Here is a 115,343-nt window from a genome sequence, read left to right as displayed (position 1 = left end):
GCGGCAAGCGCACCCGCGCCTCCAGCCCGCCCCCGGAGCGGTTGCGCAGTTCGACATTGCCGCCGTGCATCGAAGCAATCCGCTTCACGATCGCCAGCCCCAGTCCAGTGCCCTTCCCGCCCCGCGCGCGGTCGCCTCGGGTGAAGGGGTTGAAGATCGCCTCAAGTTCCGAAGGATCGATCCCCGCCCCACGGTCCATCACGCTCAGCACCACGTACGGCGCGCTGGTGTCTCCGGACACATAGGCCGCGACATCCACGCTACCGCCGGCATGATTCAACGCGTTGCCGATCAGGTTGTTCAACAGACGTTTCATCGACACCCGGCGCAGCGGGAACGGCTGGATCGGCTCCAGACGCAAGCGCACTTTCTCTTCGCTCTGGTTGTATGGTGCCGCAACTTCACGCACCAGATCGCTCAGGTCCACTTCTTCCACGGACTCGTCCCGACCATCGCGAATGAACGCGAGGAACTGGTCGAGAATCGCGTCCATGTCTTCAATGTCGCGCACCATGTCGTCGGTCAGGTCGGTGCGGTCGCCCATCAGTTCCAGCGACAACCGCAGACGGGTCAGCGGCGTCCGCAGGTCATGGGAAACCCCGGCGAGCATCAGTTCTCGTTCACGACCAGCCTGTTCGACGTCTTCAGCCATCTGGTTGAAGGCACGATAAACCTCGGTCATTTCGCTGGGTGTATCGCTGATCGGCAGACGGACGCTGCGGCCCTGACCGAGTTGCCGCGCGGCATAAACCAGACGTTTCAACGGCTGATTGAGCTGGCTGACGAAAATCCATGCGGAAGCGGTCGAGAGCAGACCGATGGCGAGGAACCAACCGAGCACGTTCCAGATTTTCTGGCCGCGCAACGGATGCGGGTACAACGGCACTTTCAACCAGCCATCACCCAGGCTCGGCGCACGCACCCACAACGCCGGCGGCGAATGCATGCGCAAGCGAACCTCGGTGTCGGCACCCAATTCCGCCTGCATCTGCCGCTGGTAGATTTCGCTGTACGGCCAGTGCTGCTCGCCTTCCGGCACACCGGCACCGACCACCCGGATCAGGGTCGCGGCATCGGCGATCTTCGCGCGGTTTTCTTCATCGGCGGCCCAATAGGCACGCAGCGTCAGGGCGACGCCGTGGCTGTATTGACGATCCACCAGCACGTCCTCGTTCATCAGCAGATAAACCAGGGTCAGAGCCTTGGAGAACAATACGACGATGAGCACCAGCCAGAGGGTGCGGGAGAAGAAACTTTGGGGGAACCAGACAGGGGTTTTCATGGATAACCGCTACGCACTTGCAGGAGCGAGCAATGCTCGCATATTGCGGATAACGAGTCTGCGGAGCCGGCACTTTTGACCGTTCCCCCAGACCCGCTCCTACAAATCACCCGTCACTTGGTGGAGTTGCCATCCGGCACGAACACGTAACCCACGCCCCAGACAGTCTGGATGTAGCGCGGTTTGGACGGATCGGGTTCGATCATCCGGCGCAGACGGGAAATCTGCACGTCGATGGAACGCTCCAGGGCATCCCACTCCCGGCCACGGGCCAGGTTCATCAGCTTGTCGCGGGTCAGCGGCTGACGGGCGTTCATCACCAGGGCCTTGAGTACCGCAAACTCACCGGTGGTGAGCATGTGCACTTCGTCGCCGCGCTTGAGTTCGCGGGTGGCCAGGGACAGCACGTAGTCGCCGAACGTGACGTTCTCTTCTTCGCTGCCCGGCGCACCCGGCACCGGTGCGGCCTGACGGCGCAGCACCGCTTTGACGCGGGCCATCAGCTCATCCGGGTTGAACGGCTTGGCCAGGTAATCGTCGGCGCCCAGTTCCAGGCCCTTGATCCGGCTCAGCTCATCGCCCTTGGCGGTGAGCATGATGATCGGGATCTGATTGTTCGCGCCACGCAGGCGACGGCAAGCGGTCAGGCCGTCTTCGCCCGGCAGCATCAGGTCGAGAACGACCAGGTTGAACACTTCACGGGACAGCAGACGATCCATCTGCTCGGTGTTCGGTACGGCGCGGGCACGGTAGCCCTTGCTGACGAAGAAGCGTTCCAGCAGGCTGCTCAGCCCCGGATCGTCGTCAACAATAAGAATTTTTTCGCCTTCAGCAGTTTGTGCAGTGCTGCTCATTGGATGCTCCTTTTAGCTCGGCGCGCATTATGGCGTAGCTGCCGTTATACGCACCGTGTGCATTGTTAGCAGATTTTTCCTTCACTGCCAGAAAACCGGGGCTTGAGCCTACAGACCGTGTCGCCCCCGAATGACAGAACGCCGGTTATAATGCGCGGCCTTTTGTGCCAGGCAACGTCTGAATCGTTACCGCAGGTGGCCGTCCTTTATTTTCATGGGCGCCGCAGTAATTGTTCGATTTCACGGGTCAATGGGATGCCTTTTGACCCAGGCAGCGGCAAGCGTCAGGCCGCCCCACCAGACTCCGGGCCCTTATTTATGCGCCTGCGAGCCTGCTTTCACAATTTGTCAGGTGGTTTTATGGACAGCATCAACAGCCGCATCGCCGAGGAACTCGGCGTACGCCCGCAACAGGTCGAAGCGGCCGTCGCGCTACTCGATGAAGGCTCTACCGTTCCCTTCATCGCCCGTTACCGGAAAGAAGTGACCGGCAGTCTCGATGACACTCAGCTGCGTCATCTGGAAGAGCGTCTGCGCTACCTGCGAGAACTCGACGAACGGCGCATCAGCATCCTTTCCAGCATCCAGGAGCAGGGCAAACTCACCCTGAGCTGGAACGCGAAATCAAACTCGCCGACACCAAGACCCGCCTCGAAGACTTGTACCTGCCGTACAAGCAGAAGCGCCGCACCAAGGGCCAGATCGCCCTGGAAGCCGGCCTCGGCGAACTGGCCGACGGTCTGTTCAACGACCCGTCGCTGGCTCCGAAAACCGAAGCCGCACGCTTTATCGACGCCGAAAAAGGCGTGGCCGACGCCAAGGCAGCGCTGGAAGGCGCCAAGTACATCCTCATGGAGCGCTTCGCCGAAGACGCCAACCTGCTGGACAAACTGCGCAACTATTTGAAGCAGGAAGCCACCCTCAGTGCCCGCGTGATCGCCGGCAAGGAAGAGGAAGGCGCCAAGTTCCGCGACTACTTCGAACACGACGAACCACTGAAAAGCATGCCGTCGCACCGCGCGCTGGCGATTTTCCGTGGCCGCAACGAAGGCATTCTCAGCTCTGCGCTGAAAGTCGGCGAAGAACTGCCGGGCACCCTGCACCCGTGCGAAGGCATGATCGGCCAGCACGTCGGCATCCAGAACCAGAACCGTCCGGCCGACAAATGGCTGGGTGAAGTGGTGCGCTGGACCTGGAAGGTCAAGCTCTACACCCACCTGGAAACCGACCTGCTCGGCGAGCTGCGCGACGGCGCCGAAACCGAGGCGATCAACGTCTTCGCCCACAACCTGCACGACCTGCTGCTGGCCGCCCCGGCCGGCCCGCGCGCCACCCTGGGCCTCGACCCGGGCCTGCGTACCGGCTGCAAGGTCGCGGTGGTCGACTCCACCGGCAAGCTGCTGGATCACGCCACGGTTTACCCGCATGTGCCGCACAACAAGTGGGATCAGACCATCGCCATCCTGGCCGCCCTGTGCGCCAAGCATTCGGTTGACCTGATCGCCATCGGCAACGGCACCGCCAGCCGTGAGACCGACAAACTGGCCATCGAGCTGATCAAAAAATATCCAGCGATGAAAATGATCAAGGTCATGGTTTCCGAAGCCGGCGCATCGGTGTATTCGGCATCGGAACTGGCGGCCAAGGAATTCCCGGATCTCGACGTGTCGATCCGAGGCGCCGTGTCCATCGCCCGCCGTCTGCAGGATCCACTGGCCGAGCTGGTGAAAATCGATCCGAAATCCATCGGTGTCGGCCAGTACCAGCACGACGTGTCGCAGCTGAAACTGGCGCGCGGCCTGGACGCCGTGGTCGAGGACTGCGTGAACGCCGTGGGCGTGGACGTGAACACCGCGTCCGTGGCGCTGCTGGCGCGGATCTCCGGCCTCAACGCGACCCTGGCACAGAACATCGTGACTCACCGTGACGAGCACGGCGCGTTCAAAACCCGCGCTGCGCTGAAGAAAGTCGCACGTCTGGGCGAGAAAACCTTCGAACAGGCCGCCGGCTTCCTGCGAGTGATGAACGGCGACAACCCGCTGGACTCCTCGGCCGTTCACCCGGAAGCCTATCCGCTGGTGCAGCGCATCGCCGCTGAAACCGACCGTGACATCCGCTCGCTGATCGGCGACGCCTCGTTCCTCAAGCGTCTGGATCCGAAGAAGTTCACCGACGAGACCTTCGGTCTGCCAACCGTCACCGACATCCTGCAGGAACTGGAGAAACCGGGCCGCGACCCGCGTCCGGAGTTCAAGACCGCCGAGTTCCGGGAAGGCGTCGAGGACCTGAAAGACCTGCAACTGGGGATGATCCTCGAAGGCGTGGTGACCAACGTGACCGCGTTCGGTGCGTTCGTCGACATCGGCGTGCACCAGGACGGTCTGGTGCACATCTCGGCGCTGTCGGAGAAATTCATCAAGGATCCGCGCGAAGCGGTGAAGGCCGGTGATGTGGTGAAAGTGAAGGTCATGGAAGTCGACATCCCGCGCAAACGCGTCGGCCTGTCGATGCGCATGAGCGACACGCCGGGCGAGAAAATCGATGGTGCCCGTGGTTCGCGTCCGGGCTCGGCGCCACGCCAGTCGCAGGGTTCGGCTCCGCGCAAGGAAAGCACCCCGGCGGCTCCGGCGAACAACGCCATGGCGTCGCTGTTCGCCAACGCCAAGCAGTTGAAGAAACGCTGATGGAGATTCCGGCCGGGCTCGTCGAGAGCGCGTTTTTCAAGCTGTTGGGCTGCCGCCTGCACAGCCTGGAAACCGGGGTGGCGCAAGTCGCCCTGGTGCTGGAACCCGAACTGCGCAACCGCGGCGGCAAGCTGCACGGCGGCGCGCTGTTCAGTCTGGTCGATATCGCCATGGGGCTGGCCTGTTCCAGCACCCACGGCTTTGACCAGCAGAGCGCGACCATCGAGTGCAAGATCAACTACATCCGCGCCGTCTCCGAGGGCGAGGTGATGTGCACGGCGCGGGTGATCCACCCGGGCCGACGCACGCTGGTGGTCGAAGCCGACGTGATGCAGGGCGACAAACTGGTCGCAAAAGCGCAAGGCACGTTCGCTGTCCTGTAGCTACTCGTCATCGATTTGAGTTAATTTCGGCGCTGTGATCGCAGCGTCGGAGTTTTCCTCGCCCGCGTCTGCCAGATTCAGGGACTGAAGTTGGCGTTTGCAATGGGGCTTTCATGGCCCGAAAACCAGGCGAAAACGCCAGTTTCAACTTCACCCTTGTAGACCGTCCTGCCCACCCCCATATTGGGGCGACTGACGCGTGAAGGAATCCAAATTGAGCGAACTTCTCAACCGCCGCCTGGCTCTGCTCGGTGAGCGCGCCAACCTCTCTCTGCTCGAACAGTGCCTGCACGGCATCGAACGTGAATGCCTGCGCGTGACCGGCGAGGGTCGACTGGCGCAAACGCCGCACCCCGAAAGCCTGGGTTCCGCGCTGACCAACGAACAGATCACCACCGACTATTCCGAGTCGCTGCTGGAATTCATCACGCCTGCCCTGCCCGATCCGGCCGATACGCTGGCGAGCCTGGACAAGATTCATCGCTTCGCCTACAGCAAGCTCGGCAACGAGTACCTGTGGAGTCCATCGATGCCGTGCCCGTTGCCGGCCGAGGAAGACATCCCGATCGCCTATTACGGCACCTCCAACATCGGTCAGCTGAAGTACGTCTACCGCAAGGGCCTGGCCCTGCGTTACGGCAAGACCATGCAGTGCATCGCCGGGATTCACTACAACTTCTCCCTGCCGGAAAAACTCTGGCCGCTGCTGAAAGAAGCCGAAGGCTTCGTCGGCACCGACCGGGATTTCCAGTCGTCGTCCTATATCGCGCTGATCCGCAACTTCCGCCGCTACAGCTGGCTGCTGATGTACCTGTTCGGTGCTTCGCCGGCGCTGGACGCGGGATTCCTGCGCGGCCGCTCGCATCAGCTGGAACAACTGGATCCGGACACCCTGTACCTGCCCTACGCCACCAGCCTGCGCATGAGCGACCTCGGTTACCAGAGCAACGCCCAGGCCGGCCTGACCCCTTGCTACAACGACCTGGCGAGCTACACCGACAGCCTGCGCAAGGCGGTGGCCACGCCATACGCGCCGTACGTTGAAGTCGGCACGCACCAGGACGGGGAGTGGGTGCAACTGAACACCAACATCCTGCAGATCGAAAACGAGTACTACTCGAACATCCGTCCGAAACGCGTAACCTACACCGGCGAGCGGCCGATCCAGGCCCTGATGGCCCGTGGCATCCAGTACGTCGAAGTGCGCTGCCTGGACATCAACCCGTTCCTGCCGATGGGCATCGACCTCACCGAGTCGCGCTTCCTCGACGCGTTCCTGCTGTACTGCGCGCTGAACGACAGCCCGCTGCTGACCAACATCAGCTGCGGCAACGCCACCTCAAACTTCCTCAGCGTGGTCAAGGAAGGTCGCCGTCCGGGCCTGCAATTGCAGCGCGACGGCCAACCGGTCGACATGAAGGAATGGGCGGCGGAGCTGCTGGAAAAAATCGCTCCGCTGGCCGCGCTGCTGGATCAGAGCCACGGCGGCGACGCCCACAGCAAGGCCCTCGACGCGCAACTGGCCAAGGTCAAGGATTCGTCCCTGACGCCATCGGCCCAGGTGCTGGCAGCCATGGCCGAGCACAAGGAAAGCTTCGCGCAATTCTCCCTGCGCCAGAGCCAGGCCCACGCCGAGTTCTTCCGCAGCGAACCGTTGGCGGCTGACGAACAGGCGAAGTTTGAAGAACTGGCGCGCTCGTCGCTGGCGCAACAGGCTGAGCTGGAGCAGAACGAGGTGGGCGATTTCGACGTATTTGTCGGGTCGTATCAGGCGAGTATTCTGGCGATCAGCAACTGATCGATCGGCTTTGGATCGCAAGCCCCCTCACCCTAGCCCTCTCCCGGAGGGAGAGGGGACTGACCGAGTTGTTGATGCGAAGTACATCGACCTGAAATACCAAGCCGAACTCAGGATCTGGAAAGCCCCCAGTCGGCTCCCTTTTCCCCTCGCCCCCTTGGGGGAGAGGGCTGGGGTGAGGGGGTAAGGATTTCAAGTCCGAACCGATAATCCGAAAAGCCCCCACTCTCCCACGCTTAGATTTTTCCGCTCATAAGCTCATTCTAAAAAGTTATTTATTTTTAGATTCTTAGATCATTTAGTCTCCTTTCACGCCGACGCTCGGTCGCCTGATATGGAGCTCTTCAATGAAACTGAATGTCCCGCTTCGCCTGCTGGCCGTGGCCTCTCTGGCTGCAGCGAGTTTTCTGGCCCAGGCCGCCGATCTCACCGTCGCCTACCAGACCACCGTTGACCCGGCAAAAGTTGCCCAGGCCGACGGCGCCTATGAAAAAGCCACCAAGGCCGACATCAGCTGGCGCAAGTTCGACAACGGCGCGGATGTCATCTCGGCCATCGCTTCCGGTGACGTGCAAATCGGCTACCTCGGTTCCAGCCCGCTGACCGCCGCTGTCACCCGCAAAGTCCCGGTGGAAACCTTCCTCATCGCCACCCAGATCGGCGCCGCCGAAGCGCTGGTCGCCCGCGACGGTTCCGGCATCAAGACGCCGCAGGATCTGGTCGGCAAGAAAATCGCCGTGCCGTTCGTGTCCACCGGTCACTACAGCCTGCTGGCCGCGCTGAAACACTGGAACATCGATCCTTCGAAAGTCACCGTTCTCAACCTCGCCCCGCCAGCGATCATTGCCGCGTGGAAACGCGGTGACATCGACGCCACCTACGTCTGGGATCCGGCGCTGGGTGTGGCCAAGGAAAACGGCAAAGTGCTGATCACTTCCGGTGAACTGGCCAAGTTCGGTGCACCGACTTTCGATGCGTGGATCGTGCGTAAAGACTTCGCCGAGAAGCACCCGGAAATCGTCACCGCGTTCGCCAAGGTCACCCTCGACGCCTACGCCGACTACCGCAAGGATCCGAAAGCCTGGCTGGCCAATCAGAGCAACGTCGACAAGCTGGTAAAACTGTCCGGTGCCAAGGCCAGCGACATTCCACTGCTGCTGCAAGGCAACGTCTACCCGCTGGCGGCGGATCAGGTCAGTGACCTCGGCGCGCCGACCACCAAAGCCATCACCGACACCGCTGCGTTCCTCAAGGAGCAAGGCAAGGTCGAAGCGGTACTGCCGGACTACGCGCCGTACGTCACCCCCAAGTACATCACCAACTGATCGGGAGTTAACTGCGATGGCCTTGCTACAGCTGGAGCGCATCAGCGCACAGTATCCCGGCAGCCCGGAACCGGTACTGTCCGACATTTCCCTGACCCTCGGCCCTCAGCAATTGCTGGTGGCCCTCGGCCCGTCCGGCAGTGGCAAGACTTCGCTGTTGAACCTGATTGCCGGTTTCGTCGAACCGAGCGCCGGCCGCATCACCCTCGACAACGTGCCGGTCAAAGGCCCGAGCGCCGAGCGCGGCGTGGTGTTCCAGGACGACGCCCTGCTGCCCTGGCAGGATGTGCTGGCCAACGTTGCTTTCGGTCTGGAGCTGGCCGGTGTGGCCAAGGAAAAACGCGAACAGATCGCCCGGGAAATGCTCGCGCTGGTCGATCTTTCGGGTTTTGAAAACCGTCGTATCTGGCAGCTCTCCGGCGGCCAGAAGCAACGTGTCGGCCTGGCCCGCGCCCTTGCCGCCGACCCGCGCGTGCTGCTGATGGACGAACCCTTCGGCGCCCTCGACGCCTTCACCCGCGAACAGATGCAGGAGCTGTTGCTGCAAGTCTGGCAACGCACCGCCAAACCGGTGTTCCTGATTACCCACGACATTGAAGAAGCGGTGTTCCTCGCCACTGACCTGATTCTGCTGGCGCCGAATCCGGGACAGATCGTCGAGCGCCTGCACCTGGATTTCGGCAAGCGCTACGCCGCCGGCGAATCGGCGCGGGCGATCAAGTCCGATCCGCGCTTCATCGAAACCCGCGAACACGTGCTCGCCAAAGTGTTCTCGCAACGCAGCGCCGTTCAACGGCAGGAGCGCGCATGAGCAGTTACGACGTTTCCGCCACCGCAGTAAAACCCGCCGCCACCTCGGTGGCGATTCCCGTGCGTCGCAGCCTCAGCACCCGCTTGATCAGCCTGCTGACCCTGTTCGCGTTGCTGGTGATCTGGTGGGCGGTGACCGCCACCGGTCTGATCGAACCGCTGTTCCTGCCACCGCCGTCCGCCGTGCTGCAAAAAGGCTGGTTGCTGGCGACCACGGGCTACATGGATTCGACGTTGTGGCAGCACCTGGGTGCGAGCCTCAGCCGCATCGGTCTGGGCCTCGGCTTCGCGATTCTGACCGCCGTGCCGGTGGGCATTGCCATCGGCGCCAACCGCATCGCCCGTGGCGTGCTGGATCCGCTGATCGAGTTCTACCGCCCGATCCCGCCACTCGCCTATCTGCCGTTGATCGTGATCTGGTGCGGCATCGGCGAGCTGTCGAAAGTGCTGCTGATCTACCTGGCGATTTTCGCCCCGATCGCGATTGCCACCGCCACCGGCGTGCGCACCGTGGACCCGGCCAAATTGCGCGCCGCACAGTCGCTGGGTGCCACTCGCGCACAACTGATCCGCCACGTGATTTTGCCCAGCGCCCTGCCGGACATTCTGACCGGTGTGCGTATCGGTCTGGGTGTCGGCTGGTCGACTCTGGTTGCTGCCGAATTGATCGCGGCCACCAGCGGCCTCGGCTTCATGGTGCAGTCGGCTGCGCAATTCCTGGTCACCGATGTGGTGGTGCTGGGGATTCTCGTCATCGCCCTGATCGCCTTCGCCATGGAAATGGGCCTGCGTGCCCTGCAACGCAAACTGGTGCCGTGGCACGGCCAGGCCCACTGATTTTTCAGCACTGACTACCCCGACAGTTTCGGGGCCCCGGAATTGAAGAGAACCACCATGAGCAGCCTGAACATCACCCCGTTAAGCTCAGCCCTCGGCGCACAGATCAGCGGCGTCGACATCAGCCAGCCGCTGAACCTGGAACAGCGCGATGCCATCGAGCAGGCGCTGCTCAAATACCAGGTGCTGTTCTTTCGCAATCAGCCGATCGAGCCATCGCAACAGGCGCGCTTCGCCCACTATTTCGGCGATCTGCACATTCACCCGATCTACCCGAACGTACCGGAACAACCGGAAGTGCTGATCCTCGACACCGCCGTCACCGACGTGCGCGACAACGCGATCTGGCACACCGACGTGACCTTCCTGCCAACCCCGGCCATGGGCGCGGTGCTCAGCGCCAAGCTGTTGCCGGAGTTCGGTGGCGACACGTTGTGGGCCAGCGGGATTGCCGCGTATGAGGCGCTGTCGGCGCCGATGAAGGCGATGCTCGAAGGGCTGACCGCGACTCACGACTTCACCCGCTCCTTTCCGCTGGAGCGCTACGGCAACACGCCTGAGGCATTGGCGCAGTGGGAAGAGGCGCGGCGCAAGAATCCACCGCTGTCGCATCCAGTGATTCGCACTCACCCGGTGAGCGGGCGGCGTTCGCTGTTCGTCAACGAAGGCTTCACGTCGAAGATCAATGAGCTGTCGGAGACCGAGAGTGAAGCGGTGCTGAAGTTTCTGTTCGCCCATTCGACGCGGCCGGAATTCACCATTCGCTGGCGCTGGCAGAAGGATGACATCGCGTTCTGGGACAACCGCGTGACGCAGCATTACGCGGTGGATGATTACCGTCCGGCGCGGCGGGTGATGCAGCGGGCTACGGTGTTGGGGGATGTGCCGTATTTCAGGTGAAAGCCTCGGCAAGAAAACTCGCCATCCTAAAATGTTCCGCTTGTCGGAGCACTGTACAAAAGAACAGCCACCGCTTTCATAACGAATAAAAATGAAGTAAAAATCCGCTTACCGAATAGTGAGTGGTGAATCGCATGGTCACAAAAGAAGAAATCCATTCGTGCGCAGGTCGACAGGGAGTTCTTTGATGAACTTGAGGTCTTGATCCCACAGACATTTCAAAAGGCGGCCAAGGAGGTTGAAGACCTCCTGATTCACACGCCCCCGGAAGACTTGCGAGGTCATCTGCGCCATTCACTTGTTCAGGACGCCTTGGCTGGGATGAAGCGCTGGAATCCTATCGTCAAGAGCACGGATCCCAAAGGGCATAACTACGTTCTTTTGGAATTGGGAAAGCTGCGCATCACAGCCGTTGTATTGCCTTGGCAGAAAGAAATCCGAGCTGCCAAACACCGCAACGAACTCAAAACGTTGAATGAGTCACTAGCCTCAATTCAAATGGATTGGATTGACGGGCTCGCGCACACGGTTACCGAACAACTGATTCATGCGCTTGTCGTAGTCCATGCACCACCACCTCGTTCAGCAGATCAATCAGAACCCATCGCAATCATGATGGCGGTGCCCTATTTCAACGGGAAAGGTTTCCACATGGATTGCACATTTGAAGAGCTGCTTCAGAGCTATTCTGATAATCAGGCTACTGATCAGAAACCGATTGAATTGGTGAAATTGCGAGATAAGATGCGCCGCGCCGAAGACGTTGAAGATCAAATTGATGATGAGAAAAATTCCAAGAGGTGAAGCATGAGAACTGGAGTCGCGGGCTTCCAGTCCGAGCGTCTCAAGCAGTTACGGCTCACGTTTGGCATCACCCAAACCGCGTTAGCCGAAATGGTGGGGCGCGCCTCTGGAAACATCTCCAAATGGGAAAACGGGGTGCAGGTTCCTGAGGCCGATGCTTTCCAACGACTATGTGAGGTCTTCGGCGTCAGTGAGAATTGGCTACTTGAAGAACAAATCGTAACGAGTGAGCGTACGCCGTTCTTTTTTCGATCTCAGGTAAGTGCCACGGCAAACGCCAGGGAAATAGCGGAAGTACGCCTGGAATGGCTTCAGGAGGTCTCGTATAAGCTTCAGGAAAGCCTGGAATTCGTCGCAGTAAATGTTCCTCATCTGGAAGAAAGTAACTGCTTGCTGATTTCGGACGAAGAAATCGAACGAATGGCCAGCGAATGCCGCCAAGCCTGGGGGCTTGGGACTGCTCCCATCCCCAATGTCATTCAGGTTCTCGAAAACGCAGGCATCGTCTGTACTCGGACCACATTGGGCCATTTGAAAATGGATGGCGTTTCAAATTGGTACGAGTTGGATCAGCGGCCTTATGTCCTCCTTGTAGCAGACAAGGCGAACGGCATACGAAACCGATTCGATGCTGCACATGAATTGGGGCATATCGTTCTACATCGTCATGTATCGAAGGAGCAGTACGAATCGAATTACGATCTGCTTGAGTCTCAGGCTCATCGATTCGCCAGCGCATTCCTGATGCCAGCGGAGAGCTTCCTGAGAGAAATTCGATGGCCTACCTTGGATACTTTGCTAGCGTTGAAACCACGCTGGAAAGTCTCTGTAGCAGCAATGGTTCGTAGATGCCAGGATCTGGAAATAATCAACGAAACCACTACAACAAGACTGTGGAAGGCTAGGTCAGCAAGAGGATGGGTCAAAGGTGAGCCGATGGACGCTGACTTCGACTTTGAAAGGCCTCAGTTGATTGCACGAGGCGTAAAAATGCTCGTGGAAAATAAAGTCCTTTCTAGATCTCAACTCAGACAGTTGCTCGGATTACCGCTACCCACACTGGAAAGCCTATGCAGTTTGGACAAGGGTTACTTCACCCTGCCAGATCAGTCACAGGTGATCGACATGCAACTGAGAAAACGAACCGCAAGAGATTCATTTTTCAGCGAGACCGCAGAAGTACTCGGGTTCCCGAGCAAAAAGTAAAACTACAAAAATTACGGAGAAACCTCGTCCAGTGAGGCTTCTCCGTAATAACGCTTCAAGTCTTCGAAACCACCTACACCGCCGTCGAAGGCTTCTCCCAAAGATTGATCCCGCCCTCCTGGGCAAACCGGTCAATCTCCGCCAGTTCCTCAGCACTGAAGCTCAGATTCTTCAAAGCCCCGACGTTCTCGACAATCTGCTCCGGCCGACTCGCACCAATCAGCGCCGAAGTCACCCGAGGATCCCGCAGCGTCCACGCCAATGCCAGTTGCGCCAGGCTCTGCCCGCGACGCTTGGCGATCTCGTTCAGCGCCCGCACATGAGCGATGTTGGCTTCGGACAAGTGCGAAGCCTGCAACGAACCGCCACCCGGACGGTTGACCCGCGCATCCGCCGGCACACCATTGAGGTATTTGTCGGTCAGCAGACCTTGCGCCAGCGGGGTGAATGCAATCACGCCGGTGCCGAGTTCGTCGGTGGTGTCGAGCAGGTCCTTTTCCACCCAGCGGTTGAGCAGGTTGTAGGCCGGTTGGTGAATCAGCAGCGGCACTTTCCACTCTTTGAGCAACGCGGCGATTTCACGGGTTTTAACCCCGGAATACGACGAGATGCCGATGTACAACGCCTTGCCCTGCTGCACCGCCGTGGCGAGGGCGCTGGCGGTTTCTTCCAGCGGGGTGTCCGGGTCGAAGCGGTGCGAATAGAAGATATCCACATAGTCCAGGCCCAGGCGTTGCAGGCTCTGATCGAGGCTGGCCAGCACGTATTTGCGCGAGCCACCGCCCTGGCCGTAAGGGCCCGGCCACATGTCCCAACCGGCCTTGCTGGAGATGATCAGTTCATCGCGGTACTGCTTGAAGTCTTCGCGCAGCAGTCGGCCGAAATTGGTCTCGGCGCTGCCGTAGGGCGGGCCGTAGTTGTTGGCCAGGTCGAAGTGGTTGATGCCCAGGTCGAACGCGGTGCGCAGCAACGCGCGTTGGGTGTCGATCGGCGTGCTGTCGCCGAAGTTGTGCCACAGGCCCAGGGACAGAGCCGGCAATACCAGACCGCTGCGTCCGACGCGGCGGTAAGGGATGGAGTCATAGCGGTTTTCGGCAGCGGAGTAAGTCATCGAATCCTCTCTTGTCGGTCTTGAAATGGGTGTCGATTGCTACGCAAAGCGATTGCCGGGCCGGGCAAGGCCAAGGTTCTGGCGCAAGGTCCGACCCTCGTATTCGGTTCTGAACAGCCCGCGCCGTTGCAGTTCCGGGACCACGCCATTGGCGAAGTCTTCGAGCCCGCCGGGCAAGTGCGGCACCAGCACGTTGAAGCCGTCCGCCGCGCCCTGCTCGAACCATTCCTGCAAACGATCGGCTATCTGCGCCGGCGTACCGACAACGCTGTAATGCCCGCGACCGCCAGCGATTCGCCGGCCCAGTTCGGCCAGCGTCAGATGCTCGCGGCCAGCCAGTTCGGTCAGCAGCTTCTGCCGGCTCTGCTGGCCGCTTTCGGTCAGCGGCAAGTCCGGCAGCGGCCCGTCCAGCGGGTACTTCGACAGATCGAAGTTACCCAGCATACGCCCAAGCAGGGCGACGCCAACCTCGGGTTCGACCAATTGCTGAAACGTTTCACATTTTTCCTGCGCTTCGGCTTCTGTCTGCCCGACCACGACAAACACGCCGGGCATGATTTTCAGCGAATCGGCACTCCGTCCGTACTTCGGCAAGCGGCCCTTGAGGTCGGCGTAGAACGCCTGAGCGCTGGCCAGCGAGGTCTGCGCGGTGAACACCACTTCGGCCGTCTGCGCCGCCAGTTCCCGCCCGGTTTCCGACGAGCCGGCCTGCACGATCACCGGCTGACCCTGTGGTGAACGCGCGACGTTCAACGGGCCTTTGACCCGAAAGTGTTCGCCGACGTGATCCAACACATGCAGTTTTTCCGGGTCGTAATACGCTCCACTGACCTTGTTGCGGAGGAAGGCATCGTCCTGCCAACTGTCCCAGAGCCCGGTCACCACCTGATGAAATTCCCGGGCGCGGCTATAGCGCTCGGCATGGCCGATGTGTTCGTCGCGGCCGAAATTCTGCGCTTCGGCGGCGTTGTCCGAAGTCACCAGATTCCACCCCGCTCGCCCGCCGGACAGGTGATCGAGGGACGCGAATTTACGCGCCACGTGGTACGGCTCGTTGTAGCTGGTGGTGGCGGTGGCAATCAGGCCGATGTGTTCGGTCACTGCGCTCAACGCCGAGAGCAAGGTCAGCGGTTCGAAGTGATCCGAACGGGCCATGCGGCTGGCGATGTCGTGAGTCGGCGCGGCGACGCTGTCAGCGACGAACAAGGTGTCGAACTTCGCCGCCTCGGCAACCTGCGCCAGACGTTTGTAGTGGGCGAAATCCAGTCCGGCATTGGCCGGCACGTCCGGGTGACGCCACGCGGCGACGTGGTGCCCGGTGGCCATGAGGAACGCGCCGAGTTTCAGCTGTCTGCTCATCTCAGAAGTCCTTGCGCAGTTGCACGCCGAAGTAGCGCTCGTCGTCGCGAGGCACGGCACGGTAGATGTAGTTGCCACCGCTGGCGAGCAACGGCGAATAGGACTTGTCGGTGAGGTTCTTGCCGAGCAACGCCACGCGCCAGCCGTTGGTGTAATCGGCCAGGGCGACGCTGGCGTTCCAGAGGCCGTAAGCACCTTGTTTGGTGTCGGCGTTCTGGCTGATGTCGTACTGCACTTCGCTCTGCCAGCTGTAGTCGGTGCCGAGTTCGATATCCAGACCGTTTTCCAGCGGGATGGTGTAGTCGGCGCGCACGTAGCTTTTCCAGTCCGGGCTGAACGGCAGCGGCTTGCCGTTGACGTTGCACGACGCCGCCGCGCCCGCCGGGCAGGCGAACTGGTCGATGCGGGCGCGGGTGTAGGCCAGTGCGCCGGAGAACTTCAGTTGCTGGGTCGCCTGCAGGGCGTAATCAAGCTCCACGCCTTCGGTGCTGACACTGCCGGCGTTGATCAGGCGCGTCACCACTTGCCCGGCGACGGTGTCAAAAAAGTTCGCCTGATAGTTGTCGTAGTCGCTGTGGAAAACCGCAAGGTTGGTGGTCAGGCGATTGTTCCAGCTTGAGGCTTTGATCCCCGCCTCCCAGGTGTTGGAGGTTTCCGGTTTCAGCGCTTCGGTATCACGCGGCTGCATGTTGAAGAACACGTTGTAGGCCGGGCCTTTGTAGCCGCGCGAGTAAGTCAGATAAGTGGTGACGGTATCGCTCAGGTCGTACTGCAAACCGAGCCGGCCGGACCAGCCGTCCTCGTCCACCGAACCGGAACTACTGGTAGCCGGTTGAATGCCGCTGACGGTGGTAGCGGAAGTGGAAACGCGACGGTGATCGTATTCCAGATCGTCGTGGGTGTAGCGCAGGCCGGCGATGCCTCGGAAATCCGAGGTGAAATTCAGCGTGCTTTCGCCGAACACCGCGTAGCTGTCGCTGGTGGTGCTGTAGTCAGCGACGCCGCGATCGGTCCGCGCGGTGGTGGTCAGCGTGCGCTGATAGGTTTCGTCATCCTTGCCGTGCATGTAGAACAGGCCGCCGACGTATTCGAGGAACCCGCCCTTCGGCGACGCCAGACGCAGCTCCTGCGAGTACTGGTCGAAAGCCAGATCGCCCTTGTCCGCCGTGCCGGGGAACGCAGCCGTCACCGTGCCGAGGCGGTCGCCATCCTGATACTGAGTGTTGTCCCAGCCGCGCCACGCGGTGATCGACGTCAGGGTGTAATCGCCGAGTTGCCAGTCGAGCTGGCCGGACAGGCCCTTGTTGGTGTCTTCGACGTGGGTGCGGGTGTCGGTGTTGATATCGCGGTTGTGACTGGTGGCGCTGACCGGGCTCAGTGCATTGGTGAACGTCGGGGTCAGCGACTTGGTCACGACGCCATTGGGGCCGTCATCATTGGACTGCATGTAGTCGGCAATCAGGGTGAAGGTGACGTCGTCGTTCGGGGTGAATTCCAGTTTGCCGCGCACGCCACGGTGGTTGTAACCGTTGACCTCCTGGCCGTTGTGCTTGTTATCCACATTGCCGTCATAGCTGCCGAACAAGGTGCTGATCGAGCCCTTGAGCGTATCCGGAATCAGACTGCCGCCGATGCCGAAACGGGTGCGGCTTTCGTTGCCGCTGTAGTACGACTGATCGATGTAACCGTGGGTCTCGGCGGTCGGTGCCTTGCTGGTGATGTTCAGCACGCCGGCCGAGGCGTTCTTGCCGAACAACGTGCCTTGCGGCCCGCGCAGAACTTCGACGCGCTCCAGGTCCAGCAGATCGAGAGTGGACTGGCCGGGCCGCGCATAAACCACACCATCAATCACCGTGGCCACCGTCGGCTCGACGCCCGGCGAAGTGGAAATCGTCCCCACACCGCGCACGAACAACGAGGTGTCCTTGTTCGATGCGCCGGTGCGGAAATTCAGTGACGGCACCTGCTGGACGATGCTCGCCACGCTGTTGCGGTTATCGCGCTCCAGTTGCTCGCCGTCGATCACTGACACCGCCACCGGGACCTTTTGCAGCGACTCTTCGCGGCGGGTGGCGGTGACTGTGACGGACTTGAGTGTCGGCTCTTGATCGTTGCTGTCGGCGGCGAACACGGCGGGCAGCGGCAGCGCGGCCAGCCCGGTGAGTAGCCAGCCCGCAGCGCGGATCGATTGCGCCAGTTTGTGTGTCGCCCCAGGAATGTTGTGCATGTTTGCCCGCTCGAAAAGTTGCCCTGAACCGCTGCCGTTCTACGACGACAGCGCCTGTCTCGGTGTCTTGGGCATTCGCTCGAGCGAGTAGCAGACAACGCGCTTTGTTAGCGCTAACATCGCCAGTATTGGCAAGCCCCACATAGAGCGTCCAATACTGAAAAATTACTTTTATATGCGTTTTGGTTTTTAAGAAGGATCGAGCCTTGAGCGAAGAAAAACCCCGCAAACGCCGTGGCGCCGGTCGTGTGACCCTCAACTCGGTGGCGCGCCAGGCCGGCGTTTCGGCGATCACCGTGTCGCGCTACTTCAACCAGCCGGAACAGGTCTCGCCCGAACGCCGCGAACGGATCGCGGCGGTGGTCGCCGAGCTGGGTTATGTACCGAATCTGGTGGCCGGCGGCCTCGCCTCGGCGCGGGGGAAAATCGTCGGCATGGTGATCCCGAACATCTCCGGGCCGATTTTCGCCAACACCATTCAGGGCTTCAGCGACACCCTCAGCCGTCACGGCTATCAGCTTCTTCTGGCATCGAGTTACTTCAGCGCCGAGCAGGAAGAAAACGCGGTGCGGGCGTTCCTCGGCTGGTCGCCGGCAGCGCTGGTAGTGACCAGTCACTTCCACAGTGCGGGCACGGAAAAGATGCTCGCCGAAGCGGATATTCCAGTGATCGAAACCTGGGATTACCAACCGGATCGCGAGCCGATGCAGATCGGTTTTTCGCACTTCGAGGTAGGTGTCAGCGCCGCCCGTTATCTGCACGGCAAGGGCTATCGGCGGATTGCATTTGTGCAGAACAGCGCCCCCGGCGACCTCAGCGCACTGGAGCGCCGCGACGGTTATGCGGCGACCGTGCGTGAACTCGGTCTGGAACCCTGGGTGTTCGCACCTGATGCAGATCGCGCCCCGTTCGAAGCCGGCAAGCAAGCGATGGAAGCACTGATGACCGCCTCGCCGCGCCCCGACGCCATCTTCTTCGCCAACGACAACCTCGCCGCCGGCGGCCTGCTCGCCGGGCAACGCGCCGGCCTCAAGATCCCCGAAGACTGCGCCGTCCTCGGCTTCGGCGACTACCCGTTCGCCGAGATGCTGCTGCCGAGCCTGAGCACAATCAAACCGCCGGCGCTGGAGATCGGCGTACTGGCGGCGACGCGGGTGCTGGAAAGCCTGGGCGTGTTGCCGAGTGATGAGGTGCAGCGACTTAATTTGCTGCAATGCCAAGTCATCGAGCGAGAAAGTACCTGACCCAAAGACTCGCTCTCACGATATGCGAGTCAGATCGAAAAATATGGGGTGATATCAAACTCGACTACATCCCAAACGCCTCCGGCGTATTCCGGGTTGTCGAGATGAGCATCAATGTCCTGCACCTGCGGCAACGACTCACCCTCCGCGACCAGTCCCGCAAAGTGCAATGTCAGTGCTTCTTGAATGTTGCCAACAGCTTCGGCGGCTGTACCACCCGCCGAGTAACAACCCGGAATGTCGGGGACGATCAATCCGTAGTCTGAGTCGGAATCCTTGTGCAGAACGACCGGAAATTTCATTAGAGCTCCTTCCTGTACACCCGTTGATGCAGCGCACTATAGGTATAACCAGCATTCAGAAAGCGAAATTACACATCTTGAAATCGATCGTTACGTGAAGATCTGATGCAGCTCGCAGTCTGGATGGCATAGACAGAGCGTCATGGTCAGCCAGCGGAGAGATACGAAAAGAATGGGCCGGTTTGGCTATGCTCTAAAGAACACCGAGCTGGACGAATCGCAGATAAACGAATCCACCAGGCGAAACCCACCATGCACACCGCAATCATCATCTTCTTCGGCCTGATCCTGCTGGCGCTGATGCTCTACATCGGCGAGCGCATCGGCTTCAGTCGACAGACCATGGCCTACGGTTTCGCGGCGTTGTGGCTGGCGTTGACGGTGATCAACGGCGCGGTCGGCGTGGTGCACGCCGGGCAGCCGCTGGGGTCGGAGATTGCGATTGGCAGTGCCGTGTTTGGCGTACCGATCGCGGCGATGGTGCTGTTCATGGTGCTGAGCGCCGAGACCTGAAACTGTCCCGGCGCCCTGCGCCGATCAACGCACCAGATGCAGGAACTGCATGTGCCGTTCGTACTGGTCGAGGATGTCGTTGATGATCTGTTCTTTGGTGTAACCGACCAGATCGTAGTCCTGACTGCCCTCGCTCAGATGCACTTCGGCGCGGTAGTAGCGACGGTTGTTGAGCTGCTTGGAGCCCATACCGCCGCGGGCGAACGATGGCGTGAAGTAACCGCGCATCTGCACCTGATAGATGAACGGGTGCAGCTCGCCGTGACCGATTTCCAGACTGACGCTGTCATGAGCCGGATCGGGTTGCGTAACGACATTCAGCCCCTTCTCGACGAACACTGCCGTCACTTCTTCGATGGCCGGTTTCACCGTGGTGTCCATGAAGCGGTACACCTCGTCCCGCGACGGGAAGTGCACGGCCTGGCTCAGGCGCTGGCGCCAGCCACCCTTGCCACGCCGCGAGCCGGAGACCGGGGCCAGCGAATGCAGCTGCGCGATCTGCTTCTGCGATTCCAGATAGAACGCCTTGTGCAGCCCCCACATCATCAGCAGCAGAATCAGCGAGAACGGCAGCGAGGTCAGCACTACCGCTGACTTCAGCGCATCGATACTGCCGGAGAACAGCAGCGCACTGGTGATCAGCGCAGTCATCGCGCCCCAGAACACCCGCAACCATTTCGGCCCGTCTTCATCCGGGTTACCACCCTTGGCCGACAGGGTCGAGAGCACTACGGTGCCGGAGTCGGCGGAGGTGACGAAGAACACGAAGCTGATGAACACCGTCACCGCGATGACTGTATTGCTCCACGGGTAGGTTTCCAGCAGCAGGTAAAGGGTCATCGACGGGTTGTCGAGGGCCGACATGCCCAGTGCCGACATCCCGTGGTTGAGCACCTGATCGATGGCGCTGTTGCCGAAGATCGACATCCACGCCAGGGTGAAACCGAGTGGGATCAACAGCACGCCGAAGACGAATTCGCGGATGGTCCGGCCACGGGAAATCCGTGCGATGAACAGGCCCACGAACGGCGACCATGCAATCCACCAGGCCCAGTAGAACACCGTCCAGCCACCGAGCCAGTCGCTCGGTTTGTCGTAGGCGTAGAGGTCGAAACTCTTCGTCGGCAAGGCGCCGAGGTAGTCGCCGAGGTTCTGGATCAGGGTGTTGAGCAAGTGCTGGGTGGGGCCGGCGAACAACACAAACAGCAGCAGCGCACAGGCCAGCAGCATGTTGATGTCGGACATGACCCGCACGCCCTTATCCACACCGGAGACGGCGACGATGATCGCTGCACCCATCATCAGGGTGATCAAACCGACCTGAATCCACTGGGTGTGGGCGATGCCGAACAGGTAGTCCAGACCGGAGTTGAGATGGAGCACGCCGAAGCCCATGTCCGCACCGAGGCCGAACACCGTGGCGATGATGCCGAAGCCATCCACCGCGTAGCCGATGGGCCCGTTGATGCGTTTGCCGATCAGCGGGTACAGCGCCGAACGCAGGGCCAACGGCAGGTTGTGCCGATAGGCGAAATACGCCAGCGCCATGCCGACAAAGGCGAACACGCCCCAGCCGTGCAGGCCCCAGTGCAGAAACAGGATCTGCATCGCCTGACGCGCCGCGTCCGCCGTTCCGGCCTCTCCTTGCGGTGGCTGGAGCATGTGGGTCAGCGGTTCGGACACACAGAAGAAAAACAGCGTGATGCTGATCCCGGCGGCGAACAGCATGCCGGCCCAGGACAGGTAACTGAATTCGGGTTCGTCGTGGTCGGCACCGAGTTTGATCTTGCCGTAGCCCGATAACGCGGTGACCACCACGAAGACCAGATACAGGGTCATCGCGAGCATGTAGTACCAGCCGACCGTATTGGCCGCCCAGTTTTGCGCTTCAAGCAGCCAGGCACCGGCCCGTTCCGGCATGGCGATAACGGTCAGGCCGAACAGCAGGATCACCGTCGCGGCGAACCAGAACACCGGCGGATTCATGCGTACCAGACCGCTGGCGGGGGTAGACGATGCACTCATGAACGGTGCACCTCAAGGGGTTGGAAAATGGCTGAAATGATCGGACTCAGCAAAGGCAAGCCTCCTGTTGTGAGCGGGCAGCGAGCTACCGGTTTAACTTGAATGAACGTTCAAGTTAAACATGGATAGCACGCTCAGGACTAATCGCAGGGCTCAGCGGTACCTTTCGTACGCTGGCTCAGGGAGGGGTATGACGCTGTAGTGAGGGCGTTCGTTCCCGCCTTGCGCGGGAACGAACGGACAGGAAAATTACTTCTGCGTCCCGTCATCATGCTGCAGGTTGGCCTGGGTCAGGTTGCACCCGGCCGGCACGCTGCGGGTCAGCCACACGTTGCCGCCGATGGTCGAACCCTTGCCGATGGTGATCCGCCCGAGAATCGTCGCGCCGGCGTAAATCACCACGTCGTCCTCGACGATCGGGTGGCGTGGATGGCCCTTCTGCAACTGGCCGTCTTCGTCTGCCGGGAAGCGCTTGGCGCCGAGGGTCACCGCCTGATAGATCCTGACGCGCTCGCCGATGATCGCGGTCTCGCCGATTACCACGCCGGTCCCGTGATCGATAAAGAAACTGCGGCCGATCTGCGCGCCCGGGTGAATATCGATGCCGGTCGCCGAGTGGGCGATTTCCGAACTGATCCGCGCCAGCAGCGGCAGGCCTGCGCGATACAAATGGTGCGCGAGACGATGGTGGATCACCGCCAGAATCCCCGGATAGCACAGCAGCACTTCATCGACGCTGCGCGCCGCCGGATCGCCGTGGTAGGCGGCCAGCACATCGGTGTCGAGCAGACTGCGCAGGCCCGGCAGCGCCAGAGCGAAATCCTGAATGATCCGGATGGCCTGCGCCTCGACTTCGCTGTCATCCCGGGCGCTGTGGCGGGCGACGTAACGCAGTTCGAGTCGTGCCTGGGCCAGCAATGCATTCAATGCAACATCGAGGGTGTGACCGATGTAAAAATCCTCGCTCTCTTCACGCAGATCCACCGGCCCCAGACGCATCGGGAACAACGCGCCGCACAGGGCTTCGAGAATCTGCGCCATCGCATCACGGGACGGCAGTTCGCGCCCGCCCTGCTCGCCGCTGGCGCGGCCATTTTGCGCACGCCACTGATCCCGCGCGGTACGCAGCTGGCTGACGATGGTCTGCAATTGCCAATGGCTGGAACGCTCGCTCACGGTAAAGACTCCTCACGGGCGGCCGGACTGTCTGGCCGCGTCAACGGCCACTACTTTACGGCAACGCCCCGGAGGCGAATTAAGAACCGATAGTGCTGGCCTAAGCACATTTGGCTATAAGCGATTGGCGGTTGCCCCGGTAAATCGGCGTGCCTATAGTCCTGTGATCTTCCTCCGCCAGTACGGACTCATGATTAAACAACAGCTGGACCGCTTTAAGCGCCTCGACCTGCTTGGCCAACCGACCCCACTGGAAAAACTCGAGCGCCTGTCCAACTGGCTCGGTCGCGACGTCTACATCAAGCGTGATGACCTGACGCCGCTGGCCATGGGCGGCAACAAGCTGCGCAAGCTCGAATACCTCGCCGCCGATGCCATCGCCCAAGGCGCCGACACCCTGATCACCGCCGGCGCACTGCAATCGAACCACGTCCGCCAGACTGCTGCGCTGGCCGCGAAACTGGGCCTGGGCTGCGTGGCCCTGCTGGAAAACCCGCTGGGCACCGACGACGCCAATTACACCGGCAACGGCAACCGCCTGCTGCTGGACCTGTTCGACACCAAGGTCGAGCTGGTCGACAACCTCGACAACGCCGACGAACAACTGGCCGCCCTCGCCGTGCGCCTGCGCAGCAACGGCAAGAAGCCGTATCTGGTGCCGATCGGTGGCTCCAACGCCATCGGTGCACTGGGTTACGTACGCGCCGGCCTGGAACTGGCGCAGCAGATCGAGGACACCGGCCTGCAATTTTCTGCCGTGGTCCTGGCTTCGGGCAGCGCCGGTACGCACAGCGGCCTGGCACTGGCCTTGAGCGAAGTGCTGCCGCAACTGCCGGTGATCGGCGTGACGGTTTCGCGCAGCGAAGAAGATCAGCGCCCGAAAGTTCAGGGTCTGGCCGAACGCACCGCCGATCTGTTGGGCGTGGCGTTGCCGGAGAGTTTCAAGGTCGAGCTGTGGGACGAATACTTCGGCCCGCGTTACGGCGAGCCGAATGCCGGGACGCTGGCGGCGGTGAAACTGCTGGCCAGCCAGGACGCCGTGCTCCTTGATCCGGTCTACACCGGCAAGGCGATGGCCGGGTTGCTCGACGGCATCGGGCGCGGGCGTTTCGACGACGGCCCGATCATTTTCCTGCACACCGGCGGTGCCCCGGCGTTGTTTGCCTACAAGGATTTTCTGTAAGCCTGAGCGCGTTCCCGCGCCCTGCGTGGGAACGCTAAGCACCGGCCCGAGTAAATATTCATTAAATGCATAACAAATTGAAAATTCATTATTTTCCATTCTAAAAGAACAGTCTTATAGTCTCGCCGCAGGCGAATATCGCGAGAGACGCATAAGCTGCTTTAAGGCAGGATAGCGCTGTCGTCCAATTCCCGGATTCGCCAACTTTCCTTAAGCGTCTTCCATAAGAAAACACAGGGGCTTGTCATGATTCTTTCCGCACTACGTCGAAATCTGCTGGTAGGTTCGCTGGGCCTGGCGCTGAGCGCCGGTCTGATCAGCAGCGCCGTTGCCGGTGAGCAACTGCAACAGATCAAGGACAAAGGCGTTATCAACGTCGGCCTGGAAGGCACTTACCCACCGTTCAGCTTCGTCGATGCCGACGGCAAACTGTCCGGCTTCGAAGTCGAGCTGTCCGAAGCCCTGGCGAAGAAGCTGGGCGTGAAGGCCAAGATCCAGCCAACCAAGTGGGACGGCATCCTTGCCGCGCTGGAATCCAAGCGTCTGGACGTTGTAGTCAACCAGGTGACCATCTCCGACGAGCGCAAGAAGAAGTATGACTTCTCCGAGCCGTACACCATCTCCGGCATTCAGGCGCTGGTGCTGAAGGACAAGGAAGCCGCGCTGAACATCAAGACCGCCGCCGACCTGTCCGGCAAGAAAGTCGGCGTGGGCCTGGGCACCAACTACGAGCAGTGGGTCCGCGCCAACGTGCCGGGTGCCGACGTGCGTACCTACGACGATGATCCGACCAAGTTCGCCGACCTGAACAACGGCCGTACCGACGCGATTCTGATCGACCGTCTGGCCGCCCTCGAGTACGCCAAGAAAGCACCGAAAACCGTAGCGGCCGGTCAGGCGTTCTCCCGTCAGGAATCCGGTATCGCCCTGCGCAAAGGCGAGCCTGAGCTGCTGGCGGCCGTGAACAAGGCCCTCGACGAGCTGCGTGCCGACGGGACCCTGGCCAAGATCTCGGAAAAGTACTTCCAAGCTGACGTCACCAAATAATGGAAGCAGCTTTCCAACTCGCACTGGACTCCGCGCCCTTTCTGCTCAAGGGCGCGTACTACACGGTAGTCCTCAGCCTCGGCGGCATGTTTTTCGGCCTGCTGCTGGGCTTTGGCCTGGCGCTGATGCGCCTGTCGCGTTTCAAATCGGTCAGCTGGCTGGCCCGCATCTACGTGTCGTTCTTTCGCGGCACGCCGTTGCTGGTGCAGCTGTTCGTGATCTATTACGGCCTGCCGCAACTGGGGCTGGAACTCGACCCGCTGCCGGCAGCCCTGATCGGCTTTTCGCTGAACATGGCCGCCTATGCCTGTGAAATCCTGCGTGCCGCGATCGGCTCCATCGAACGTGGTCAGTGGGAAGCAGCTGCAAGCATCGGCATGACCCGTGCGCAGACCCTGCGCCGGGCCATCCTGCCGCAAGCCATGCGCACAGCGTTGCCGCCGCTGGGCAACAGCTTCATTTCACTGGTCAAGGACACCGCACTGGCCGCCACCATTCAGGTGCCGGAGCTGTTCCGTCAGGCACAACTGATTACCGCCCGGACTTTCGAAGTCTTCACCATGTATCTTGCCGCCGCGCTGATCTACTGGATTCTGGCCACAGTGCTGTCGCACTTCCAGAACAAGCTGGAAGAGCGGGTCAATCGGCACGACCAGGAGTCCTGACCCCATGATTGTCGTGGAAAAACTGACAAAGCAGTTCAAGGGTCAAGTCGTGCTCAACGGCATCGATCTTGAAGTGAAGGAAGGCGAGGTCGTGGCCATCATCGGCCCCAGCGGCTCGGGCAAGACCACGTTCCTGCGCTGCCTGAACTTCCTCGAACAACCCACCAGTGGCCGGATCAAGGTCGGCGATATCGAGATCGATACCGGTCGTCCCTTGAACCAGCAGCAGAATCTGGTGCGCACCCTGCGCCAGCATGTGGGCTTCGTGTTCCAGAACTTCAACCTGTTCCCTCACCGCACCGCCCTGGAAAACGTCATCGAAGGCCCGATCGTGGTCAAGAAGACGCCCCGTGACGCAGCCATTGCCCTGGGCAAGAAGCTGCTGGCCAAGGTCGGCCTGGCGGGCAAGGAAGACGCCTATCCACGGCGCCTGTCCGGCGGCCAGCAACAGCGCGTGGCGATTGCCCGGGCGCTGGCGATGGAGCCGGAAGTGATCCTGTTCGACGAGCCTACATCGGCCCTCGACCCGGAACTGGTAGGTGAAGTACTGGCGACCATTCGCGGTCTGGCCGAAGAAAAACGCACCATGGTTATCGTGACCCACGAAATGGCGTTCGCCCGTGACGTGGCCAACCGTGTGGTGTTTTTCGATAAAGGCGTGATCGTCGAACAAGGTGAAGCCAAGGCGCTGTTCGCCAATCCGAAAGAAGAACGCACACGACAGTTTCTCAGCAAGTTTCGCAACAACGGCTGAGAACTTCGCCTGCATCCTCACTCACTTCCATGGATGGAAGTAGTGTTTTCCCCGACATAAAAATTACTCTCAAAACATAAACTACCCATCCCTTGCAAAGGCAGTACATATATATGTCCTGCAACAACTTCCTGCGCATAAAATTCGCCGCACTCTGATTCTTTGCTTCAGCAGAACGAACAGTCAAACACGCTGAAAACCGCGAAAACCTGTAGCCTCTTTCCCTTTCCTGCCTAGTCCGACTGCTATAACAACGTAGGAACCTTCTGATTAATCCGTAATTCACGGATTAACTAAACCACTCGCTTGACACCTCTTCCGGCGAACTCTTATCTAGTCGTCAACCGGCACACGCTAGTTCAACAAGACACTTTCAAACTTGTACGCAACTCCTAAGTTTTATTGCCGATTAATTCACGCCATTCGTTCTTTCAGATACGGACTTCGCTGCAAGGCTTCAAGGAGAGAAACCGATGACCTGCATTTCAAACATCCCGCTACTGCCACCACCGACCCTGGAGCAAACCCACGGGACTGGAATCAACCTCATGGCGGCCGCCATCCTGTCGGTCGAAATCGGACCTTATGACGATATGGACAGCGGCGATCTGATCGAGCTGTTCTGGGATGACTGCTATGTCGCTTCCCGTGTGCTGACTGCCGGCGATATCGGAAGCACGGTCAGCCTCAGGGTGCCGGAGAGTTTCATCGTCAACGGTTCACCCTGCGTGCACTATCGGGTCATGCAGGTCGGGAGGAACCCGGTGCTGTCGGCCGGCGCCCGGTTCCAGGTGAAGCTCGACTGCCCGGGCGGGCAATTCGCAACAGGCAGCGCAGAGGAAAACCAGTATCTGCTGCCGGTCAGCCTGCCAGACGTCATCCGCCGGCGTGGGGTCAACCCGAGTCAGATCAAGCGCGGCGTCCCCCTGACCATCGAGCCCTACCTGAACATGGCCGAGGGTGACGAAATCACCCTGCGCTGGGGCGACGCACGAATGGATCTGCCCCCTGTCACGCAAGCCGATGTCGGCCAGGGAATCCAGGTCTGGGTGCCACCGGCAGTCATCGTCGAAGCGGGCGAAGACCTGCGGCTTGACGTGACCTATTGCATCATCGACCGGGTCGGCAACAACTCGCGCTGGGCGCCGTCCCGCACCCTGAAGATTGGCTGCGTGAATCCTTATCTGAAAGCACAGCCGAGGCGGGCTCCCATGGCTGCGGAGCGCAAAGCCAGGTGAGCTTTCGATCTTCTATATATATTCCTAAAAGTTAGTTTATTTAAATTTTATACGCGCTTAGGGTATATGAACCGGACCACCGGACATTCTTTCGTTCGCCGCACTTTTGCGGCGTTTTTCATGAGATGTGAGGTAGGTAACATGGTCCGGAACCCAATCACCCCAGTGCAGATCGCCAGGGCATTGCGTGCAGCCAAGGAGTGGCACTGATGTCCAGTCTGGCAGACGCAAACGTCCAGAGTGACCTGGACATCGCCCCGTTGTTGTTGCCCGCGCAAGTGCTGCGCAACGACGCTCAAGCCATCAAGGCTGCACATGAACTGGCGCAAGTCGCCCGCGTACACGCCGCCAAACGCGACCGTCAGCGCAAGCTGCCGTGGGCGGAAATCGAGCAGTTCACCCGCAGCGGCCTGGGCAGCATCGCGATTCCGCGCGAGTACGGCGGGCCGCAGGTTTCCTTCGTCACCCTGGCCGAGGTGTTCGCGATCATTTCCGCGGCCGACCCGGCGTTGGGACAAATCCCGCAGAACCAGTTCGGCATCATCAACCTGATCCTCGGCAGCGCCACCGAAGCGCAGAAACAGCAACTGCTGCAGAGCGTGCTCGAAGGCTGGCGCATCGGTAACGCCGGGCCGGAGCGCGGCACCAAGGACACCCTGGAACTGAAAGCGCGCATCACCGCCGACGGCGACGACTACGTGATCAACGGCCAGAAATTCTACTCCACCGGCGCCCTCTTCGCTCACTGGGTCGCGGTCAAGGCACTCAACGATGACGGCAGGCAAGTGCTGGCCTTTGTCCGCCGTGGCACGCCGGGATTGCGCATCGTCGATGACTGGTCGGGTTTCGGCCAGCGCACCACCGCCAGCGGCACGATCCTGCTGCACAACGTGCGGGTCGATGCAGGCCTCGTGGTGGATAACTGGAAGATCAACGAAAAGCCCAACACCCAGGGCGCGGTTTCGCAGCTGATTCAAGCGGCCATCGACGCCGGCATCGCCCATGGCGCCATCGATGACGCCATCGAATTCGTCAAGACCCGCGCCCGGCCGTGGATCGACGCCAAGGTCGAGCGGGCCAGTGACGATCTCTACGTGATCGCCGACATCGGCAAACTGAAAATCGAACTGCACGCCGCCGAAGCGCTGCTGCGCAAGGCCGGGCAAGTGCTGGATCAGGTACACGCTGCACCGCTGACTGCCGAGTCCGCCGCCCGCGCCTCGATTGCCGTGGCCGAAGCCAAGGTACTGACCACCGAGATCTCGCTGCTGGCCAGCGAAAAGCTCTTCGAACTGGCCGGCAGCCGCGCCACCCTCGCCGAATTCAACCTCGACCGCCACTGGCGCAACGCCCGGGTGCACACCCTGCACGACCCGGTGCGCTGGAAATACCACGCGGTCGGCGCTTACCGCCTGAACGGAAAACTTCCGGCTCGCCATTCCTGGATCTGACGACCAGAACACTTTTGACCAGATCTCTGGAGAAACACATGACTCTTTCCCATCCCGTCGCGGTCATCACCAGCGACGAGCAAGCCCTGATCGTCGCCAGCGACCTGGCCGAAGATTTCCAGCGCGACAGCAACCTGCGCGACCGCGAACGCCGCCTGCCGCTGCCGGAGCTCGACGTGTTTTCCCGCTCCGGCCTGTGGGGCATCAGCGTGCCCAAGGAGTACGGCGGTGCCGGTGTGTCCAACGTGACCCTGGCCAAAGTCATCGCCCTGATCGCCCGGGCCGATGGCTCGCTGGGGCAGATTCCGCAGAACCATTTCTATGCCCTAGAAGTGCTGCGGGTGAACGGCAGCCACGAGCAAAAACAACGTCTGTACGCCGAAGTCCTTGCTGGTCAGCGCTTCGGCAACGCCTTGGCAGAACTGGGCACCAAGACTGCCCACGACCGCGTCACCAGCCTCAAACGTGACGGCAGCGGCTATCGCATCAACGGCCGCAAGTTCTATGCAACCGGTGCGATTTACGCGCAGCGCATCCCGACTTCAGTGGTCGATGAACACGGCGTGCAGCAACTGGCCTTCGTCCCTCGCGACAGCAAAGGCCTGACCGTGATCGACGACTGGAGCGGCTTCGGCCAGCGCACCACCGGCAGCGGTTCGGTGGTATTCGAAGACGTGTATGTCGCCGCCGAAGATGTCATTCCGTTCCAGAGCGCTTTCGAGCGTCCGACCACCGTCGGCCCGCTGGCGCAGATTCTTCACGCCGCCATCGACACCGGCATCGCCCGCGCCGCCTACGAAGATGCGCTGCACTTCGTGCGCAGCAAGACCCGGCCGTGGATCGATTCGGGCAACGACAAAGCCACCGAAGACCCGCTGACCCTCAAGAGCTTCGGCCACCTGAGCATTCGTCTGCACGCCACCGAAGCCTTGCTCGAACGCGCCGGCGAAATCCTCGATGCAGCCCAGGCCGAGACCAACGCCGAGACCGTTGCGGCAGCCTCGATTGCCGTCGCCGAAGCACGAGCGATCAGCACCGAAATCTCCCTGGCCGCCGGCAGTACCCTGTTCGAACTGGCCGGCAGCCAGGCCACCCTGATCGAGCACGGCCTCGACCGCCACTGGCGCAACGCTCGGGTGCACACCCTGCACGACCCGGTGCGCTGGAAGTATCACGCGGTGGGCAATTACTACCTCAACGATGAAAACCCTCCGCTGCGAGGGACCATCTGATGAGCAAGAAAAAGATCCTGCTCAATGCGTTCAACATGAATTGCATCGGCCACATCAACCACGGGTTGTGGACCCATCCACGGGACACCTCGACCCGATACAAGACCATCGAGTACTGGACCGAACTGGCGCAACTGCTGGAGCGTGGGCTGTTCGACGGGCTGTTCATCGCCGACATCGTCGGTGTGTACGACGTCTATCAGAACTCGGTGGACGTCACGCTGAAAGAGTCGATCCAGTTGCCGGTCAACGATCCGCTATTGCTGGTGTCGGCCATGTCTGCCGTGACGAAAAATCTGGGGTTCGGCCTGACCGCCAACCTCACCTACGAGCCGCCGTATCTGTTCGCCCGGCGCATGTCGACCCTCGATCACCTGAGCCGTGGGCGGGTGGGCTGGAACATCGTCACCGGTTATCTGGACAGCGCCGCCAAGGCCATGGGCCTGAGCGAGCAAGTCGAGCATGACAGGCGTTACGACCAGGCCGACGAGTACCTCGAAGTGCTCTACAAACTCTGGGAAGGCAGCTGGGAAAACGATGCGGTGCTCAACGACCCACAGCAGCGGATCTACGCGCAGCCGGACAAGGTGCACAAGGTCGAGCACAAGGGCGAGTTTTATCAGGTCGAGGGGTATCACCTGTGCGAGCCGTCGCCGCAGCGTACGCCAGTGCTGTTCCAGGCCGGCAGTTCGGAGCGCGGTCTGCTGTTCGCCGGGCGTCATGCCGAGTGCGTGTTCATCAGCGGCCAGAACAAGCCGTCGACCAAGGTGCAGGTGGACAAGGTCCGCGCCAGCGCCGTCGAAGCGGGTCGAAAGCCCGAGGACATCAAGGTGTTCATGGGCCTGAACGTGATCGTCGGCGAGACCGAGGAAGCGGCCTGGGCCAAGCACGCCGAATACCTGAGCTACGCCAGTGCCGAAGCGGGCGTGGCGCATTTCTCGGCGTCCACCGGGATCGACTTTTCCCGGTACGAAATTGACGAACCAATCCAGTACGTCAAGAGCAACGCGATCCAGTCCGCCACCAAGAACCTGCAGAACAACGACTGGACCCGGCGCAAGTTGCTCGACCAGCACGCCCTCGGCGGGCGCTACATCACCGTGGTCGGCTCGCCGCAGCAGGTGGCGGATGAACTGGAATCGTGGATCGCCGAAACCGGCCTCGACGGCTTCAACCTGACCCGCATCGTCACCCCGGAAAGCTATGTGGATTTCATCGATCTGGTGATTCCGGAGCTGCAACGGCGCGGCTCGTACAAGACCGCGTACGACACCGGCAGCCTGCGGGAAAAACTGTTTCACAACGAAGCGCATCTGCCGCAGCAACACACCGGCGCCCACTACCGACACACCTCCTCGCACTGACTGGAAGACCACTATGACCAAGAAGCTCCTGTCCCACCCAGTCAAAGCACTGGCCCTGGCCTTCGGCCTGTTCAGCTCGCCGGTGTTCGCCGACGACGCGCCGTTGAAAATCGGCACCACCGCCGCCTTCGCGATCCCGCTGGAAGCGGCCGTCGAAGAGGCTTCCAAACAAGGCCTGAAAGTCGAGCTGGTGGAGTTCACCGACTGGATCGCGCCGAACGTCAGCCTCGCCGCCGGCGACATCGACGTGAACTACTTCCAGCACATCCCGTTCCTGGAAAACGCCAAGGCCGCCTCCGGTTTCGACCTGGTGCCGTTCGCCCCGGGGATCATCAACAACGTCGGCCTGTACTCGAAAAAATACAAAAGCTTCGACGAGCTGCCGGAAGGCGCCAGCGTCGCCATCGCCAACGACCCGATCAACAGCGGACGCGGCCTGCAACTGCTGGCCAAGGCCGGTCTGATCACGCTGAAACCGGGCGTCGGCTACAAGGCCACCGAAGACGATATCGTCGCCAACCCGAAGAAGATCAAGATCCTGCAGGTCGAAGCCGTGCAACTGGTGCGCGCCTACGATGATGCCGATCTGGTCCAGGGTTATCCGGCCTACATCCGTCTGGCGAAGACTTTCGACGCCGGCTCCGCCCTGCTGTTCGACGGCCTCGACCATAAGGAATACGTGATCCAGTTCGTGATCCAGCCCAAGAGCAAAACCGATCCGCGCCTGATCAAGTTCGTCGACATCTACCAGCATTCGCCGGCCGTTCGCGCCGCGCTGGACAAGGCCCACGGCAAGCTGTACCAGGCCGGCTGGGAAAGCTGAGGATGACCGCTGCCATCCAACGGCGACTGGATCTTCCAGAGCCACCCGCGCTTGCGCAACGCACCGAACTGCATCCCGAGCTGAACCGCGCCCATGTGCGTTTCGTCGGGCTCGGCAAGACCTACGACGGCAAACAAGGCCCGGTCGCCGCCCTGCAAGGCATCGACCTGGCGATCCAGCGCGGTGAAGTGTTCGGCATCATCGGCCGCAGCGGCGCCGGCAAGTCGTCGCTGATCCGCACCATCAACCGCCTCGAACAACCGACCTCGGGTCGGGTGCTGATCGATCAGGTGGACATCGGCGAGTACGACGAGAATCGCCTCGTCGCCCTGCGCCGACGAATCGGCATGATCTTCCAGCACTTCAACCTGATGTCGGCAAAAACGGTGTGGCAGAACGTCGAACTGCCACTGAAAGTCGCCGGCGTTCCGAAGGAACAGCGGGAGAAGAAGGTTCGCGAACTGCTGGAACTGGTGGGCCTGCAAACCAAGCACAAGGCGTATCCGGCGCAGCTGTCCGGTGGGCAGAAACAGCGCGTCGGCATTGCCCGCGCGCTGGTGCACGACCCGGACATTCTGCTCTGTGACGAAGCCACTTCGGCGCTGGATCCGGAAACCACCCAGTCGATCCTCGGCCTGCTGCGCGAGATCAACAAACGCCTGGGCCTGACCATCGTGCTGATCACCCACGAGATGGCGGTGATCCGGGAAATCTGCGACCGCGTCGTCGTGCTGGAACATGGCCGCATCGTCGAACAGGGCCCGGTCTGGGAAGTGTTCGGCAATCCGCAGCATGAGGTCAGCCAGACCTTGCTCGCGCCGTTACAACACGCTTTGCCAGAAGAATTGCAAAGCCGTTTGCAGGCACAACCGTCGTCGTCCGATGCGTCCGTGGTGCTGCGTTTACAGTTCACTGGCAGCCAGCAGGACGAACCGGATCTGGCTGCACTGTTCGCCGCACTCGGTGGCCGGGTGAAATTGCTCCAGGGCGGCGTGGAACGGATTCAGGGCCACGCGCTCGGGCAACTGTTGCTGGCGGTGGCGGGATCAAAACTGAACGCCGAGGAGCTGCGTCAGCGCGCCAGCCAGTGGGCACAACGCACGGAGGTGTTGGGTTATGTGGTTTGATCGCTTGCTGCAGGGTTTCATCGACACGTTTCTGATGGTCGGCGTGTCGTCTCTGATCGCGTTGCTCGCCGGGATTCCCATGGCGGTGATTCTGGTCACCAGCGACAAGGGCGGCATCTACCAAGCGCCGGTGCTCAATCGCGCGCTGGGTGCGTTCGTGAACCTGTTTCGCTCGATTCCGTTCCTGATTTTGATGGTCGCGCTGATTCCGTTCACCCGGCTGATCGTCGGCACCACGTACGGTGTGTGGGCGGCCGTTGTGCCGCTGACCATCGCGGCTACGCCGTTTTTCGCGCGGATCGCCGAAGTGAGCCTGCGCGAAGTCGACCATGGCTTGATCGAAGCCGCGCAAGCCATGGGCTGCCGGCGCTGGCACATCATCTGGCACGTGTTGTTGCCCGAAGCATTGCCGGGCATCGTTGGCGGTTTCACCATCACCCTGGTGACGATGATCAACTCATCGGCGATGGCTGGCGCAATTGGCGCCGGCGGTCTGGGCGACATCGCTTATCGCTACGGCTATCAACGCTTCGACAGCCAGATCATGCTGACCGTGATCGTGCTGCTGGTGGCGCTGGTGGCGGTGATTCAACTGGGCGGCGACCGTCTGGCGCGAGGGTTGAACAAGCGCTGAATTGCATGGCGTATAGTCGGCAACATCCTTTGCCAGCGCAGTCCGACCATGAAACAGACGCCTATCGATCTGGAACAGATCACCTCCACTACTCTCGGCCACTACAACTCGGTGGCCGAGGATTTTCGTGAAGGCACCCGCGACCACGATGTCAGCCAGAACATCGACGCCCTGCTGCGGCATATTCAGGCTGAAGCGCCGTTTTCCATTCTCGATTTCGGCTGTGGGCCGGGGCGGGATTTGCAGACCTTCACACGGATGGGTCACATCGCCGTCGGCCTCGACGGTGCGGAAAAATTCGCGCAGATGGCCCGGGAGGACAGTGGCTGTGAAGTGTGGTGCCAGGATTTTCTGAAGCTGGATCTGCCGGCAGCACGCTTCGACGGGATCTTCGCCAACGCGGTGCTGTTCCATGTGCCGTTGCAGGAATTGCCACGGGTTTTGAAGCAGTTGCACGGGACACTGAAACCGGGTGGTGTGCTGTTCAGCTCCAATCCACGCGGGGACAATCGTGAGGGCTGGAACGGGCCGCGCTATGGCTCATATCACGACCTGGAGGCGTGGCGCGGGTTGCTGACCGCTGCCGGGTTCGTCGAGCTGGAGCATTACTACCGGCCGGCGGGGCTGCCGCGTGAACAGCAGCCATGGCTGGCGAGTGTCTGGCGCAAGATCTGACTCCCCTCATCCAAGGGTGAGGGAGCTTTTGATCTAGTTTTTCTTTGGCTCGCGAATCTTGTACCAGGCCACATACAGCGCCGGCAGGAACAGCAGCGTCAGCAACGTCGCTACCACAATCCCGCCGATCATCGCGTAGGCCATCGGCCCCCAGAACACTTCCCGGGCGATAGGGATCATGCCCATGCTCGCCGCCGCAGCGGTCAGCAGAATCGGCCGGCGCCGGTGCTCGGTCGCTTCCACCACCGCATCCCAGGGCGAGTAGCCCTTGTGCTCGAACTCCTCGATCTGCGTCACGAGGATCACCGAGTTGCGGATGATGATGCCGATCAGCGCCAGAATCCCGAGGATCGCCACGAAGCCCATCGGCGTGCCGGTCGGCACCAGCGCCAGCACCACGCCGATCAGCCCCAGCGGCGCGACACTCGCCACAAGGAACAGCTTCTGCACGCTGTGCAGCTGGATCATCAGGAAAGTCGCCATCAGGAACAGCATCAGCGGCAAGACCTTGGCAATCGGCCCTTGGGCCTTGCCGCTCTCCTCGACCGTACCGCCGGTGGCGACCTTGTAACCCACCGGCAGTTTGGCGGCGAAGTCATCGATGGTCGGTTTGAGGACTTTCACCAGATCGGTCGGCTGGATTTCGTCGCGCACCGAAGCCTTGATGGTGATGGTCGGCAGACGGTCGCGACGCCACACCAGCGGCTGCTCCAGTTCATAACGCACGGTGGCGAAGGCCAGCAGCGGAATCGATGTGCCGTTGGGCGTGACGATCTGCAGGTTCTGCAGGGTTTCCGGTGTGCCGCGCTCGGAATCCACCGCCCGCCCGACCACGTTGACCAGGTAGATATCGTCATCGACCTGGGTCAGCGGCGAGCCACTGACAATGCTGTTCATCAGGTTGGCCACATCCTCCGAGGACAGGCCGAGCTGCCGCGCCTTGTCCTGGGCGATGTCGATGCGCAGGACTTTGCCGGGCTCGTTCCAGTCGTAAATGATCTCGCCGATGTGCGGGCTCTTGTCCAGTTCGGTGGCGAGGTCGATGGCGTGCTTGCGCACCTGATCGATGTCCTTGCCGCTGACCCGGTACTGAATCGGCCGGCCCACCGGCGGGCCCATTTCCAGGGCCTGCACGTAACTGCCGATGCCGACGAAGTCCTGGCGCAGGCGATCTCGCAGGCGCTGGCTCAAGGCTTCCCGGGCCTTGAAGTCTTTGCTGACGATCACCAGTTGCGCGTAGTACGGGTTCTGCAGTTGCTGATCCAGCGGCAGGTAGAAACGGATCGCACCCTGGCCGATGTAAGTGCTCCAGCGCACGATGTCCGGGTCGCCCTTGAGCGTGGCTTCGAGCTTGTCGACGGCCTTGCGGGTTTCATCGATCGAGGCATTTTGCGGCAGGTTCAGGTCGACCAGGATTTCCGGGCGGTCGGAAGACGGGAAGAACTGGTTCTGCACAAAGCGCATGCAAAACACCGAGAGCACAAAGCACAGCACAGTGATGCCGATGCACCACCAGCGGTTGCGCATCGACCACAGCAACCCGTGATTGAACGCGCGCCCGATACGCCCCGGCTCGGCTTCGTGGGGCTTCACGTTGGTGCTGAGAATGTGCACGCCGATCACCGGCGCGAAGAACACCGCCACGATCCACGACACGATCATCGCCACCGCGATCACCGCAAACAACGTGTAGGTGTACTCACCGGCGGAGCTGGCGTTGAGACCGATAGGCACGAAACCGGCCACGGTCACCAGCGTACCGGTGAGCATCGGGAATGCCGTGGAGGTGTAGGCGAACGTCGCCGCCTGCTCCTTGGTCTCGCCCATTTCCAGCCGCGTGACCATCATTTCCACGGTGATCATCGCGTCGTCCACCAGCAGCCCGAGGGCGATGATCAGTGCTCCGAGGGAAATCCGCTGCATGGTGATGCCGCTGTACTCCATGTAGACGAAGACCATGGCCAGCACCAACGGGATCGAGCACGCCACCACCAGCCCGGCCCGCACGCCGAGGCTGATAAAGCTCACCACCAGCACGATGATCACCGCTTCGAACAGCGCGCTGGTGAAACCGCCGACGGCTTCTTCCACCACCACCGCCTGATCGGAAACGGTGTGCACACCAACGCCCACCGGCAAGTCGGCGGTGAGTTGATCGATGCGCGCATGCAGTGCTTTACCGAAAGCCTGGACGTTGCCGCCCTTCTGCATGGCGATTGCCAGGCCGATGGCCGGCTTGCCGTCGAAGCGGAATTCCGGGGTCGCCGGGTCGACGTAGCCACGGCTGATTTCAGCGATGTCGGCCAGACGATAGAAGCGGTCATTGAGTTTGAGATTGACCTCGGCCAGATCCTTTTCCGAGGCGAACTGCCCGGAGGTTCTCACCGAAATCCGCTCGGGCCCGGCCTCGATCACACCCGCCGGGGTCACGGCGTTCTGCGATTGCAGGCTTTGCACCACTTGCCGCTGATCGATGCCCAGCGCCGCCAGTTTGCGGGTGGAGAAGTTCAGATAGATCACTTCATCCTGCTGGCCGACCATCTCGATCTTGCCCAGCCCCGGCACGTTGCGAATCTCGGCGCGCGCCTGTTCCACATAGTCGCGCAGTTGCCGCATCGTCAGGCCGTCGGCGGTAAACGCATAGACCGAGCCGAACACGTCACCAAACTCATCGTTGAATCCCGGCCCTTGAATTCCCTGGGGAAACTGGCCGCGAATGTCGTCGATTTTCTTGCGCACCTGGTACCAGATTTCCGGAATGTCCTTGGCGCTGGTGGTGTCGCGCAGGTACACGTAGACCGTGGATTCTCCGGGGCGCGTGTAGCTTTTCACATAGTCGAGGGAATCGAGTTCCTCGAGTTTTTTCTCGATGCGGTCGGTGACCTGTTTGAGCGTTTCCTCCTGGGTCGCGCCCGGCCATTTGGTCTGGATCACCATGGTCTTGATGGTGAACGACGGGTCTTCCTCGCGCCCCAGATTGAAGTACGAGAACACCCCCATCAGCAGCCCGACGAACATCAGGTACCAGACGAACGACTGATGCTTGAGGGCCCATTCGGAGAGATTGAAAGACCCTTTCATTGACTGTCCTCGTCGAGTTTCACGGCTTGTCCGGGTTTGAGGCTGTTGACGCCGGCGCTGACCACACGCTCGCCGGACTTGACCCCGCCGGCCAGCACCACGGTGCTGTCGGTACGGCTGGTCACGCTGACGTCGCGCGGGGCAACGGTTTTGCTTTGCGGGTCGATCACCCAGATTCGGGTTTTGCCGTCGGCCTCCTGCAAGGCTGTCGCGGGCAATTCGATTCGCGGTTTGATCGCCGAACTGAGGGTCACGCTGATTGCCGTGCCGAGACGGAAGCCCGGTGGCGTGCTGGCCAGGGTCAGGCGTGCGCGGCGGGTGCGCGTGGCGCTTTGTGCCTGAGGTTCGATTTCCCGGATGACGGCGGTGGTGTTGATGCTCGGATCGAGTTGCGCGGCCACCAGAAACACCACGTCGCTGGGGATCTGATCGACCAGCGTGTCCGGCAGATCGATCACCGCTTCCTTGATGTCCGGTTGCGCGAGCGTCACCACTTGCTGGCCGGCCGTCACCACCTGACCGGCCTCGGCGTTCCACGCGGTGACCACGGCTTTGTGGTCGGAGCGCAGTTCGGTATAGCCGAGCTGATCCTTGCTCTGATTGACCGCAGCCCGTGCCTGATCGAGAGACGCCTGGGTGGTTTTCAGGTCGGTGGTGGCGATGTCCAGTTGCGCCTGGGCACCGACCCCGCGATCAAACAGCGCCTGCTGACGCCGGGCGTTGGCCTGGGCGTTGATCAGTTGTGCTTCGACTTTCGCCAGATCGCCCTGGGCCGAACGCAGCTGGTTCTGCTGATCGGACGGGTCGAGGGTGGCGAGCAAGGTGCCCTTCTCCACCTCGGCCCCCACGTCGACGTTACGGCTGGCAATGCGCCCGCCGACACGGAAACCGGTGTTGCTCTCGTAGCGCGCCTGAATGCTGCCGGCGAAACGACCGAGGGTTTCCTCGTTCAGTGCTTCGACCTTGATCGACAACACCGGCCGCACCGGTTCGGGCGGCGGCTCGCTCTTGGAACAGGCAACCAGCAGCAGCCCGACAGACATCACCCATAAAGGCTTCATGGCTGTGCTCCCGGTTGCAGTTCCTTGTAGGTGTTCTCGGCGATTTCGACCTTCATCCCCGGATGCAGCAGCTGCCCACCGGCAACGATGACTTTTTCGCCGCCCTTGAGCCCTTCGCTGATGATCACGTGGCCGGTCAGGTAGCGGCCGACGGTGACGTTGTGCAGTTGCGCCTCACCCTTGTCGTCGACCATCCATACGGCGGGTTCGCTGATGTTCTTGGTCAGGGCCGACCACGGCAATTCCACCGCCGATTTGCCGCTGCCCTTGGCGGTGGCACTGACCACCGAACCGAGCTGCATGCCCTGGGGCAGGCTGTCGAGGGTGACCTTGACCTGCACCGTGCCGGACTGCGCCGACACTGCCGGGGTGATTTCACGCACGGTGCCGGTGGTCTTGATGGCGGGGTTGTCGAGCAGGCTGACGACGATCGAACGCTCGGCCGGCCGCTCTGCCAAAAGCGATTCGTACACGTTGAACACCGCGTCGCGGTCGCCGTCCCGGGCCAGGCTGAAGATCGGCGCCGTGGCCTGCACCACTTGGCCGACTTCGGCCTGACGCTGGGTGATGATGCCCGGTGCATCGGCGATCAGCGCGGTGTAGCTCAGCTGATCCTTGGCGTTGGCCAACTGCGCCTGGGCCGCGCTCAACGCACTCTGGCTGCTGCGCAATGCCGCTTGCGCGGAATCGTATTCGCTCTGGCTGGTGTAGCCCTTGGGCAACAGTTTTTGCTGGCGGACGAACGCGGCAGCGCTCTGCTTGACCCGCGCCTGCTCGGCCAGCACCTGGGCCTGGGCGGAATCGACGTTGGTCTGCAAGTCCTTGGGATCGAGTTTGGCCAGCACTTGTTTGGCCGAGACACGGTCACCGACATCGACCATGCGCTGGATGATCTTGCCGCCGACCCGGAACGACAATTCGGTCTGCACCCTGGCCTGAACATCGCCGGTGAGGGTCACGGATGCCGCGAAGTCCGCAGGCTTGACCTCTTGCACGAAGACCCGCGGCAAATACTCCTGGGGCGCCTTTTTTTCGCCGCAGGCGGCGAGCAAAGCGAGCAGGCCCAACAGGGCGGCTGTTTTCAATCCGGGACTCGCCATGCAGACTCCTTCCTGTGTACGAACGTGCAAGTGACGATACGACTGTGAGCTTAGAACAGGGTTCAACCTTCGTCCGGGCGATATATGCATTTATGTGCAGCAGGTATCCTGACCCGGATTCCGGAGCACCCAGGAAGGATTTTCATGCTCAAGACCCTCGCGGTGGCCAATTACCGCTCGATCAATAAATTGGTGATTCCGCTGGGTCGGCTGAACCTGATCACCGGCCCCAACGGCAGCGGTAAATCCAACCTTTACCGGGCACTGCGCCTGCTGGCGGAAACCGCTCAGGGCGGCGTGGTCAATGCACTGGCTCGCGAAGGTGGGCTGGAATCGACGTTCTGGGCCGGACCGGAAACCATCAGCCGGCGCATGCGCAACGGTGAAGTGCCAATCCAGTCCACCGTGCGCCAGAGCGTGAAACGTCTGAGGCTGGGTTTTGCCGGTGAAGATTTCAGCTATTCAATTGCGCTGGGCTTGCCCGAACCGAGCCTTTCGTTCTTTTCCCTCGACCCGGAAATCAAAAAGGAATGCATCTGGGCCGGACCGCTGTATCGTCCGGCCAGTCTGCTGGTGGACCGCAACGGGCCGATGATCCGCAGCCGCAACGGTCGCAGTTGGGATGTGCTGGCGCAACACACGCCGAACTTCGACAGCCTGTTCGATCAGGTCGGCAGCCTGCGCACTTCGCCGGAGGTGTTCCAGATGCGCGAGTTCATCCGCCGCTGGCGTTTCTACGATCACTTTCGCAGCGACGCCGACGCCCCGGTGCGCCAGCCGCAACTGGGCACGCGCACGCCGGTGCTGCATCACGACGGCCGCGATCTGGCGGCGGCGTTGCGCACCATTATCGAGATCGGTGATCCCGAGGCCTTGCAGGCGGCGATCAGTGACGCGTTTCCCGGCGCACGGTTGAACATCGCGCCGCTGGCGGGCGGACGCTTTGCCATCGAGTTCTTTCAGGAGGGCTTGTTGCGGCCATTGTCGGCGGCGGAATTGTCGGACGGCACGTTGCGTTATCTGCTGCTGGTCGCCGCACTGCTGACGCCACGCCCGCCTTCGCTGATGGTGCTGAACGAACCGGAAACCAGTCTGCATCCGGACCTGTTGCCGGCGCTGGCGCGGTTGATCATTCGCGCATCGCAGGAGTGTCAGGTGTGGGTGGTTTCACACGCACGGCGATTGATTTCGGCGTTGCAGGAAGACCCGGAATGCAATTGCATTGTGTTGGAGAAGACGTTGGGCCAGACAGGCGTTGTCGGGCAGAGGGTGCTGGATGAGCCGGCGTGGAATTGGCCTGATTAGGTGTGTCAGTTGAAGAGCCCCTCACCCTAGCCCTCTCCCGGAGGGAGAGGGAACTGATTGGGGGATGCTCAAGAATTACGCCGACCTGATCTTGCTGTACCGAATCCATAATCGACCCGGTGTTTCAGGTCGATGTAACTTGCCAGACACCTCCGTCGGCTCCCTCTCCCTCCGGGAGAGGGCTGGGGTGAGGGCGAGGGTTCACCGCGGACTATCAGACAATCACCCCTGCCACTTCCCACCTTCAACAATCACGCTCTCAGGCTTGGTGTCATCGCTTAGCTCTTTACGCACATATTGGTCATACAGCTTGAGCAGGTATTTCTCTTCACCCAACTTGGCCAGTTCGGTATTCACCCAGTCACGCAATTCGATATTGCCCTTCTTCACCGCCGGTGCAATCGGGGCTTCGGCGCCGAGTTTTTCATCCAGCACGCGGTAGCCCGGGTTCTGCTTGGCCCAGCTGAACAACACCAGATTGTCCTGGGCGTAGGCATCGCCACGGCCGTTGGCCAGGGCTTGCAGGGACTCGGAGTTTTTCTCGAATTTCAGCAGTTTCCAGTCCGGGTGGTTCTTGGTCAGCCAGATATCGGCGGTGGTGCCAGTGGTGACGATGGTGGTTCGGGTCGCCAGGTCATCCAGCTTCTTCACGTCGCTGCCCTGCGGAACCAGCGCCTGCACCGCGACCTTGAGGTTCGGATTGGTGAACTCAACCGCTTCCTTGCGCTCCGGGGTCACGGTCATGTTGGCGAGGATCAGGTCGACCTTGTCGCTTTGCAGGAACGGAATGCGGCTCGCCGGTTCCACGGCCACAAACTCGACCTTGTTTTCGTCGCCCAGCAGATCCTTGGCGAATTGCCGGCCGATGTCGGTATCGAAGCCGACATAGCGCCCCGCTTCATTGACGAAGCCGAACGGCGGTTTATCGGTGAACACGCCGACAATCAGTTTGTCGCGGGCCTTGATCTTGTCCAGGTAACCCGCCGGCGCAGTGCTTTCGCTGGCGACTTTCGGCTTGGCCGGTTCTTCGGTCTTGTTGCAGCCGGCCAGCAACGCGAGGCTGATCAGCGGGAGTGCGAATAGGGCTTTGGCAGTTTTCATGGCAGTTCCAGTTCCTTGGTTTGAGTCGTTGTGGACGAAGTCGTTGAAGGCAGGGCTTCGACGTAGGAGAACTTCTCCAGGAACTGCTGCGCGCGTGCGGTTTGCGGGTTCGTAAAGAAAAGCTCGGGCGGGTTCTGTTCGAGGATGCGCCCGGCATCCATGAACACGATGCGGTCGGCCACCGCGCGGGCGAAGGCCATTTCGTGGGTGACGATCAACAGGGTCATGCCTTCGCGGGCCAGGCCCTGAATCACTTGCAGCACTTCCTTGACCATCTCCGGATCAAGGGCGGCGGTGACTTCGTCGAAAAGCATGACTCGCGGGTTCATGCACAGCGAGCGGACGATGGCGATGCGTTGCTGCTGGCCGCCGGAAAGCTGGCGCGGGAAGGCATCGCGCTTGTCCGACAGGCCCACCCGTTCGAGCAACGCTTCGGCCTGTTGCTGCGCTTCGCGGCGTTCGCGTTTCTGCACTTTCAGCGGGCCGAGCAGCAAGTTGTCGAGCACGCTCATGTGCGGGAACAGGTGATAACTCTGGAACACCATGCCGATCTGCTGACGCACTTCGCGCCAGTCGGTGGCCTTGTCCAGCAGCTCGCGGCCGGCGAATTTCAGACTGCCGCTGTGGGCAACTTCCAGGCCATTCAGGCAACGCAGCAGGGTACTTTTTCCGCAGCCGCTGGGGCCGAGAATGACGATGACTTCGCCGGACTTCACTTGCAGGTCGATGCCCTTGAGCACCTGCTGTTCGCCGAAGAATTTGTTGAAACCCTGAAACTCGATCAATGCACTCATGCTTGCGTCCAACGCCGCTCCAGCACACGCGAGGCGGCCGACAGCGGATAGCAGATGAAAAAGAAAAACAGGAACAGCGCGCCGTAGATCAGCACCGATTCGTAAGTGCGCTCGATGATCTGCTGGCCGACCTTGATCACGTCCACCACACCAATCAGCACCGCCAGCGAACTGGTCTTGATGATCCGCGTGTAGACGTTGATGGTCGGTGGCGTCATGCGTTTCAGCGCCTGGGGAATCAGCACATAGCCGTAGAGCTGCGCCGCGTTCAGACCGATCGACAATCCCGCTTCACGCTGCCCGCGCGGCAACGAATGCAGCGCACCACGCGCCACTTCGCCGACCTCGCTGGCGCCCCACAGCGACAGCACCAGCACCGCGCACCAGAAGCTCGGCAGGCTCAGGCCAAAGAAAATCGGCAGACCGAAAAACAGCAGGTACAACCAGACCAGCACCGGGATCGCCCGGAACAGTTCCAGATAGATCCGCAGCACCGCGTTCAGCCACGTCACGTTGAGCGTGCGCAGCACACCGTAGAGCACGCCGCCGACGGTACTGATGGCAATGCTCAGGAACGAGATCGACAGGGTTTGCCCGGCGCCTTTGGCCAGTTGCGGCAACGACACCCAGAGCAGTTCAAGACCCGAACTGGCCATGCTGGAGCCTCCTTTCCAGACGGCTCAACAGCAGCGACAGCGGCAGGAACAACAACACGCAGATCAGCGTCAGCACGGCGAGCATTTCGTAGGTTTTGTAGTAGAGCGCGATGTAGCTCTTGGTGGTGTAGAGAATCTCCGGCACCGCCACGGCCGAGACCACGGTGGTCTCCTTGAGCAGGAAAATGAAATTGGCGAACAGCGACGGCAGGCTGAGGATCCCCGCTTGCGGCAGGATCACGTAGCGCAGCAACTGGCCATGGGACAGGCCGATGGAGCGGCCCGATTCAAGCTGTGCCTGGGGCACCGCATCGACGCCGGCCCGCAGCACTTCGGTGAGGTAGGCACCGCCGAGAAACGTCATGGTGATGATCGCAGCGGTGAAGCCGGAGACCTTGATCCCCAGTGCCGGCAAGGCGAAGTAGACGAAGAACAGCTGGATCAGCATCGGCGTGTTGCGCGCCAGCTCCACATACAGCCCGACCAGTTTTTGCAGGTAAGGCGTGCGGAATACCAGAATCGTCGCGTTCAGCAGCGCTACCAGCAACGAAGTGCCAATGGCGATCAAACCGACCTGCAGCGTCACGCCCACGGCTTTGAGAAACGCCGGCAACGTGCTGAGGATAAATGCGTAATCGAAGGTCATGAAACATCCTGACGCCGCTCGGTAAGCGACGGTGGTGCAGTCCATGGACAGCGGGTAGCTGTCCTGCAGGCACCGACTTTAAAGGTATAAAAAGAAGAATTTAAATACCGTTAAAGCATATTGATATCACGCAAAAAACTAATCGACGGGTTTGCCGGGAAGAAGGAGGAAGGCTATTGTCCCCAACGCTGTAGGACGGATCTTTTTTTCATAAAAGCCCTCCAAGGACGAACAGCTTTTGGCCAGACTCCCCCGGCCGAACCCATAACAAGGAAGAGAACATGGACGTAAAAGTGCCGCAGCGACTGGATCCGCAGGAAATCGTGAAATTGTTGGTGGCGTTGCGCCGGGCGTTGAAAACCGGGATAGCCTGAGCTTAAAGACACCCTCACCTGCACACACAAAAACGCCGATGACCATCACTGGCCATCGGCGTTTTCATACCTGAAGGGGTTGTGTTGCTGCGTCAGATCAGAACGCCGGCAATACCGCGCCGTTGTACTTCTTCTCGATGAACGCTTTGACTTCCGGGCTGGTCAGGGCAGCGGCCAGTTTCTTGATGGCGTCGCTGTTCTTGTTGTCTTCACGGGCGACCAGGAAGTTCACGTAAGGCGAATCCGCGCCTTCGATCACCAGGGCGTCCTTGGTCGGGTTCAACTTGGCTTCCAGCGCGTAGTTGGTGTTGATCATGTCCAGGTCGACTTCTTTCAGAACGCGCGGCAGCAGGGCCGACTCCAGTTCCTTGAACTTGAAGTTGTGCGGGTTCTTGGCGATGTCTTTCGGCGTGGCCAGAGCGTTTTTAGGATCTTTCAGTTCGATCAGGCCAGCCTTCTGCAGCAGGATCAGTGCACGACCACTGTTGCTGCCTTCGTTCGGAATGGCGATGGTGGCGCCGTCCGGCAGTTCAGCCAGAGTCTTGTACTTGCTCGAGTAGCCACCGAACGGTTCAACGTGAACGCCTTGTACGGTCACCAGGTACTTGGCCTTGTCGTCCTTGTATTTGCCCTGGTTGAAGCTGTTCAGATACGGCAGGGTCTGGAAGTAGTTGGCGTCCAGACGCTTCTCGCCCACCTGCACGTTCGGCTGAACGTAGTCGGTGAAGACCTTGATTTCCAGATCCACGCCTTCTTTGGCGAGGGTCGGCTTGATCAGTTCGAGGATCTCGGCGTGTGGGACCGGGGTCGCGGCGACCACCAGTTTTTCGCCGGCCTGGGCCAGGGAAGCAGTCAGAGCAGCCGCCAATGCGGTAAACAACAGAACCTTTTTCATGCAGTGTCCTTAGTCGAAAATCACGGTCGTCATCGACGACGGCATCAATACGTGTGCCAGCGATGTGCTACTGCTGGCGTGAGTCGGACAATACCGGGATTTTTTATTCCCGGACAATAACGTTTATTCAGCTTCATATTCCATTTTGTTCATGTTGGACAAAATGGTTACAACGCCTCGCTCAGGCTCAATAGCAATTCTTTCAATGCCTTACGTTCCTCGGCAGTCCCTTTGGCGCTGATGCTCGCCACCTGACGTTCGAACTGAACCAGCGACCCAGACACCTCGGGCAGGTTCAGGTGCTCCGGCAGGATTTCATCGCCAGTGCTCACCAGCAGCGCAAAGTGAATGACGTTTTCCAGCTCCCGGGTGTTGCCCGGCCAGCTGTGCTGCTCCAGCACCTCCTGCGCCGCTTCGCTGATCAGCGGCACCGGCAGATCCAGGCGCTGGCTGTAGATGCCAAGGAAGTACTCGGCCAGCGACAGAATGTCACCGACCCGCGCCCGCAACGCCGGCAGCTCCAGATGCCCTTCGCTGAGATAGTGATAAAGCCGCTCGTGGAATTTCCCCGCCGCCACCGCTTGCGCCAGATCGATGCTGGTCGCAGCGACCAGTCGCACGTCCACCGGGCTCGGTTGATGGGCACCTACGCGGGTGACTTCGTGGTTTTCCAGTGCCGCGAGCAACTTGGTCTGGATCGGCAGCGGCAGGTCGCCGATCTCGTCCAGGTACAAGGTGCCGCCGTTGGCCGAGCCGAACCAGCCGGCGCGACTGCTGGCTGAACCGCTGTAGCTGCCGGCTGCATAGCCGAACAATTCCGCGTCGGCATACGTCGGGCTGATCGCCCCGCAATTGACCGAGACGAACAACCCGCCGCGATCACTGGCGCGATGGATGTGGCGGGCGAGCAATTCCTTGCCGGTGCCGGTCTCCCCGCGAATCAGCACCGAGATCGAGCGCGGTGCGAGTCGGGCCATTTCCTCGCGCAACTGGCGCGAGCGTGGATCGACGAACACCAGCGCCTTGGCGCGAATGCTCAGGGGACTTTTTTCCGCATCGGGAAAGGTCAGCAACGGCTGACCGAAGGTTTCGTAACTCATGGCAGACTCCCGCCCCAAATCGCCGGGAGACGGGGGCGCTGAAGAAATAAAAGGGGTCAGGCACGACGCCGGGCGTGGTGTTCCATGCGGTTTTGCAGGCGATACAGATACGCGAACCCCTGCTCCCAGCGTTGATGCCCGGACTTCACATTGATGTGGCCGGCGCCCGCGAGAATCCCCGCCTCGGCGCCCCAGTTGCGCGCCAGTTCCAATGCACGCGGCGCACTGACGGCAGCGTCGTTGTCGGAGCTGACGACCTGACTCGGGAACGGCAGCAGGTCAGTCGGAATCGGTGCAAAGTTGCGCAGTGCCGGCACGCAAGCCGGACGCTCGACATCCGCCGGCGCAACCAGCAACGCACCGCGTACCTGACGCAGGTGCTGCAACGGTGCGGTGGCCGCCCAGTGCGCCACAGTGATGCAACCCAGACTGTGGGCGATCAGGATTACCGGTGTGCTGTCGGCGGCAATCGCCTCGGCCAGCGCCGCGACCCAGTCTTCACGACGCGGCGTCAGCCAGTCGGCCTGCTCCACCCGCGCGCTGTTCGGCAGACTGTTCTGCCAGTGGCTTTGCCAATGATCTTCTGGCGATCCTTGCCAGCCCGGCACAATCAGATAGCGGATTGATTCGTTGCGCATGGGGGAGCTCTCCTGCGTCGTGTCTGTTCCTGATCGAGTATAGGGACGGGATTTATATTCGTTAAGGAATAAGAAGCTATTTATTAAGATCTGAAACGAATATCAAGTTACAGACAAAAAAGGGGCCGCACCCTGCCAAGGAGACGGCCCCGGAAAAACGTGAAACCCTTATCGCGCAGTGATCACCGACAGTTTGGTGATGCCCGCCCGCTCAATCGATGCCATGGCTCGCGCCACTTCGCCGTAATTCACCCCGTCGTCCGCCTGCAATTGCACGCGCACTTCCGGGTCCTTGGCCTTGGCCGACTTGAGGTTGAACTCCAGCAGATCCGGCTGGATTTCGTCCTTGTTGATAAACAGTTTTCCAGCACCGTCGATGCTCACCACCAACGGGTCTTTCTGCTCGACCGGCGCCACCGCTTCGGTCTTCGGCAGGTTGATCGGTATCGCGTTTGTCAGCAGCGGCGCGGTGACGATGAACACCACCAGCAGCACCAGCATCACATCCACCAGCGGCGTCACGTTGATCTCGCTCAGCACCTCGTCGCTGTCTTGCGTGGAGAAGGCCATATCAGGACGCCTCCTTCACTTTTGTCGCGTTGCCCTGGGCCGCAGCCTTGTGCGCGGTCGGGTGGATCAGCACGCGGAACGAACTCTTTTGCGCCAGGCTGTAGAAGTCGTGGGCAAAGTCGTCCAGGTCCGCCGCCGTCAGTTTCAGACGACGCAAAAAGTAGTTGTAAACCAGCACCGCCGGCACCGCGACCGCGATCCCCACACCGGTGGCGACCAGCGCTGCACCGATGGGCCCTGCGACCGTTTCCAGGCTCGCCGAGCCCGCCGCGCTGATGCCTTTCAACGCCTCCATGATTCCCCACACCGTGCCGAACAGACCAATGAACGGCGAGGTGCTGCCAATACTCGCGACCACCGCCAGACCGGTTTCCAGCGAACGACGCTCGCGGACGATCTGCTGGCGCAAGGCGCGTTCGAGGCGATCCTGATGGTTGATCGCCTGGCTCAAGTCATTGGCCTGCGGCGCCTCGCCCACTTGAATCGCCGCATAACCGGCCTGTGCCACCCGCGCTGCAGCGCCGGGCTGGGTTTCGCTCAACTCGGCGGCAGAGTCCAGACTCGACGCCGCCCAGAAGCGCTTGTGAAATTTGCGGTCCTGCGCCTTCAACCGGCCGAACTGCAGCGCCTTGAGCAACGCCAGGCCCCAAGTGGCGACAGAGAAGACCACCAGCAGCCAGATCACCGCGCTTTCGATGGATTCCAGTGGAGATGCCAGTAACGTCATGATGTGTTCCCTCGTGTAAACATTTCGCGCGAATTTGGTTTCGGTTTAGTGAATCTTGAAATCGATGGGCACGCTGACCCAGCCGTCCTGGGCGACATCCCCCTGCTTGGCCGGCACGAAGCTCCAGCGCTTCACGGCGTCCAGCGCCGCGTCGTCGAGCTGTTGCCGGCCACTGCTTTTCTGAATCTGGATCTCGCCCGGTTTGCCACTGGCCAGTACGTGCACCCGCAGCAACACCGTGCCTTCCCAACCGCGACGCTGGGCCAGCGACGGATATTCCGGCGCCGGGTTCTTCAGGTACGCGGCGTTGGCCGAGGCCGGCGTCACCGGAGCAGGCGCCGGTGGTGCAGGTGGCGCTGGCGCGGCGACCGGAACGGCCGGTTGCGGCGGAGCCGGCGGTTGCTCGACCGCTTTGGGTGCTGGTTTCGGTACCGGTTTGGCGACCGGTTTCGGTTTGGGAATCGGCTTCGGTTTTGGTGGCGGCTTGGTTGCCAGTTCGTCTTCCACCGGCGGTGGTGGCTCGACCACAGGTGCCGGTGGCGGCGGTACAACCTCTGGCGGCGCCGGGGGTGCCGGGCGCGAAAACTCGATGGTCATCGGTGGAATTTCCGGCGGCACGATCGGCAGCGCCGGTGTCGGATGCTGGTTGATCCAGTAGATCACCGCGCCATGCACCACCAGCGCCAGAACGCCGAGCAGAATCGTTTCGCGGCGGCTCAGAATGCCCTTGGGCGCCCGCTGCAAACGCAGCTGCCCCAACGGCACGCGATGGGGCCGGCCGAGATCGACCAACTCGCCGCTCGGCGCCTGGCGCCACAGCACCTCCTGTGCACTGGCGGCGGTCTGGACATTGCCCATTGATTTACTCCCTGCGGTCTCTTTGCGTTTTTTCGCGTAGCCGATTCGCCGCTTGTTGAATCCCCCACGGCGTGATCGATGGGTCAATCATTGGGGCTGGAGGCTTATCTCCGAAAGTAATCTTTCATGTTATGAATAGATGTTTATGGAATATAAGAAACAGTCATTTCCGCCAAAGCCACGGCCCACAAGGCTTCCAGCGATTCGCCGGAATCGACATGCTTTCCCGGCATAAAAAGTATTCATCCAAGGCATCGGTTTATCGATGACCCGGGATCCGGTGACAACTAATTCCAAGGTGATAGTTGACGAACTTTTCAAGAGACAAATAAAAAGGCCGATGCATGTTTAATGCATCGGCCTTCGACTTGCAGAATTTCTTATTGCTTCACAAACTCCCCGGCCAGACCCACTACATCACCGTCAAAGTTGGTGCGCGAACCCACCGCACGAACTTTCGAGTAGTTGTGATCCGGCGAGAACAGGGTCCAGGACTGATAGCCAGTGCCGTCATTCAGAGCCGCGAAAGTAATGATCGTAGGCTGCCCGGTGCTGTTCTGGAAGTGATAGTGACCGTACGCGATGTCGTAGTTCACGCCGTTCTGGCTGAATTTTCCGCTGAAGGTGCCGTTGGAGTCGTTGCCATCGGTAATCGTCAGTTTGGCGCCAGCGTTAGCGTTTACATAGTTGCCATTAATGCTCGACATAACGAGATTTCCTTTATCGTTTGATAAGTGTCTTCCGATGAGAGCAAGTTTCCTCCTGGAAACTCACAAGACGAATCATGGCTCGACAATCAAACAATGTCCAAAGTATCAACCGACCATTTTGCGATAAGAGCTTAACCCATCGCTATTAGCTATATCAAAACGAAATTTAATTCCGTCACTTGCCCAGCGACCACTTATTTCGGTTTGCAATAGATACACCTGTTAGTTCTAACAGGTGACAGCGACCTGCCTGCCACGTTTAATCAGAGGACGCCAAGAAGGCTAAAGAAAGATGACTCCATACGTTTATCGAGGACGATTGAAATGGACATGAAAATGATCTGCCTCACCCCTTTGCTTTTGTCGCTGTCTCTACAAACAGCTACTGCAGACACCGCCATATTGCCTGACGGACAGGTCGCTATCGATCCAGTCCAGGGCCCCAGTGAAACAAAGGCGGTCGAGGTCAGAGCTGAAGTCTGGAACAAAAGCCAAGTCGCGATCAAAGTCATTCAGCCAGGCGTCGCGCCACAAACGCTCGAACCGGCAGAGTCGTACCAGAGCCAGACATACCCTGACGCCCCCATTAGCATTCAGCTGCCTGAAAATTCGGCCATCAAGTACATTACGGTCACAGCGAAAAAAGGCGCCTGCAAGGCGCCGATTTGTATTTACGTCCAGTAGACGGTTTGCTCATCAAAAATCGTAGCGACCGGTGACGCCGAGGGTGCGCGGCGTACCGAGCAGGCCTTCATAACCGCCGTTGCCGCCGGTCCACAGGGTCGTGTAGTAGGTTTTGTCGAAGGCGTTTTTCAGCCACAGCGAGACGTCCCACTGGCCCTGATTGAAATCGCCGCGCAGGCCGGTGGAGAGATTGACCACCGCGTAACTCGGGATCTGGCCGTAGTCGGAATCCTCGACCGTGCCCACCGCTTTGGAGCGGAATGCATAGCTGCCGGTGACGTAAGGTTGAAGCCCGTTGGCCAGATTCCATTCGTATTTGCCGTTGGCGTTGCCGATCCATTTCGAGGCGCCGACGACCTGATGACCACTGAGGTCGCAAGAGGCCGGAGCACCCGGTGCCTGGCTGACTTCCGGCGGGCACGGCGCGTCCTTGTACGAGAGATAACTGACGTCGTTGAACGAGCCGTTGAAGTTCAACGTCAGGCCGCGCAACGGGATCACGGTGCTTTCGAATTCAACACCACGCGAGCGCACTGAACCGGCGTTGGTCAGGTATTGCACGCGGTTGACGTCGTCGTAGGCGTTGGTCTGGTAGGCGTTGACCTGAGTCCAGAACAGGTTGGCGTTGAGCTGCAGACGGCGGTCCCACAGGGTGCTCTTGAAGCCGAGCTCGGCGTTGTTGGCGCGTTCGGTGCCGATCAGCAACGAGTCGGCGCCAGCGGTCGGAGCGGAACCGACCACGAGGTTGACCCCGCCGGATTTCTCGCCATGGGAGAGCGTGGCGTAGCCGAGCAGATCATCGGTGATGCGATAGCTGAGGTTGAGCAATCCGGACGGGCTGGAGCTGTACTGGTTGAGATCGCCAGAGTCGTAAGCGCCAGTACGTCCGCGTCGTGCAGTGGCTGCGGCCCCCGTGACAGCGGCGCCACCGACCGGCGCATCGCGATTGACCCAGGCGTTCTTCTCTTCATAGGTGCCACGTACTCCGGCGGTGAAATCCAGGCGCGGTGTGAGGTGCCAGGTGCCTTGGGCGAACAGTGCAAAACTGTCGGTCTGGATGTGGCCGCGACCAACGCTGCCGACGTTGGCCAATGCGCCCCGTGGCGTGCCGTTCCAGATGTCTGCCTGGGGGCCGTAATAGGCGAAGGATTTGTTGTCCAGATCCGAGCCGAAGTAGTACGCGCCTAGCACGTAATCGAAGAACTCGCCCTTGGGCGACGCGAGTCGAAATTCCTGCGAGTACTGCTTGTCCTCCACCGACACGCCGGCGTTATAGGTTGCCGCAACGTTGAGACCATCGTCGTTGGCCGGGGTGAAGTTCCAGTAGCGATAGGAGCTGATCGAGGTCAGGGTGAAGTCACTCGGCAGCGTCCAGTTAGCCTCCACCGACGTACCGCCCTGATGCACCGTGACGTGCTGGTCATTGTCCAGATTGACCTTGCGGTGCGAGCCGTTGACCAGTGTCGCGCCGGCAGCATTGGCCCGGGACTGATAGAGGTTGACGCCATTGATGGTCGGCCCGGTGTTGTACAGCACGCGGGTGCCGGCACTGGAATCCTCTTCGTTGTAGTCACCGATCCAGCGCAGATTGAAATTCTCGTTGGGCTTGAACAACAGCTGTGCCCGGAAGCCGTCGCGGGAACCGCCATTCAAGTCATGGCCGTTGAATTCGTTTTTGATGTCGCCGTCGCTGCGGGTGCGATAAGCGGAAATGCGCCCGGCCAGTTGATCGTTGAGCGGCCCGGAAAGCGTGCCCTTGGTCTGGAAATAACCGTCCTCGCCGACCGAAGTTTCGATGCTGCGCTCTGGGGTGAAACTCGGTGCGCGAGTGCTGATGTTGATCACCCCGGCGGTGGTGTTTTTGCCAAACAACGTCCCCTGCGGCCCGCGCAGGACTTCGAGCTGTTCGATGTCCATCAGGTCGAAAACCGCCATCCCCGGACGGCCCAGATAAACGTTGTCGATGTACAGGCCGACGCTGCCTTCCAGACCGTCGCTGGCCGGGTTGTTGCCCAGGCCGCGAATCGACACGCTGGACTGGCGTGCATGCATGTAGGCGACGTTGACGCTGGGTACAAGTTGCTGCAGATCCTGGATGCGATAGACCCGCTGCGTTTCCAGAGTCTGGCCACTGACCACGCTCATCGGCGTTGGTACATCCTGCGAACTTTCCTCGCGGCGGCGGGTGGTAACAGTCACGGTTTCCAGTTGCGACGTGGCGGTCGCGGTTTTGCCTGCCGGTGCCGAGACAGGGGTCTGGGCTTCATCGGCGTAACCCTGATTCCAGCTGGCACTCCCCGCCAGCAACAGGGCCAGAGGCAAGCGTTTGAGCCGTCGTGGCGGCGGCGGTGAAGCGAGGTTCAACGGACTCATGGGGCTGCTCCTGGTCAAAAAACACGCAGACATCTTCTGTGCCGCATATTCTCTTAAGTTATTTATTTATGTTTTTACAAAGATTTACTGCATAAGAGATTGCCTTTATAAGGAGTCGACCTAATGCATATCCAATGCATTTCCCGGATATTTTTTATGTGAAAAATGCATATCGACTTGCGCCAGCTCAGACACTTCATCGCACTCGCCGAACAGCGCAGCTTCGTCGCTGGCGCGCAGGCGGTGAACCTGTCGCAGTCGGCGTTCAGCCGCAGCATTCAGGCGCTGGAACACAGCGTCGGTTGTCAGTTGGTGGATCGCGGACGCAAGGAGTTGCCGCCGACCAAACAGGGTCAGGTGCTGCTTGAGCACGCGCGGCGGCTGGTCAGCGGTGCGCAGCAAATGGCCAACGAGATCAGCCAGTTCAACGGGCTGGAGGCGGGGGAATTGCGCTTCGGTTGTGGCCCGGCGCCGGCGGCAGGATTGATCCCGCGAGCGATCGGCAGCTTCATCGGCCGCTATCCGAAAGCGAGGGTGCATTACCAGGTCGATGACTGGCAGAGCCTGAGCAAAAGATTGCTGAGCGAGGAGTTCGAATTCTTTGTCGCCGACACTCGCCACTTCGAGGCGGATCCGGATTATCTGACCCATCGGTTGCGGCCACGCAAATGGCATTTCTGCTGTCGCGCCGGGCATCCGTTGGCTGCTTTTGAGCGGGTTTCGGCCGAGCAATTGATGAGTTATCCACTGGCGGTCAGCATTCGCCCGCCGAATCTGCGCAAAGTCATCGTCGACCTCAGTGGCCGCCCGGATTTCATACCCAATGTCGAGTGTGAGAACAGCGCCAGTCTGCTCGGTGTAGTGCTGCGCTCCGACGCGATCGGCATCGTCGGTGCCTATTCGGATGCGCTGCATCAGGCCCGGGGTGAGCTGGTGTGTTTGAAAGTCGAGGCGTTGGCGGATGATCTCGAGGAGCTTTACACCCGTTACGGAATTGTCAGTCGCGCCGGGTATCGGCTGTCACCGTTGGCCGAGGCGATGATCGAGCAGATCAAGGCGATCGATGCGGTGGAGGAGGAGGTGTGTTCACTGGCGAACCTCGCCGTCTGAGCTCATGCGTTTCATGCATGGCAAGCATTCCCCGAATGCACTTGCCGAACACCCTCGCCGAAAGCGAAAAACCTCGCCTGTCTTTCTGACTGGTGAACCCCATGCCCAACCCGCAAAACCCCGTGCGCAACGTGCTGTACATCATGTGCGATCAACTGCGCCGCGATTACCTGTCCTGCTACGGCCACCCGCACCTGCACACTCCGAACATCGATCGCCTGGCCACCGCCGGCGTGCGCTTCAGCCGTGCCTACACCCAAGGCACGATCTGCGGGCCGTCGCGGATGTCGGCCTACACCGGGCGTTACGTCAGCAGCCATCAGGTGGCGTGGAACGCCGTGCCGCTGCCGCTGGAAGAACTGACCATCGGCGATTACCTGCGGCCCCACGGCATTCGTACTGCGCTGGTCGGCAAGACCCACGCCACGGCCAATGTGGATGCCTTGCAGCGGTTGGCGATCAATCCTGAAAGCGCCCAGGCCGAAGTGCTGAACGAAGTCGGCTTCGAGCCGTACTTTCGCCACGACGGCATCTTCCCCGATGACCCGCTGTTCGACGACAAACGCGAATCCGCGCCGTACACCCATTACCTGCGCGAGCAAGGTTTCGAAGGGCGTAACCCCTGGCACGACTGGGCCAACGCCGCCGAAGGTGAAAACGGCGAAATCCTCAGCGGCTGGAAAATGCGCCATGCCCATCTGCCGGCGCGAATTCCCGAGCAACATTCAGAGACTGTCTACACTACAAATCGAGCCATCGACTTCATCGGTGAGCAAGGTGAAAAACCGTGGTTTTTACACCTGTCCTATATCAAACCCCACTGGCCCTACATCGTACCGGCGCCGTACCACACTCTGTACAGTACGAAATCGATTCTCGAACCGGTACGTAATGCCTCTCCAAGCGACCACCCCGTCTATCAGGCCTTTTGCCAGCATGAGGAAAGCCTGAATTTCTCCAAAGACCCGGTACGACAGAACGTGATCCCGACGTACATGGGCCTGGTCAAACAGGTCGATGATCAGTTGGGGCGGCTGTTCGATTTCCTGCAAAGCAACGGACGCTGGGAGGACACGCTGATCGTGTTCACCAGCGATCACGGCGACTTTCTGGGCGATCACTGGCTGGGCGAGAAGGAGTTTTTGCTGGAGCAAGCGGTAGGCGTGCCATTGATCGTGCGCGACCCGCGTGCGGTGGCGGATGTCACTCGGGGAACGGTGGACGAGCGCCTGGCGGAAACCATCGACGGCGTGCCGACCTTTCTCGAAGCCCTGGGCGTGACGGGGGCCGAACATCGACTTGAAGGTCGCTCGCTGATTCCACTGCTGCACGGCGAGAATCCCGACTGGCGCCGCTATGCGATCAGCGAATACGACTACGCCTTCCAGGCCCCCGCCCGGGAGCGACTGGGCCAGCCGATCGACCGTTGCCGCATGACCATGGTGCGCAGCGAACGCTGGAAATACCTGGCGTACGACGGCTTCCGGCCGCAGCTTTTCGATCTGTTGAATGATCCGCAGGAGCTGCAGGACCTGGGCGCCGACCCCGCGTATGCGGCGGTGCGCGAGGAGCATGCGGGGTATCTGTTCGAGTGGGTGCGCGGGTTGAAGCGGCGCACGACCATCAGTCATCAGGAGATTGATTTGCGTGGGCAGCGGTTTCGTTATGGGGAGCCGGAGACTGAGAAGATGGTGCAGATCGGGGTTTGGTAGAGATCAAGCGAAGGCAAGAGCAAGAGCCCCTCACCCTAACCCTCTCCCGGAGGGAGAGGGGACTGATCGAGTTGCTTTTTCGAAGGACGCCGACCTGAAATATCAGGGTGAACTCAGGCTCAAAGATCCCCCTATCGGCTCCCTCTCCCTCCGGGAGAGGGCGGGGGGTGAGGGGGGCTTTTGATCTTAATCGCGTCCTTTGATGGTCTGACTACGCTGCCCATTCGCCCCGACCGGCACTTCCCCTTTCAGCGTCACCCGACGCACCACCCGATCCTGGGTCCCGTAATCATCAATCGCATAATGCTGCGTCGAACGGTTATCCCAGATCGCCACATCACCGGCCTTCCAGCGCCAGCGCACGGTGTTTTCCTGGCGGATCACATGGCTCTGCAACAGCCCGAACAAGTGCGCCGAATCAGCCTGGGAATAACCCTTGATGCGCTTGACGAAATGCCCCAGCAGCAAGCTTTTTTCGCCGCTGATCGGGTGCACACGGACCACCGGATGCTCGGTCTCGTAGACCGTCGAGGTGAAGATCTTGCGATAGCGCTCGAGCTTCTCCGCCGAAACGTCCGGTTTCGCCCCGGCGTAGTCGTATTCGTTGCTGTGCACGGCCACCAGTTTGTCCGCCAGCTCACGCAATTCCGTCGGCAGTTCGTTGTACGCCGTCGCCGTGTTGGCCCACAGGGTGTCGCCACCGAATGCCGGGGCCACCACCGAGCGCAGGATCGAGGCTTTCGGGTAGGCATCGACGAAGGTCACGTCGGTGTGCCACGAGTTGGCGCGCTGCCCTTCGGCGCCGTCCAGTTCCAGCAGGTAACGGGTGCCCTCGCGGGACGGCACGGTCGGATGCGCCACGGGCTCGCCGAGCAGATGGGCGAAGGCTTCCTGGCGCTGATCGTCGAGCTGGGTCTGCTCGCGGAAGAACACGACCTTGTATTGCACCAGCGCCTGTTGAATGGCTTCAACCGTTGCGGCATCCAGCTCACCGGACAGGTGCACGCCACGGATTTCGGCGCCGATACGGCCGGCCACCGGATGAATGTCCAGCGCGTGGACAGCGGGTTTTACAGCGAGTGCGGCATTGCTCATGGGTAGACCCTCATCGACTGCTTGCGGTTGGACGGCAGCGAAACAACGCTCTATCTATATTCCATTTACATCTAATAGATATTCGAATGCTTCGTTGACGGAATAAGAGCTTGCATTTAAAACCTCAAGCAGCTCTCGTCGCAAATGCCTTCGAGCTATTTTTAGGATGCCGGAAAAGCATATGGATCTTCGCCAGTTGCGCTACTTCATCGCCCTCAACGAACACCGCAGTTTTGTCCGCGCGGCCGACGCCATGGGCATCACTCAACCGGCGTTCAGCCGCAGCATTCAAGGGCTGGAGCAGGAGTTCGGCTGCGTGCTGGTGGATCGCGGCAACAAGGATCTGCGCCCCACGCCGGAGGGCCAGGTGGTATTGCAACACGCCCTGACGCTGGTGCAGGGCGCGGCGTTGCTCAGCGCCGAAGTGACCCAGATGACCAAGCTCGACGCCGGCGAACTGCACTTCGGTTGCGGCCCGGCGCCGGCGGTGAAATTGGTGCCGGACGCGGTGGCGCAATTCATCAATGCGCACCCGAAAGTGCGCACCTGTTTTCAGGTGGATAACTGGGAAAAGCTCAGCCGCGCCCTGAGCCGCGAGGAGATCGAATTCTTTATCGCCGACATCCGCCATTTCGAGTCCGACCCGAACTTCCAGACCCAGCCGCTGACGCCCAAGCGCGGGGTGTTTTTCTGCCGGCCGGGGCATCCGCTGCTGGCCAAGGAAAGCCTGTCGACCAACGACATGTTCGACTACCCGCTGGCGACCACGCTGATCCCGCCGGGCATTCGCAAACTGCTGGCGAATCTCAGCGGCCGGATCGATTTTTCCCCGACCATCGAGACCGAACATTTTCCGGCGCTGGTGAAAGTGGTGCTGCAATCCAACGCAATTGGCGTGGGCACTGAAGAGGCGTTTGTCGAGGACATCGCCCAGGGTTCGCTGGCGCTGCTGCACTGGCGCAACCTGCCGCAAAACCTGGAAAGCATGAATGCCCGGTGCGGGATTGTGAGCCGCACGGGATTCCGGCTGTCACCGGCGGCGCGGGCGATGATCGAGACGCTGGTGGCGGTGGATAAACAGGAAATCAGCGTCGCGGTTTGAGGGTCATTCCCACGCATTGCGTGAGAATGACCGCATGACTCAGAGCTTCGCAGCCGACAGCTCAGGCGCCACCCACTCGTTCACCTTGAACGGCTTGCGGATCAGCTTCTGCTGCGCCGCCAGATCGACCTTGCCCTGCAGGTTTTCGAGGAACAACGGATCCAGTGTCGACGGGAATACTTCACTCAGATTCTGATCCTTAAGATCCTGAGTCAGGATCACCGGTGGATAACTCGCCAGCCCCGACACAAGCTGCACGTAGGCGTCCTTGTTGCTGTCCTGCGTCAACCACTCCACCGCTTGCTGTTGCGCCTTCAGAAGCTTCGCCACCGCTTCCGGATGCCCGTCGACAAACTTGCCGGTACCCACCAGCACCGACTGCACACTGCCGGCGCCACCGAGATCCTTGGTGTTCAGAGGCAACTCGGCCAGACCTTTGGCCTGCAAGGCGGTCAGCCCGGAGCTGCCCCACGATGCATCGATCTGCTTCGCCGCCAGCGCGGCAACCGCCGCGTTGAAATCGAGATTGATCACCTTCACGTCCTTCTCGCTCAGGCCCACGCTGGCCAGCGCGGCATCGAATGACAACTGGGTCGCGGTGCCCCGGAAGATCGCCACGCGCTTGCCTTTGAGATCCTGCAACGTCTTGATCCCCGAACCCGGCACCACACCCAGATATTGCTTCACACCCCGGGCGCTGGCGCTGAGCAAACGCGTATCCAGACCGTTGGACTTGCCGATGATGGCCGCCAGATCCCCCAGATAAGCCAGATCCACCTGGCCGTTGGCAAACGCCTCGTTGATCACCGGGCCGGCGCCCTTGAAGAAGCTCCACTGAATCTTGATGCCCTGATCGGCGAAGGCCTTTTCGAAAATCTGCTGATCGCGCAGCACGTCCACGATGCCCCCGCCGCTGTGTTGAGTACCCGCGCTCAGATCAGGCACGGCAATCCTGATTTCCTTGAGCTCGTCGGCCTGGGCAGAGAACGCCAGCAGGCCCGCCAGTGCCGGCGCGGCAAACAGACTGATGACACGTTTGAAGGGAAGGTTCATGGGTGCGGCTCCTGATCACGGCGGGCATTGAGGAGCCGAAAGTAGGCGTAATCCGTATCAGCGCTTAAATACTTAAAAAGCACATTTTTATAGCTTTTCACGCTAAGCCAGCAAAGTCGCGACATGCAGAGCTGTATGCATGGAGAGCATCGAAAATATTCTTCGAATGCATTGGATGCGTGCAGGGCTGGAGGCCTTAAATGGCGCTGCTTATCTCCAAAATGATTATTTTTTAATTCACTTATAACGATTAGTTCACCGCTAATTCCGCTGACACGATCCAACCCGACAACGGAGGTCACCCATGGCCCGTGAATCCCTGCTCAGCCTGCCACTGGCCGCACCGCCGTTGAAAAGCCGGCGCACCTGGCCAAGTCTGAGCCAACGCGTTTTACCCTGGATCTTGCCGCTCGGGCTGTTCGCCCTGTGGTGGCTGGCGGCGCGCAATCAATGGATGAGCGAACAGATCCTGCCGGCGCCATCGCTGGTGTGGAACAGCGCGATCGAGCTGTCCCAGGGCGAGTTGTGGAGTCACTTGTGGATCAGCCTGCAACGGTTGTTCTGGGGCTTGTTGGCGGGCGTTGCCGCTGGCGCGGTACTCGGTGCGACGCTGGGCTTCAGCCGTCGTCTCGAACGCCTGATTTTCCCGAGCTTCGCCGGTCTGGCCCAGGTGCCGACGCTGGCGTGGATTCCGCTGTTCATGGTGTTTTTCGGCATCGGAGAAACCCTGAAACTGGTGGTGCTGGTCAAGGCCATCGTGGTGCCGGTGACCCTGCACACGCTGGTCGGCGTGCGCGATGCGCAACCGAAACTGCGCGAAGCCGCCGCTGTTTTACGTTTGCCGCCACGCCTGCTGATTCGCCGATTGGTGCTGCCCGCCGCGCTCCCGGCATTCATGGCCGGCGTGCGCCTGGCGCTGGCCGCTGGCTGGACTTCGTTGCTCGCGGTGGAGCTGCTGGCTTCCAGCGAGGGCATCGGTTACCTGATGGTCTGGGCGCGTCAGTTGTTCATGCTCGACATCGTCTTCGTGTGCATCGTGGTGATCGGCCTGATCGGTGTGGCGATGGATCGCGGCATCGGCCTGCTGGACAAAAAACTGGTGCACTGGCCGCACCCGGCCACGGCGGAGATTCGTCGCGGCCCGCGCTATGAAGGCTGGCAGCGCGTGCAACCGTGGCTGTTGCCGCTGGGGTTATTTGCGCTGTGGCAACTGGCGGTCGATCAGCAGTGGGTCGACGCCAACATTCTGGTCAGCCCGTTGGCGGTGCTGGAAGCTACGAAGCACGGCCTGCTCGACGGTACGTTGATCAAGGGCATGACCCTGAGCCTGGGCCGCACACTCGGCGGCCTGTTGATTGGCGGCGGCCTCGGCCTCGTGCTGGGCTTGCTGCTGGGTCTGTCGCGCACCAGCGAACGTGTGCTCGGCCCGACCCTCGCCGCCCTTCGTCAGATCGCGATTTTTGCCTGGGTTCCGCTGCTCACCGCGTGGTTCGGTCTGGGCGAACTGGCGAAGTGGGTGTTCGTCGCTCTCGCCGCTTTCTTTCCATTGTTTGTCGCGACTCAACGCAGCGTCGCCAACCTCTCGCCGCAACTCAACGAAGCTGCGCAGGTGCTGCGCCTGAGCCTCGCCCAACGCCTGCGTCGACTGGTGTTGCCGGGCGCTGCGCCGGGGATATTCGCCGGGCTTCGGTTGAGCCTGATCTACGCCTGGCTCGGCACCATCGGCGCCGAATATTTCATGCCGTCCAACGGCGGCATCGGCAGCCAGATGATCGGCGCCCAACAACTGCTGCGCATGGACCTGATCATGGCCGGGATGCTGCTGGTCGGCCTCACCGGCGCCCTGCTCAACCTCATTGGCCAACGCCTGGAAATCCGCGCCACCCGCTGGAGACACGCATGAACGCACCGATTGTCAGCTTCAACCACGTAGGCAAATCCTTCGACGTCGACGGTTTCGAACTGGAGGTGATCCGCGAATTCAACCTCGACATTGCCGAGGGCGAGTTCGTCGCCATCGTCGGTTCCAGCGGCTGCGGCAAATCCACCTTGCTGCGCTTGCTGGTGGGGCTCGACACGCAGTTTCGCGGGCAGATCACGGTCGATGGCAAAGCCGTCAGCGGCATCGGCGGCGAACGCGGCATCGTGTTTCAGGAACACCGTTTGTTCCCGTGGCTGACGGTGGCCGACAACATCGGTCTGGGCCTGGTCAACGAGCCGCTGAGCGCCGCTGAAAAGCAGCAGCGCGTCAACGATTTCATTGAGCTGGTGGGCCTGCGCGACTTCACCCGCGCCTATCCGCATCAACTTTCCGGCGGCATGGCCCAGCGTGTGGCGATTGCTCGCGGACTGGTGGCGAGCCCACGCATCCTGCTGCTCGACGAACCCTTCGGCGCCCTCGACGCGCTGACCCGCCAGCAGATGCAGGACGAGCTGCTGGCGATCCGCGAGCGGGCAAAAATCACCACGATTCTGGTCACTCACGATGTCGAGGAAGCGATTTTCCTCGCCGACCGCGTGGTGGTGATGGAACCGCGCCCCGGCCGGATCAAACAGGTGGTGGACATCGCCCTGCCCCATCCACGCCAGCGCAGCAGTTTCGACTTCCACCAGTTGCGCGAAGAACTGCTGCACGAACTGACCAGTGATGACCATTACCAACCGAGCGTACCGGTACAGATCCGCGATCTGCCGCTGTCGTTCATTGCCTGCTGAACAGGAGCCTGTTGATGCCGCAACGTCCCAACTTTCTGGTGATTCTGGCCGATGACCTCGGCTTCTCCGACATCGGTGCCTTCGGCGGCGAAATCGCCACGCCGAACCTCGATGCCCTGGCCAACAACGGTCTGCGCCTGACCGATTTTCACACCGCACCGACCTGCTCGCCGACCCGCTCGATGCTGCTCACCGGCACCGACCACCACATCGCCGGCATCGGCACCATGGCCGAAACACTGACCCCGGAGCTGATCGGCAAACCGGGTTACGAGGGTTATCTCAACGACCGTGTCGTCGCATTGCCGGAGCTGCTGCGCGAGGCCGGTTATCAGACCTTGATGAGCGGCAAGTGGCACCTGGGCCTGACCGCCGAACTGGCCCCCCACGCCCGTGGCTTCGAGCGTTCGTTCTCGCTGCTGCCCGGCGCCGCGAACCACTACGGATTCGAACCGACCTACGATGAACACACGCCCGGCCTGCTGAAATCCACCCCGGCGCTGTACATCGAGGACGACGCATTCATCGACGAGTTACCGAAGGATTTCTATTCCTCCGACGCGTTCGGCGACAAGCTGTTGCAGTACCTCAAGGAGCGCGACCAGAGCCGGCCGTTCTTCGCGTACCTGCCATTTTCCGCACCGCACTGGCCGTTGCAGGCGCCCGCCGACATCGTCGAAAAATACCGCGGCCGCTACGACGCGGGGCCGGAAGTGCTGCGCCTCGAGCGTCTGGAGAAACTCAAGTCGCTGGGGCTGATCGAGCCGGATGTCGAACCGCATCCGCTGATCCAGCTGACCGCGCAATGGGCTGCGCTAAGCAATGAGCAGAAGCAGATTTCCGCCCGGGCGATGGAGGTCTACGCCGCGATGGTCGAGCGTATGGACTGGAATATCGGCCGTGTCGTTGATTACCTGCGTCAACAAGGCCAGCTCGACAACACCTTCATCCTGTTCATGTCCGACAACGGTGCCGAAGGCGCGCTGCTGGAAGCCTTCCCGAAATTCGGCCCGGAGCTGGTGACCTACCTGAGCCAGCATTACGACAACAGTCTCGACAACATCGGCCGCGCCAATTCCTACGTCTGGTACGGGCCGAACTGGGCGCAGGTGGCGACCGCACCGTCACGCCTGTTCAAGGCGTTCACCACCGAGGGCGGGATTCGCGTCCCGGCGCTGCTGCACTATCCGCAGTTGCCGCTGAAGGGGCAGATCAGCCATGGTTTCGGTACGGTGATGGACATCACGCCGACCATCCTCGATCTGGCCGGCGTGCGCCATCCGGGAAAGCAGTGGCACGGCAAACCGGTGGCGCCGTTGCGCGGTAAATCGTGGCTGGGTTTCTTGTCCGGCGAGACGGCCCAGGTGCATGACGAACACACCGTCACCGGTTGGGAACTGTTCGGGCGCCGGGCGATTCGGCAGGGGCAATGGAAGGCGGTGTGGATCCCCGGGCCGGTGGGGCCGGCGACCTGGCAGCTTTACGATCTGGGGAGTGATCCGGGGGAGATTCATGACCTGGCGTCGAGTCAGCCGCAGAAGCTTGAAGCGCTGATCGAGCATTGGCAGCGGTATGTGGAGGAGACCGGGGTGATTCTGAGTGAGTCGCCGTTTCAGCCGGATTGAGGGTGGCTGATGCAGGGCTATCGCCGGTCAGCCGGCGATAGCTTCGGATACTTTCAAGCCTCGGCCGTCTGCACTGCTTTCTGCAGGACTTCTTCCTTGCGAACAAACCTGTTCGCCCGCCCGAACGTCCCGAAATCATTGAACCGAACCCCCATCTCCCGCATCACCTTGTGCGCCACCGGCACCGTCAACTGGCGAATGTAGAACGGCTCCTTCACCACAAAATGATGAATCCCGTGGCTGCTGCCGAAGTTGAAACAGAACGCCTGCAACGGCCACAGCCACCACGGATTCAGCACCTGGCACTGCTGCAATACATTCCCCGGCTCCACATCCCCGTAGTAATGCATGTTCGAACTGATGAAATGCAGGCAGAAGGTGCGCAACACGTTCGGCCCGATGATGACCACAGCGGCGATGTCGATCACTTGCATCACCGACAACGTGGTCGCTGACCATTCAATCGGCGAGCCCATCAGGTAAGCGATGCCGTTGGCCGCATGGAACCCGAGGAACACATACCACGCGCCCCAATGCACCAGTGCCAGCGGCGCGTAGACCTTCAGCGAACGCTTGATGATGCTGAACTTGTGCGCCCAGGTCTTGGCCCGAAGCATGCGGATGAACGCCGACATCACGTTGTCACCGACCATCAGCAACCGCGCAAAACCCCAGGGTTCACCGTTCGTGATCGCCCGCTCTTCCATGTCGGTTTCGGTGCCGGACACCTTGTGGTGATTGAGGTGCAGATGACGACGTATCCACGGGTTGATCGTGCTCGGCCGCGCCAGCCACACCAGGCCCATCATCAGGTTGTGCGGCACCCGCTGCTTGCGGAAATACATACTGTGAATCAGGTCGTGCTCCAGCTCATGGGTCAGCGAGGCAAAAAACGCGTTCAGCAACAGGCACGCCCACCACGCCATGTGCCCGCTGATGTAGAGCGCCGCCGAACCGATCATCCCGGCCAGGGCAAACGCCAGAATCCCCGCGCCGAGGGCGTCCTGATGGTTGAGAATCGGGTAGCGCTCGCGCAGCTCGACGCCTTTGGCCAGCACCACTTCGCGAATATGCGCTGATCGCTGGGCAGCATTGTGTCGCTGGGGACTTGCAGAAGTACGGTCCATGCTTCCATCCTCTGGTTATTGATGTTCGCATCCTGCTCTATGCAAGTTCCGAACGCGGTAGCCGAGAACGCCAACCTGTTGACCGGAAGCGCCAATCAGCATGAAGGAACCGACTTCTCTCGCCAGCTGGACCCGTGCCCTGCGCAAGCAACTCGACGCGCTGGGGCTGGACAGCACTGCCCTGTGCCAGCAGGCCGGGCTCGATCCGCAGCTGATGGACGACCCGAACGCCCGCTATCCGTTGTCCGCGACCACACGCCTGTGGGAAATCGCGGTGCAGGTCAGCGGCGATCCGGCGATCGGTTTGCGGGTGTCGCGGTTCGTCAGCCCCACGACGTTTCACGCCTTGGGTTACGCCTTGGTGGCCAGCGGCAGCCTGCGGGAAGTGTTCGAGCGGATCGTGCGCTATCACCAGGTCGTCAGTGACGCGCTGGAGCTGGAGCTGACCCGCAGCGAAGACCGCTACCGGTTTCGCCTGAAAATCCCGGCCGACAACCCCGCTCCGGCCTTCGAAGCCATCGACGCCTTCGCCGCGATCTACGTGCGCACCTGCCGCAATCGCCTGGGCCGCGACTACGCGCCACTGGCGGTGTACCTGCGCCGCCCGGAACCGGCCGATGCGCATCAATGGCACAAGGTGTTCCGCTCGCCCGTGCATTTTTCAGCCGAAGAAGACCGCCTCGAATTCGCCCTCACCGACTTCGACAGCCACCTCGACGACGCCAACCCGGAACTGGCCGAACACAACGAAGCGGTGCTCAAACGCACCCTCGCCCAGCTCAAGCCTCTGACCTGGGAGCGCAAGGTACGCGACGCCATCGAAGAACAACTGCCCGAAGGCGAACCCAGCGCCGAACGCATCGCCCAGGCCCTGCACCTGAGCCTGCGCAGCTTGCAACGGCATTTGGCGGACGAGGGTTGTCGCTTCGATACGCTATTGAATGAAAGCCGCGAGAACCTCGCGCTGCTGCACCTGCGGGATCCGCAATGCTCGCTGAGCGAGGTCAGTTATCTGCTGGGGTTTGCTGATACGAGCAGCTTCAGCCGCGCGTTCAAGCGCTGGACGGGGATGACACCGGGGCAGTTTCGGGATCAGTTGCGTTGATTTCACTCACCGATACAAATGTGAAATATGTCTGCCAATATCAAACATGGAAATTGACCTTTTTCAGCATATCGAGAGTAGGACGGGATGACCTGGGAGCTGCTGTTAATTCATAACCGAAACCATTGAGAATTGCCTCAACCTTGCGTAAGCCGATTTCAGAAACCGTATTGTTTTCTATCCCCGAGATCGTCGCGCGGCTCATGCCATATTGTTGAGCCAAAGCCTGCTGTGAAAGGTTTTGCGCCTTTCGAAGGCTTCTGATCAATTCACCGAGTTGTTCCATTGCACGAACCTGCATTGTTTACAGTGCATAACGCACATCTATTAATTTATGCATCGTATTTAATGCAATTCCAGCAAGTCTAGCCTATTTCATACTATGAGCTTCAGATCGTTGCCATAGCCCGCAATCTGACGGCATCAAGGATCTCGATCTCCCCGTAAGCCAACCCGATAATCCCCTGCCCCTGCAGATCCTTGAGGATCTGATTAGTGGTCTGCCGCGACAACGACAGCATCGACGCCAGTTGCTCCTGAGGCAGTTGCAGCACACGGCGTGGCGGATCGAGTTCACCGTAGCCTTCGGCGATCATCAGCAAGCGATGGGCCAGACGCGCCGGGGCCGGCAGCAGGCTCAGCTGTTCCAGATTGATGAAGGTCAGACGCAGCTTGTGGCTCATCAACAGAGCCAGGTACCGCCAGTAGACGGGATGTTCGTCGAGCAGTTTCAGCAGCGTGGCCTGGGGAATGTTCAGCAGGATACAAGGCCCGACCGCGTAGGCATCATGGGTGCGGGGCTGGCCGTCGAACAGGCAGATTTCGCCGAACCAGTGCGGCGCCTCCACCAGGCTCAGCAACGCCTCCTTGCCCTGCTCGCTGACCGCACCGATGCGCACCGCGCCGTCGAGCACCGCGTACAGCCCGCACGGCGCATCACCGCGCTGGAACAGCCGCTGCCCCGCCGCCAGCCGCCGCTCCTTTGCCGCCGCCAGCAGACTATCCTGAAAGGATGAAGGCAGATGACTGAACCATTGCCCGGTCAGCAGGCGCTCGCGCCAGACCTTTTCCATGCGTTCTCCTAAAGATTGTCGCCTGCCTGACAGAGCGAGCCGTGAACCCGGGCATGCATGATTCGATCACCCTACAGGAGGAACAACAATGAAAAGCCTCGTCGATCATTTGAGTCAATACGCCGCTTACCACCGTGACCCGCGCAACATCGCCAGCCACTTTATCGGGATTCCGCTGATTGTGGTGGCGGTGGCCGTGCTGTTGTCGCGGCCGGAATGGTCGGTGGGCGGGTTGTGGATTTCGCCTGCCGTTATCGTGGCGCTGGCCTCAGCGTGGTTTTACCTGCGGCTGGAAGTGAAACTTGGTGTGTTGATGACCGCACTCATGGGGCTATCGGTCTGGGCCGGGCACGTTCTGGCGCAGCAGAGCACCATGGTCTGGCTCAGCAGCGGTCTGGCGATGTTTGTGATTGGCTGGGCGATCCAGTTTGTCGGCCATCACTATGAAGGGCGCAAACCGGCGTTTGTGGATGACTTGAGCGGGTTGATTGTCGGACCGCTGTTTGTGGTGGCGGAACTGGCGTTCATGCTCGGGATGCGCCATGAGCTGAAAGAGCAGATCGAGGCGCGGGCAGGTGTGGTGCGGGTCAATCCGAATCGTGCGGCTGTCTGAGCCACAGGCTGATTCGCTCGTTCCCACGCTCGGCGTGGGAACGAGCGATGCTTTCAGAGGCTGGCGACTTTCTGCCACACCTTCGGCTTGAAGAACAACGTCTCACCCTTGGCCAACCCGGTCAGGCTGTCGTGGTCTTTCACCACCTCCGCCTCGATCAAGTCAGCCTGGCCTTCAACCTTCAACGTCACCCGCGTGGTCGCGCCCAGCGGCCGGATATCGCGGACTTCAGCGGCATGGTGATCCTCCAGCTCATGCCGCGACAGCGACACTTCGTGCGGGCGGAACAGCACGTGGTTGTCATCCCCCAGATGCAGGCGGTTCGAGTCGCCGAGGAAGTGATAGACGAAATCGCTGGCCGGGTTTTCGTAGACGTCGCCCGGTGAGCCGATCTGCTCGATCACACCCTTGTTCATCACCACGATGCGGTCGGCCACTTCCATCGCCTCTTCCTGGTCGTGGGTCACGAACACCGAGGTCAGGTTGATGTCTTCGTGCAGACGCGCCAGCCAGCGGCGCAGCTCTTTACGCACCTTGGCGTCAAGGGCGCCGAACGGCTCGTCGAGCAGCAGAACTTTCGGCTCCACCGCCAGGGCGCGGGCCAAAGCGATACGCTGACGCTGGCCGCCGGACAGTTGCTCCGGATAACGATCCGACAGCCAGTCCAGTTGCACCATGTTCAGCAGCTCGTGGACCTTGGTCGCGATCTGGCTTTCACTCGGGCGCTGGTTTTTCGGCTTCATGCGCAGGCCGAACGCGACGTTGTCGAACACGGTCATGTGGCGGAACAGGGCGTAGTGCTGGAACACGAAACCGACGTTGCGATCCCGCACGTCATGGCCGGACACGTCTTCGCCGTGGAACACGATATTGCCGTTATCCGGGGTTTCCAGACCGGCAATAATGCGCAGCAAGGTGGTCTTGCCGCAGCCGGACGGCCCGAGCAACGCCACCAGCTCACCGCTGTGGATGTCCAGGCTGATGTTGTCCAGCGCCTTGAACGCATTGAAATTCTTGCTGACGTTACGCACTTCGATCGACATGAATTATTCCTCCGCGGCGCTGGCGCGCAGGCGGTTGATACGGTTTTCGCTCCACTGCTTGAGCAGCAGGATGAAGAGCGCCAGGATCAGCAACAGGCTCGCCACGGCGAACGCGGCCACGTGGTTGTATTCGTTGTAGAGGATCTCGACGTGCAGCGGCAAGGTGTTGGTCACCCCGCGAATGTGCCCGGAAACCACCGACACCGCGCCGAACTCACCCATGGCCCGCGCAGTACACAGCACCACGCCATAGATCAGGCCCCATTTGATGTTGGGGACGGTCACGTGCCAGAACATCTGCCAGCCGTTGGCGCCGAGCAGGCGCGCGGCTTCCTCTTCCTGAGTGCCTTGTTCCTGCATCAGCGGGATCAGCTCACGGGCCACGAACGGCACGGTGACGAAGATCGTCGCCAGCACGATGCCCGGCAGGGCGAAGACGATCTGGATGTCGTGATCCTGCAGCCACGGCCCGAACAGGCCCTGGGCGCCGAACATCAGCACGTAGACCAGACCGGCGATCACCGGCGATACCGAGAACGGCAGGTCGATCAGCGTCACCAGCATGCTCTTGCCACGGAACGAATATTTGCTCACGCACCACGCGGCGCTGACACCAAACACCAGGTTCAGCGGCACCGAAATCAGCACCGCAATCACGGTGAGTTTCAGCGCCGACAAGGCATCCGGTTCAAAGATTGCGGTGAAGAATGCGCCGAGGCCGTTCTTCAGCCCCTGCGACACCACGATGAACAGCGGCAACACCAGAAACAGGAAGAAAATCAGCCAGCCGAGGCCGATCAGCACTCTGCGCGAAGTGGCGCTGCCACGGCGGGCGGCGTTGGCCGAGGAAGCGGCCGCAATAGACGATTGGGACATGGTTCGCGCCTCCTTATGGGGTTTCGATGCGCCGCTGCAGCAAGTTGATCAGCAGCAACAGGACGAAGGAAACCACCAACATCAGCACGCCGATGGAAGTGGCGCCGGTGTAATCGTACTGGTCGAGTTTGACCATGATCAGCAGCGGCAGGATTTCGGTTTTCATCGGCATGTTGCCGGCGATGAAAATCACCGAACCGTACTCGCCGACACCCCGGGCAAACGCCAGGGCAAAACCGGTGAGCCAAGCTGGCAACAGCGCCGGCAGCAGGATGTGGCGGAACACCTGCAACGGCTTGGCACCGAGGCAGGCGGCGGCTTCTTCGACTTCACGGGGAATGTCGGCCAGCACCGGCTGCACCGTGCGCACCACGAACGGCAGGGTCACGAAGGTCAGCGCCAGGGTAATCCCGAGCGGGGTGTAGGCAATCTTGAAACCGAGGTCGGCGGCGAATTGCCCGACCAGCCCGGTCGGCGTGTACAGCGCCGTCAGCGCGATACCGGCCACGGCCGTGGGCAGGGCGAACGGAAGATCGATCATCGCATCGATCACCTTGCGCCCCGGGAACGTGTAGCGCACCAGCACCCAGGCCAGCAACGTGCCGATGATGCCGTTGATGATCGCGGCACACAGCGCGGTGCCGAAGCTCAGCTTCAGTGCGGCGAGAACGCGGGGCGCGGAGATGATCGTCCAGAACTGATCCCAGGTGAGCTGTGAGGCGTGGATGAACATCGCCGCCAGCGGGATAAGCACAATCAGGCTGAGGTACACCAAGGTGTAGCCCAGCGTCAGCCCGAAGCCGGGTATGACGGGGGAGATACGACGCGACATAAAAGTCCTTGGTTTGAGAACGCGCAAAGCCCCGACGGTTAAATCGGGGCTCGTTTATGACCTATTTCAGATTACTGCGCCTGATAGATCTGGTCGAACACGCCACCGTCGTTGAAGAATTTCGGCTGCGCGGTTTTCCAGCCGCCGAAGTCCTTGTCGATGGTCACCAGTTCCAGTTTCGGGAACTGCTGGGCGTACTTGGCCGCCACGTCCTTGTCACGCGGGCGGTAGAAGTTCTTCGCCGCGATTTCCTGGCCGGCCGGGCTGTACAGGTGCTTGAGGTAGGCTTCGGCAATCTGCTCGTTGCCCTTCTTCTCGGCGTTCTTGTCGACCACGGCCACCGGTGGTTCGGCGAGGATCGACAAGGAAGGCACGACGATGTCGAACTTGTCCTTGCCGCCGTCTTCTTTCAGCGCCAGGAAGGCTTCGTTTTCCCAGGCCAGCAACACGTCGCCCTGACCGTTGTTGACGAAGGTGATGGTCGAGCCACGGGCGCCGGTGTCCAGGACCGGAACGTGCTTGAACAGGGTCTGTACGTATTCCTTGGCTTTCGCCTCGTTACCGCCGTTGGCTTTCAGGCCGTAGGCCCACGCCGCGAGGAAGTTCCAGCGTGCACCGCCGGAGGTTTTCGGGTTCGGCGTGATCACCGAGACGTCGTTCTTGATCAGGTCGCCCCAGTCCTTGATGCCTTTCGGGTTGCCCTTGCGCACCAGGAACACGATGGTCGAGGTGTAGGGAGTGCTGGCGTCCGGCAGACGCTTCTGCCAGTCGGCCGGCAGGGTCTTGCCGAGCTTGGCGATTTCGTCGATGTCACCGGCCAGGGCCAGGGTCACGACGTCGGCGCGCAGACCGTCGATCACCGCACGGCCCTGCTTGCCCGAACCGCCGTGGGATTGCTGGATTTTCACGGTGTCGCCGGCATGCTCTGCCTGCCAGTACTTCACGAATTCGGCGTTGTAATCCTGATACAGCTCGCGGGTCGGGTCATACGAAACGTTGAGCAGTTCGTAATCCTTGGCAACCGCGGAACCGGCAAACACAGCGCTGGCCAGGGCGGCCAGAGCGTAACGGCGAATCGACGACATGGTGAAAGCTCCTGGAATTCTTGGTGGTGGCTTTTTCTTATGTATTGCGGGAATCGGGTTGCTCATTCAGTGATCGCGCCTGCGGCAACTCCTGCGCATGGCCCCCTGCAGGAGCTGTCGCAGATGCGATCTTCAGGCTTGCTTGTTGCCAGGTTGCTGCAGACGGAATTTCTCTTTGCGTTCGATCTGGACGACTTGGGCGTTGTGCACAGTGATTTCCACCGCGCCGAAACGCAGGTCGCGCAGGGCGCTCTGGATTTCACGCAAGATGGTGGTTTCGTCCTGACCGTCAACGCTACGCAGGGATGCGCTCATGGTGCTGCTCCTTTGTATGGGATATGCCTGGCAGTGGGCGGCACTGCGTTCGGCGTGGGAGCAATATAAGAGAGGCGCAGATATTCTTAAAAAGACTATTTAAGAATGTTTATATAACTGGAAAACATTATGTGATGCAGCAAGGGTTTGCGGCGGATTTGCCCGTCCGCAAACCCGCTGCGCGCATCCCTCAGCCGATTGCCGGCGCTCTGGCCCAGTCGATCTGCGCTTCAGGCACCGGCCGCCCGAACCAGTAGCCCTGCCCCAGATCGCAGGCCTGCTCCAGCAGGAACGAAGCCTGCTCGGCCTGCTCGATGCCTTCGGCGTGCACCTGCATGCCCATGCTGCGGGCCAGGGCGATGATCACCCGGACAATGGCGGCATCGTCCTCGTCCCAGGGCAGGCCAGCGACGAAACCCTGATCGATCTTGAGCTTCTGCACTGGCAGGCGCTTGAGCCGCAGCAGCGACGAATAACCGGTGCCAAAGTCATCGATGGCCAGACGAATCCCCAATTCGCGCAGACGATGCATCTGTTCCAGCGCCACTTCCGGATCGTCCATCACCGCACTTTCGGTGACCTCCAGCTCCAGATAGGCCGGATCGAGGCCGGTGTCGTGCAGTACCTGCGCCACCTGTTGATATAACTCGCGGCGGGCGAACAGTCGCGACGAAACGTTCACCGCGACAAACGACAGCACCACGCCGGCCTGCTGCCATTGGCACATCTGGCGGCAGGCCTGCTGCATCACCCAGGCGTCGATTTCCGAGATCATCCCGGTGCGTTCGGCGATCGGGATGAACTCCGCGGGTGACACCAGGCCACGCTGTGGGTGCTCCCATCGCACCAAGGCCTCGACACCGATCAAGCGGCTGGTTTTAAGATCGTGCACGGGTTGGTAGTAGACCCGCAGCTCTTGTTGCTCCAGTGCGCGGCGCAGTTCGAAGGCGATCTCGACCCGTTGCTGGGCGTGCGCCGTGAGTTCTTCGGTGTACAGCGCGTAGCCGTTGCGGCCGCTGCTCTTGGCCTTGAACAAAGCCGCATCGGCGTTGCGCAGCAGTTGTTCGGCGCTCAGGGCATCGCTGGGAAACAGGCTGATGCCGAGGCTCGCGTTGATGAACAGTTCATGGCCGTCGAGGCAGAACGGTTCCTTGAGCGCATCGAGAATGCGCTGAGCCAGCGCCGCCGCCTGCGCTGGCTGTGGACAACTTTCCATCAGTACCGCGAATTCATCGCCCCCCAGCCGCGCCAGAGTGATGCCCGATCCGAACAGCGCCTGCAAACGCACGGCGACCGCCTTGAGCAAACGGTCACCGATGTTGTGGCCGAGGCTGTCGTTGATCAGTTTGAAGTGGTCCAGATCGATCATCAGCAGCGCGCAGCCGCGCTTGTGGGTCTGCGCCGATGCCAGCGCCTGCTCGGCGCGATCGCTGAACAGCAGGCGGTTGGGCAGGTCGGTCAGCGGATCGTGGTGGGCCAGGTGCTTGAGCTCGTGTTCGGAATCCTTGATCGCGCTGATGTCGGAAAACACCGCGACGTAATGACTGAGCCGACCGTCATCGTCGCGAATAACCCGGATGGTTTGCCACTGTGGATAAATTTCGCCGCTCTTGCGCCGGTTCCAGATTTCGCCGCTCCATTCATCCTTCGCCTGCAGCGTGGCGAACATCGCCTGATAGAAACCCGGAGGATGGTGCCCGGACTTGAACAGGCTGGGCTGCTGGCCAATGACTTCCTCACGCCGGTAGCCGGTGATTTCCATGAACGCGCGATTGACGTGCACGATCAGCCCCTGGCGGTCCGTGACCAGCACGCCTTCGCGGGTGCAATCGAACACCGCAGCGGCCTGACGCAGTCGTTCGCGATCGGCCTGACGCTCGCGCAACCGGGCACCGATGCCCAGGCATTCGAACAGGCGCGCCCGGGCAAGGAAGATCAAACCGGCACTGAGTGCCACAAAGGCGTAACCGTTGATCAGTTGCCAACGCACCAGGTCAGCGGAGCTATCGAAGAAACTGTTCAATAAATAGCCAGTACCTTGCAGCCAGACAACGGCAAGAACCAGGTAAAGCAGCGCTGCACGCAAGGCATCGCGGTATGTGGCAGACATTCGGCCGTCCATGTCCCTACAAAAAATGTCGGGATTATAGGTCAAGAAACATCCAGCCATCTCTTATCTGAAAGGGCGACTGGTTTTATCTGTGTGCTTGGTGATAATGCAACGGCTGTTTTTTTCTCTATCGAGGGCCCTATAGCCTATGTGGTACGAAGGTTTTCTTGGCTTGTCGGCCTGGTCGCTGGTCGCCGTGACCCTGCTGATGACCCACGTGACGATTGTTGCCGTCACGGTCTACTTGCACCGCTACTCGGCTCATCGCTCCCTGGAGCTGAATGCCGGGCTTAAGCATTTCTTCCGCTTCTGGCTGTGGCTGACCACGGCGCAGAACACCCGCGAGTGGACTGCCATCCACCGCAAGCACCACGCCAAATGCGAAACCGAGGATGACCCGCACAGCCCGGTCGTCAAAGGCCTGTCCACCGTCCTGCGCAAAGGTGCCGAGCTGTACCGCGAAGAAGCGCAGAACCCCGAGACCCTGCGCATCTACGGCAAGAACTGCCCGGAAGACTGGATCGAACGCAACCTCTACAGCCGCTATCGCCTGCTGGGCATCGCAATCATGGCGGTCGTCGACCTGATGCTGTTCGGCACCATCGGCATCACCATCTGGGCGATCCAGATGATGTGGATCCCGGTCTGGGCCGCCGGCGTGGTCAACGGTCTCGGCCATGCCATTGGCTACCGCAACTTCGAATGCCGCGATGCCGCGACCAATCTGGTGCCGTGGGGCATCCTGATCGGCGGCGAAGAACTGCACAACAACCATCACACCTACCCCAACTCGGCCAAGCTGTCGGTCAAAAAGTGGGAGTTCGACCTCGGCTGGGCCTGGATCCAGGTCTTCAGCTTCCTGCGCCTGGCCAAGGTGCAGCGCGTTGCACCGATCGCCCACCGCGTCGAAGGCAAGGGCAGCCTGGATATGGACACCGCCATGGCGATCCTCAACAACCGCTTCCAGATCATGGCCCAGTACCGCAAGCTGGTGATCGGGCCGCTGGTCAAGCAGGAACTGGACAAGGTCGATCATTCGGTGCGCCATCAGTTCCACCGCGCCAAGCGTCTGCTTTCCCGTGAAACCAGCCTGCTGGAGGACCGCCACCACGCGCGCATCCAGAGCATGCTCGAGCACAGCCAGGCGCTGAAGGTAATCTACGAGAAACGCCTGGCCCTGCAGCAGATCTGGGTCAAGACCAGCGCAAATGGCCACGACATGCTCGCGGCCATCAAGGAATGGGTCCACGAGGCCGAGGCCAGTGGTATCCAGTCCCTGCGCGAATTCGCCGACCAGCTGAAGACCTACTCGCTGCGCCCTGCCGCCGTCTGATGCCGTTGATCGGTGCGCCCGGCTCCCGGGCGCACCCTTCGAACTTCACCCGCGATCCCCTATCTCAAAGACACTTCGCCACCCCGGCGGGCTGTCCCGTGGCCGTTGTCGACTTCCCGGCACGCCCTTTGAGATCCGTGTCGATGGTCAACAACAATCAAAAAGACTCATCCCTTCCCCAGTGGCCCGAGGCCGCACAAACCCTGATGGCATTGATGCACGCCCAGGGCGAAGTCGCGCGCCTGAGCGAACGCGAACAGTTGTTCAGCTCGCTGCTGGTCAGCGTCAACGCCGTGCTTTGGGCCTTCAACTGGGAAACCCGTCAGGTGCTGTACGTCAGCCCCGCCTATGAACGGATTTTCGGCCGCTCGGCCGCCCTGCTGCTGGCCGACTACAACCAGTGGCGCGACAGCATCTACCCCGATGATCTGGAATACGCCGAACGCAGCCTCGCCGAAGTGCTGCACAAGGGCGCCGTGGAAGACCGCGAATACCGGATCATCGACGCCGACGGCCAGGTGCGCTGGATCAGCGACAAGTGCTTCATCAACCGCCAGGAAGAACCGGGACAACCGGTGATCATCGTCGGCATCGCCGAGGACATCACCGAAAAGAAACAGATGGAAACCGAGCTGCAACGCCTGGCCACCACCGATGTGCTGACCCAGAGCAGCAACCGTCGACACTTCTTCGAATGCGCCAACCGCGAGTTTGAAGAGGCCCGCCTGCAAGGGGCGCCACTGGCGTTTCTGCTGCTGGACATCGATGACTTCAAGGTAATCAACGACACCTACGGTCACCCGGAAGGCGACAACGTGCTGCAACGGATCGCCGAATGCGGGCGTGCCTCGCTGCGCCGGGGAGACCTGTTCGGACGGATTGGCGGTGAAGAGTTTGCTGCGGTTTTTCCGGGCTGTGCGCCGGACATGGCGATGCAGGTGGCCGAGCGGCTGCAACAGGAAATCCAGCGATTGAGCTTCAGCCACGGCGAACAGACGTTCGGCATCACCGTCAGCCAGGGCCTGACCAGCCTCACCCCGGAAGACGAAAGCCTCGACAGTCTGTTCGCCCGGGCCGATGCAGCGATGTACGAGGCCAAGCGTCAGGGCAAGAACCGGATCATCTCGGCCTGAATACCGCACTGATGCAGGACAAGCGCTATTTGCGCATCCGCATCAGCTCCGGCAAGCCGATCTTGAGCAGGCGCGCCGTACGGCTCTTCGCCAATTCCTCGACGCCCTCGTGCTCGGTCAGCCGCGCCATCTGCGCCGCCATGTTCATCACCAGTGCCTCACGGGAATAAACCCCACCACCGAGCTGGTAGACCGAAGCAATCAGCTCGCGCAACTCCAGTGGCAGGCGCCAGCGGGTGCGCAGTGCCGAACCGTAGGCGGCACCGAACTCGGCCAGCGCATCACCGACTTCCTCCAGTTCATCCAGCTCGCCGCCGGCCTGCTTCCACTCCTGCAAACAACGCAGCAGTGCCAGATCACCGAGACGATGAAGCATACCGGCGCAGTAACAGCGCTCCTGATCCAGATCAAGCAGACGCGCCAGGGTGCGCGCGTACTCGGCGGTGTGCAGCGACAGGCCCCAATAGCGCTCGGCGTAGTCGGCCAGACACGGATCGCTAAGTCGTGCACTGCGCTTGAGCGCCAGGCCAAGAATCAGGTTCATGCTTTGCCCAGTGCCCAGGCGATGCAGCGCCTGGGCCAGGGTCTGCACCGCCGTGCCGTGGTGCTGAGCGGCGCTATTGGCCGCTGCGATCAACACCGCAGTGATCTGCGGGTCGGTGCGGATTTCCTCTTCCAGCAGTTTCAAATCCAGCCCGTTGGGGTGGAGGCTGCGTTTGACCGCCACTTGCACATCGGTCATCAACGGCGCGCCGTCGGCCTGCTCGCGGCGGCGCTCGAGAAACACCGACAGGGTCATGCCCGGCGCCAGGGCCGGCACTTCGCAAAATACTTCCTGACCGGCATTGAGCAGCAGGCCCTGCAAACGCTCAGTCAGGCTTTCCATGTTCAGAGGTTTGGCCAGATAGGCCGTGGGTGCCAGCGGCAAGGCTTCGCGCACGCTGGCGCTGTCGTTGCGGCTGCTCATCAGAATGAACGGCAACGGCGGATTGCGTTTGCGCTGGCGGACACTGCGCAACACGTTCAAACCGTCGACGCCGGGCAACTCCCAGTCGACGATCGCCAGGTCATAGGGCACTTCGCCGAGCAGAGACATCGCCTCTTGGCCATCGGCGCACAGATCCAGCCGCGCATCGCAGCGCACGTTGAGCAAAACCTGTTTGAGCAGGTCACGAGACCAGGGGTCGGCCTCGGCAATCAGGACTCGGGGTACAGCGGGTAATTCGACGGCAGTCATGCTCGCCCTCCCTAGCAATGCTTGAACCTTAGCCAATGCTGGCGATTCGATACAGCTCGAATGCGGGGTATGTGTTTCAGCAAGCGTAAAAAAACCCGCCGAAGCGGGTTTTTTGTCGATCCGATCACACAGTGCCCGGCATTACAGCTCCGAGAAGCACTCTTCGATGATCGCCAGACCTTTGTCCAGTTGCTCGTCCGGCGAGGTCAGCGGAACCAGAACGCGCAGAACGTTGCCGTAGGTGCCGCAAGACAGCAGGATCAGGCCCTTGTCACGCGCCTTGGCCACGACAGCAGCAACTGCAGTCGGGTTTGGCTTGTGGCTGTCGCCGTTTTCGAACAGCTCGACCGCGATCATCGCGCCCAGGGCACGGACTTCGCCGATCACCGGGTACTTGGCCTGGATGGCCTTCAGGCCGGTGACCAGACGCTCGCCGACAGCCTTGCAGCGATCCAGCAGTTTTTCTTCTTCGAACACTTCCATCACGGCTAGGGCCGCGGCGCAAGCGATCGGGCTACCGGCGTAGGTGCCGCCAAGGCCGCCTGGAGCGATGGCGTCCATGTATTCGGCCTTGCCGCAGACACCGGCCAGCGGGAAGCCGCCAGCGATGGATTTGGCAAAGGTGGTCAGGTCGGCGGCAACGCCCATCTGTTCCATGGCGAAGAAGGTGCCGGTACGGCCAGCGCCGGTCTGCACTTCGTCAGCGATCAGCAGGATGCCGTGCTGGTCGCACAGGGCACGCAGACGCTTCATGAACTCTTTCGGCGCGACGTAGAAACCACCTTCACCCTGCACAGGCTCGATGATGATCGCGGCGATGTCTTTCGGCTCGGCGTCGTTCTTGAAGATGCGTTCGATGGAAGCGATCGAGTCGTCGACGCTCACGCCGTGCAGTTCGTTCGGGTACAGCGCGCGGAAGATGCCGCCTGGCATCAGGCCCATGCCGGCCGAGTAAGGCACGACCTTACCGGTCAGGCCCAGGGTCATCATGGTACGGCCGTGGTAAGCGCCGGTGAAAGCGATCACGCCGGCACGGCCAGTGGCAGCACGGGCGATCTTCACGGCGTTTTCAACGGCTTCGGAACCGGTGGTCACCAGCAGGGTTTTCTTGGCGAAGTCGCCCGGTACGCGAGCGTTGATTTTTTCGCACAGCTCAACGTACGGCTCGTAGGCCAGTACCTGGAAGCAGGTGTGAGTCAGCTTGTTCAGCTGTTCGGTCACGGCAGCGATGATTTTCGGGTGCACGTGGCCGGTGTTCAGCACGGCGATACCGCCGGCGAAGTCGATGAACTCGCGACCTTCAACGTCGGTCACGGTCGCGTTCTTCGCGGACTCGGCGAAGATCGGGTGAATCTGGCCAACACCACGTGGAACAGCGGCAGTACGGCGGGCCATCAAGTCAGCGTTAGTCTTGCTCATTACAGTCCTCATTCACCGCTCATCGGGCGGCGTGGTTCAAGGATTAAGCGGGAGGAATCGGCGGTGGCAGCATGCGATGATCGACTGCCACGGCGTTCCCGGCCGCAGAGAAAATTCCGGTTTGAAACGACGCAAAGGGACAGCGCTCTCGTGCCCTTTGCGTTTACAGCGATCTTCTACCGAGGCTTAGATGCCCAGGCAGAGGTATTTGATTTCCAGGTAATCTTCGATGCCGTACTTGGAGCCTTCACGGCCCAGGCCCGAGGCCTTGATGCCGCCGAACGGCGCGACTTCGTTGGAGATCAGCCCGGTGTTGACGCCGACCATGCCGTATTCCAGGGCTTCCGCCACACGGAACACACGGCCCAGGTCACGAGCGTAGAAGTACGAAGCCAGACCGAACTCGGTGTCGTTCGACATCGCGATCACTTCGGCTTCGTCTTTGAAGCGGAACAGCGGCGCCAGCGGACCGAAGGTTTCTTCCTTGGCTACTGCAGCATTTTTCGGCACGTTGGTCAGGATGGTCGGCTCGAAGAAGTTGCCTTCCATCTGCTTGCCGCCGGCCAACACGGTGGCGCCTTTGGCCACGGCGTCAGCGATGTGCTCTTGCACCTTGGCCACGGCTTTCTCGTCGATCAGCGGACCGGTGGTGGTGCCGTCTTCCAGACCGTTGCCGATCTTCAGCTTGGCGACAGCCGCTTTCAGTTTCTCGGCGAAGGCGTCGTAGACCGAATCCTGAATGTACAGACGGTTGGCGCAGACGCAGGTCTGGCCGTTGTTGCGGTACTTGGAAATGATCGCGCCTTCGACGGCCTTATCCAGGTCCGCGTCGTCGAACACGATGAACGGCGCGTTACCGCCCAGTTCCAGGGAAACTTTCTTGATGTCCTTGGCGCATTCCGACATCAGCTGACGACCGATTTCGGTCGAGCCGGTGAAGGACAGTTTGCGCACGATCGGGTTGCTGGTCAGCTCGCTGCCGATATCGCCGGCGCTGCCGGACACCACGCTGAACACACCTTTAGGGATGCCGGCGCGCTGGGCCAGTTCGGCCAGGGCGAAAGCGGAGAACGGGGTTTGCGAAGCCGGCTTGAGCACCATGGTGCAACCGGCGGCCAGGGCCGGGCCTGCTTTACGGGTGATCATCGCCGCCGGGAAGTTCCACGGGGTGATGGCGGCAGTCACGCCGATCGGCTGCTTGATCACGATCAGGCGCTTGTCAGGCTGGTGGCCCGGAATCACGTCACCGTAGATGCGCTTGGCTTCTTCGGCGAACCACTCGATGAACGAAGCGGCGTAAACGATTTCGCCCTTGGCTTCGGCCAGTGGCTTGCCCTGCTCGAGGGTCATCAGGCGAGCCAGGTCTTCCTGGTTCTCGATGATCAGCTCGAACCAGCGACGCAGCTTGCCTGCACGCTCCTTGGCGGTCAGTGCACGCCAGGCCGGCAGCGCTTTGTCAGCGGCTTCAATCGCGCGGCGGGTTTCGGCAGCGCCCATCTTCGGCACGGTGCCGAGGATTTCGCCGGTGGCCGGGTTGTTGACCTTGATCGTCTGACCGTTGTCCGCGTCGACCCAAGCGCCATCGATGAAGGCTTGCTGGCGGAACAACTGGGTGTCTTTAAGCTGCATGTCGGCTTTCCTTAACAGCACCGCGGCCAGCGCGGAGCAAAATTATGATTGTAGAAAGGCGCCTCGCAAGGCTGCCGTCAGGGAAATCATTTACCGGGCTCAAGCACCTGAATAGTGCACGGTTGCAAACACGTGCGGCTCGGCACCCGATCAAAGAGCGTTTGAAATCTCAAACGGATCCTAGGATCAAAGGGGGTAAAGGACAATAGGTCGTTCGAAAAAAAGAACAAAAACGCCGCAATTGCTGAACATTTCGGATCAACGTACAGACGCCCCTGTTCCCTGCCGCCGCCGAACGGCAGGGAGTAAAGGGGCGTGACTACTTGTTCTGAAACGATTTGAGCACCGTCAACAGACTCGTCAGGTTGTCAGCGACACCCGCCTGCCCCAGCTTTTCCGTGGCAGCGGCGCCAGCCGTGGTATCGACGCTGTAAATCTGCATCACCCCCTGGTTGGTTGCCGCCTGAGCCAGCGTGTTCTGTTGCTGCTGGGCGCTGACGGCATTCTCGAACAGGATGCCGGTCGAGTGCGCCATGCTTTGATAAACGCTGCCCATCGCCATGGCCGGTGCCTCGGCCACCACCTTGACGCTGGTCTGGGTGACCGCATCGGTGATCTGATCATTCACGGTTGCCATGTTCGGACTCCTTTCAAGGGACAGTGGGTGTTGCAAATATTGCTCAGGCGCCCGCGGACCGCTCGGGATGGCTGGCGCTGAACTGGGCAATGCTCTGGTTGATTCGCTCGAGTGCCTGATTCACCCCGTCGGCGTCCAGCACTCCGCTCGCCGCGGCCACCGCTGCAGCGCCGCCTACCAGCAGATGGGTATTCAAGGCACCGAGCGCACTTTCGGTAGCCGCGTCGAGGTCATCCTTGATGATGCTCTCGGTCATCTGGCGCAGCAGCACACCTTGAGAGGCCAGAGCGAGCTTGGTGACACCATCGAAGTAGCTCGCCGCCGATTGCGCCACCAGTCCGCTGGCCTGTCGAACCAGCAGTTCCGAACTCAACTGCGCGTGAGCAGCAAGCTGTGTGTTGAGCAGGTTCACCGCTTCGACAATCTGTCGATTCAACGCTTCCGCCCCGACACCGTCAGCCGACTGCTGAAGCAGATGTTCATTGAGCGACTCAAGCAACGCGGCGGCTGCGGCCGCCGGGTCGACGGCCGGTTGCTCCACGTTGTCGCTTTGCGCCTTCTCCCCGGTCATCAGGAGCGCCCTCCCACCGCCAGAATCTGCTGCACGGCCGCTGCCACCGTGGCGTTGCCGATAATGTTCATCGCCTGCTGATGGCTGACCGCGTTCTGCAACGCCAGACTGACCGCATGACTGGTGACCTGGGTCAGCGTAGCAATGGCCGTGGCCGGCGCAGAACCCACGACCTGCACATTCGACTGGGTAACGGAATCGGTGATTTGAGGATTGACGACGCTCATGCTTTTCTCCCTGAGTAAGGCGATCGAAGAACCCGCCGCAGGAAAACAATAGAACAGCTTCGCCAAACTGCCACGAGAGCGTTTTGCAGGACGTTACAGCCTTTTGGAATGCGCCCTCACCCGACACAAACACTGACAATGCCCCGGCAAAAACCGGCATGGACGCCCCGAGCCGACCTAGGTATGATGTCGCCCGCTGCACCAGTAGCTCAGCTGGATAGAGTACTGCCCTCCGAAGGCAGGGGTCGTGGGTTCGAATCCCGCCTGGTGCGCCATGAACAGAAACGAAAAAGCCTCAGGCCGAAAGGTCTGAGGCTTTTTTGTGCGTGCCGGTTGGCGACTCACTCCGTCGTCCAGTCAAACTCGTCATATTCATCATCGTCTTCGTCGTCCTCGATCCACTCATCATCAAGAACGTCGTCCTGCAGATCCTCTTCTGCCTGTTTGGCCAGAAGAAATTCCTTGCGACTCTCCGTCACAGCTCGCCGCAGTTCTTCGCCCTTCACCGGGCAGTTGAGCATTTGGGCGATGCGGTCGATTTTTTGGGCCACGGCATCCTCCAGCGCATCGGCAATGCCCCGATAGTGCGCGTTTTTGCGGGGCAATGCCAAATGGCTGGGTGATCAACCGGTCAGTTCTGGCGGATTTGTTCGAGGCGCAGGTCCAGATTCACGCTCGGATAACGCTTGTGCAGATTGTTGTACAGAGTGTCGGCAGCCTGTGATTGACCGGATTCGCGCAGGCGCAGGACTTCGCGCAGTTGCTCGTCGAGCCCATTGGCCGGTGCGGCGGCGCGCTTGCTGGCTTTGGCTTCGTCAGCCGTGTCGGCGCTGATCGATTCGCTTTGCATCGGCGCGGCCATTTCTGCCATCGGTGCGGGGGCAGGTGCTGATAACGCGCCCGCAGGGGCTGACAATCTTCGGGATTCAACAGCTTCCTTTCGGGCCAGTGGCGCAGCAGGTTTCGCAGCTGGAGCAAAATCGTAATGGGCCACCGGTTCCGGGACGCGCTGCACCAGAGTCAGCATCAGCGCGATGCCCACAAGACTGGCGAAAGCCACCTGATAACGCGGTTTCTGACAGGCCTTGAGCCAGCGCTGTGACAGGCTCGGTTTCGGTGCCGGGAGCTGACGATGCGCGGCGCTGATAATCAGTGCGTCGAGCTTCGCCGGCGGTTCGCCGAGCTGTTGCTCGCGATAATGCTTGAGCAGTTGCTCTTCGGGTGTCTGGCGGGTGTCCGTCATGTCAGTACCTCCTCGGCCAGCAGCCGACGCAGTTTGTGCTGGGCGTAGCGCAAGCGGCTCTTGACGGTTTCCAGCGGTGTTTCGGTGAGGCTGGCGATTTGCGCCAGGTCGAGGTCGCCGTGGGCGCGCAGCAGGAATACTTCGCGCTGCTCGGAAGGCAGGGTTTGCAGCGCGCTGTCCAGGCGCAGGCTGTCGCGACTGAGGCTCAGCAGTTGTTCGGGGTCGCTCGTATCGTCACTGACCGCATGGGTCTGTTCGTCGTAGCTGTCATGCAACGGCTGATGGGCGCCGTGCTTGCGCCAGTGATCGATCAGACGGTTGCGGGCAATCTGGAACAACCAGGTACGAAAAGTCGCCCGGCCTTGTGGCTGACTGCTGCTGCGGATCAGGCTAAGCCAGGTTTCCTGATACACCTCTTCGGCCAGTTCCGGTTTGCCACTCAACCCGAGCAGAAACCGGTACAGACTCTGGCGATGGCGGGCGTACAAGAGCTCGAACGCCTTGCCGTCGCCCTCCCGATAACGGGCCAGCAGCGATTCGTCACTGCTGGCCTCAAGGCTGTCTGCGCTGGCAAACAGCTGGCTGATAAACCCCTTCAGGCGGCTCACTATTCAACCCGTCGCTCGTTTGGCATCGCATTGGAGGCGGTCGCAGTCCGCAGGCTCTGCGCCAGTTCCACCAGTTGCACGAACTCGTTGCGCAGGCCGAAGCGGTCATCGCCACGGGCACCTCGGGCCAGGGTTTCGGTGTCCTTGAGGCTGAAATCGCCGGTGTAGCGGCCGTCCTTGAGTTGCTGGGAAAACGCAGCGACGGCGGCAGCAAAACGCAGGTCTTCACTGGCGGGCGCAATCTGACTGGCAATCGGCCGCTCGATCAGCAGACTTTTCCCACCTTCAGGCTTTTGATATCGCACACGCAGCATCGCCAATTCTCCTTTCTTCTCGGAAGCCACCGCATCGGTTTTTCCATAACGCAGCGGTTCCAACCAGCCTTTCTCGCCAGTCGGGACAATTTCATACAGCGCGGTCACCGTATGGCCTGCACCGATCTCACCGGCATCGACCTTGTCATTGCTGAAATCCTCACGCTTGAGCGCGCGGTTTTCGTAGCCGAGCAGCCGGTATTCACTGACCTGCGCCGGATTGAATTCCACCTGCAATTTGACGTTTTTCGCCACCACGGCGAGGGTCGAACCTAACTGATCCACCAAGACCTTGCGCGCCTCGCGCAGGTTGTCGATGTAGGCGTAGTTGCCGTCGCCGGCATCCGCCAGTTGTTCCATCAGGTGTTCATTGTAGTTATCCACACCAAACCCCAGGGTGGTCAGGGAAATCCCGGTCTTGCGTTTATCCACAGCCATTTGCTTGAGGCTGTCGAAGTCGCTGACGCCGACATTGAAATCACCGTCGGTAGCCAGCAGGATGCGGTTGATGCCTTTGGGAATGAGGGCTTGTTGCGCCATTTGGTAGGCCAGTTCGATACCGGAGGCACCCGCGGTCGAGCCTCCCGCAGTCAACTGCTCGATGGCTGTGCGAATTTTCGCTTTTTCCCGTCCGGACGTCGGCTCCAGCACCACTCTGGATTCGCCGGCATACACCACCAGCGAAACGCGATCCTGCTCGCGCAGTTGATCGACCAGCAGCTTCAGGGTGCTTTTGACCAGCGGCAGCCCTTCGCGACGATCCATCGAGCCGGATACGTCCACCAGAAACACCAGATTGGCCGGGGCCAGTTCCGCCACCGAGCGGTCAGACGCCTTGATGCCGATGCGCAGCAGCCGGGTGTGCGGGTTCCACGGCGAAGCGGCCAGTTCGGTGGTCACGCCGAATGGCGATCCGTCAGTGGGCAACGCATAGTCATAGGGAAAGTAATTGACCATCTCCTCCAGCCGCACCGCGCCTTCCGGCGGCAGGCGCCCCTGATTCAGCAAACGGCGGACGTTGGCGTAGGCGCCGGTATCCACATCGGCACTGAAGGTCGAGACGGGCGTTTCGGCAACGCTGTGAATCGGGTTATCGGCCAGGGTTTCGTATTGCTCGCGCGGCTCGGCGCGATAGTCCTGTGGATAACTTTCCCCGGCGGGCATCGGTGCAAAACTGGCCGTCGGCACCGCCAATGCACTGCGCTTGGCCAAAGCGTGATCGGCCATGACCCTCTCTTGTTGCGCTACGGGTTTTGACGGGGACTGTGCCGGTGACCGCACGGCGGCGGATTCCGGGTTGGAGGAAACACCGCAACCGGCGACGACCAACAGCACACCGGCAGCCAGGGGTCGCAGAAGCGTCGATGGAAGAGACATGGGGGCTGACCTCGAGGAAGAATTGATCCATTCAACCTCTGAGACGGACAGCCCTTTCAGTTCGGGTTAAACGCCGCCGACATTATTTTCAGCGGTGATAGCGCCGCACTGCACTGCTGTTGCGCAGCACATGGCCTTTGATTTTTTCCAGCAATTGGGCGCGGGTCAGGCCGGCCGGCAAGGCGTCGGGGGCCAGGTCCAGGGCGTAGATCTGAATGATGTAGTGGTGCGCACTGTCGCCGGTTGGCGGGCACGGGCCGACATAAGTGGTCGTGCCTTTGCTGTTGGTGCCGCCCAGGCCTTCGAAAGTCGGCTTGGTGCCGCTGCCGGCCGGGATCTGCCGGGTCGTGGCCTTGATGCCGTAATGAACCCAGTGATCGACGCCCAGGCCTTTCTGGCCGTCCGGATCATGCATCACGATGGCGTAGCTCTGGGTCGCGGCCGGCCCGGCGTTCCAGCTCAACGCCGGGGACAGGTTCTTGCCGCCGCAACCGGCGGCGTCACTGGCTGCCGCCGCGGTGAACAGACGGTTGTCCGAAACACCGGGAATGCTGAGGGTGAAACGCTCCTGGGCCTGCGCCGGAAACTGCACGCAAAGGGCGACGGCAACGGCCGCCAGCCAAGGGTTGAGAGAGGTCAATCGGGTCATTCCGGGAGCACCTTGTGCAGTTGGGCCGTCTTCGGCCTGCAGACTATAGCTGTACCGTTCGTGCCGTGGCAGTGGCAAATGACGCCCATTGGTATCACCGCGCTTACAGACGGTTCGTCGGCTCACGGTTATCGTCGTCCTCAGCATGCAGAAAAATCACCCGCGGATGCTCCAGCGGCGCCAGGGGTGGCGGCAGTTCCGCCGGTTCCACCGGCCACAGGTGCGGCACCACGTGGCTGACGTCACCGTCCTGGTTGTTATGGATGGTGATAACACCCGGGCTGCGCAGCTTCTGCAGGCGGTCATCGCACAGTTTGAAGCTTTTGCTCAGGCCGTCATCGTCAACCACCGGCGCGGCCAGACGACGCTGGGCGAAACTGCGGCTCTTGCGCTGTTGATAACGGGCCCAGGAAATCAGGATCACGGCGTTGACCAGCGCCACCCACAAATAAATCTGCAAGGTGCCAAGGGCTTCAAATGCCGAATTGTCGATGCGCGGCCCGCCGGCATGGGTTTCGATCAGCGGCCACAGCCCGCGCACCAGCAGATACAGCAGGCCAACCCAGGCCAGCACCGTGAGGATCACGTCGATCACCACCAGGAATGGCCGCTGGCGGGTCCGGATGATTTTCATTTGATGACCTCCTCTTCGTCGTCGCCCGCCGGTTTGATGCCCCGGTCGGGGCTGACCCAGCGCGCACGCTTCTGATGCTGGCCGAACAGCACCTTCGGAAAGCTGACCAGCGTGGTCAGCAGACTGATGAACCAGAACACCAACGGATACCAGACCACCCAGAACATGGTTCTGCCCAGACCCGGCTCATAGCGTCGGTCGATGATGATGCTGACCGCGAACTGCACCAGGCAGACAAACGCCAGCAGCAGTCCGGTAAAGGCCGGCGGCATCAAGTGATGCACGGCAATGGCCTCGGGCATGACCATGAACTTGCCCATCCCCCAGAAGATCACCGACAACAGAAAGGTGAAAGCCCAACCGGTCGACAGGCAATATTCGAACAGCAGCGGCCACAGATAACGGTGACGGTACTGCCAGATCCCGCGAATGTTCTTGAACAGCACTTCGGCACCACCCTGGGCCCAGCGCAGGCGCTGCTTCCACAGGCCGCGCAGGGTTTCCGGCATCAGGATCCAGCACAGGGCGCGGGGCTCGTAGAAGATGCTCCAGTGGTCCAGTTGCAGCTTCCAGCTGATGTCGATGTCTTCGGTGATCATGTCCGGGCTCCAGTAGCCGACCCGGTTCAACGCCGTGCGACGGAACGCAACGATCACACCGGACACGGTGAAGATCCGCCCGAAAACCCGCTGGGTGCGTTTGATCAGCCCGATGATCGACGAGAACTCGCCGACCTGGACCCGCCCGACCAGCGTCGAACGCGTGCGGATCCGCGGGTTGCCGGTCACCGCGCCAAGTCGCGCGTTGTCGAGCATCGGTGCCACGAGGTAAGCAGCGGTGTTCGGCGCCAGCAGCGCGTCACCGTCGATGCACACCAGATATTCACTGCGCGCCGCAATGGCGCCCATGCGCAGGGCCACGGCCTTGCCCTGGTTTTCCGCCAGGTGCAGCACCCGCAGCCGTGGGTCTTCCTTGGCCAGCGCATCCAGCACTTGCGCGGTGTTGTCCTTGGAACCGTCGTTGATCGCGATGACTTCGATGTTCGGGTAATGCTGGGCCAGCGCCGCGTGAATGGTGTCGGCGGCGTTGTCGCCCTCGTTGTAGCAAGGAATAAGGATCGAAATCAGCGGTTCGCCTTCCAGCGGTGGCGGCAGCGTGTCGTCTTTCCACGGCCAGTGCCGCTCCCAGTGCAGCCAGAAATACAGGCCGCCGGAAATCCACAACCCGGACATGAACAGCGGGTAGAAGAACACGAAGTCCATCAGGAATTGCCCGGTGACCAGGAAGATCAGCCCCAGCGGTACGCCGAGGACGATCGCCAGAACAAGCAGGGCCAGCAGTCTATCCAGCATGTCATGGGTTCCATTTGTTGGAGAGCGCTGGCCGCACGGTTTTCAGGTCCGGCAGGTTCTCGAGGAAGTTGTCCGGGTAGTAGCCGAAACTCGTCGCGCCCTGACGCTTGAGACGGCCCATCCAATCGGCCAGTTGTGCACCGTCGATGTCGGCCTGGTCCTTTTTCGTCCAGTCCCGGGCCTGCAATTCGAACACCGTGCGATCCAGCGCGCCGGGGCGCTGCTTGATCCTCGCCACCAGTTCTTCCAGCCACGGGCCGGATTGCGCATGGGTCTGTTTTTCCATGAGCGGCATGGCCATCGGTGCCGTCCAGTCGTAGCTCACGAGGAAGTCGTCAAGGTTCTGTGCGAACCACGCTTCGCTCTCGGGGTTGAGAATCGGCTCGGCGAAGATGTTGCGCGCAGTCAGCACCTGCGGGCCTCGGATCGCCCGGACCTTGGCGGTCAGTTCGTTGGTGAAGTCGATCAGGTAGCGGCTCTTGAACCGGGTCCAGCGCTGCATGGCCGCCGGATCGTCACGCAGGGCGGCAATCGAGCCCGGCAGGCCGTGGGCAACATAGGCCTTCAATGCCTCGGGGCTGGCGTCCTCGAAATCCGACAGCACGGCGTCGTCGTGGTAGAGGATGCCGTCGACCGAGGTCAGGCGCGCCACGTCTTCGTAGATTTCACCAATGATCCGCCGTACCTCGGGATCGAACGGCGACAGTCGCTTGTACTGATCCGGATCGACAGCGGTGGTGCCGGTCTTCGGATCCCAGCGTGTGACACGCGGCAGTTTCGAATCCAGCGCAAAACTCAGCACCGGCATCCAGGCGAACACTTTCACGTGAGCCCGGGTGCGCAGTTGCCAGGCGACACGGTCGAAAATATCGGCACGCACCGGCAGATGACGGTTGGGGAAATACAGCGAATGCACCAGGCCATCGCCTTTCGGGTCGGCGAAGGCTTGCAGAAATACCGTGTTGGCACCCATGTCGGCCATGCGCTGGATCAGCTTGCCGAGGTTCACTTCCTGCTGCGCCGGGTCCGGGTCATAGACGTTGTCCAGATCCACATGCACCACGCGCATGGCGAAATCGGACTGCACCGCCACGATGCTGTTGGCGAAATGCTCGCCGTCCGGGTCAGACGCGACGAGGAAACGTGGGCTGCTCATCAGGTTGTCGAGGGCATCGAGACCGTCGTCGAGGGTCAGGGCCATTTCGTAGCCCTGCTCGCTGACCACAGTCAGTGAAGTACCGTCCGCCGTGCCGTAGGGCCAGACCCAGACCCGTGGCTTCTTGCCGGTGGCCTTGCGGATTTTCTCCGAGATGGTGGCCACGTCGGTGCGGATACGCGCCTGGAAATCCGCCTCGGATTCATAGCGTTTGGTCACCGGATCGTAACGCCGGGTCGCGGCCGCCGGCTGCATGTTGCCTTGCGGGTTGGCGAGGATACCTTTGTGGCTGGCGTCGGTGTGGGCGGCGATTTCCACCAGGCCGGATTGCGAGATTTCGCGCACCTGATCCCAGGTCAGGAAGTCGGAACGCGGACGCATGGCGCCGGCAAAATCCACCGGCTGATTCAGCGGTGTGTCGATCCAGACGCCCACCGGTGCCAGCAGCGCATGCCAGTTATAGGCACGCAGCACCGGCATCACACGGGTGTAGAAACTCGCGTAGCCGTCGTCGAAGCTGAGCAGGATCGCCTTGGGCGGCAGTTCCGGCCCGCCCTTGCGCGCGGCCATGATCTGATCGACCGTCACCGGCTTGTAGTTGTTTTCCCGCAGCCACGCCAGTTGCTCGATCATGCGCTCGGTGCGCACCGCCACCACGGCCTGATCGGGATCACGGTCTTCGATGTCGTGGTAGGCAATGCCCAGCACGTGGTTTTTCGGCCATGGCTTTTCATTGGCCGCCACCGGGCGCTCGGACGGCGGTGCGAAGGCCGGGGCTTGCTGGGCGCAGGCGCTGACCAGCAGCACTCCCAGCAGAAGGATGAAACGCGAAATCAAAGGCATCTTCAAACTCTTCTAGAAGCGGAAAGTGAGGTCGACGAGCAGACGCAGATCGGTTTCCCGATCACCGTCGTAGGGCCGGTTGATCACACTGAACAAGCCGCCCACCTCGAATACGTCGTTCCAGGCATAACGCTGGCCATAGCCGAGCATCGCCATGCCGCCGGTGCCGTGGTCACGCTGACTGTACGTACCCGCACCGGCCTGGAACTGCTGGCTCCAGGAGGTTTCGTAGCGGTGGTAGAGCACGTGGTTGACGTTGACCGTCGGCATCACACTGAAGTCCGCCTTCGGGTTGTAGTAAGGCACGTCTTCGGAATTCGAGTTGTGGCTGGTGCTGACTTCCAGACCGGCATCGACCTGCACATGAGTCGTGCTGTAGACGCCTTCGCGCCCGGTCAGCAAGGCTTCGACGCGGTTGTTGCCGTCGCTGAAGTGCGACGGGCTGACCGACAGTTTCCATTCACGGCTTTCATTGGCGCGCCAGCGGATGAAACCGCTGCCGCCGTTGGCCTTGATGTTGCTGTTCAACGCGCGCAGCGGGGTGTCCGCCGACAGGTATTCAAGGCTGCCGCCGTACTGCCAGTTGTCGTTGATATCCCGGGCAATCGCCAGACGGGCGCCCTGCTTGTCGCCATAACCGTAGGAATGGTTGGAGACTTCCGCTTCGAGGGTCATGTCGCGGGTGCGACGTTCCAGACCGACACGCTGGAAGCGGTGGTTGCCGGTACCTTCAGCGAAGTCGCCAGTGGCGTAGCCGATCCCCGCGAACACCCGCCAGTCTTCATCGATCGGCGGGCTGTACAGCGTGCTCTGGATGCCGAAGTCCCGGCTGCCGCTGACTGCGCCGGCATTGCCACCGCTGCCGCCATTGGCCTTGCCGCCATACGCTTCGACGCGCAGCTCGGACATGTCATGCACTTCACGCTCGCGGGCCGCTCGCTGAACCTGGCGATTGTCCGGGAAACGCTCGACAACGTCGTCGGTCAGCGCATCCATCTGCCGCCATTCCTGAAGCGTCATGGCGGTACGGGCCTGAGCCACCTCCAGGCCCATGTCCCGGGGCACCATGCTCTCGACTTCCTTGAGCTGGCTTTCGGCGCGGCGCGGCCATTGGCGAGCCAGGTACAGATCGGCCTGGGACAGGCGCAAGCCGACGTTGCCCGGCGCCTGATCGACCAGGGTCTGCAGACGGTCCTCGCCATGGGGCAAATCCGCGCCATAGGTGCCAGCGGCCTGGGCCGACAACAGTTGGGCGTCCATCCAGTCGTCGCTGGGGTTGCCGATGGGCAGGCCCTTGAGTTCGACGCGCGGTTTCTCGTTTTTGGCCAGGTCTTCGGCGACCTTGCGTGCCTCCTCGGCACGGTCGCTTTCCAGCAGCGAGTAATACAGCGCGGTGGTGTCTTCGAGGCGATCACCGGCATCGGCATCCGGTGCCGAGAGCACCTGACGATACAGGTCGGTGGAGACTTCCGGCTGACGCTGATCCAGATAGGACGCGGCCACCCAGCGCAGGGCGTAGGTCGGAATTTTCACGCCTTCGGCTTGCAGCTTCTGGTATTCGGTAATCACGTCGGCAGTGCGCGCCCGGGCCTTGAGGGCGCCCATGCGGTCGATGCGCCAGCGGGTCACGTCATCGTGGGCGCTGGCGTCCGGGGTCCAGGTGGCGAGCAGCTTGTCGTAGTCGGCCAGCGCGCGGTCGGCGATCACGTAGCGTTCTTTTTCACTGCGGGTGGCAAATTCGGCGAGACGCACGCGTTCGGCGGCCAGATCGCCTTCGAGGCGGCGCTGGGTCACCGGATCGATCAATCCCGGACGCTGGTAGGCCAGGCGCAGTGCAGGCTCGGGCAGACGGGCCTTTTGCAGAGCCACCACGTATTCACGGGCGACTTCCGGTTTGCTGCCGGCGCGAACGAAGGCCTGATCGTATTCGAACAGTGCGTCGTACTGTTTGCCGGCGCGGGTCAGGGCATAGCCCAGTGCGAGACGGCGGGAAGGATCATCGGGCTTGGCGGCAACCAGCGCCTTGGCGCGGGTGACAGCCTCGTCGGGTTTGCCGGAATCCGCCTGGGTCAACGCCAGACCCAGTTGCAGGTCGGCATTGTTCGGCTCCAGCGCCAGGGCCTTGTTGTAGACCTCGGTGGCCTGATCCCAGCGTTTGAGATTGCGATAGGCGCGGGCGGTGGCGGTCAGGGCCTGAACAGGCAAGACACGGTTGCGGCCCTCGGATTCATAAACCTTGACCACTTCGGCATCGAGCCCGGCCCAACTGGCGATTTGCAGGTGATCGCTGATCTGCCCCGTGGTCGACTGGCCCGGCGGAACCTGACGCAGCACGTTCAGTGCAGGCGTGGTCTGCCCGGCACGCGCATCACGCACCATCTGATCATAGGGCGTATCGGCCAGCGCCAATGCGGGCCAGAGCAACTGGCTGCACAGCGCAACGCGAAACAAAGGGCGTAAACCACGATGTAATACAGGAACATCAATACGCGGCATCAATCAGCATCCTTACATGGCCAGCCGGGTCGCAATGCCCTCCTTGCCCATTCGTAACGGATGGCCGGGTCGGCGACCCAGCCAGGCTTTAGTAGCAGGGCAGTCTTGCACGCAAGCGTAGACCAATATTCAGAACACAATAATTATTCAGATTCGTGACGAAGCGCGGCGGAGCGCGCCGCAAGGCCGGATGCCAGACAGCAAAACGCCCGGCGTTTGCGGGTAGCAAAGGCCGGGCGCTGAGGTGTTGCGCGGGGTTTTACTGTTCCTGGCTGACGCTCACACCAGCGAACTTGCTCATCAGGAAGCCGACGAATTGCTCGACGGTCATCTTCTGGCCGTTGAACTCCACCTGATTGGCGGCGTAATGCAACTTGGTTGTCACATTGGTGCCATCCAGCGTTGCCAGCTGCGAACCCACGGCCATGCCGGAGAACATGTCGGCGGCGGCGCTGGCCTGGTCAACAATGGCTTTGGCGTCGGTCTGACCGTCAATCTGGGCCTGCACGCTGAGCAGATCCACCAGCATCGGCTTGGACACCAGCACATTGAGGTCCAGCAGGGCGATCAGCTGTTTGCCCAGTTGATCCGGCGGCAGGTCCATCGAGGCCGGTTTGGTCAGGTCGAGCACCAGATTGGCACGGCTTTCACCGTTGGCGGTTTTCAGCGACAGGTCTTCCAGCGCCAGTTGCGGGCCGGCGGCCAGCAGTTTCTGCATGTCAGACTTGACCTGGGCGGACTCGGCTTCGGTCAGGTTCAGCTCTGGCGCCGGCAGGCCGGCGGCAGTGGCTTCGGCGGCGGCTTTTTCGTACGGCTGCAGCTTGGTCTGGTAAATCTGCATCAGCGACAGGGCCGACGGGATGTCGAGGTTCTTCAGGCTCATGGCCAGGTTGGCCGAGCCGATTTTCTTGTCGTTGAGGGTCACTTCGCCGATTTTGTAGTCGGCACGACCGGAGGCGTTGCTGCCGTTCTCTTCGGTGAGGTTCTTCATCTCGAAGTTCTTCACGCCCAGCACCAACTGTTTGGCACCGAAAGTGGTCTTGCTGCTGGTCAGCTCCAGCGTGTTCTCACCGGTGTAGTAGCCGTAGCTGCTCTTGTTCAGGTTGCTGGCCAGGGTCAGGCCGTTGAGTTCGATCTGCACCGGCGCCTGATCTTCAGCCACAGTGGTCAGGTGCAGGCTGTCCATATAGCCGTTGGCCTTGACCTTCTGCGCCTGGGCGCTGGCGGAAATGTCCATGTTCAGACCGGAAAACTTCAGGCTCGACTTGTCATCCAGCGCGGTTTCCAGCGGCAGCAGTTCGATATTGCCGGTGGTGGACTGGTCATAGCCGATGTTGACCACCCCCTTGAGCGGCGCAGCGCCCTTGGTGGCGGCAAACCATTTCTCGGTGACCGGGGTCTTTTCCAGCTCATAGTGACTGGTGGCCATGACCGGCAGCCATTTCAGCGAGACCAGACGCGAGAACGGTAGCGGGCCGTGTTCGATGTGGTCGACGAACAGCAGCTCGACCGGTGCTTCACCGAACATCTCGCCTTCGCCCTTGAGGCGATAGTGCGCAGTGCTGCTGAAGGTGTGACGCTCCAGCGATACCAGCTCCAGCGACGCGCTGCCGTTGGAGCCGGCCATGGCGGTCTGCAGCTCTTTGTTGGCGTCGACGACGGCGTTGTTGAGCACGCCTTCAATCTTGGTGCCCGTATACCAGGCCCCGCCGACGCTGATGGCGCCGATGGCAACAACGATTCCGAGAAGCACGCCTGCTGATTTATTCATGAATGACCTGATCGATTTCCGTGGCTGAATGTATGGCCGTCTTCCGTGAACCCGTGACCGGGCCGTGGTTCGACTCCGCTGAATTTAGCGGTGGAGATTAGCACTGGCCGCGCAGGGCGGCCCAATGTTTAAAGGTTAAAGAGTGTCCACGGGACATGGACAAACAAAAAGATCGCCGGGTTCGGCGATCTTTTCGGGATCAGGAATATTGGACCTCGATCTCATCGAGCTGATGATCGAAGCTTCTCAGGCGTGCGGTCCAGGTGTACACGAGCACCTCGAAATCCCGGTCGATCACCGCCCCGCCCGGCCCGTCGTTGCGCGGGTCACAGAAATCCAGTTGATAGCGCTCGCGGGCCATGGCCGTGGCCACGTCGGACAGCTCACGGGCGTTGTTCAGCCAGTGCCAGCCGTCATCGGCGACTTGCCTGTCGAGCTCCAGACACTGTTTTTTCAGGGCTTCGAGGCTTTTCTCCAGCGGGGTGCCGGTGAGTTCGCCCATGACCTCGGCGAAGGTGCGTCCCGGTTGCCAGTAGCTGCCCCAGAAGTAGCGGTCGAACACGGTTTCGACTTTGCGCAGCGCGACTTTGGTGTCCCAGATCAGCAGCAGCGTCTTGCTTTGCTCAAGCTGGCGTTTCTTGAGTCGTTGCACCTGCACCAGCGACCAGGCCACCACCACGATCGCCATCACCGCGATCAACGCGGTCGCGCTGTCGAGGAAGACCATCGCCTTGTCGATCTGATGGGCCAGCATGATGCCGTAGAAATAGGTGGCAGACAGCAGCACCAGTGCGACCAGGGCGCACCAGAAGCCGAGAGCGTAAGGGTTTTTCATTATTGGTTTCCCCTAGACCTGCGCTAGCAATGTGCGCTGAAAAGGCGCCTTGCTCAGGGCGCCCCTCCAACACTTCAAAGCATAGCAACGGCCTCAGGGTTTGCTGGCGCTCGAGGCTTGCGTTCGTCCGCTTTCCCAACCGCCGCCGAGGGCGAGGAACAAATCGATCTGGCTCATGGCAACCTGAGTGTTGGCGGCGGCCAGTTGCGCGGTGACATCGGTGTAGGTGCGGGTGGCTTGCAGATCGGCGAGGAACGACTCGCGGCCCGCCTGGAAGAAGCGGTGAGTCTGGTCAGCCGCCAGCTTCGCCGACTGCTCGGCATCGGCCAGCGCATCGCGGCGTTGCAGCAGCGCGGTGTACTGGGCCAGACCGGTCTGGGTTTCGCGGATGGCGTTCAGCACCACGCCGTCGAAATGTGCCAAAGCGCCCTGGGTCGAGGCTTCGGCTTCGCGGATACGTGCCCGGGCGCCGTTGGTCGGCACCTTCCAGCTTAGCGACGGGCCAAAGCCCCAGCGGTTGGTCGATGGATCACCAAGGTCGGAGACAATGCCGACGGTGCCGATGGTCGCGCCGATGCTGATGTCCGGGTACAGCTCGCCGGTGGCGATGCCGATGCCAGCAGTCGCGGCGGCCAGTCGACGCTCGGCCTGGCGGATATCCGGACGCCGCTTGAGCAGTGCAGCGCCGTCACCAACCGGCACCAGTTGGGCGATTTTCGGCAGTTCGGCGCAGGTCGCGGTGCCGGCCGGCAATTGATCGACCGGTTTGGCCAGCAGCATCGACAGGCGGAACAACCCGGCCTGACGCGCCGCTTCATAGCGCGGCAGATCGGCGCGCAGGGACTTGAATTGGGTCTGCGAACGGGTGACCTGGGTTTCGTCCCCGCGCCCGGCATCGCGCAGGCGCTGAATCAGTGTGGTGCTCTGGGATTGCAGGTCGAGGGAATGCTGGGCGATTTCCCGTTCTTCGTTGGCCGCGCAGACCTGGGTGTAAGCCCGGACCACGTCCGCCACCAAGGTGATGCGCGCGGTGTCGGCGGCGGCCTGGGTCGCGTCGGCGTTGGCTTTCGCCGCTTCGATCCCGCGCTGCAGGACGCCCCACAGGTCGAACTGGTAGGAGGCGCTGATACCGATGTCGGCAACGTTGGCCACCGGAACTTTCTCCGGCAGCAGGAACGCCTGACCGGACTCCTGCAAGCGCTGGGCGCCCATTTTCACGCCGCCGCTCCAGCCCCCGGCCGCCTCGGCCTCATCGACCTGGGCACGGGCCCGCGACAGGTTCGCCGCCGCCACCCGCAGATCGGTGTTGGAGGCCATGGCCTGCTGCACCAGTTGATCCAGACGCGGATCGCGATACAACCGCCACCAGTCCGCCGGCACCGGAGTAGAAACCACAGGCTTGCCGGCCACCGCCAGATCGCCCTGAAAATCCTTGCGCTGAATCGCTGCATCAGCGGGCAGGTGATAGTCCGGCCCGACCATGGAGCAGGCCGACAACATCACGCCCAAACCGGCGATCATCAGGGCCCTGCTCATTTCGCGGGCTCCTGCTGATCGTCGATGATCGACACCGTGGCGGTACGCCCGGCGATCATGCGGAAGTCTTCCGGTACATCGTCGAAGGCAATGCGCACCGGAATCCGCTGCGCCAGACGCACCCAGCTGAAGGCCGGGTTGACGTTGGGCAGCAGGTTGCTGCCGCTCGAGCGGTCACGGTCTTCGATACCGGCGACGATGCTTTCGACATGCCCGCGCAAGCGGGCGCGGTCGCCTATCACGCGAATATCCACCGACTGACCGATGTGGATGCCGTCGAGTTTGGTCTCTTCGAAATAGCCGTCGATGTGGAATGAGTTGCTGTCCACCACCGACAACACCGGACGCCCGGCGGTGACGAACTCTTGCGCACGTGGCGCACGGTCGTTGACGTAGCCGTCCACCGGGCTGCGGATCACCGAGCGGTCGAGGTTGAGCTGGGCGCTGTCCACCGTCACCAGCGCTTCAGCCAGTGCCGATTGCGCACGAGCGACTTTCGACTGGCTTTCTTCCAGCTGTTCCGCCGGCACCAGATTGCCCAGCCCTCGGTTACGCTTGGCTTCACGCTGGGCCTGAGCGAGGGTTTCTTCGCGGTCGGCAACGGCTGCCTTGGCCTGACGCAACGCCAGTTTGAAACGGTCCTGATCGATGCTGAACAGCACCTGGCCGCGTTTCACCAACTGGTTGTCCTTGACCTCGACCTGCTGGATCAGCCCGGACACGTCCGGGGCGATCTGCACGATGTCGGCACGGATGTGGCCGTCGCGGGTCCAGGGCGCGAACATGTAATACATCACCATGCGCCAGACCACGACGACGGCGAAAGCCACGATCAGCAAGGTCAGCATCACGCGACCGATAGTCAAAAACGGTTTTTTCATGTCATCAGGTATCGACTGAGTGAGTCCACGCCGTACAGCATCACGGCGTAGAGGGCCACGTTGAACAATGCCCGGTGCCAGACCAGACGGTAGAAATGCAGGCGTGTGAGCACGCCGTGTACCAGCACGAACAGCACGTAAGTGATGCCCATCAGCACCAGCAGGGTCGGCAGGAAGATGCCGCTGATGTCCAGGTCACCGATCATAGGGGCGCTCCTTCGGGCAGCGGTTCTTCGGGCTCGGCACTGGAGACGAATTCGACGCCGGGCAGCAGGGCCAGGCGCAAACCGCTCAAGGCGTGCAACAGGTGTAGTCGGGTTTCTTCATCGCCGTGGCCGTTGAGCGCGCGGCGGGTGCGGTCCATGGTCATCAGCAAAGCGCTTGGCGCCGGCAGGCGTTCGCCGGCCTTGAGGCAGGCGCGGAAATACTCGCCGACCTCGGCCACCACTTGCTGCAGCAACGCGTTCGGCGCACCGGTCACGCGCGGGGTGTAGGCCAGCAGGTCGAGCAAATTCAGCCCTACGCGCACTTCGCGCATGGCGATGCCGGTGTCCTGACCGGTCAGCGCCAGACGTGGCAAGTGCTGCATCAGGCGGTCGAGCAACTGCACGCCCAGTTGCCGGTGCTCGGCGAGGTTCGCCGGCTCGGTCATGCTGACGATGTCTTTCCAGCTGAAACGGGTCAGGCGCTTGGCCGCCAGTTCGGCGCCGAACGGCCGGGCGATCAGGGTCCAGATGAAAGCGAACAACAGCCCCAGCGGCCCCGCCAGGTTGGAGTTGGCGAACGCAAAGAAGTCAGCGTCGTAGGCGCCCTGGATGCTGATGAACGACGAGGTGTTGACCAGCGTCAGCAGCATGCCGAGGTAAAACCGTGGCTGCACCGTCAGCGTACCGACGCAGATGAACGGGATGGCAAACGCCAGCACCAGCATCGGGAAGTCGTGCAGGTTCGGCAGCACCAGAAACAGGTACAGACTGGCAAACAGCACCGACATCCCGGTCCAGAAAAAGAACCGGTAAATCTGCGGCGCCGGGTCGTCCATCGAAGCGAAGAAGCTGCACGACACCGCCGCCAGAATCACTGCACTGCCGCCATCGGTCCAGCCCAGCAGAATCCACAGCGTCGAGGCGACGATGATCGCCAGAATGGTCGACGCCACCGAATACAGCATCAGTCCACGGTCGAGGAACGGCGTCAGACGACCGAGGCGCCAGTGGCGGTAGACCGCGCGCCAGCTGTCCTGGCGTTCGCACAGGATCGCATCCTGCAGACTGCGACAGTCCTGCCACAGATCGATGAATTCGCCGAGGCGGTACAGCGCGTTGGAGAACAACAACTGTTTGCGATCTTCCAGGGCTTCGGCGCTCGGTTGCAGGGCTTCGAGCTGATCCCGCAGGGCTTGCCAGCGGTCGAGATCGGCGTCTTTGTAGCCGAGCCATTCCCGGGTGGCGGTGAGCAGCGGCGCGAATTTTTCCACCAGTTCCGGCGTACGCCGTTCGAGGGCGTAGAGCGAATCTTCCAGGGCATCGATCACCGGCAGCAGATGAATCATCCGCCCGCGCAGTTCCTTGGTGTTGCGCACCGTCTGCGGCCGCGCGCCTTCGTGGGGCAACTGGCCGATCATCAATTCCAGGCTGTTGAAACTGCCGACCATGGCCATGCGCAGGGCGGTGACTTCTTCGGGATTCACGTCACGGCTGAGGAATTTCAGGCTGTAGGTGGTCGCGTCGGCGAACCACTTGCCCACGGCATCGTTGAACACCGGCGCCAGGCGCCGTGGCCAGAACATCGCGCCGACCACGGCAGCGACCGCGATGCCGAGGAAGATCTCTTCAGTCCGGGCTTCCGCCACGTCCCACACCGCCAGCGGGTTATCCACCACCGGCAGAGCGATCAGCGGCAAAGTGTAGCCGGCGAGCATCAACGCATAGTTATTGGCGGTGCGCAGATGCAGGGACAGGAACAGCAGAATCCCGGTCCACAACGCGATGACCACCACCAGCACATAGGGGCTCTGGACGAACATCGGCACAAACAGCACCGCCGCAGCGGCGCCGAGGAACGTACCGATCGCCCGATACAGCGCCTTGGAACTGGTCGGCCCGAGGAACGGGCTGGAAACGATGTACACCGTGGCCATCGCCCAGTACGGACGCGGCATCTGCATCAGCAAAGCGATGTACAGCGCGATCATCGAGGCCGCGAACGTACGGATCCCGTAGAACCAGTCCCGGGCCGGAGGAATGCCGGAAAAAAAGCCGTTCACGGATGGGTCACCGCTGGCGGACTGGCCGCTTCGAAAGCCCTCAATACTCGAAGCGTAGCTTCCAGATCACTCCGGTCGATGCCTTCGAGCACCTCATTGCGCAAACGCACCAGCTCGACTTCCACCGCCTGCACCAGTTCACGGCCGGTGTCGGTCAGGCTCAGACATTTCGCGCGGCGATCCTGCGGATCTTCAGTGCGGCAGACGTAGCCGGCGTGGCACAACTGATCGAGCAGCCGCACCAGCGAAGGACTCTCGATCCCCGCCGCCTGTGCCACCTGCACCTGATGCACACGCTCCCCGAGCCGCCCAATCATCAACAACGGGACGGCGCAGGCTTCGGAAATTCCATAGTTGACCAGCGTGGTCTGGCAGATCTTCCGCCAATGCCTGGCGGCCACCACCATGGCACTGCTGATGTTCATCTGGAGAGCGTCGAGAGTATTCGGCACGAGGGAATGCACACACTGTTAGTTTGCTAACTATCAATATGGCATTGGAGGGGAAATTCAGTCAAGTTTTGAAACACATTGGCAGTCACGCGTTAACTCAACGTCGCTTGGCGCTCTCGTAAACATCTCCACGCTCACGCTTACCGACCGCAACTACCGAGACAACCACCCGCTCTTCGATCACTTGGTAAACCAGACGATAACCGGATGCCTTGAGTTTGATCTTGTAACAGTCAGGCATCCCCTGCAGGGAATCAGCTGGAATGCGAGGACGCTCCAGGCGCTCAGCCAGTTTCTTCTTGAATTGATCGCGCAGCGTATGACTCAATTTGTTCCACTCTTTGTGAGCGGAAGGCAGGAATTCGAGCTTATAGGTCATCCAGGCTTACCGGTATGGGAGTCTCATGACTGCGAGAACGAACGATTTCTGCCAACTCGAGATCATCGAGCCGCTCCATCATCGCTTCGTAAACGTCAGCCGGCACCATGTAGCCCATGACCCGGTTGTGATTCAGGACAGCTACCGCTCCTCCGTGCGCGCCGTTGAGCACCGCAGAAGGATTCTTCTTCAGTTCAGAAACACTGACGGCCATATCGGCCAGCACACTTTGCATAATAAAAGACCTCAATTGAGGTCGTGATTCTGGTCTAAATAATCATCACAGGCAACCGGATGAGTTGACCCAGCTTACGAACGGCAGACTGACAATTACCCCGCCCGCCCCTTCCTCAACATCACATCCAGCTGATCCACCACCTCCGCCCAATCCGCATCATCAAGAATCTCGTCCCGCAGGAAATCCGCCTGGCTCTTGGTCCAGAAAAACGCATCGCACAGGTGCAGTTCGGGTTTGAGCGGGGAATGGGCGGCGATGAACTGGTCGATGCTGACCGGGTCGTTGGGCAGGCCGAGTTGTTTGAACAGGGATGGGAGGCTGTGTGTTGGATTTTCCATTGTTCTACTCCTTCGAAGAATTTCAGTGGATAAAAACATTTCGCGAGCAAGCCACATTCCCACAGATTCATTGCAGAACCTGTGGGAGCGAGCCTGCTCGCGATGGGCGTCGGCACAGACGCTGAAAAAAACTACTGACTCAACTCCCGCACTTGGGCATGCGGCACCATTTTCAGGAACTCGGGCATGCTCATGTGCAGCAGGTTGTTGTGGTTGCCGGCCTCCAGGTAAATATCTTTTTGCCGGGTCACCAGCGGGTCGATGACCATGTCCAGGCCATAGGAATCGCCCAGCGGCGGCACCGCGCCGCGTTCGCAATCATCGAACAGGTGCGCCAGGGTGCTTTCGCGGGTGATCTGCCACTCGCCGCTGGTGCGCACTTTGCTCAGGTCCAGATGGCGGCTGGCAGGCAGCACGGCCATCAGATAATGCCCGTGGTGGTCGTCGAGGATCACCGATTTGGCCACCCGCTCCGCCGGAATCCCCGAAACCCGCGCCGTTTCCAGGCTGCTGCTCGAGTGCGGATGGGAGACGACGTCGTATTGGCATTGCGCCCGGGTCAGGCTGCTTTGCACTTTTCTTGCCATACGCATGATGCACCTCGGTGCCCGCCGGACGCTGCGCGGCGAGCGATGATGAACGTTGTTCCTGTTCTGGAAAGTCTAGTCGGGCAAGCCGCGAATGAAGGTAAATCCGCCCACTGGCGACGCTGGAACTGATCAGAATTCCTCCGACCGCAGGCTCAACTAGACTGATAAGAGAACCCCATGACTCTCCCGGAGGGTCACGTGAACATCCGTCGCTGTGCGTTTGTCCTGTTGATGCTGCTGAGCGGATCATCCCTGGCCGCGGACATCCCGTTGCACGCCATCGATCCCATCGGCCTGTGGCTGATCACCCTGGGCATCGTGTTCCTGATCGCCGAAGCCGCGCTGCCCAATTACGGCGTGATCGGTTTGGGCGGCATCGTCATGTTCGTGATCGGCGCGCTGATCCTCAGTAACGCCGAGCTGCCGGTGCCGATGATGATCGGCCTCGGGCTGGTCAGCGCACTGCTGCTGATCGCGTTGCTGGTTCGTGCCCTGAAGACCCGGCCGCGACACCCGGTCAGCGGCGACGCCGGCCTGGTTGGCAGCGTGACGGCCGTGACCGTCGTGGAGTCGCCGGACACCCGCAATGGCTGGGTGCAATTGCAAGGAGAACGCTGGCAAGTGTCGAGTGCCACGCCGCTGCACGCCGGGCAACCGGTGCGGGTGGTCGGGCGCAAGGGCTTGTTGCTGCAAGTGGCCGCGGCTGACGCGGCACCGCTCGGAGAGTGATCATGGGTCTGCAAATCGGTTTTGTCGCGCTGCTGCTGTTGCTCATTGCCCTGGCCGGCTCGACGTTCCGCATCCTGCGTGAATACGAACGCGGCGTGGTGTTCCAGCTCGGGCGTTTCTGGCAGGTCAAGGGGCCGGGGCTGATCCTGCTGATTCCGGTGGTGCAGCAAATGGTCCGGGTTGATCTGCGTACCATTGTCCTCGACGTACCGCCGCAGGACGTGATCACCCGCGACAACGTCTCGGTCAAGGTCAACGCGGTCCTGTATTTCCGGGTGCTCGATCCGCAGAAAGCGATCATCCAGGTCGAAGACTTCCTGGTGGCCACCAGCCAACTGGCCCAGACCACCCTGCGCGCGGTACTCGGCAAGCATGAACTGGACGAACTGCTGGCCGAGCGCGAACAGTTGAACATCGACATCCAGCAAGTGCTCGACGCCCAGACCGATGCCTGGGGCATCAAGGTCGCGAACGTCGAGATCAAACACGTCGACCTCAACGAATCGATGGTCCGCGCCATTGCCAGACAGGCCGAAGCCGAGCGGGAGCGGCGAGCCAAGGTGATCCATGCCGAAGGCGAATTGCAGGCTTCGGAAAAACTCATGCAGGCCGCCGAAATGCTTGGTCGCCAGCCCGGCGCCATGCAATTGCGCTACATGCAGACCCTGAGTTCGATTGCCGGCGACAAGAGTTCGACCATCGTCTTCCCGTTGCCGATCGAATTGCTCAAGGGGATGGCGGATCTGTCGGCCAAGTCGTGATCGCGCGCAAACGCTCCAGCGCTTCGTAAGGTGCTCGCGCGCACCGTTCTACTCGCGCCTGCAACAGTGGAGAGGCTTCGCGGCGTTTGCTTTCGCCATCGGCGACAAACGCTTGTGACGGCTGTTTCGCATGCTGCGCAGAAGCGGTCAGCGCCTGTTCACATTGCTCAGCACTCAGCTGAAAAAACCTCGCCAGCCGTCCTGTCATCGCCTCGGGCAACTCGCTGTAATTGACCGTCAGCCCGCCGAAATCAGCGCAGTGCAAGCGCGCCGCCTCCAGCAGACGTCCGAGCCTGCGGGCGATGAAATCTTCGCGCCCCTCGAATGGCAGGTCGTCGTCCAGTACGCACTCGCCAAGCAGGCCGGGCACCATGTGCATACCCGGGCGACGCAGATGTGAAACGGCGATTTCCAGCGGATCGCGATAGACAAACAGCCACGGCGTGTCGGGAAAGCACTCATGCAGCAACGGCCATTCGCCGATGTTCCAGGCGTCGAGCTTGATCACCAGCCGCTGCTCCATCCCTCGCCGGCACTGGCCGTAGGCCGAGAGCAACCCGGCGATGGCCGCACGGCGTTCGACGGCCGGCAGATCACTGCGCAACAAGTTATCGAGGGGTGGCGGTTCCGAGATCACGATGTGATCGTCGAGGCGGGCGAGCATCTGGCTGATCAGCGTCGATCCGCAACGCGAGGCATGCAGGATGAAGGCGCTCGGCGCCAGGCCGGGGCTGAACGCCTGCCAATCCGTGAGCGCCGACAACGGGGTTTGTCTTCGGAACGCCTGATTGAACGGCAACTGCAGTGCCTGCTCCACCGCTTCGCGAAAAAACGGCTGGTGCAACGGCGTGTTGCCAAACCAGCACCAGTCCACCTGCCATTGACCGGCACTTTTCCAGATGCGGATCGGCAGCCAGCCGTCGAAATTCAGGCTCGCCATTGTTCGTTCCACGACCGGCGGCCGTTGCGCATCGCCGCGTGCAGTTCTTCCCGGGAGAATGACAAGCCACGCTCGGCGGCCAGCGCCAGGGTCTGGCTGATGAACGCTTCGGGATCGCGCAACGCCTGCAGGGTCGCCGACAACGCGGGATCCACGACCAGCAGACGCTGAAACCGCTGCAATGCCGAATCTTCGGCATCAGGTTGCGGCGTACTCGGCAAACCCTCGGCAATCATCTGCTCCAGCCAGGCGCCGGGGCGACAGTCGAGGACCAGATGAATGCGTGCCGTGCTGTCGCGATTGTCGACCCGATGCGGTCGCGCAAGATCTAGAAACCAGCACTCGCCTGCCTCCATCGGCATGCGCAATCCATCGAGCCAGAAATCCACGGCGGGCGGGCTGAGCAATGGAATGTGCAGCCGAAGATCGGCGGCCGGTCCGTGGAGATCGTAATCACGATGCTCATGAATCTGCCCGCCGGACCCGAGTCGCAGCAGTCGCGCACTGACGATCTCCAGCGGCAGATCCTGCAGCGCCTGCTGCCAGCGGCGGTCATTCAACCAGGGGCGGCGCGGCACCGGTTCGGCGGCACCGGGTGACAACTCGGTCAAGGCATCGGCAGCGGAAATCAGCGCCACACCGCTCCAGTCACCGGTGAAATACGCGGTGTTGAAATGGCCGCGCCAGTCTCCGTCCTCGATCGCCGCCAACGCCTGCAACAGCAACGGCAGATCCACCGTGACCGGCAGGCGTGAATACGCCGGCCGGTTCATCGATCACTTAGCCACGGCACGGGGTGCCGGCACCGAAATATCCCCCGACGCCCACGCCGCTTCGCGGTTGGCCAGCGCCGTGGCGATCGACTGCACTTCGGTCGACTGCACCTGATCCGGCAGCGGATCGAGCCCGGCACTGGCGAAGATCTGGCCATAGGCATTGCGCAGATCGGCGTAGGACAGGTCACGGCGCAAGTCGGCCTGCAGGTTGTTCAGTTCGCCCTGGATCAGATCCAGTTCGCCGATGCCCGCCGCCTGATGGCGGTTGCGCAGTTGACCGACGATTTGCCCGTCGATGTCCGACAGTTGCTGGTTGGTCTTGAACTGACGCAGCGCCTCCTGATAGTTGGCGTTGGCCACGTACAACTGCGCCAGTACCGCAATCGACATTGCCTGACGGCGTGCGGTGGCGACTTCTTCGCCGGCCTTGGCCACGTCGATGGCCGCCGGGGCGGAGATCACGTTGAACAGGTTCCAGGTCACTTTCACGCCATAGTCGGCCCAGCGGTCGTTCACCAGGAACGAGTTGCTGTCGTAGTGGCCGCCGGCGGAAAACTCCAGGCCTGGCAGCATGCGCAGCATGGCCTTGCGGGTTTCGGCGGCGCTGATCCGGGTCTGGTAATCCTGCTCGCGCAGTTCCGGGCGGCTGGTCAGGGCTTCCTGTTCCAGTTTGGCGATATCGACCTTGAGTTCCGGGATCTGATAACCGTCGTCAGTGGCCAGCGTCAGGTTGGTGCCCATCGGCAGATTGATCAGGGTCGCCAGCTCGGTCTTCGCCAGTGACAGCGCGCGGCGCTGCTCTTCCAGTTGCCGGGTGGCTTCGATCAGCGAACGCTGGTAGCCGAGGGACTGCACCGGATCGCCGATGCGCTGTTCGCTCATGCTTTCACTGTTGCGCCGGGCAGCGTCGACCCGCGCCATCAGGCTGTCGATCTGCTTGAGCAGACGTTCGGCCGCCATCGCCCGCCAATAGGCCGAGCGCACGTCCTGAACGATGGTGTTGATCACCTTGCGCCGACGTTCCTGAACGATCAGACGCTGGTCGCCCTGTTGTTTGGCGTTGATGTAACTGACACCGAAATCGAGAACGTTCCAGACCATGGTCAGGTCGGCGACGTTGCGGTCGCGGTCCTGGGAGGTCGACGGTTCCAGGGACTGGGTGCCAGTGCGTACGCTCTGGCTGCTGGAGGCACTGACGTTGTTGCGCCCGACGTAGCCGGCGTCCAGCGCCATGCGCGGCAGCATGTCGAAACTGGCGAGGTCGAGCTGCCGCTTGGCCAGCGCCTCCTCCATGATCTTCAGGCGCCCTTCGAGGTTGTATTTCACCGCGCGAGCCATGGCCTGGTGCAGGGTCAGCGGACCGCGCAACGGTTCCTGGCCCTTGTACATGGTTTGCAGGTCAGATTTGGCCCGTTGTTCGCTGACACTGCGTTCGATCGGTTCACTGGTGACTGCACATCCGCTGATCGCCAGCGCCAGCAGGCTGGCGCCGAACAGTTTCTGACTTTTCTTCATCCCTGGATCGCCCCTAGGTCCCGCACATATTGAGTTGTTGTGTGTTGTCAGGCCGGCATTTCGCTGATGCCGACCTGTTGCAGAGCCGCCGCCAGGTTGTCCACCCGGTGCTGCTCGCTGTCCTTGATCTCTTGCAGTTGCTGGCCCAGGGTCGGCGCGCCGAATACGCCGCGCAGGCCTTGGGACACGTCACCACCCCGGATCGAGTGGCTGTCGAAAGCGTTCAGTGAGTCCCGCTCGGCGGCACTGTCCTGATTGAACAGGCTCGACAGCGTGCTGATGCCGAACACCCCGCCATCACCCCCACCGAAACCGAGGAAGCCGTGGCCGGAACCATCACCGCCGCTGTCGCTGCTGGTGAACACCTGGGCAATGAAACTCGGGCTCAACGCACCGTGGTTGATGAAAATGTCGCCCAGCGGACGGATGCCATTGCCGATCACCCGCTGCTCGAACAGCGGCGGGAAGGTCAGCGGTGAACCGAGATCGCCGGTGGGTGGCGCAAAGATGACCGGTTGCAGCGGCACATCGGGCAGCGGCGGCGCAACGACCGGAACGTCGATACGGAACTCCGGATCGGGCGATACCACTACCAACGGTGAAGTCGGTGTCACTGGAGGTACAGACACCGGCACCGTATTGACCACATAGTTGCCGGACTGACTGATCCCGCTGCCACTGTTGCCCGACAGATCGCTGACCCCGGCACTGTTGACGCTGATCGCATTGCTGGCGCTGTTAACGTTGGCGTTCGGCGTCAGGGTTGCGGTCCAGGTCTTGCCGCCGTCGCTGCTGCTCAGGTTGGACAGGGTGCCGTTGGCCACGCTGAGGTCCGACAGGTCGAAACCGGTCACCGCTTCGTTGAAGGTGATGATCACTTGCGAGGTCTGACCGACGCCCAGGTTCGGATTGGCGACCACCACCGTGGCAGTCGGCCGCTCACTGTCGAGGGCGTAGTTGTTCGACACCGCCACCGTGCTGCCGGCGTTGCCCGCCAGGTCGGTTACGTTGCTGGTGTCCAGGGCAATGAAGTTGCTCGGGTCGGTGACATTCGCGGTCGGCGTGAAGGTTGCGGTCCAGGTCTTGCCGCCATCGCTGCTGCTCAGGTTGCTCAGGTCACCGTTGGTCACGCTCAGGTCCGACAGGTCGAAATTGCTCACTGCCTCGCTGAAGGTGAAAGTCACCGTGGTGGTCTGGCCGATGCCCAGGTGCGGGTTGGCGACCACGATGTTCACCGTCGGCCGGGTCGCATCGAGGATGTAGTTGTTGGAGATGGCAATACTCGCCCCGGCGTTGCCGGCCAGATCCTGAACGCCGGCGGTGTCGAGGACGATCAGGTTGGTCGCGTCGTTGACGCCGGCTGTCGGTGTCAGGGTCGCGGTCCAGGTGATGCCGCCATCGCTGCTGGTCAGGTTCGACAGCGCACCGTTGGCGACGCTGATGTCCGATAGATCGAACCCGCTCACCGCTTCGCTGAAGGTGATGGTCACGGTGGTGGTTTCACCGATGCCCAGTCGATTGTCGGCGACCACGATGGTGGCGGTTGGCAGCGCGGTGTCGATGGCGAAGTTGTTGGAGTCGGTGGTACCCACGCCACTGTTGCCCGACTGGTTGGCCACCCCGGCGTTGTTCAGGGTGATCAGGTTGGTGGCGTCGGTGACATTGGTAGTCGGGATGAACGTCGCGGTCCAGGTGATACCGCCGTCACCACTGCTGACGTTAGTCAGCGTGCCGTTGGCGATGGTCAGGTCACTGTTGTCGAAACCGCTCACCGCTTCGCTGAAGGTGATGGTCACCAGCGAGGTTTCCCCGGCCCGGATCGACGTGTCGGCAACCACGATGGTGGCGGTCGGCACCTGGGTATGGATCTGATAGTTGGCCGAGCTGGTGGTGCCGGTGCCGGTGTTGCCGGCCAGGTCGGTGATCCCGGTGTTGTTCAGGACAATCAGGTTGGTGAGGTCGGTGATGCCGATATTCGGCGTGAACGTGGCCGTCCAGGTGATGCCGCCGTCGCTCGACGAGACATTGCTCAGGGTGCCGTTGGCGACACTCAGGTCGGAATTGTCGAATCCGGTCACGGCTTCGCTGAAGGTGATGGTCACCAGCGAAGTTTCTCCGGGACGCAGGTCACTGTCGGTCATGACAATGGTCGCCGTCGGCCGCTGACTGTCGACGGCATAGTTGTTGGAATCGGTGGTGCCACTGCCAGCGTTGCCCGCCAGGTCGGCAATGCCGGTGTTGTCCAGGGTGATGACGTTGGTGGTGTCGGTGATCCCGGCCGCCGGAGTAAACGTGGCGGTCCAGGTGATGCCGCCATCGCTGCTGCTCACTGCGCTCAACGTGCCGTTGGCGATGGTCAGGTCGGCGTTGGTGAAACCGGTCACCGCTTCGCTGAAGGTAATGGTCACCAGTGAGGTCTGGCCGACGCCCAGTGCCGTGTCGGCAACCACGATGGTGGCGGTCGGACGTTGAGTGTCGATCGAGTAATTGTTCGAATCGGTGGTGCCGCTGCCGGCGTTGCCCGACAGGTTCTGAACGCCGCTGTTGTCCAGAGTGATCAGGTTGGTCGCATCGGTAATGTTGCTGGTCGGCGTGAACGTCGCTGTCCAGGTGATACCGCCGTCGCTGCTGCTCACCGCCGTCAGGGTGCCGTTGGCGATGGTCAGGTCGGCGTTGGTGAAACCGGTGACCGCTTCGCTGAAGGTGATGGTCACCAGCGAAGTTTCGCCAATCCTCAAACTGGGGTCGGACACGATGATGGTCGCGGTCGGCAGCACGGTGTCGATGGTGTAGTTGGCCGAACTGGTGGTGCCGCTGCCGGTATTGCCGGCCAGGTCGGCGATGCCGGTGTTGTTCAGGACAATCAGGTTGGTGGCGTCGTTGATGCCCACGTTCGGCGTGAACGTCGCTGTCCAGGTAATACCGCCGTCGCTGGACGAGACATTGCTCAGGGTGCCGTTGGCGACGCTCAGGTCGGAATTGTCGAATCCGGTCACGGCCTCACTGAAGGTAATGGTGACCAGCGAGGTTTCTCCAGCACTCAGGCTGCTGTCGGAGAGCACGATGGTGGCGGTCGGACGCTGACTGTCGACGGCATAGTTGTTGGAATCGGTGGTGCCGCTGCCAGCGTTGCCCGCCAGGTCGGCGATGCCGGTGTTGTTCAGGGTGATGACGTTGGTGGTGTCGGTGATCCCTGCCGCCGGAGTCAGCGTGGCGGTCCAGGTGATGCCGCCATCGCTGCTGCTCACTGCGCTCAGCGTACCGTTGGCGATGATCAGGTCGGCGTTGGTGAAACCGGTCACCGCTTCGCTGAAGGTGATGGTCACCAGTGAGGTCTGGCCGACGCCAAGTGCCGTGTCGGCGACCACGATGGTGGCGGTCGGACGCTGAGTGTCGATCGAGTAATTGTTCGAATCGGTGGTGCCGATACCGGCGTTGCCCGACAGGTTTTGAACCCCGGAGTTGTCCAGCGTGATCAGGTTGGTCGCATCGGTAATGTTGCTGGTCGGCGTGAACGTTGCCGTCCAGGTGATACCGCCGTCGCTGCTGCTGACCGCGCTCAACGTGCCGTTGGCGATGGTCAGGTCGGCGTTGGTGAAACCGGTGACCGCTTCGCTGAAGGTGATGGTCACCAGCGAAGTTTCGCCAATCCTCAAACTGGGGTCGGACACGATGATGGTTGCGGTCGGCACCACAGTGTCGATGGTGTAGTTGTTGGAATTGGTCGTGCCGCTGCCGGCATTGCCGGCCAGGTCGGTGATGCCGGTGTTGGCCAGTGTGATCAGGTTGGTCGCGTCGTTGACGCCCACGTTCGGTGTGAACGTTGCTGTCCAGGTGATGCCGCCGTCGCTGCTGCTCACCGCCGTCAGGGTGCCGTTGGCAACCACAATGTCGGCGTTGCTGAAGCCGGTCACCGCTTCACTGAAGGTGAAGGTCACCAGCGTCGTTTCGCCGGCCGTGAGGGTGCTGTCGGCAACCACGATGGTGGCCGTCGGACGCTGGGTGTCGATGGCGTAGTTGCCGGAATCCACAGTGCCGCTGCCGGCGTTGCCGGACAGATCCGAGACGCCGGTCTGGTCCAGGGTGATGACGTTGGTGGCATCGGTGATGTTGCTGGTCGGCGTGAACGTCGCCGTCCAGGTGATACCGCCGTCGCTGCTGCTCACCGCGCTCAACGTGCCGTTGGCAATCGTCAGGTCGGCGTTGGTGAAACCGGTCACTGCTTCGCTGAAGGTGATGGTCACAACCGAGGTTTCGCCGATTTTCAGCGCGTTATCGGACAAGACAATGGTCGCGGTCGGGCGCTGGGTGTCGATGGCGTAATTGTTCGAATCGGTGGTGCCGACACCGGCGTTGCCGTTCAGGTCAGCGATGCCGGTATTGTTCAGGGTGATCAGGTTGGTCGCGTCAGTAATGCTCGCGGTCGGCGTGAACGTCGCCGTCCAGGTGATGCCGCCGTCGCTGCTGCTCACCGCGCTCAACGTGCCATTGGCGATGGTCAGGTCGGCATTGGTGAAACCGGTCACCGCTTCGCTGAAGGTGATGGTCACCAGCGAGGTTTCGCCGATTTTCAGGTTGTTGTCGGCCACCACGATGGTCGCGGTCGGCCGCGCGGTGTCGATGGCGTAGTTGTTGGAGTTGGTGGTGCCGCTGCCGGCGTTACCGGCCAGATCGACGACCCCGGTGTTGTCCAGGGTGACCAGGTTGGTGGTGTCGGTGATGTTGTTGGTCGGCGTGAGTGTGGCGGTCCAGGTGATGCCGCCGTCGCTGCTGCTCAGGCCGGTCAGGGTGCCGTTGGCCACCGTCAGGTCGGCGGTGGTGAAGCCGCTGACCGCTTCGCTGAAGGTAATGGTCACCAGCGAGGTTTCGCCCGCCGCCAGATTGCTGTCGGCCACGACAATGGTCGCGGTCGGCCGCACGGTATCGATCACGTAGTTGGGCGAATCCGTGGTGCCGCTGCCGGCGTTGCCGGCCAGGTCGGCGATGCCGGTGTTGTCCAGGGAGATCAGGTTGGTGGTGTCGGTGATGCTCGCAGTCGGGGTGAACGTCCCGGTCCAGGTGATGCCGCCGTCGCTGCTGCTGACTGCGCTCAGCGTGCCGTTGGCGATGGTCAGGTCAGCGTTGGTGAAGCCGGTCACCGCTTCGCTGAACGTGAAGGTCACCAGCGAGGTATCACCGATCTTCAACGCCGTATCGGACATCACGATGGTCACGGTCGGCCGTGCGGTATCGATCGCGTAGTTGACGGAACTGGTCGTGCCGACACCCGCCACGCCGTCGCTGATCGCGGTCACCCCGGTGTTGTCGAGGGTGATCAGGTTGGTGGCGTCGGTGATGTTGTTGGTCGGCGTGAAGGTCGCGGTCCAGGTCAGGCCGCCATCGCTGCTGCTCACCGATGTCAGCGTGCCGTTGGCGATGGTCAGGTCGGCGTTGGTGAAGCCGGTGACTGCGCGGCTGAAGGTGATGGTCACCAGCGAGGTTTCGCCGATTTTCAGCGCGGTATCGGACATGACGATGGTGGCGGTCGGCGGTTCCACATAAGCGGTGTTGAGGGTGCCGCCGTTGTTGTAGATCGCCGCGAAGGCCAAGGGTACAGAGCCCGTCACGCCGCCGCCCAGTTCTGAGCCACCGGAGCCGCTGCCCGCCGCGTTACCGCTGATGGCGCTGAAGTTGGAGGCCGTGATCAGTACCGTGCCGCCCTGGTTCCAGATCGCGCCGACACCCCGCCCGCCGTCGCCGCCATTGAGGTTGTTGCTGCCCTGGCCACTGCCGCCGCCACCACCGCCGCCCGCGCCGATGTTGTTGCTGATGACCGAGGTGCCGACGATTTTCAGGGTGCCGGTGGAGGCGTTGTAAATGCCGCCGGCCGCGTTGCCGCCCACGCCGCCGACCTTGTCCCAGCCGGAGCCGCCACCGCCGCCGCCAATGGAAATCGTGCCATTGTTCGCGGTGCCGCCATTGCCGCCGTTACTGTAATAGGACACGCCGACACCGCCGGCGCCGCCGATGGTGGAACCGCCTCGACCGCCCATGTGCGTCGCATCGTAGCCACCGCCGTAGCCGCCGACACCGCCGCTGCCGGCCTGGCCGCCCAGCGTACCGGTGCCCGGCCCGGCGGTACCGCCATGACCACCACCCTGACCGCCGAGGCCACCGCCACCGCCACCACCGCCGCCGTAGTTGGCACCGGTGACACCCCCGCCGCCGCCACCACCCGCCGCCGCGTTGCCGGTGACCGAGACGTTGTTCAGTGTGAGGATGCCGGCGTTGAAAATCCCGCCGCCCATGGCCCCCGTCGCGCCGTAGCCGCCATTGCCGCCGTTGCCCGAGACCAGGCCCCGGGTAATCACCAGACCGTCGAGGGTCACGGTGCTGCCGGTAGTGATTTCCACCACCCGGGTCTTGTACTGGCCGTCGAGGGTGACGTCGGCGACGCCATCGTTGTTCAGGTCGCCATCGACCGTGATGTTCTTGTTGATCAGCAATTCCGAGGTGAGCTGCACCGTCATGCCGGTGCTGAAGGTCACGATGTCGCCGTTCTGCGCCGACGCCAGCGCCGCCCGCAGCGAGCCGACCCCGGTGTTCGCGTTGTTGGTAGCGGTCCAGGTGGCGAGGCCCCACTGGTACTCGCTCATCGACAGGGCCGACAGCACGTTGGCGCTCTCGATCTTGCCGGTGGCGATTTCCAGATCCCAGTCGCCGCCCACGCCGGTACGGTTGTTCGACGCCGCCACGTCGCGGCCGGTCAGTTGCGCCAGCGAGTCGACGAAGCTCAGGCCACGGTCACCCTCGGCGGTGTAGCAGCCGTAAATGAGGATGTCGCCACCGACGTTCATGTCCTTGCCGATCTCCGCCAGCACCGCGCTGCGCTGTGCGACGTTGTCCGCCGACAAATAGCTGTTGCCGAGCCACAGGTCACCGGCGTTGCCGTGGGCGATGATTTCCACGGTGCTGATGCCCTGATGCTGATCGAGGTAATCGGCGATTTGCTGCAAGCCGTCCTTGTTCGCATCGAGCTTGACCACTTGCGTGCCGGGGGCGACGCCTTTGAGCAGGCTGTCGGCATCCTTGACCCGGGCATCAACGAACACCACAGCCTGGCCCGGCACCGCCACAGGGCTGGCAGCCGGCGTGGCATCGGCCTGGCCGTGGGTGTCCTTGCTCGCCACCGGATGATCGGCGGTCGGCGCCTTGGCCGCATCGGCGGTGGGATGGCTGTCGGGCTGGGCCGCAGCGGTATCGGCCACGGTGGCCGCGACAGCGCCGTCGAACAGCATGCGCGGTTCCAGCGACATGATCAGCGGCGCAGCCAGCGTCCGTTGGCCCTCGGTTACCCGCGACTTTTGCTTGCTCCACCACATGTTGCTCACCCGGACTCGAACAGTTGTAAACGCATCAATGAAAAACGCCGCGATCAACTGATCGCGGCGTCGGACTTCATACGAATCACATTGGCAGCGCTGGCCGAGCCATCGAGCCAAAAGGACAGATCGGCGTATTGCTTGAACAGGTCCGGCGGCAGAATCGTGCGCCGGGACTGCAGGGCGACCTTGGGTTTGACCTTGTGCAGGCCGGCCACACCCAGGGCCTGGTCGAACTCCGGCGCGTCATAGGCCAAGTGTTCGAAATCGTGTTCGAACCACGGCTCGCCGATGAAATCGTAGACCAGCCGCAGCACGCGCTCCGGGGCCTGGGTCAGCAAATCGTAATCGACGATCAGCAGCGAATCGGCGTGCTCGCCGTAATAGGCTTCCTTGAGCGCCGCCCAGGCAAAACCCACCAGGCGGTTGCGCTGGGCCAGGGTTTCGCAGCGGCTGTAGACGGTGTTGCGCTCGACGGCATCGCCGAACAGCTTGGTGTTTTCGTAAGGGTTGGCGCGGTAGAGCCGCTCCAGGCTGTCCATCACCCAGGCGACGTTGCGCACGCAGGCGATGACCTTGGCTTTGGGGAACAGATCGCTGATGGCCGGCAGGCGCGAACTCCACTGCCGGTTGGTGTCGAACACCACCGGTTTGTCGGCCTTGTCGGCGTAGTAGGAATCGAACAGGCCGCGCAGCAGGCGACGGCGCATGTCGGTGTCGATTACCGCGCCGAATTCGCTGCCGGCGCTGCACTGTTCAAGGACACCGGAAAACAGTGCGCCGACCGGACTGGTCATGCCGGCATGAAAGCGCGGATTCT

At 61.4% G+C, this 115,343-nt stretch carries 100 protein-coding genes, 1 tRNA gene and 2 pseudogenes (2 of these 103 running past the window's edge); 38 read left to right on the top strand and 65 right to left on the bottom strand.

Going from position 1 to position 115,343, the window contains the following annotated elements; all coding sequences use genetic code 11:
• Together R1A29_RS00705 and ompR are read right to left on the bottom strand one after the other, a co-directional pair.
• Nucleotides 1-1,282, bottom strand: partial view of an ATP-binding protein gene (locus tag R1A29_RS00705; RefSeq protein WP_085712711.1) — the 5' portion only. It extends 32 nt beyond the left edge of the window; only the first 1,282 of its 1,314 coding nucleotides appear in the window; its start codon is at nt 1,280-1,282; the stop codon falls past the left edge of the window.
• Nucleotides 1,283-1,395: 113 nt separating this feature from the next.
• Nucleotides 1,396-2,136, bottom strand: a complete 741-nt coding sequence (gene ompR / locus R1A29_RS00700) for an osmolarity response regulator transcription factor OmpR (RefSeq protein ID WP_007952694.1) — start codon at nt 2,134-2,136, stop codon at nt 1,396-1,398.
• Nucleotides 2,137-2,496: 360 nt separating this feature from the next.
• Between ompR and R1A29_RS00695 the strand changes: the two are divergent.
• The 9 genes and pseudogenes from R1A29_RS00695 to R1A29_RS00655 all read left to right on the top strand — a co-directional run bounded on the left by R1A29_RS00695 (nt 2,497) and on the right by R1A29_RS00655 (nt 12,883).
• A pseudogene (locus R1A29_RS00695) lies at nt 2,497-4,820 on the top strand (Tex family protein).
• Nucleotides 4,820-5,203, top strand: coding sequence for a PaaI family thioesterase (locus tag R1A29_RS00690; RefSeq protein WP_085712709.1), 384 nt, complete (start codon nt 4,820-4,822; stop codon nt 5,201-5,203). The pseudogene R1A29_RS00695 and the gene R1A29_RS00690 overlap by 1 nt, the downstream one beginning before the upstream one ends.
• Nucleotides 5,204-5,417: 214 nt before the next feature.
• Nucleotides 5,418-7,001 carry a glutamate--cysteine ligase gene (gshA, locus tag R1A29_RS00685; protein WP_085712708.1) on the top strand — a complete coding sequence of 528 codons (1,584 nt, stop codon included), beginning with the start codon at nt 5,418-5,420 and terminating at the stop codon, nt 6,999-7,001.
• Nucleotides 7,002-7,348: 347 nt separating this feature from the next.
• A complete protein-coding gene (gene tauA, locus R1A29_RS00680; RefSeq protein WP_134825137.1) occupies nt 7,349-8,326 on the top strand; it encodes a taurine ABC transporter substrate-binding protein in 978 nt (325 codons plus the stop codon).
• A 16-nt stretch (nt 8,327-8,342) separates the two neighbouring features.
• Nucleotides 8,343-9,137: a taurine ABC transporter ATP-binding subunit gene (tauB, locus tag R1A29_RS00675; RefSeq protein ID WP_438300378.1), complete on the top strand. Its 795-nt coding sequence runs from the start codon at nt 8,343-8,345 to the stop codon at nt 9,135-9,137.
• Entirely contained in the window at nt 9,134-9,973 is an 840-nt protein-coding gene (gene tauC / locus R1A29_RS00670) for a taurine ABC transporter permease TauC (RefSeq protein ID WP_438300377.1), read from the top strand. The genes tauB and tauC overlap by 4 nt, the downstream gene beginning before the upstream one ends.
• 57 nt (nt 9,974-10,030) lie before the next feature.
• Nucleotides 10,031-10,873, top strand: a complete 843-nt coding sequence (tauD, locus tag R1A29_RS00665; RefSeq protein WP_438300376.1) for a taurine dioxygenase — start codon at nt 10,031-10,033, stop codon at nt 10,871-10,873.
• Between the two features lie 201 nt (nt 10,874-11,074).
• Nucleotides 11,075-11,677: a hypothetical protein gene (locus tag R1A29_RS00660; protein ID WP_438300374.1), complete on the top strand. Its 603-nt coding sequence runs from the start codon at nt 11,075-11,077 to the stop codon at nt 11,675-11,677.
• Between the two features lie 3 nt (nt 11,678-11,680).
• On the top strand, nt 11,681-12,883 hold the full coding sequence (locus tag R1A29_RS00655; RefSeq protein ID WP_438300373.1) for a helix-turn-helix domain-containing protein: 1,203 nt from the start codon (nt 11,681-11,683) through the stop codon (nt 12,881-12,883).
• A gap of 73 nt (nt 12,884-12,956) precedes the next feature.
• Here R1A29_RS00655 and mgrA read toward each other — a convergent pair whose 3' ends face one another.
• Genes mgrA through R1A29_RS00640 form a run of 3 tightly spaced genes read right to left on the bottom strand, consistent with a single transcriptional unit; the run spans nt 12,957 to nt 17,580 of the window.
• Complete coding sequence (gene mgrA, locus R1A29_RS00650) at nt 12,957-13,994, bottom strand: L-glyceraldehyde 3-phosphate reductase (RefSeq protein WP_438300371.1); 1,038 nt, start codon at nt 13,992-13,994, stop codon at nt 12,957-12,959.
• A 39-nt stretch (nt 13,995-14,033) separates the two neighbouring features.
• Nucleotides 14,034-15,353 carry an LLM class flavin-dependent oxidoreductase gene (locus R1A29_RS00645; protein ID WP_438300370.1) on the bottom strand — a complete coding sequence of 440 codons (1,320 nt, stop codon included), beginning with the start codon at nt 15,351-15,353 and terminating at the stop codon, nt 14,034-14,036.
• Between the two features lies 1 nt (nt 15,354).
• Nucleotides 15,355-17,580 (bottom strand): TonB-dependent receptor, encoded by a 2,226-nt coding sequence (locus R1A29_RS00640; RefSeq protein ID WP_438300369.1) that lies wholly within the window; start codon nt 17,578-17,580, stop codon nt 15,355-15,357.
• 206 nt (nt 17,581-17,786) lie between these two features.
• Here R1A29_RS00640 and R1A29_RS00635 point away from each other — a divergent pair, with 206 nt between their 5' ends.
• Nucleotides 17,787-18,824, top strand: a complete 1,038-nt coding sequence (locus R1A29_RS00635; RefSeq protein WP_438300368.1) for a LacI family DNA-binding transcriptional regulator — start codon at nt 17,787-17,789, stop codon at nt 18,822-18,824.
• A 38-nt stretch (nt 18,825-18,862) separates the two neighbouring features.
• Here the strand turns inward: R1A29_RS00635 and R1A29_RS00630 are convergent.
• Nucleotides 18,863-19,126: pseudogene (locus R1A29_RS00630) on the bottom strand (type II toxin-antitoxin system HicB family antitoxin); the annotation flags it as partial.
• Nucleotides 19,127-19,378: 252 nt separating this feature from the next.
• Between R1A29_RS00630 and R1A29_RS00625 the strand changes: the two are divergent.
• Nucleotides 19,379-19,639 (top strand): hypothetical protein, encoded by a 261-nt coding sequence (locus R1A29_RS00625; protein WP_114881008.1) that lies wholly within the window; start codon nt 19,379-19,381, stop codon nt 19,637-19,639.
• 24 nt (nt 19,640-19,663) lie between these two features.
• Here R1A29_RS00625 and betT read toward each other — a convergent pair whose 3' ends face one another.
• Entirely contained in the window at nt 19,664-21,625 is a 1,962-nt protein-coding gene (gene betT / locus R1A29_RS00620; protein WP_438301999.1) for a choline transporter BetT, read from the bottom strand.
• Nucleotides 21,626-21,913: 288 nt separating this feature from the next.
• Nucleotides 21,914-22,840 carry a serine O-acetyltransferase EpsC gene (epsC, locus tag R1A29_RS00615; protein WP_438300367.1) on the bottom strand — a complete coding sequence of 309 codons (927 nt, stop codon included), beginning with the start codon at nt 22,838-22,840 and terminating at the stop codon, nt 21,914-21,916.
• A gap of 190 nt (nt 22,841-23,030) precedes the next feature.
• On the opposite strand from epsC, the gene R1A29_RS00610 reads away from it, so the two are divergent.
• The 12 genes from R1A29_RS00610 (at nt 23,031) to R1A29_RS00555 (ending at nt 35,033) form a co-directional block, all read left to right on the top strand.
• Nucleotides 23,031-24,023 carry a D-cysteine desulfhydrase gene (locus tag R1A29_RS00610; RefSeq protein WP_438300365.1) on the top strand — a complete coding sequence of 331 codons (993 nt, stop codon included), beginning with the start codon at nt 23,031-23,033 and terminating at the stop codon, nt 24,021-24,023.
• A 246-nt stretch (nt 24,024-24,269) separates the two neighbouring features.
• Complete coding sequence (tcyJ, locus tag R1A29_RS00605; protein ID WP_085712693.1) at nt 24,270-25,070, top strand: cystine ABC transporter substrate-binding protein; 801 nt, start codon at nt 24,270-24,272, stop codon at nt 25,068-25,070.
• Nucleotides 25,070-25,735 carry a cystine ABC transporter permease gene (tcyL, locus tag R1A29_RS00600; RefSeq protein WP_114881003.1) on the top strand — a complete coding sequence of 222 codons (666 nt, stop codon included), beginning with the start codon at nt 25,070-25,072 and terminating at the stop codon, nt 25,733-25,735. The genes tcyJ and tcyL overlap by 1 nt, the downstream gene beginning before the upstream one ends.
• 4 nt (nt 25,736-25,739) lie before the next feature.
• A complete protein-coding gene (tcyN, locus tag R1A29_RS00595; protein ID WP_114881002.1) occupies nt 25,740-26,489 on the top strand; it encodes an L-cystine ABC transporter ATP-binding protein TcyN in 750 nt (249 codons plus the stop codon).
• A gap of 473 nt (nt 26,490-26,962) precedes the next feature.
• Entirely contained in the window at nt 26,963-27,727 is a 765-nt protein-coding gene (locus R1A29_RS00590; RefSeq protein WP_438300364.1) for a hypothetical protein, read from the top strand.
• Nucleotides 27,728-27,936: 209 nt separating this feature from the next.
• Entirely contained in the window at nt 27,937-29,178 is a 1,242-nt protein-coding gene (locus R1A29_RS00585; RefSeq protein WP_438300363.1) for an SfnB family sulfur acquisition oxidoreductase, read from the top strand.
• A 38-nt stretch (nt 29,179-29,216) separates the two neighbouring features.
• On the top strand, nt 29,217-30,410 hold the full coding sequence (locus tag R1A29_RS00580) for an SfnB family sulfur acquisition oxidoreductase (protein WP_438300362.1): 1,194 nt from the start codon (nt 29,217-29,219) through the stop codon (nt 30,408-30,410).
• A complete protein-coding gene (locus tag R1A29_RS00575) occupies nt 30,410-31,774 on the top strand; it encodes an LLM class flavin-dependent oxidoreductase (RefSeq protein WP_438300361.1) in 1,365 nt (454 codons plus the stop codon). Before R1A29_RS00580 ends, R1A29_RS00575 begins: the two co-directional genes overlap by 1 nt.
• Nucleotides 31,775-31,787: 13 nt before the next feature.
• Nucleotides 31,788-32,597, top strand: coding sequence for a MetQ/NlpA family ABC transporter substrate-binding protein (locus R1A29_RS00570; RefSeq protein WP_438300360.1), 810 nt, complete (start codon nt 31,788-31,790; stop codon nt 32,595-32,597).
• A gap of 2 nt (nt 32,598-32,599) precedes the next feature.
• On the top strand, nt 32,600-33,724 hold the full coding sequence (locus R1A29_RS00565; RefSeq protein WP_438300359.1) for a methionine ABC transporter ATP-binding protein: 1,125 nt from the start codon (nt 32,600-32,602) through the stop codon (nt 33,722-33,724).
• On the top strand, nt 33,714-34,358 hold the full coding sequence (locus tag R1A29_RS00560) for a methionine ABC transporter permease (protein ID WP_438300358.1): 645 nt from the start codon (nt 33,714-33,716) through the stop codon (nt 34,356-34,358). The genes R1A29_RS00565 and R1A29_RS00560 overlap by 11 nt, the downstream gene beginning before the upstream one ends.
• Before the next feature lie 48 nt (nt 34,359-34,406).
• The gene (locus tag R1A29_RS00555) at nt 34,407-35,033 is read left to right on the top strand and encodes a class I SAM-dependent methyltransferase (protein ID WP_438300357.1); all 627 of its coding nucleotides are present in this window, start codon (nt 34,407-34,409) and stop codon (nt 35,031-35,033) included.
• A gap of 33 nt (nt 35,034-35,066) precedes the next feature.
• Here R1A29_RS00555 and R1A29_RS00550 read toward each other — a convergent pair whose 3' ends face one another.
• The 3 genes from R1A29_RS00550 to R1A29_RS00540 are packed head-to-tail and all read right to left on the bottom strand — an operon-like array spanning nt 35,067 to nt 40,275.
• Nucleotides 35,067-38,114, bottom strand: coding sequence for an efflux RND transporter permease subunit (locus tag R1A29_RS00550; RefSeq protein WP_438300356.1), 3,048 nt, complete (start codon nt 38,112-38,114; stop codon nt 35,067-35,069).
• Nucleotides 38,111-39,175: an efflux RND transporter periplasmic adaptor subunit gene (locus tag R1A29_RS00545; protein WP_114880994.1), complete on the bottom strand. Its 1,065-nt coding sequence runs from the start codon at nt 39,173-39,175 to the stop codon at nt 38,111-38,113. The genes R1A29_RS00550 and R1A29_RS00545 overlap by 4 nt, the downstream gene beginning before the upstream one ends.
• Nucleotides 39,172-40,275 carry an efflux RND transporter periplasmic adaptor subunit gene (locus R1A29_RS00540; protein WP_119428589.1) on the bottom strand — a complete coding sequence of 368 codons (1,104 nt, stop codon included), beginning with the start codon at nt 40,273-40,275 and terminating at the stop codon, nt 39,172-39,174. The genes R1A29_RS00545 and R1A29_RS00540 overlap by 4 nt, the downstream gene beginning before the upstream one ends.
• Before the next feature lie 144 nt (nt 40,276-40,419).
• Between R1A29_RS00540 and R1A29_RS00535 the strand changes: the two genes are divergently transcribed.
• On the top strand, nt 40,420-41,580 hold the full coding sequence (locus R1A29_RS00535) for an AAA family ATPase (RefSeq protein ID WP_438300354.1): 1,161 nt from the start codon (nt 40,420-40,422) through the stop codon (nt 41,578-41,580).
• Nucleotides 41,581-41,802: 222 nt separating this feature from the next.
• Here R1A29_RS00535 and R1A29_RS00530 read toward each other — a convergent pair whose 3' ends face one another.
• The 11 genes from R1A29_RS00530 to R1A29_RS00480 form a co-directional block, all read right to left on the bottom strand.
• The gene (locus R1A29_RS00530) at nt 41,803-42,681 is read right to left on the bottom strand and encodes a transporter substrate-binding domain-containing protein (RefSeq protein ID WP_323161034.1); all 879 of its coding nucleotides are present in this window, start codon (nt 42,679-42,681) and stop codon (nt 41,803-41,805) included.
• Complete coding sequence (locus tag R1A29_RS00525) at nt 42,678-43,475, bottom strand: amino acid ABC transporter ATP-binding protein (protein WP_438300353.1); 798 nt, start codon at nt 43,473-43,475, stop codon at nt 42,678-42,680. Before R1A29_RS00525 ends, R1A29_RS00530 begins: the two co-directional genes overlap by 4 nt.
• The gene (locus R1A29_RS00520; protein WP_065261360.1) at nt 43,472-44,131 is read right to left on the bottom strand and encodes an amino acid ABC transporter permease; all 660 of its coding nucleotides are present in this window, start codon (nt 44,129-44,131) and stop codon (nt 43,472-43,474) included. Before R1A29_RS00520 ends, R1A29_RS00525 begins: the two co-directional genes overlap by 4 nt.
• Complete coding sequence (locus R1A29_RS00515; RefSeq protein ID WP_438300352.1) at nt 44,112-44,777, bottom strand: amino acid ABC transporter permease; 666 nt, start codon at nt 44,775-44,777, stop codon at nt 44,112-44,114. The genes R1A29_RS00520 and R1A29_RS00515 overlap by 20 nt, the downstream gene beginning before the upstream one ends.
• Before the next feature lie 471 nt (nt 44,778-45,248).
• Nucleotides 45,249-46,046, bottom strand: coding sequence for a MetQ/NlpA family ABC transporter substrate-binding protein (locus tag R1A29_RS00510; RefSeq protein WP_007952772.1), 798 nt, complete (start codon nt 46,044-46,046; stop codon nt 45,249-45,251).
• A gap of 167 nt (nt 46,047-46,213) precedes the next feature.
• Entirely contained in the window at nt 46,214-47,146 is a 933-nt protein-coding gene (locus R1A29_RS00505) for a sigma 54-interacting transcriptional regulator (RefSeq protein WP_438300351.1), read from the bottom strand.
• 56 nt (nt 47,147-47,202) lie between these two features.
• Nucleotides 47,203-47,784, bottom strand: coding sequence for an alpha/beta hydrolase (locus tag R1A29_RS00500; RefSeq protein WP_085712674.1), 582 nt, complete (start codon nt 47,782-47,784; stop codon nt 47,203-47,205).
• A gap of 168 nt (nt 47,785-47,952) precedes the next feature.
• Nucleotides 47,953-48,354, bottom strand: a complete 402-nt coding sequence (locus R1A29_RS00495) for an ExbD/TolR family protein (protein WP_003220570.1) — start codon at nt 48,352-48,354, stop codon at nt 47,953-47,955.
• Between the two features lies 1 nt (nt 48,355).
• Complete coding sequence (locus R1A29_RS00490) at nt 48,356-49,081, bottom strand: MotA/TolQ/ExbB proton channel family protein (protein WP_007952775.1); 726 nt, start codon at nt 49,079-49,081, stop codon at nt 48,356-48,358.
• 45 nt (nt 49,082-49,126) lie between these two features.
• On the bottom strand, nt 49,127-49,939 hold the full coding sequence (locus tag R1A29_RS00485) for an energy transducer TonB (RefSeq protein WP_438300350.1): 813 nt from the start codon (nt 49,937-49,939) through the stop codon (nt 49,127-49,129).
• A gap of 380 nt (nt 49,940-50,319) precedes the next feature.
• Nucleotides 50,320-50,646, bottom strand: coding sequence for a hypothetical protein (locus tag R1A29_RS00480; protein ID WP_007952780.1), 327 nt, complete (start codon nt 50,644-50,646; stop codon nt 50,320-50,322).
• A 327-nt stretch (nt 50,647-50,973) separates the two neighbouring features.
• Between R1A29_RS00480 and R1A29_RS00475 the strand changes: the two genes are divergently transcribed.
• Nucleotides 50,974-51,333, top strand: a complete 360-nt coding sequence (locus tag R1A29_RS00475; protein WP_438300349.1) for a hypothetical protein — start codon at nt 50,974-50,976, stop codon at nt 51,331-51,333.
• A 12-nt stretch (nt 51,334-51,345) separates the two neighbouring features.
• Here R1A29_RS00475 and R1A29_RS00470 read toward each other — a convergent pair whose 3' ends face one another.
• Complete coding sequence (locus R1A29_RS00470; protein WP_438300347.1) at nt 51,346-53,706, bottom strand: TonB-dependent receptor; 2,361 nt, start codon at nt 53,704-53,706, stop codon at nt 51,346-51,348.
• 165 nt (nt 53,707-53,871) lie between these two features.
• Between R1A29_RS00470 and R1A29_RS00465 the strand changes: the two genes are divergently transcribed.
• Nucleotides 53,872-54,816 carry a LysR family transcriptional regulator gene (locus R1A29_RS00465; RefSeq protein ID WP_438300346.1) on the top strand — a complete coding sequence of 315 codons (945 nt, stop codon included), beginning with the start codon at nt 53,872-53,874 and terminating at the stop codon, nt 54,814-54,816.
• Between the two features lie 101 nt (nt 54,817-54,917).
• Nucleotides 54,918-56,528 carry an alkaline phosphatase family protein gene (locus R1A29_RS00460; protein ID WP_438300345.1) on the top strand — a complete coding sequence of 537 codons (1,611 nt, stop codon included), beginning with the start codon at nt 54,918-54,920 and terminating at the stop codon, nt 56,526-56,528.
• Nucleotides 56,529-56,714: 186 nt separating this feature from the next.
• Here R1A29_RS00460 and R1A29_RS00455 read toward each other — a convergent pair whose 3' ends face one another.
• A complete protein-coding gene (locus R1A29_RS00455; RefSeq protein ID WP_134825109.1) occupies nt 56,715-57,623 on the bottom strand; it encodes a TauD/TfdA dioxygenase family protein in 909 nt (302 codons plus the stop codon).
• Nucleotides 57,624-57,804: 181 nt separating this feature from the next.
• Here R1A29_RS00455 and R1A29_RS00450 point away from each other — a divergent pair, with 181 nt between their 5' ends.
• Nucleotides 57,805-58,725, top strand: a complete 921-nt coding sequence (locus tag R1A29_RS00450) for a LysR family transcriptional regulator (RefSeq protein ID WP_039764497.1) — start codon at nt 57,805-57,807, stop codon at nt 58,723-58,725.
• Nucleotides 58,726-58,764: 39 nt separating this feature from the next.
• Here R1A29_RS00450 and R1A29_RS00445 read toward each other — a convergent pair whose 3' ends face one another.
• Nucleotides 58,765-59,778, bottom strand: coding sequence for an ABC transporter substrate-binding protein (locus R1A29_RS00445; RefSeq protein ID WP_438300344.1), 1,014 nt, complete (start codon nt 59,776-59,778; stop codon nt 58,765-58,767).
• A 304-nt stretch (nt 59,779-60,082) separates the two neighbouring features.
• Here R1A29_RS00445 and R1A29_RS00440 point away from each other — a divergent pair, with 304 nt between their 5' ends.
• Genes R1A29_RS00440 through R1A29_RS00430 form a run of 3 tightly spaced genes read left to right on the top strand, consistent with a single transcriptional unit; the run spans nt 60,083 to nt 64,118 of the window.
• Nucleotides 60,083-61,681, top strand: coding sequence for an ABC transporter permease (locus R1A29_RS00440; RefSeq protein ID WP_438300343.1), 1,599 nt, complete (start codon nt 60,083-60,085; stop codon nt 61,679-61,681).
• A complete protein-coding gene (locus tag R1A29_RS00435) occupies nt 61,678-62,493 on the top strand; it encodes an ABC transporter ATP-binding protein (protein WP_438300342.1) in 816 nt (271 codons plus the stop codon). The genes R1A29_RS00440 and R1A29_RS00435 overlap by 4 nt, the downstream gene beginning before the upstream one ends.
• Nucleotides 62,494-62,507: 14 nt before the next feature.
• On the top strand, nt 62,508-64,118 hold the full coding sequence (locus R1A29_RS00430) for an arylsulfatase (protein ID WP_438300341.1): 1,611 nt from the start codon (nt 62,508-62,510) through the stop codon (nt 64,116-64,118).
• 53 nt (nt 64,119-64,171) lie between these two features.
• Here the strand turns inward: R1A29_RS00430 and R1A29_RS00425 are convergent, their stop codons facing one another.
• Nucleotides 64,172-65,245, bottom strand: coding sequence for a fatty acid desaturase (locus tag R1A29_RS00425; RefSeq protein ID WP_438300340.1), 1,074 nt, complete (start codon nt 65,243-65,245; stop codon nt 64,172-64,174).
• 100 nt (nt 65,246-65,345) lie between these two features.
• On the opposite strand from R1A29_RS00425, the gene R1A29_RS00420 reads away from it, so the two are divergent.
• Nucleotides 65,346-66,350 (top strand): AraC family transcriptional regulator, encoded by a 1,005-nt coding sequence (locus tag R1A29_RS00420; protein ID WP_134825103.1) that lies wholly within the window; start codon nt 65,346-65,348, stop codon nt 66,348-66,350.
• A gap of 40 nt (nt 66,351-66,390) precedes the next feature.
• Here the strand turns inward: R1A29_RS00420 and R1A29_RS00415 are convergent, their stop codons facing one another.
• Both R1A29_RS00415 and R1A29_RS00410 read right to left on the bottom strand, forming a co-directional pair.
• Complete coding sequence (locus R1A29_RS00415; protein WP_438300339.1) at nt 66,391-66,636, bottom strand: helix-turn-helix domain-containing protein; 246 nt, start codon at nt 66,634-66,636, stop codon at nt 66,391-66,393.
• 103 nt (nt 66,637-66,739) lie between these two features.
• Complete coding sequence (locus R1A29_RS00410) at nt 66,740-67,423, bottom strand: Crp/Fnr family transcriptional regulator (RefSeq protein WP_438300338.1); 684 nt, start codon at nt 67,421-67,423, stop codon at nt 66,740-66,742.
• Between the two features lie 88 nt (nt 67,424-67,511).
• Here R1A29_RS00410 and R1A29_RS00405 point away from each other — a divergent pair, with 88 nt between their 5' ends.
• Nucleotides 67,512-68,036, top strand: a complete 525-nt coding sequence (locus tag R1A29_RS00405) for a DUF962 domain-containing protein (protein WP_438300337.1) — start codon at nt 67,512-67,514, stop codon at nt 68,034-68,036.
• A 53-nt stretch (nt 68,037-68,089) separates the two neighbouring features.
• On the opposite strand, the gene R1A29_RS00400 is transcribed toward R1A29_RS00405, so the two are convergent.
• The 6 genes from R1A29_RS00400 to dibA form a co-directional block, all read right to left on the bottom strand.
• On the bottom strand, nt 68,090-69,079 hold the full coding sequence (locus R1A29_RS00400; protein ID WP_438300336.1) for a sulfate/molybdate ABC transporter ATP-binding protein: 990 nt from the start codon (nt 69,077-69,079) through the stop codon (nt 68,090-68,092).
• Between the two features lie 3 nt (nt 69,080-69,082).
• Entirely contained in the window at nt 69,083-69,955 is an 873-nt protein-coding gene (cysW, locus tag R1A29_RS00395; RefSeq protein ID WP_003220512.1) for a sulfate ABC transporter permease subunit CysW, read from the bottom strand.
• A 13-nt stretch (nt 69,956-69,968) separates the two neighbouring features.
• The gene (gene cysT / locus R1A29_RS00390) at nt 69,969-70,787 is read right to left on the bottom strand and encodes a sulfate ABC transporter permease subunit CysT (RefSeq protein ID WP_085712655.1); all 819 of its coding nucleotides are present in this window, start codon (nt 70,785-70,787) and stop codon (nt 69,969-69,971) included.
• A 71-nt stretch (nt 70,788-70,858) separates the two neighbouring features.
• A complete protein-coding gene (locus R1A29_RS00385; RefSeq protein ID WP_065257482.1) occupies nt 70,859-71,872 on the bottom strand; it encodes a sulfate ABC transporter substrate-binding protein in 1,014 nt (337 codons plus the stop codon).
• A 132-nt stretch (nt 71,873-72,004) separates the two neighbouring features.
• On the bottom strand, nt 72,005-72,187 hold the full coding sequence (oscA, locus tag R1A29_RS00380) for a sulfur starvation response protein OscA (protein ID WP_085712654.1): 183 nt from the start codon (nt 72,185-72,187) through the stop codon (nt 72,005-72,007).
• Nucleotides 72,188-72,377: 190 nt separating this feature from the next.
• Nucleotides 72,378-74,297 (bottom strand): phosphodiesterase DibA, encoded by a 1,920-nt coding sequence (gene dibA / locus R1A29_RS00375; RefSeq protein WP_438300335.1) that lies wholly within the window; start codon nt 74,295-74,297, stop codon nt 72,378-72,380.
• Nucleotides 74,298-74,445: 148 nt separating this feature from the next.
• Between dibA and desA the strand changes: the two genes are divergently transcribed.
• Both desA and R1A29_RS00365 read left to right on the top strand, forming a co-directional pair.
• Complete coding sequence (gene desA, locus R1A29_RS00370; protein WP_438300334.1) at nt 74,446-75,630, top strand: delta-9 fatty acid desaturase DesA; 1,185 nt, start codon at nt 74,446-74,448, stop codon at nt 75,628-75,630.
• Between the two features lie 143 nt (nt 75,631-75,773).
• Nucleotides 75,774-76,763, top strand: a complete 990-nt coding sequence (locus R1A29_RS00365; protein WP_114880968.1) for a GGDEF domain-containing protein — start codon at nt 75,774-75,776, stop codon at nt 76,761-76,763.
• A gap of 25 nt (nt 76,764-76,788) precedes the next feature.
• On the opposite strand, the gene R1A29_RS00360 is transcribed toward R1A29_RS00365, so the two are convergent.
• The 6 genes from R1A29_RS00360 to R1A29_RS00335 form a co-directional block, all read right to left on the bottom strand.
• Complete coding sequence (locus tag R1A29_RS00360; RefSeq protein WP_438300333.1) at nt 76,789-78,000, bottom strand: HDOD domain-containing protein; 1,212 nt, start codon at nt 77,998-78,000, stop codon at nt 76,789-76,791.
• 141 nt (nt 78,001-78,141) lie between these two features.
• The gene (gene gabT / locus R1A29_RS00355; protein ID WP_115076126.1) at nt 78,142-79,419 is read right to left on the bottom strand and encodes a 4-aminobutyrate--2-oxoglutarate transaminase; all 1,278 of its coding nucleotides are present in this window, start codon (nt 79,417-79,419) and stop codon (nt 78,142-78,144) included.
• Nucleotides 79,420-79,605: 186 nt separating this feature from the next.
• Nucleotides 79,606-81,048, bottom strand: coding sequence for an NADP-dependent succinate-semialdehyde dehydrogenase (gene gabD, locus R1A29_RS00350; protein WP_085712649.1), 1,443 nt, complete (start codon nt 81,046-81,048; stop codon nt 79,606-79,608).
• A gap of 319 nt (nt 81,049-81,367) precedes the next feature.
• Nucleotides 81,368-81,685: a RebB family R body protein gene (locus tag R1A29_RS00345; RefSeq protein WP_438300332.1), complete on the bottom strand. Its 318-nt coding sequence runs from the start codon at nt 81,683-81,685 to the stop codon at nt 81,368-81,370.
• Nucleotides 81,686-81,728: 43 nt separating this feature from the next.
• Nucleotides 81,729-82,256 (bottom strand): hypothetical protein, encoded by a 528-nt coding sequence (locus tag R1A29_RS00340; RefSeq protein ID WP_438300331.1) that lies wholly within the window; start codon nt 82,254-82,256, stop codon nt 81,729-81,731.
• Nucleotides 82,256-82,483, bottom strand: coding sequence for a RebB family R body protein (locus R1A29_RS00335; protein ID WP_085712646.1), 228 nt, complete (start codon nt 82,481-82,483; stop codon nt 82,256-82,258). The genes R1A29_RS00340 and R1A29_RS00335 overlap by 1 nt, the downstream gene beginning before the upstream one ends.
• A 198-nt stretch (nt 82,484-82,681) precedes the next feature.
• Here R1A29_RS00335 and R1A29_RS00330 point away from each other — a divergent pair.
• Nucleotides 82,682-82,758 (top strand) — tRNA-Arg (locus R1A29_RS00330).
• A gap of 66 nt (nt 82,759-82,824) precedes the next feature.
• Here R1A29_RS00330 and R1A29_RS00325 read toward each other — a convergent pair.
• The 20 genes from R1A29_RS00325 to R1A29_RS00230 all read right to left on the bottom strand — a co-directional run bounded on the left by R1A29_RS00325 (nt 82,825) and on the right by R1A29_RS00230 (nt 102,444).
• Nucleotides 82,825-83,094: a hypothetical protein gene (locus tag R1A29_RS00325; protein WP_225739936.1), complete on the bottom strand. Its 270-nt coding sequence runs from the start codon at nt 83,092-83,094 to the stop codon at nt 82,825-82,827.
• 20 nt (nt 83,095-83,114) lie between these two features.
• The gene (locus R1A29_RS00320; RefSeq protein ID WP_438300330.1) at nt 83,115-83,726 is read right to left on the bottom strand and encodes a hypothetical protein; all 612 of its coding nucleotides are present in this window, start codon (nt 83,724-83,726) and stop codon (nt 83,115-83,117) included.
• On the bottom strand, nt 83,723-84,304 hold the full coding sequence (locus R1A29_RS00315; RefSeq protein WP_438301998.1) for an RNA polymerase sigma factor: 582 nt from the start codon (nt 84,302-84,304) through the stop codon (nt 83,723-83,725). Before R1A29_RS00315 ends, R1A29_RS00320 begins: the two co-directional genes overlap by 4 nt.
• Nucleotides 84,305-84,333: 29 nt before the next feature.
• A complete protein-coding gene (locus tag R1A29_RS00310; RefSeq protein WP_438300329.1) occupies nt 84,334-86,025 on the bottom strand; it encodes a vWA domain-containing protein in 1,692 nt (563 codons plus the stop codon).
• 88 nt (nt 86,026-86,113) lie between these two features.
• Complete coding sequence (locus R1A29_RS00305) at nt 86,114-86,674, bottom strand: YbhB/YbcL family Raf kinase inhibitor-like protein (RefSeq protein ID WP_085712643.1); 561 nt, start codon at nt 86,672-86,674, stop codon at nt 86,114-86,116.
• Nucleotides 86,675-86,777: 103 nt separating this feature from the next.
• Entirely contained in the window at nt 86,778-87,308 is a 531-nt protein-coding gene (pgaD, locus tag R1A29_RS00300; protein ID WP_085712642.1) for a poly-beta-1,6-N-acetyl-D-glucosamine biosynthesis protein PgaD, read from the bottom strand.
• On the bottom strand, nt 87,305-88,660 hold the full coding sequence (gene pgaC, locus R1A29_RS00295) for a poly-beta-1,6-N-acetyl-D-glucosamine synthase (protein ID WP_423204663.1): 1,356 nt from the start codon (nt 88,658-88,660) through the stop codon (nt 87,305-87,307). The genes pgaD and pgaC overlap by 4 nt, the downstream gene beginning before the upstream one ends.
• A 1-nt stretch (nt 88,661) precedes the next feature.
• The gene (gene pgaB, locus R1A29_RS00290; protein WP_438300328.1) at nt 88,662-90,659 is read right to left on the bottom strand and encodes a poly-beta-1,6-N-acetyl-D-glucosamine N-deacetylase PgaB; all 1,998 of its coding nucleotides are present in this window, start codon (nt 90,657-90,659) and stop codon (nt 88,662-88,664) included.
• A gap of 12 nt (nt 90,660-90,671) precedes the next feature.
• A complete protein-coding gene (gene pgaA / locus R1A29_RS00285) occupies nt 90,672-93,155 on the bottom strand; it encodes a poly-beta-1,6 N-acetyl-D-glucosamine export porin PgaA (RefSeq protein WP_438300327.1) in 2,484 nt (827 codons plus the stop codon).
• A 259-nt stretch (nt 93,156-93,414) separates the two neighbouring features.
• Entirely contained in the window at nt 93,415-94,926 is a 1,512-nt protein-coding gene (locus R1A29_RS00280) for a YdgA family protein (protein ID WP_438300326.1), read from the bottom strand.
• Nucleotides 94,927-95,125: 199 nt separating this feature from the next.
• On the bottom strand, nt 95,126-95,761 hold the full coding sequence (locus R1A29_RS00275) for an NADH:ubiquinone oxidoreductase subunit N (protein WP_438300325.1): 636 nt from the start codon (nt 95,759-95,761) through the stop codon (nt 95,126-95,128).
• Between the two features lie 93 nt (nt 95,762-95,854).
• Nucleotides 95,855-97,297: an efflux transporter outer membrane subunit gene (locus R1A29_RS00270; RefSeq protein WP_438300324.1), complete on the bottom strand. Its 1,443-nt coding sequence runs from the start codon at nt 97,295-97,297 to the stop codon at nt 95,855-95,857.
• The gene (locus R1A29_RS00265) at nt 97,294-98,178 is read right to left on the bottom strand and encodes an efflux RND transporter periplasmic adaptor subunit (RefSeq protein ID WP_085712635.1); all 885 of its coding nucleotides are present in this window, start codon (nt 98,176-98,178) and stop codon (nt 97,294-97,296) included. Before R1A29_RS00265 ends, R1A29_RS00270 begins: the two co-directional genes overlap by 4 nt.
• On the bottom strand, nt 98,175-98,384 hold the full coding sequence (locus R1A29_RS00260; protein WP_007957657.1) for a DUF1656 domain-containing protein: 210 nt from the start codon (nt 98,382-98,384) through the stop codon (nt 98,175-98,177). Before R1A29_RS00260 ends, R1A29_RS00265 begins: the two co-directional genes overlap by 4 nt.
• A complete protein-coding gene (locus R1A29_RS00255) occupies nt 98,381-100,444 on the bottom strand; it encodes an FUSC family protein (RefSeq protein ID WP_085712634.1) in 2,064 nt (687 codons plus the stop codon). Before R1A29_RS00255 ends, R1A29_RS00260 begins: the two co-directional genes overlap by 4 nt.
• A complete protein-coding gene (locus R1A29_RS00250) occupies nt 100,441-100,869 on the bottom strand; it encodes a MarR family winged helix-turn-helix transcriptional regulator (RefSeq protein ID WP_438300323.1) in 429 nt (142 codons plus the stop codon). The genes R1A29_RS00255 and R1A29_RS00250 overlap by 4 nt, the downstream gene beginning before the upstream one ends.
• Nucleotides 100,870-100,993: 124 nt before the next feature.
• Nucleotides 100,994-101,275, bottom strand: coding sequence for a type II toxin-antitoxin system RelE family toxin (locus tag R1A29_RS00245; protein ID WP_438300322.1), 282 nt, complete (start codon nt 101,273-101,275; stop codon nt 100,994-100,996).
• Nucleotides 101,265-101,510 carry a type II toxin-antitoxin system Phd/YefM family antitoxin gene (locus R1A29_RS00240; protein ID WP_039773014.1) on the bottom strand — a complete coding sequence of 82 codons (246 nt, stop codon included), beginning with the start codon at nt 101,508-101,510 and terminating at the stop codon, nt 101,265-101,267. Before R1A29_RS00240 ends, R1A29_RS00245 begins: the two co-directional genes overlap by 11 nt.
• 95 nt (nt 101,511-101,605) lie before the next feature.
• Entirely contained in the window at nt 101,606-101,851 is a 246-nt protein-coding gene (locus R1A29_RS00235; protein ID WP_065257452.1) for a DUF2789 domain-containing protein, read from the bottom strand.
• A 131-nt stretch (nt 101,852-101,982) separates the two neighbouring features.
• Complete coding sequence (locus tag R1A29_RS00230) at nt 101,983-102,444, bottom strand: aminoacyl-tRNA deacylase (protein ID WP_085712631.1); 462 nt, start codon at nt 102,442-102,444, stop codon at nt 101,983-101,985.
• Nucleotides 102,445-102,618: 174 nt separating this feature from the next.
• Between R1A29_RS00230 and R1A29_RS00225 the strand changes: the two genes are divergently transcribed.
• Together R1A29_RS00225 and R1A29_RS00220 are read left to right on the top strand one after the other, a co-directional pair.
• Entirely contained in the window at nt 102,619-103,170 is a 552-nt protein-coding gene (locus tag R1A29_RS00225) for an NfeD family protein (protein ID WP_265812710.1), read from the top strand.
• 2 nt (nt 103,171-103,172) lie between these two features.
• Complete coding sequence (locus R1A29_RS00220) at nt 103,173-103,931, top strand: slipin family protein (RefSeq protein WP_114880952.1); 759 nt, start codon at nt 103,173-103,175, stop codon at nt 103,929-103,931.
• Here the strand turns inward: R1A29_RS00220 and R1A29_RS00215 are convergent.
• The 5 genes in view from R1A29_RS00215 to R1A29_RS00195 are tightly spaced (at most 53 nt apart) and all read right to left on the bottom strand, a layout consistent with a single transcriptional unit that may run on beyond the window.
• The gene (locus tag R1A29_RS00215; protein ID WP_438300321.1) at nt 103,897-104,871 is read right to left on the bottom strand and encodes a sulfotransferase family protein; all 975 of its coding nucleotides are present in this window, start codon (nt 104,869-104,871) and stop codon (nt 103,897-103,899) included. The genes R1A29_RS00220 and R1A29_RS00215 overlap by 35 nt on opposite strands.
• Entirely contained in the window at nt 104,859-105,644 is a 786-nt protein-coding gene (locus R1A29_RS00210; RefSeq protein WP_438300320.1) for an aspartyl/asparaginyl beta-hydroxylase domain-containing protein, read from the bottom strand. Before R1A29_RS00210 ends, R1A29_RS00215 begins: the two co-directional genes overlap by 13 nt.
• A 3-nt stretch (nt 105,645-105,647) precedes the next feature.
• The gene (locus tag R1A29_RS00205) at nt 105,648-107,162 is read right to left on the bottom strand and encodes a TolC family protein (protein ID WP_438300319.1); all 1,515 of its coding nucleotides are present in this window, start codon (nt 107,160-107,162) and stop codon (nt 105,648-105,650) included.
• Between the two features lie 47 nt (nt 107,163-107,209).
• A complete protein-coding gene (locus R1A29_RS00200) occupies nt 107,210-114,523 on the bottom strand; it encodes an Ig-like domain-containing protein (protein ID WP_438300318.1) in 7,314 nt (2,437 codons plus the stop codon).
• Between the two features lie 53 nt (nt 114,524-114,576).
• On the bottom strand, nt 114,577-115,343 hold the 3' portion of the coding sequence (locus R1A29_RS00195; RefSeq protein WP_085712623.1) for a sulfotransferase family protein. 79 nt of this gene lie beyond the right edge of the window; 767 of the gene's 846 nt are visible here — the last part of the coding sequence; the start codon falls outside the window, past its right edge; it ends in the stop codon at nt 114,577-114,579.

Source organism: Pseudomonas sp. NMS19W (assembly GCF_051554255.1).
Lineage (GTDB): Bacteria > Pseudomonadota > Gammaproteobacteria > Pseudomonadales > Pseudomonadaceae > Aquipseudomonas > Aquipseudomonas kribbensis.
Note: the sequence above shows the minus strand (reverse complement) of the source record. Positions and strands in the feature narration are given on the sequence as shown.

Bases quoted from the DNA above. Each gene is read 5' to 3' on its own strand.
- tcyN (WP_114881002.1), top strand. From the start codon at position 25,740: ATGATTGTCGTGGAAAAACTGACAAAGCAGTTCAAGGGTCAAGTCGTG.
- gabD (WP_085712649.1), bottom strand. From the start codon at position 81,048: ATGCAGCTTAAAGACACCCAGTTGTTCCGCCAGCAAGCCTTCATCGAT.
- R1A29_RS00520 (WP_065261360.1), bottom strand. From the start codon at position 44,131: ATGGCCAGTTCGGGTCTTGAACTGCTCTGGGTGTCGTTGCCGCAACTG.
- R1A29_RS00435 (WP_438300342.1), top strand. From the start codon at position 61,678: ATGAACGCACCGATTGTCAGCTTCAACCACGTAGGCAAATCCTTCGAC.
- pgaC (WP_423204663.1), bottom strand. From the start codon at position 88,660: ATGCTGGATAGACTGCTGGCCCTGCTTGTTCTGGCGATCGTCCTCGGC.
- R1A29_RS00510 (WP_007952772.1), bottom strand. From the start codon at position 46,046: ATGAAAAAGGTTCTGTTGTTTACCGCATTGGCGGCTGCTCTGACTGCT.
- R1A29_RS00455 (WP_134825109.1), bottom strand. From the start codon at position 57,623: ATGAGCAATGCCGCACTCGCTGTAAAACCCGCTGTCCACGCGCTGGAC.
- R1A29_RS00505 (WP_438300351.1), bottom strand. From the start codon at position 47,146: ATGAGTTACGAAACCTTCGGTCAGCCGTTGCTGACCTTTCCCGATGCG.
- R1A29_RS00240 (WP_039773014.1), bottom strand. From the start codon at position 101,510: ATGCAAAGTGTGCTGGCCGATATGGCCGTCAGTGTTTCTGAACTGAAG.
- R1A29_RS00440 (WP_438300343.1), top strand. From the start codon at position 60,083: ATGGCCCGTGAATCCCTGCTCAGCCTGCCACTGGCCGCACCGCCGTTG.
- tcyL (WP_114881003.1), top strand. From the start codon at position 25,070: ATGGAAGCAGCTTTCCAACTCGCACTGGACTCCGCGCCCTTTCTGCTC.
- gabT (WP_115076126.1), bottom strand. From the start codon at position 79,419: ATGAGCAAGACTAACGCTGACTTGATGGCCCGCCGTACTGCCGCTGTT.
- R1A29_RS00275 (WP_438300325.1), bottom strand. From the start codon at position 95,761: ATGAAAAACCCTTACGCTCTCGGCTTCTGGTGCGCCCTGGTCGCACTG.
- R1A29_RS00215 (WP_438300321.1), bottom strand. From the start codon at position 104,871: ATGGCGAGCCTGAATTTCGACGGCTGGCTGCCGATCCGCATCTGGAAA.
- R1A29_RS00540 (WP_119428589.1), bottom strand. From the start codon at position 40,275: ATGGCGAGTCCCGGATTGAAAACAGCCGCCCTGTTGGGCCTGCTCGCT.
- tauB (WP_438300378.1), top strand. From the start codon at position 8,343: ATGGCCTTGCTACAGCTGGAGCGCATCAGCGCACAGTATCCCGGCAGC.
- R1A29_RS00645 (WP_438300370.1), bottom strand. From the start codon at position 15,353: ATGAGCAGACAGCTGAAACTCGGCGCGTTCCTCATGGCCACCGGGCAC.
- R1A29_RS00360 (WP_438300333.1), bottom strand. From the start codon at position 78,000: ATGACTGCCGTCGAATTACCCGCTGTACCCCGAGTCCTGATTGCCGAG.
- R1A29_RS00575 (WP_438300361.1), top strand. From the start codon at position 30,410: ATGAGCAAGAAAAAGATCCTGCTCAATGCGTTCAACATGAATTGCATC.
- R1A29_RS00200 (WP_438300318.1), bottom strand. From the start codon at position 114,523: ATGTGGTGGAGCAAGCAAAAGTCGCGGGTAACCGAGGGCCAACGGACG.
- R1A29_RS00270 (WP_438300324.1), bottom strand. From the start codon at position 97,297: ATGAGCAGGGCCCTGATGATCGCCGGTTTGGGCGTGATGTTGTCGGCC.
- R1A29_RS00205 (WP_438300319.1), bottom strand. From the start codon at position 107,162: ATGAAGAAAAGTCAGAAACTGTTCGGCGCCAGCCTGCTGGCGCTGGCG.
- R1A29_RS00210 (WP_438300320.1), bottom strand. From the start codon at position 105,644: ATGAACCGGCCGGCGTATTCACGCCTGCCGGTCACGGTGGATCTGCCG.
- R1A29_RS00610 (WP_438300365.1), top strand. From the start codon at position 23,031: ATGATTAAACAACAGCTGGACCGCTTTAAGCGCCTCGACCTGCTTGGC.
- R1A29_RS00320 (WP_438300330.1), bottom strand. From the start codon at position 83,726: ATGACGGACACCCGCCAGACACCCGAAGAGCAACTGCTCAAGCATTAT.
- R1A29_RS00250 (WP_438300323.1), bottom strand. From the start codon at position 100,869: ATGAACATCAGCAGTGCCATGGTGGTGGCCGCCAGGCATTGGCGGAAG.
- oscA (WP_085712654.1), bottom strand. From the start codon at position 72,187: ATGAGCGCATCCCTGCGTAGCGTTGACGGTCAGGACGAAACCACCATC.
- R1A29_RS00525 (WP_438300353.1), bottom strand. From the start codon at position 43,475: ATGAGTGCATTGATCGAGTTTCAGGGTTTCAACAAATTCTTCGGCGAA.
- R1A29_RS00340 (WP_438300331.1), bottom strand. From the start codon at position 82,256: ATGACCGGGGAGAAGGCGCAAAGCGACAACGTGGAGCAACCGGCCGTC.
- mgrA (WP_438300371.1), bottom strand. From the start codon at position 13,994: ATGACTTACTCCGCTGCCGAAAACCGCTATGACTCCATCCCTTACCGC.
- tcyJ (WP_085712693.1), top strand. From the start codon at position 24,270: ATGATTCTTTCCGCACTACGTCGAAATCTGCTGGTAGGTTCGCTGGGC.
- R1A29_RS00225 (WP_265812710.1), top strand. From the start codon at position 102,619: ATGACTCTCCCGGAGGGTCACGTGAACATCCGTCGCTGTGCGTTTGTC.
- desA (WP_438300334.1), top strand. From the start codon at position 74,446: ATGTGGTACGAAGGTTTTCTTGGCTTGTCGGCCTGGTCGCTGGTCGCC.
- R1A29_RS00590 (WP_438300364.1), top strand. From the start codon at position 26,963: ATGACCTGCATTTCAAACATCCCGCTACTGCCACCACCGACCCTGGAG.
- pgaA (WP_438300327.1), bottom strand. From the start codon at position 93,155: ATGCCGCGTATTGATGTTCCTGTATTACATCGTGGTTTACGCCCTTTG.
- R1A29_RS00530 (WP_323161034.1), bottom strand. From the start codon at position 42,681: ATGAAAACTGCCAAAGCCCTATTCGCACTCCCGCTGATCAGCCTCGCG.
- cysT (WP_085712655.1), bottom strand. From the start codon at position 70,787: ATGTCGCGTCGTATCTCCCCCGTCATACCCGGCTTCGGGCTGACGCTG.
- R1A29_RS00235 (WP_065257452.1), bottom strand. From the start codon at position 101,851: ATGGAAAATCCAACACACAGCCTCCCATCCCTGTTCAAACAACTCGGC.
- ompR (WP_007952694.1), bottom strand. From the start codon at position 2,136: ATGAGCAGCACTGCACAAACTGCTGAAGGCGAAAAAATTCTTATTGTT.
- R1A29_RS00535 (WP_438300354.1), top strand. From the start codon at position 40,420: ATGCTCAAGACCCTCGCGGTGGCCAATTACCGCTCGATCAATAAATTG.
- betT (WP_438301999.1), bottom strand. From the start codon at position 21,625: ATGAATCCGCCGGTGTTCTGGTTCGCCGCGACGGTGATCCTGCTGTTC.
- R1A29_RS00580 (WP_438300362.1), top strand. From the start codon at position 29,217: ATGACTCTTTCCCATCCCGTCGCGGTCATCACCAGCGACGAGCAAGCC.
- dibA (WP_438300335.1), bottom strand. From the start codon at position 74,297: ATGTCTGCCACATACCGCGATGCCTTGCGTGCAGCGCTGCTTTACCTG.
- R1A29_RS00460 (WP_438300345.1), top strand. From the start codon at position 54,918: ATGCCCAACCCGCAAAACCCCGTGCGCAACGTGCTGTACATCATGTGC.
- cysW (WP_003220512.1), bottom strand. From the start codon at position 69,955: ATGTCCCAATCGTCTATTGCGGCCGCTTCCTCGGCCAACGCCGCCCGC.
- R1A29_RS00265 (WP_085712635.1), bottom strand. From the start codon at position 98,178: ATGAAAAAACCGTTTTTGACTATCGGTCGCGTGATGCTGACCTTGCTG.
- pgaD (WP_085712642.1), bottom strand. From the start codon at position 87,308: ATGAAAATCATCCGGACCCGCCAGCGGCCATTCCTGGTGGTGATCGAC.
- R1A29_RS00465 (WP_438300346.1), top strand. From the start codon at position 53,872: ATGCATATCGACTTGCGCCAGCTCAGACACTTCATCGCACTCGCCGAA.
- R1A29_RS00335 (WP_085712646.1), bottom strand. From the start codon at position 82,483: ATGAGCGTCGTCAATCCTCAAATCACCGATTCCGTTACCCAGTCGAAT.
- R1A29_RS00220 (WP_114880952.1), top strand. From the start codon at position 103,173: ATGGGTCTGCAAATCGGTTTTGTCGCGCTGCTGCTGTTGCTCATTGCC.
- R1A29_RS00555 (WP_438300357.1), top strand. From the start codon at position 34,407: ATGAAACAGACGCCTATCGATCTGGAACAGATCACCTCCACTACTCTC.
- tauA (WP_134825137.1), top strand. From the start codon at position 7,349: ATGAAACTGAATGTCCCGCTTCGCCTGCTGGCCGTGGCCTCTCTGGCT.
- R1A29_RS00570 (WP_438300360.1), top strand. From the start codon at position 31,788: ATGACCAAGAAGCTCCTGTCCCACCCAGTCAAAGCACTGGCCCTGGCC.
- R1A29_RS00655 (WP_438300373.1), top strand. From the start codon at position 11,681: ATGAGAACTGGAGTCGCGGGCTTCCAGTCCGAGCGTCTCAAGCAGTTA.
- pgaB (WP_438300328.1), bottom strand. From the start codon at position 90,659: ATGCCTTTGATTTCGCGTTTCATCCTTCTGCTGGGAGTGCTGCTGGTC.
- R1A29_RS00490 (WP_007952775.1), bottom strand. From the start codon at position 49,081: ATGACGTTACTGGCATCTCCACTGGAATCCATCGAAAGCGCGGTGATC.
- R1A29_RS00415 (WP_438300339.1), bottom strand. From the start codon at position 66,636: ATGGAACAACTCGGTGAATTGATCAGAAGCCTTCGAAAGGCGCAAAAC.
- R1A29_RS00310 (WP_438300329.1), bottom strand. From the start codon at position 86,025: ATGTCTCTTCCATCGACGCTTCTGCGACCCCTGGCTGCCGGTGTGCTG.
- R1A29_RS00495 (WP_003220570.1), bottom strand. From the start codon at position 48,354: ATGGCCTTCTCCACGCAAGACAGCGACGAGGTGCTGAGCGAGATCAAC.
- tauC (WP_438300377.1), top strand. From the start codon at position 9,134: ATGAGCAGTTACGACGTTTCCGCCACCGCAGTAAAACCCGCCGCCACC.
- R1A29_RS00260 (WP_007957657.1), bottom strand. From the start codon at position 98,384: ATGATCGGTGACCTGGACATCAGCGGCATCTTCCTGCCGACCCTGCTG.
- R1A29_RS00485 (WP_438300350.1), bottom strand. From the start codon at position 49,939: ATGGGCAATGTCCAGACCGCCGCCAGTGCACAGGAGGTGCTGTGGCGC.
- R1A29_RS00425 (WP_438300340.1), bottom strand. From the start codon at position 65,245: ATGGACCGTACTTCTGCAAGTCCCCAGCGACACAATGCTGCCCAGCGA.
- R1A29_RS00475 (WP_438300349.1), top strand. From the start codon at position 50,974: ATGGACATGAAAATGATCTGCCTCACCCCTTTGCTTTTGTCGCTGTCT.
- R1A29_RS00470 (WP_438300347.1), bottom strand. From the start codon at position 53,706: ATGAGTCCGTTGAACCTCGCTTCACCGCCGCCGCCACGACGGCTCAAA.
- R1A29_RS00450 (WP_039764497.1), top strand. From the start codon at position 57,805: ATGGATCTTCGCCAGTTGCGCTACTTCATCGCCCTCAACGAACACCGC.
- R1A29_RS00550 (WP_438300356.1), bottom strand. From the start codon at position 38,114: ATGAAAGGGTCTTTCAATCTCTCCGAATGGGCCCTCAAGCATCAGTCG.
- R1A29_RS00480 (WP_007952780.1), bottom strand. From the start codon at position 50,646: ATGTCGAGCATTAATGGCAACTATGTAAACGCTAACGCTGGCGCCAAA.
- R1A29_RS00280 (WP_438300326.1), bottom strand. From the start codon at position 94,926: ATGAATAAATCAGCAGGCGTGCTTCTCGGAATCGTTGTTGCCATCGGC.
- R1A29_RS00445 (WP_438300344.1), bottom strand. From the start codon at position 59,778: ATGAACCTTCCCTTCAAACGTGTCATCAGTCTGTTTGCCGCGCCGGCA.
- R1A29_RS00385 (WP_065257482.1), bottom strand. From the start codon at position 71,872: ATGTCGTCGATTCGCCGTTACGCTCTGGCCGCCCTGGCCAGCGCTGTG.
- R1A29_RS00230 (WP_085712631.1), bottom strand. From the start codon at position 102,444: ATGCGTATGGCAAGAAAAGTGCAAAGCAGCCTGACCCGGGCGCAATGC.
- tauD (WP_438300376.1), top strand. From the start codon at position 10,031: ATGAGCAGCCTGAACATCACCCCGTTAAGCTCAGCCCTCGGCGCACAG.
- R1A29_RS00305 (WP_085712643.1), bottom strand. From the start codon at position 86,674: ATGACCCGATTGACCTCTCTCAACCCTTGGCTGGCGGCCGTTGCCGTC.
- R1A29_RS00690 (WP_085712709.1), top strand. From the start codon at position 4,820: ATGGAGATTCCGGCCGGGCTCGTCGAGAGCGCGTTTTTCAAGCTGTTG.
- R1A29_RS00515 (WP_438300352.1), bottom strand. From the start codon at position 44,777: ATGACCTTCGATTACGCATTTATCCTCAGCACGTTGCCGGCGTTTCTC.
- R1A29_RS00585 (WP_438300363.1), top strand. From the start codon at position 27,937: ATGTCCAGTCTGGCAGACGCAAACGTCCAGAGTGACCTGGACATCGCC.
- R1A29_RS00640 (WP_438300369.1), bottom strand. From the start codon at position 17,580: ATGCACAACATTCCTGGGGCGACACACAAACTGGCGCAATCGATCCGC.
- R1A29_RS00365 (WP_114880968.1), top strand. From the start codon at position 75,774: ATGGTCAACAACAATCAAAAAGACTCATCCCTTCCCCAGTGGCCCGAG.
- R1A29_RS00500 (WP_085712674.1), bottom strand. From the start codon at position 47,784: ATGCGCAACGAATCAATCCGCTATCTGATTGTGCCGGGCTGGCAAGGA.
- R1A29_RS00420 (WP_134825103.1), top strand. From the start codon at position 65,346: ATGAAGGAACCGACTTCTCTCGCCAGCTGGACCCGTGCCCTGCGCAAG.
- R1A29_RS00400 (WP_438300336.1), bottom strand. From the start codon at position 69,079: ATGTCGATCGAAGTGCGTAACGTCAGCAAGAATTTCAATGCGTTCAAG.
- R1A29_RS00565 (WP_438300359.1), top strand. From the start codon at position 32,600: ATGACCGCTGCCATCCAACGGCGACTGGATCTTCCAGAGCCACCCGCG.
- R1A29_RS00410 (WP_438300338.1), bottom strand. From the start codon at position 67,423: ATGGAAAAGGTCTGGCGCGAGCGCCTGCTGACCGGGCAATGGTTCAGT.
- R1A29_RS00245 (WP_438300322.1), bottom strand. From the start codon at position 101,275: ATGACCTATAAGCTCGAATTCCTGCCTTCCGCTCACAAAGAGTGGAAC.
- R1A29_RS00430 (WP_438300341.1), top strand. From the start codon at position 62,508: ATGCCGCAACGTCCCAACTTTCTGGTGATTCTGGCCGATGACCTCGGC.
- R1A29_RS00560 (WP_438300358.1), top strand. From the start codon at position 33,714: ATGTGGTTTGATCGCTTGCTGCAGGGTTTCATCGACACGTTTCTGATG.
- R1A29_RS00545 (WP_114880994.1), bottom strand. From the start codon at position 39,175: ATGAAGCCTTTATGGGTGATGTCTGTCGGGCTGCTGCTGGTTGCCTGT.
- R1A29_RS00625 (WP_114881008.1), top strand. From the start codon at position 19,379: ATGCACACCGCAATCATCATCTTCTTCGGCCTGATCCTGCTGGCGCTG.
- R1A29_RS00345 (WP_438300332.1), bottom strand. From the start codon at position 81,685: ATGGCAACCGTGAATGATCAGATCACCGATGCGGTCACCCAGACCAGC.
- R1A29_RS00405 (WP_438300337.1), top strand. From the start codon at position 67,512: ATGAAAAGCCTCGTCGATCATTTGAGTCAATACGCCGCTTACCACCGT.